The organism is Pyxidicoccus caerfyrddinensis (assembly GCF_010894405.1).
GTDB classification, from domain to species: Bacteria; Myxococcota; Myxococcia; order Myxococcales; family Myxococcaceae; genus Myxococcus; species Myxococcus caerfyrddinensis.
Genome location: NZ_JAAIYA010000002.1, coordinates 743,067 through 857,199 on the forward strand (window position 1 = coordinate 743,067; position 114,133 = coordinate 857,199).

The following is a 114,133-nucleotide window of genomic DNA, read 5'->3' on the forward strand; positions in this document are numbered from 1 at the left end:
TGCCGGCCATGGCGTAGTCGCCGGCGTTCGCCTGGCGCGTGAAGGCGGAGACCAGCAGCACCATCAGGAACGTGGCGATGAGGAAGGCGAAGTCGCCGATGCGGTTGGTGACGAAGGCCTTGCGCCCCGCCCACGCCTTGGCCGGGTCCGTGTACCAGAAGCCGATGAGCAGGTAGCTGGCCATGCCCACGCCCTCCCAGCCCACGAAGAGCAGGACGAGGTTGTCGGCCAGCACCAGCGTCAGCATCGCCGCGACGAAGAGGTTGAGGTACGCGAAGTACCGCCAGTACCCGTCGTCGTGCTCCATGTAGCTGGTGGAGTACAGGTGGATGAGGAAGCCCACGCCGGTGATGACCAGCAGGAGGATTCCGGACAGGTGGTCCACCGCCAGCCCGAAGTTCACCCGGAAGTCGCCCACGGCGAACCACGTGCCGTAGTCATACGCCAGCGCGTAGCGGACGAAGTCGGCTTCGATGCCGAAGGGGTTCCGGTAGAAGGCGAGCAGCCGCCGCGCGCCGTCCCCCGCGCCGGGGGCGGTGTGGCTGGTGGCCCAGAAGGCCAGCACGCTCAGCACGAAGGCGCCGGCCACCGCCGAGCAGGCGATGAGGTGCACGTTGGCGCGGCCCAGCATCCGGCCGAACACGCCACAGATGAACGCGCCCAGCAGCGGCAGCGCGATGATGAGCCCCAGAGAGGGCGCCAGCAGGTCCGGAGCGACGGGCGCCACCTGGAAGAATTCGGCAAGGTTCATGGGAAGAAGGCTCCTGGCGGGGCGGGCGTCAGTGCTTCATCGTCCGGATGTCTTCCACCAGGACGCTGCCGCGGCTGCGGAAGACGGCGATGACGATGGCCAGACCGATGGCCGCCTCGGCCGCCGCGACGGCGATGACGAAGAAGGCGGACACGTGGCCGATGCTGTCACCGCGCATGCGCGCGAAGGCGAGGAACGTCAGATTCGCCGCGTTGAGCATCAGCTCCACGCACATGAAGACGACCAGTGCGTTGCGGCGCACCAGCACGCCGAACATGCCCATGCAGAACAGCGCGGCGGCAAGCAGGAGGTAGTAGGTGATGGGGACCATGGGCCGATTCGGGGCCTCGCGAGCGGCAACCGTGCGCCGCCATGTAGCACAGAAAGTTGTCCGGAAACGGCGATCAGATTCGCGACTTGGCCACGACCACCGCGCCCACCATGGCCACCAGCAAGAGCAGGCTCACCGCTTCAAAGGGAAAGAGCCACTGGGTGAAGATGACCTGGCCCATCGTCGCCATGGTGCCGAAGGAGGCCTGTGCCTCCGGGCCCATGGCGCTGGCGCCCTGGGGCAGCTTGAGCAGGGTGATGGTCAGCACCGCCAGCAGGCCGACCGTCGCCGCGCCACCCGCCAGGCGAGCCAGCGTGGGCCGCCCACGCGTGGGCGACTCACCCAGGTTGAGCAGCATGATGACGAAGAGGAACAGCACCATGATGGCGCCCGCGTACACGAGCACCTGCATCACCGCCACGGTGTGCGCCCAGAGCAGCACGTAGATGCCGGCCAGGAAGAAGAACGTCGACACCAGCGCCATGGCGGAGTTGATGGGGCTCCGGGCGAAGATGACCATGCCGGCCGACAGCAGCGTCAGGAGCGCGAACGCCCCGAAGAGGATGAGCTCGATGTTCAAGACCAGTCTCCGAACGAACCCCAGGGCTTGTCGCCGAACGGGCAGCGGTGCTCACGGATGTGGGCCTCGAACTCGTCCCGGTACCGCATGAGGAACGAGTGCGTGGGCAGCGCGGCCGCGTCGCCGAGCGCGCAGATGGTGTTGCCCAGGCCGATGGGCGGGTAGGGGGCAATCGACGACGCGACATTGGACAGCATGTCGATGTCGCCCGGCTCCCCGCGGCCCTCTTCAATCTTGCGCAAGAGGCGCGTCTGCCAGGGCGTGCCCTCGCGGCACGGCGTGCACTGGCCGCAGGACTCTTCCGCGTAGAAGCGCGCCACGCGCCACAGGCTGCGCACCATGCAGGTGGCGTCGTCCATGACGATGACGCCGCCGGAGCCCGCCATGGTCTGCTTCACCTTGAGGGCCTCGAACTCCATGGCCACGTCCAGCTCGTCCGCGCCCAGCACCGGTGCCGAGGAGCCGCCCGGAATCACCGCCTTCACCTTGCGACCCGCCGGCAGACCGCGGCCGTACTTGTCGTCGTAGATGAGCTCGGAGAGCGTGGTGAACATGGACACCTCGTACACGCCCGGCCGGTTCACCGAACCGGAGAGGCAGACGAGGCGCGTGCCGCCGGACTTGTCGGTGCCCAGCTTCGCGTAGGCGTCCGCGCCCTTCTGGAACACGGCGGGCACGCTGGCGAGCGTCTCCACGTTGTTCACCACCGTGGGGCAGCCGAACAGGCCCACCACCGCGGGGAACGGGGGCTTCAGGCGGGGCCAGCCCTTCTTGCCCTCCAGGCTCTCCAGGAGCGCCGTCTCCTCGCCGCAGATGTACGCGCCCGCGCCGCGCACCACGTAGCAGTTGAGCTCGAAGTCCTTGCCCAAGAGCGTCTTGCCGAAGATGCCCGCCTTGTAGGCCTCATCGATGGCGGCCTGCGTGCGCTGCGCCTCGTGCTTGAACTCGCCGCGCAGGTACACGTAGCAGGTGTGCACGCCCAGCGCGTAGGACGCGATGGCGATGCCCTCCAGCATCATGTGCGGGTCGTCGCTGAGGATGTAGCGGTCCTTGAAGGTGCCCGGCTCGGACTCGTCGCCGTTGACGGCGAGGTACTTGGGCTTGGGGCTGTCCTTGGGGACGAAGCTCCACTTGAGGCCGGTGGGGAAGCCCGCGCCGCCGCGCCCGCGGAGGTTGGACTTCTTCACCTCGTCGATGATGGCGGCCGGCTGCATCTCCAGCGCCTTCTTCAGCGCCTCGTAGCCGCCGCGCTTGCGGTAGCTGTCCAGGGTCCAGGACTGCGGCTTGCCCCAGGCCGCCGAGATGATCGGTTCAATCGCCTTTGCCGTAGAGGCCATGATGGATGACGTCCTGAAAGGGAAGGGGTGGAGGATCAGCTCAGCTTGGCGAGGATGGCGTCCAGCTTCGCCCGGGTGAGGCTCTCGTGATGATCCTCGTTGATTTGCAGGCAGGGCGCGGTGCCGCACGAGGCGAGGCACTCGGTCTCCCGCAAGGTGAACTTCTCGTTGGCTTCACCCGCCTTGAGGCCGAGCTTCTCCTCCAGGTAGGCGAGCATCTTCTCCGCGCCCCAGAGGGAGCAGGAGAGGTTGGTGCAGACGTCGATGACGTACTTGCCCGGCTTCTTGAGGTGGTACATCACGTAGAAGCTCGCCACTTCCATGGCGCGCTCCGGGGTGGCGTCCAGGCTCTTGGCCACCAGCCTCAGACCTTCCGGGGGGAGCCAACCCTTGAGCTCCTGGAGCAGTCGCAGCGCCGGGAGCATGCCCGCGCTTTTGCGATCCGGAGGGTAGTGGGAGATGATCTCCGCGATTCCCGCGTCGAACTTCTTCTGCTCTTCAGGGGTGAACAGGGGCTCCGCCATGGCGGGGCGTACGTATTGCCCCAATGGCTGCGTTGTCAACATAAACCCTCGACGCTACACTGGGCGGCCATCAGCAAATTGCCGAGCGATTTCAACGCCTTGTTATGAGCCCGGGACCAGAGAACAAGCGCCAGCACACCCGGGTCCCGGCCGTGCTGAGGGTGGACTACACGGACGGGCGCCAGGCCCGGGACGTGACGGAGAACCTGTCCCATACGGGACTCTTCGTACAGACCGAGCAGGCATTCACCCTGGGTGACCCGGTGCGGCTCGCACTTTCTTTCCCGGGGCTGCTGGATCCGGTAGAAGTCACCGGAATCGTGGCCTGGGTCAGGCCGGCGGCCTCCGATCATCCCGGAGGCGTTGGCGTCCGCGTGGAGCGCGAAGAGGACCGGCGGAAACTGGGTGACATCTTGAGTGCGGCAGGAGCTGACAGCCACGCGTCCCACGCCGAGCACGAGGGGTACCGTGTGCTCATCGTCGAGGACAACCCGCACATCATCGAGATGTACAGCTACGTCCTCAAGAAGCTGGCCAGCGGGGAGCTGCACGGCAAGGTGCCCCTGGAGGTCCACTTCGCGCCGGACGGGCACCACGCGCTGCTGATGCTGCGCGAGGGCCGCTTCAACCTGGTGATGACGGACCTGTACATGCCGGTGATGGACGGCTTCGCCCTGGTGGAGCGCATCCGCGAGGAGGAGGCCCTGAGGGCCATCCCCATCATCGCCATCTCCGCCGGCGGCAAGGAGGCGCAGGACCGCGCCATGCAGCTGGGCGTGGACATCTACCTGCGCAAGCCGGTGCGCTTCGTGGAAGTGCTGGAGACGGTGAAGCAGCTGCTGCGCATCAAGTAGCGGCGCGTTCTACCTGCGGGCCGCGCGCTTTACCGGCAGTCACACGTTGAGCGGTGGCGCTGGGACGGCGTAGAGTCCCCCACCCATGCCGAAGCCCGCCATCAACCGCGACACCGTCAGTGGCGAGGCGCTGTTCATCCTCCGCAACCTGAGGGAGAACGGCCGTCTTGGACGCTCGAACAAGCTGGCCGATGTGAAGGCCGCGCTCGAGCCGTCCGTGTCGCTGGAGTTCGACAACTACTTCTTCTTCCTGCGCAAGTTCCACTACATCGCCATGGACCGCGAGGCCCAGCTCAAGCTCACCGAGCAGGGCGAGCGCGTGGTCGGTGGGGACATGCAGGACCGCTTCACCACCGAGGTGGGCGAGTTCTTCGCGGATCAGCTCGTCCCCGCCGACGACGAGCCCCCCGTGGCCCCCGGCACCGAAGAGCCGATGCAGGTGCCGCCGCCCCCGCCGGAGCTGCTGCTGGACGAAACGGAGGTGATGGCGCCGCCCCAGCCGCCGGCACCGCTCGCGCCGCCTCCGCCCGTGCCCCCGGCCCAGCGCCCCTCGCGCACCGCCATGCCCGCGCTGGACGTGACGGCGCCGCAGGCCACGCCGCTCCCGCTGCCTCCGCCCCCCGCGCCCGCGCCGGCCCCCGTGGCCCGCGTGGAAGCCCCCACCCCCGAGCCGCGCAGGGAGGCGACCATCATCGCGCCCGCGCCCTTCGCGCCCACCACGCCCGCGCCCGGCACCTCGCCGCTGCCCTCCATCACCTCGCCGCTCGCCGCCGCCCCCATGCCTCCTCCCGCCGCTCCCGCCCCCGCCGCCGCGCCGGCCGCCGCTGCTCCTGCTGCCTCCAAGGGCGCGGAGCTGGACCTGCGCTACCAGAAGTTCGACCCCATCGGCACCGGGCCGCTCGGCACCGTCTTCAAGGGCCGCTTCACCGCGCTGGGGCTGGACATCTGCCTCAAGGAGCTCAAGGACATCTTCGGCTACTTCTCCTTCCTCCAGCGCGGTGAGGTGCTCAAGCGCCTGAAGAAGGAGCTGTGCGCCCAGGCCCAGGTGCGCCACCCGGGCGTGGTCCAGGTGGTGGACCAGAACGTGGAAGCGTCTCGGCCCTACTTCGTGCTGGAGCTGATGCACGGCAGCCTCAAGGAGCGGCTGGAGGCGGGCGGTGGCAACGGCGTGCCGGTGCCCTTCGCGCTGCGCGCCTTCCTGCAGATGGCCTACGGGCTGCGGGCCGCGCACGCCGCCGGCCTCACGCACCACAACCTCAAGCCGGAGAACGTCCTCTTCGACGCGTACGGCAACGCGAAGCTGGCCGACTTCGGCCTCGGCCGCGTGGTGGAGGTGGACGCCACCAAGGGCATGCCCCAGGTCTTCGTGGGCACCGGCGGCATGGCCTATATGGCGCCCGAGCTGATGAACCGGGGGGCCAAGGAGCCGGGCGCCGCCGCGGACGTGTACGGGCTGGGCATCCTCCTCTACGAGATGCTCACCGGGCAGATTCCGGGCCGCCGCTCGCCGCTGCCCTCCGAGGTCAACCCCGAGGCCCCCAGCGGACTGGACCAGGTCTTCGACAAGGCCACCCAGGACAAGCGCGAGCAGCGCTACCCGGACGTGGACGCCATGCTGGAGGACTTCTACAAGGCCTTCCCGGAGCGGGAGTTCCTCGCCCGCGGCGACCTCGTCCTCTCCTCGGACGCGCCGAAGGAGTAACCGTCGGGAGGGCGGCCTTCCGCCCACTCCGGGCTCGCCGGGCGCGGGCGGGGCTGCCACACTGACGGGCGCCCATGACTCCGCGCCCGTCCGAGCGAGTGCTCGTCACCGTCACCGGGAGAGACGCTCCCGGCATCACCTCCCGCCTCACCGGCCTGCTCGCCGACTCCGGAGCCGAGCTGCTCGACGTGGAGCAGGTGGTGGTGCAGGGCCGGCTCACCCTCTGCCTGCTGGTGCACCTGCCCGAGGCGCGCGGCGTCCTCAAGGAGCTGCTCTTCGCCGCGCATGAGCTGGGCGTGGCGCTGGACTTCCAGGTGGTGGACGCGCCGCCTCCGGCTCCCACGGCCCTGGACGCGGGGCCCGTGCGCTACGTCGTCACCGCCGTGGGCCGCGCGCTGGGCGCCCGCGAGCTGCACGCGGTGGCGCAGCGCCTGGCCGCGCACGGCGCCAACATCGAGCGGATTACGCGCCTGACGGAGACGCACCTGGGCTCGGTGGAGTTCCACCTCACCCTACCGCCGGGCACGACGCCGGATGCGCTCAAGCGCGCGCTGCTCGCGCTGTCCATGGAGGCCGGCTCCTTCGACGTGGCGCTGCAGCGCGAGAGCCTCTTCCGGCGCGGCAAGCGGATGGTGGTGATGGACATGGACTCCACGCTCATTCGCATCGAGGTCATCGACGAGCTGGCGCGCGCGCACGGCGTGGGCGAGCAGGTGTCGCGCATCACCGAGCGCGCCATGCACGGGGAGATGGACTACGACGAGTCGCTGCGCCAGCGCGTGTCGCTGCTCGCGGGCCTGGACGTGGCGGTGCTGCGCCGCATCGCTGACAACCTGCCGCTCACCGAAGGCGCGGAGACGCTGATTCGCGTGCTCAAGCGCCTGGGCTACCGCACCGCCGTCATCAGCGGCGGCTTCTCCGTCGCGGCCGAGGCGCTGAAGGCGCGGCTCGGCATCGACCACGCGTACTCCAACGTGCTGGAGGCGCAGGACGGGAAGCTCACCGGCCGCACCGTGGGGCCCATCGTCAACGCGCGCCGCAAGGCGGAGCTGCTGGAGTCGCTCGCGAAGCAGGAGGGCATCCTCCTGGACCAGGTCATCGCCGTGGGCGACGGCGCCAACGACTTGCTGATGCTGGAGAAGGCCGGGCTGGGCATCGCCTTCCGCGCGAAGCCGAAGCTGCGCGAAGCGGCCGACACGTCCATCTCCGCCGGCGGCCTGGACGCCATCCTCTACCTCCTGGGGCTCACCGCGCGGGAGCTCCAGGAAGCGGGCTGAAGCGACGCAAGTCCTGCGCGCGCACGCAAGTCCTGCGCGGGCGCCGCGCAAAGCCTGCGCGGGCTACATCCGCATCCGCGCCGCCAGCTCCCTCTGCTGGAGCTGGCCCTTCTCCAGGAGCAGCTCCAGCAGGGCGCGCAGAATCTTGGAGCTCTTCTCCTGGTTCTGCTGCACCGTCTGGAGCCGCTGCAGGTCCTCGTCCGTCCACTCGGACGTGGGCGTGCCGCCCGCGAGGATTTCATCGAGGATGTCCGCGGCGCTCGAGTTGGCGACGGGCGGGGCGGGCTTCTCCGCGGCGCGCGCGGCTACGGGCGGCGGCGGGGGCGCGGCGGCGGGCGACTCCGGCGGGAGGATGTCGGCGATGCGCTTCACCACCGTCTTGCCGCTCATGTCGACGACCTTGAAGTCGTCGTCGTCCCCCTGGTCCTCGGGCCCGCTGCTGGCCGTCTGGGAGCGGGAGCCTCCGTAGCGCGTGCTCGTCACCGGCTCCTGGTTCCGGTAGTGGCGAAGGATGGCGTGCTCGATTTCGCGCTCGCTCGCCACCATGACGACCACGCGGGCGCGGCTCTTCGCCACCACCTGGTCGATGGTGGCCAGGTCCGTGGGGTCCGCCATGGCCAGCACCAGCGTCTTGCCGTTGTCCTTCAGGCCCACCGGGAAGACGCCCTTCTGCTCCGCCAGGCTCACGTCCACCCGCGCGAGCGCGCCCGCGTCCCGGGTGATGTTGCCCAGCTGCACGCGCTGCATGCCCATGCCCTGGCAGATGGCCTCGGCGATGGTCTCCTCGCTGGCCAGCCCCAGGTCCGCGACGATGCGCGACAGGCGTCCGCCCCACTGGTCCTGCGTGGCCAACGCGCTGCGCAGCTGCAGGTCGTCGATGACGCGTGCCTTGACGAGGATTTCTCCGATGCGATTCCGGGAAGGAGCAGCCATGGTTCGGGAGTCTACCGTCTGAAAGGGCGGACGCTCAGTCCATGACGCACATGCCCGCCCCGAAAGGCAGGAAGCACCCCATGCAGCCCTTCGCGGAAGCCGCCACCCGGGTCTGTCCCTACTGCGGTGAAGAGGTAGAGGTCGACGTGGACCCCATCGGCGCCCACTCGGAGACGTACGTCGAGGACTGTCCGGTGTGCTGCCGTCCCTGGAATGTCCACGTGTCCCGCGAGGAGGACAGCGTCTCCGTCCACCTGGGCCGCGACGACGACTGACGCCGGGCCGCCAGGAGGGCAGGCGGGCGGGCGGGAAGGCGCGTGGAGGGGGCGCCCCGGGGCTCGGGGGCGTTCCTTGACACGTCTTCATCCATGGTTCTCTTGAGTCTTGTGAGGCGGCGCTGGAGCCCGGTGGGGGCCGCGGCGACCGCGAACCAGGACAACCCTTTGCCGTTCATGACGTGCGCCCGAAAAGGCGACACGAACAGGAGAAGACCATGCAGACCCGCAACCCGTTCAACTCCGCCGTCGTCGTCAACCCGCTGATGCGTGACTTCGACTCCCTCTTCCGCGAGCTGACGCAGCCGGTGTGGCGCCAGGCCCCGCGTGAGCGCGTGCCCGCGGCGGACATCGTCGAGTCCGAGGCCGGACTGACGCTGCACCTCGACATGCCCGGGCTGGACGCGAAGGCCATCCAGGTGAAGGTGGAGAACGACGTCCTCACCGTGCAGGCCGAGCGCAAGGCGGAGCCGAAGGCCGAGGGCGTCACCGTGCGCCGCCAGGAGCGCGGCTTCGGCAGCTTCGCGCGCTCGTTCGCGCTGCCGGACACCGTGGACGCCTCCAAGGTGGAGGCGAAGTACGAGCAGGGCGTGCTGACGCTGACGCTGCCCCGGCGCGAGGAGTCCAAGCCCCGCGTCATCGAAGTGAAGGTCCAGGGCTGACCCGCGCGCAGACCCGTTCCAGGGAGGCCGCTGCCAGCATGACGGGCGCGGCTTCCTCCCCACTTCCCTGGGGCTTCCGCGAGGGGTAGCGGAAGCCCTGTATTCCTAGCGCTTGGCGCTCAGCGCCAGCGGCACGCGGAACAGCTCCAGCACCTCCTGCACGTCCAGCGGCTTGGCCATGCACGCGAGCGCGCCGGCCTGCTTCGACTGGTCCACCACCTCGGGCGAGTGCAGGGACGTCATGGTGATGAGCCGCACGCCCTCCATCTGCTTGCGCGCGCGAATGCGCCGGCAGACCTCGAGGCCGTCGATGTCCGGCATGTTGAGGTCGATGATCATGCCGTGCGGCTTCTGCTCGGACACCAGCAGCAGGGCCTCCACGCCGCTCGTCGTCGTCTGCAGCTCCACCTGCGCCGCATACGGCTTGAACGCGCGCTTGATGGCCTCGAGCACCGGACGCTCGTCGTCCACCACCAGCAGCCGCACCGTCCCGCTGCCCAGCTCCTCGGGCACCGGCATCTGGTGGGTGATGAGGAACGTGCGCAGGTCCGCCGAGCGCACCCGGCGATGGCCACCCGGCGTCCTGAATGCCATCAGGATGCCGCGGTCAATCCACTTGCTCACCGTGGACGGATCCACCTGAAGCAAACGACTGATGTCGTGCGTCGTGTAGAGCTGGTCCGTCATCGCCGTACTCCCCTCTTGCTGCATCATTCCGCTGCCCATGGAGTAATTCACCTACCTTGAATACGGGGTTTGTTCAACTCTCTGCGCACCGCGTCCATCAGCCCCTCTCATGAGACCCACTGCGTCGTCCCAGCGGCCACTGGCCTTGAGGCAGAGCTCCACGAGCTCCCGAGCGGCCCCTCTGCCGCCTGGACTCTGCGTAACGAAGTGGACCTCCTGACGCACTTCTGGAACCGCATCCGCGGGACACGCGGCCAGCCCCACGCGTGAAAGCGGGGCCAGGTCGTTGTGGTCGTCTCCCATGTAGGCGCAGGCCTCAGGGGGGACAGCGAGCTGCTGGAGCAGCTCGTCCAGTGCGGCACCCTTGTCGCGGCGGCCTTGGAATACGGCCGCCAGCCCCAGCTCCCGTCCGCGGACCTCCACGATGCTCGAGGTGCGGGCGGTGAGGACGGCGGCGGGCAGGCCCGACAAGCGGGCCATGACCAGGGCGTGTCCGTCCTTCACGTCGAAGCGCTTCATCAGCTCACCCTGCGCCCCGTAGTAGAGGCCGCCGTCGGTGAGGACCCCGTCCACGTCGAAGACGAGCAGGCGGACTCGCGCCGCGCGAGACGTCAGCTCTTCCTTTCCAGGTTTGGAAGGCGCTTCCGTCACCATGGCTTGCCTGTCTCCTCCCCGTGTCTCAACCGCATCAACCGGGCTCGTGTCCCAGCACCCGGCGGATGTTCAGCACATTTCGTACCACGTCCTCGAACATCTGTGGATTCAGGGAACACGGACCGTCACACAGGGCACGGTCCGGATCCTCATGGACTTCCGTGAACAACGCGTCAATCCCGGCAGCTGCGGCAGAACGGGCGAGCAGGGCCACGAACTTCCGCTCACCGGCCGTCTCGCCGTTGCCGGCGCTGGGCAGCTGCACGGAGTGCGTCGCATCGAAGCAGACGGCGAGGCCCGCCTCGCGCATCTGGGCGAGGCCGCGCATGTCCACGACGAGGTTGTTGTAGCCGAACGTGGAGCCGCGCTCGGTGACGAGCACGTTGGGGTTGCCCGCCTCGAACGCCTTGCGCGCCGAGTGGACGATGTCCTTGGGGGCGACGAACTGCCCCTTCTTGAGGTTGACGCCCCTTCCAGTCCTCGCCACGGCTTCCACCAGGTCCGTCTGCCGGCACAGGAAGGCCGGTATCTGGATGATATCCACAACTTCCGAGGCAGGCCCGACGTGGCTGGTTTCGTGGACGTCCGTGAGCACCGGGACACCGACTTCATCCCGGACGCGCTTCAGGATTCGCAGCCCTTCCTTGAGGCCCGGGCCCCGGAAGGACTTCCCGCTGGTCCGGTTGGCCTTGTCGTAGGAGCACTTGAAGGCGTAGGGCACGCCCAGCCTGCCCGTTATTTCCTTGAGCATGCGGGCGTGGCGCAGGGCCATGTCCTCGGACTCGATGCTGTCCGGGCCGGCGATGACGAAGAGCTTCTGCCCCGGGCCGACCTTGTAGCCGCAGAGCTCGATGGGGAGGGGACTCGTGCTCATGCGCGCACCTGGCCGGCCGCCGCCATCGCATCGCGCTGCTCGAGCGCCGCGCGGATGAAGCCGGAGAAGAGGGGATGGGGAGCGAAGGGCTTGCTCTTGAACTCGGGGTGGAACTGGCAGCCGACGAAGTACGGGTGGTCCGCCAGCTCAATCATCTCCACCAGGTTCAGCTCCGGGTTGTGGCCGGAGATGACGAGGCCCGCCTCCTGGAGGCGGCCGCGGTAGGCGTTGTTGACCTCGTAGCGGTGGCGGTGGCGCTCCTGGATGTGGTCCTCGCCGTAGAGCTTGTGCGCCAGCGAGCCGGGCTTCAGCGCGCACGCGTAGCTGCCCAGGCGCATGGTGCCGCCCTTGTCCTGGACCTTCACCTGGCTCTCCATGAGCGTCACCACCGGGTGCGGGGTGTGCTCATTGAACTCCAGGCTGTTGGCCTGCGCGAGCCCCAGCACCGTGCGGCTGAACTCCACCACCGCCATCTGCAGGCCGAGGCAGATGCCGAAGAACGGCACCTTCTTCTCGCGCGCGTAGCGGACGGCGGCAATCTTGCCTTCCGTGCCGCGCACGCCGAAGCCGCCGGGCACGAGGATGGCGTCCACGCCGGCCAACAGCTTCTCCGGCCCCTGCGCCTCCACGTCCTGGCTGTCCACGAAGTGCAGGTTCACCTTCACGTCGTTGGCGATGCCGCCGTGGAGCAGCGCCTCGTTGAGGCTCTTGTAGCTCTCCGTGAGATTCACGTACTTGCCGACAATCGCCACCTGCACCTGGCCGCGACCGGGCTCGTACACCTTGCGGATGATGTTCTCCCACCGCTCGAGGTGGGGCGCGCGGCTCCAGATGTTGAGGACCTCCGCGAGCCGCTCGTCCAGGCCCTGGCGGTGCAGCTCCAGCGGCAGCTCGTAGATGCTCTTCACGTCCGGCGAGGTGAACACGCTGCGCGTGTCCACGTTGCAGAACATTGCAATCTTGTCCTTCAGCTCGCGCGACACCTCGCGGTCCGTGCGGCACACGAGGAAGTCCGGCTGGATGCCGATTTCCCGCAGCTTCATCACCGAGTGCTGCGTGGGCTTGGTCTTCACCTCGCCGGCCGCGCCGATGTACGGCAGCAGCGTGAGGTGGACGTAGACGACGTTCTCGCTGCCCACGTCGTAGCGCATCTGGCGGATGGCCTCGAGGAAGGGCAGTGACTCGATGTCACCCACGGTGCCGCCGATTTCGACGATGACGACGTCCGCGTCCTGCGCGGCCTGGCGGATGCTGGATTTGATTTCGTCGGTGATGTGCGGAATCACCTGGACCGTCTTGCCCAGGTACTCGCCCCGCCGCTCCTTCATGATGACGGAGTTGTAGATGCGGCCGGAGGTGAAGTTGTTGAGCCGGCTCATCCGGGCGTTGGTGAAACGCTCGTAGTGGCCGAGGTCCATGTCCGTCTCACCGCCATCCTCGGTGACGAACACCTCACCATGCTGGAACGGGCTCATCGTGCCCGGGTCCACGTTGATGTACGGGTCCAGCTTGAGAAGGGTGACGGCCAGCCCGCGGTTCTCCAGCAGGGCGCCAATGGAAGCCGAGGCGAGGCCCTTGCCGAGGGAGCTGACCACTCCGCCCGTCACGAAGATGAACTTGGTTTTCTTGGAGCGCATGTCCCGTTCTGCCAACTCAGGTAGGGATGCGTCAATTATTCTGTTTTCGGCAGACGACCGGGCAGGTCGGCGTCAGTTGCCGTCCCAACCACCAGGGCGGGATTGGGCGAATTCCCGGGCGGTGGGCTGGCCGACGCGGAACTGGCGGAGGTCGCAGTTGCGGCAGCTCCACCCCTCCCAGCCGCGCTTGACGACCAGGTGCAGGCAGGCGTCGTAGTTGGGGCAGAACAGGTTGCGCTGCGTATCCACGGCCTCCTCGTCACGGAGGGCGGTGGGCAGAGGGCTGGGGCAAGGGGTGATGGACACGGCTGAAGACTCCCGGCAATGGAACGTGATGGGTCGGCCACTCCCCCCGGGGCGTCGGAACAGGGAGGTCGGGTGGGCATTCCCGAGCAGACGTAAAAAGGCCCGTCCCCACCGAGGCGGGAACGGGCCCGAACTGCCGGCGTCTGCCACCGCTTGCGCGGCCTTTTCAGGCCAGCGAAGCGGAGGTGGACGCCTTGGAGTTGCTGTCGGTCAAGGCATCACCTCCTTTCGAGGACCCGGATCTAATCCCGGCCGAAATCCCGCGCCATACTCCTTGGCCGCATTACCGGGCCTGAAGGGCAGGCAAGCGTTCAGGCGGCAACGAACTGCCGCTCCACCAGCCGGCGGTAGAGGCCTTCCTGGCCCATGAGGGCGGAGTGGGTGCCGCTCTGGATGACCTGGCCGCCCTCCAGCACCAGCACGCGGTCCGCGTTGGCCACGGTGGACAGGCGGTGGGCGATGATGAGGGTGGTGCGGCCCTTCATGAGGCGCTCGAGCGCGTCCTTCACCAGGTGCTCGCTCTCCGCGTCGAGCGCGCTGGTGGCCTCGTCGAGGATGAGCAGGCGCGGGTCCTTCAGCACGGCGCGGGCAATGGCCACGCGCTGCTTCTGGCCGCCGGACAGCTGCACGCCGCGCTCGCCCACCTGGGTGCGGTAGGCCTCCGGGAAGCGCTGGATGTAGGCGTGGGCGTTGGCGGCGCGGGCGGCCTCTTCCACCTGCGCGTCGGTGGCGTCCGGCCGGCCGTAACGGATGTTGTCCGCGATGGAGCAGGAGAACAGCTGCGGCTCCTGCGCCACCATGCCGATGTTGCGGCGCAGCCACTCCGGGTCCAGCGAGGTGAGCGGGTGGCCGTCCAGCAGCACCGCGCCGCCCTGCGGGTCGTAGAAGCGCGACAGCAGCGAGGCCAGCGTGGACTTGCCCGCGCCCGAGGGGCCCACCACCGCTACGACTTCACCGGGGCGCAATTCCAGGTTGAGTCCCTGGAGCACGGTGATGTCGGGGCGCGTGGGGTAGGCGAAGCGCACGTCGCGGAACTCCACGTGGCCGCGCACGTCCGGCACGTGCGCGCCGCCGGAGGCGATGGCGGGCTTGCGGTCCAGCAATTCGAAGACGCGGTCCGCGGCGCCGCTGGCGCGCATGAAGTCCGCCCACAGCTCCGCCATGGCGCTGAAGGAGAAGGCCACCAGCATGGTGTAGATGAGGAACGAGGTGAGCGCGCCCACGCTCAGGTGGCCCTGCACCACCAGCCGGCCGCCGTACCAGAGCACCGCGGCGATGGCGCCGTAGCCGGCGATGGAGACGGCGCCCATGAAGATGGAGGACTGGCGCGTGCGCTCCTTCGCGAGCGTGAAGGAGCGGTCCACGGCGACGCCATAGCGCTCCACCTCGTTGCGCTCGGCGGCGAAGGAGCGGACGGTGCGGATGCCGGACAGGTCCTCCTCGGCCACCTCGCTGCTGGCGGCCAGCGCGTCCTGCACCTCGCGGGAGATGACGCGCACGCGGCGGCCGTAGAGCACCGCGCCCGCTATCACCGCGGGGATGACGGCGAGCATGACGCCGGTGAGCCGCGCGGACGTGTAGAAGAGGAGCGCCACGCCGCCCAACGCCTGCATGGTGTAGCGCAGGGCCATGGAGATGTTGGCGGTGACGGTGTTCTGCAGGACGGTGGTGTCCGAGGCGAGCCGGCTGGTGAGCTCGCCTGTGCGGCGCGCGTCGAAGAAGGCCACCTCCTGCGACAGCAGCGCTCGGAAGAGGTCCTTGCGCAGCCGTGACACCACGCGCTCGCCGGCGGTGTTGAAGTAGTAGGCGCGCAGCGCCATGGCCACGCCCTGCACCACGAAGACGCCGAGCATCGTCAGCGCGAGCCCGTCCAGCATCGCCTGGCTGCGGGTGCTGAGCGCCTCGTCCACCAGGTTGCCGATGGCCTTCGGGTAGGCGAGCGTCGACGCGCTGCTTACGAGCAGGAAGACGGTGCCGGCGATGAGGGTGGGAAGCTCTGGTCGCGCCAGGGTGAGCAGGCGGCTCAGCGTGACGCGGGTGGGGAGCTGGGGCGTGGGGGACTTTTCTGGGGAAGACACCGCCGGAGACTAACGCGGGCCCTCCGGGCGTGCACTCCAGGGGGCTGCCAGTCCTCCTGGGTGGTGTTAATCCTTCCGGGGCGGATGGCTCGATAGCGAGGTGTGTCATGGAGAAGCACCCGTTTGGTGGCACCGGTGTGTCGGTTCCCGTCCTGGGGCAGGGAACGTGGCAGATGGAGGAGGACGACCAGGCAGGCGCCATCCGCGCGCTCCGGACCGGGTTGGACCTGGGCCTGACGCACGTGGACACGGCCGAGCTGTACGGGCACGGTCGCGTGGAGGAGACCATCGTCTCCGAGGCGATTGCCGGCCGCCGCGACGAGGTGTTCCTCGTGTCGAAGGTGATGCCCTCCAACGCCACCTACGCGGGCACGCTGGCCGCGTGTGAGCGGAGCCTGAAGCGGCTGCGCACCGACCGGCTGGACTGCTACCTGCTGCACTGGCCGGGGCCGCACCCGCTCGAGGACACGGTGCGCGCCTTCGAGAAGCTGGTGGCGGACGGGAAGATTCGCTCGTGGGGCGTGAGCAACTTCGGGGTGGAGGATTTGGAGGAAGCGCTCGCGCTGGCGGGGCCGGGGCGCATCGCGTGCAACCAGGTGCTGTACCACCTGGAGGAGCGCGCGATTGAGCACGCCGTGCTTCCGTGGTGCGAGGCGCAGGGCGTGGCGGTGGTGGGCTACAGCCCCTTCGGCAACGGCAACTTCCCGAGTCCCGGCAGCAAGGGCGGCAAGGTGCTGGGGGCCATTGCCCGCGCGCACGGCGTCAGCCCGTTCCAGGTGGCGCTGCGGTTCCTCGTGCGCCGGCCCTCGCTGTTCGCCATTCCCAAGGCCAGCCGCGAGGCCCACATGCGCGACAACGCCGCGGCCGCGTCGCTGAAGCTGTCCGCCGAGGAGCTGGCCCGCATCGACGCGGCCTTCCCGCTCGGCCCCGACAGCGGCGAGCTGCCCGTCATCTGATGGCGGCGGCGAAGGCCTTGCGGAACGCGGACACCGTCGGGTCCGCGGAGCCGGGGGCCACCGTCACCGTGCCCGTCTCTCCCTCCACGGCGGCGCGCGTGTCGCGGCCCTTGGTGAAGCGCACGGTGGTGATGCGGCGGAGCACCTCGCGCCCCTGCTCCTGGGCCAGTGCGCGCAGCGCGTGGCCCGCGACGTTCATCGCCGCCTCCAGCGCGCGGCGGCCCGGCTCGTCGTCCAGCCCCACCCAGTCCACCTCGAAGCGCAGCGGGCGGCCGCCCAGCGTCGCCTCGCCAGGCCAGAACTGCTCGGTGATCGCGTGCGGCAGCTTCTCCATCAGCGACATCAAATCCTGTCGCGTGGGGTTCGGCCGCACCAGTGGCGGCATGTCCAGCAGCTTGTCCGCGTTGCCCACCGACACCGCCACCACCGTCGTCACGTCCACGTAGGCCACCGACGCGGACCGGAGCAGGCCCTCCTTGCCCAGCGCCATCAGCACCGACTCGCGCGGGACGTAGTCCACCACCTCGCCCGTCATCGAGTGCCCGTGTGCCAGGTGCAGCGTGACGGTGAGCGACGGCACCTCCTCACCCGTGCGCGCCCGCGCCGCCAGCGCGCCGAGCTGCTCCAGCACCCGCTCCACCTTCCGGGACAACAGCCGCTGCACGCCCTCCATGTCCTCGTCCTCCTCTTGCTGCTGCTGTTGCTTGCGGGGTTCCGGCTTCGGCTTCGGTGCGGGTTCCGGCTTCGGCTTCGGTGCGGGTTCCGGCTTCGGCGCTGGGGCTCCTTCCGCCTTCGCGGCCGGTGGCTCCGTGCCCGGTGTGCTGGCGGCGGGCTCCTGCTTCTTGCCGCCGAAGAGGTCGCTCCAGAAGCCCATGGCTATAGCCCCCGCTCGCGCATGACGGTCTCCACCTTCGCCACGTCCTCCGGCACGTCCACCGCCACCGTGCGCCAGGACACCTGCGCGCAGCGGATGGAGATGCCGTGCTCCAGCGCGCGGAGCTGCTCCAGCTTCTCCGCTTCCTCCAGCGGGGTGGGCACCAGGCCCGCCAGCGACAGCAGCACGTCCCGCCGGTAGCCGTAGAGGCCGATGTGTCCCCAGCGCTTCACGGGCGTGCCCGGCTCGCGGACGAAGGGCACGAGGCTCCGGCTGAAGTAGAGCGCGTCCCCGTTGAGCGCGAGCACCGCCTTCACCACGTTGGGGCTGCCCGCCTCGTCCGGTTCCAGGGGGCGCACCAGCGTGCCCATGCGCACCGTGGTGTCTTGAAAGAGCTTCGCGAGCACGCGGAGGGCGGCCGGGTCCACCAGCGGCTCGTCGCCCTGTACGTTCACCCAGACGTCCACGTCCGGACGCCCGCGTGCCACCTCCGCCACCCGGTCCGTGCCGGTGGCGCAGTCGGGGCTCGTCATGGCCACCCGGCCGCCGAAGCCCTCCACCGTGGCGCGGATGCGCTCGTCGTCGGTGGCCACCACCACCTCGTCGAAGACGTTGGCTTCCTGGCAGCGGTGCCACACGTGCTCAATCATCGGCCGGCCGGCGATGAGGGCGAGTGGCTTGCCCGGAAAGCGCGTGCTGGCGTGGCGGGCGGGGATGACGGCGACAGTCCTGGAGGCGGGCGACGCGGGCATGACACACCCCGTCTATCAGATTCAGGACGCATCTCCGCCACCACTCGGAGTGCCCACCTTCAACCACTAGTCACCTGGAAGGCAGTGCCTAGCTTCGCAATCGACATGAAGAAGGTCATCCACATCGTCGGTGCGCGTCCGAATTTCATGAAGGTGGCCCCCATCTACAAGGCCATCGCCGCGCGCACCTCGCTCCAGCAGATTCTCGTCCACACCGGCCAGCACTACGACGTCAAGATGAGCGACGTCTTCTTCTCCGACCTGGGCCTGCCGGCTCCAGATGTCCACCTGGGCATCGGCTCGGGCAGTCACGCGCAGCAGACCGCGCGGATGATGGTGGAGCTGGAGAAGGTCTTCCTGGAACATCAGCCGGACCTCGTCTCCGTGGTGGGCGACGTGAACAGCACCATCGCCGCCGCGCTGGTGACGTCCAAGCTGGCCATTCCCCTAGCCCACGTCGAAGCGGGCCTGCGCAGCCACGTCCAGCACCAGCCGGAGGAGGTCAACCGCGTCGTCACCGACCGGCTGTCCGACCTGCTGCTGACGCCCTCGCGCGACGCGGACGCCAACCTCCTCAAGGAGGGCTGTGACCCGGACCGCATCCACTTCGTGGGCAACGTGATGATCGACTCGCTCATCGCGTCCAAGGAGAAGGCGGACCGGCTGCCCACGCTGAAGGATTTGGGAATCACCCCGCGCGGCTACGCGGTGTGCACGCTGCACCGGCCGTCCAACGTGGATGACCCGAGGCTGCTGGGCGGGCTCCTGTCCGCGGTGGCTCACGTGTCCACGCGGCTGCCCGTCATCTTCCCGGTGCACCCGCGCACGCGGAAGATGATTGCCGAGCAGGGCCTGGGCCACTGGTTCGAGCGTCACCCGAACCTGCGCCCCGTGGACCCCATGGGCCACATGGAGTTCGTCGCGCTGACGTCGCAGGCGAAGCTCATCCTCACCGACTCGGGCGGCCTCCAGGAGGAGACCACCGCGCTGGGCGTGCCGTGCCTCACCCTGCGCGAGCAGACCGAGCGCCCCATCACCGTGGAGCAGGGCACCAACGAAGTCGTCGGCACCGACCCGGACCACATCCGCCAGGCCGCGGACCGCGTCCTCGATGGCCAGGGCAAGAAGGGCCGCATCCCGGACCTGTGGGACGGCCGCGCCAGCGAGCGCATCGCCGACCTGTTCGCGCGCTACCTGAAGGTGGAGGGCGCTCCGCTGCGCGTGGCCTCGGCCTGAGGCCGGAGGTTCTCGGACTCACCTGACGGGCACCGGCTTCGCTCCTCCTCGGGGGAGCGGGGTGGTGCCCGTTTGCTCGTCGGGTGGACTGTGCACCGGGGCCGGGCGTGTTAGAGCGCGCGTAACGGCCCATGCACAGCGAGCAGGATACACCTACCGCGGATGAAGCGCCCGACGGCTACGTCGACATCGTCTTCGTCGTGGAGCCCAACTATGCGGGGTGGCGGCTGGACCGGTACCTGGGCCAGAAGATCCGCCGCATGACGCGCGAGCGCCTGCAGGGCGTCATCCGGCGCGGCATCCTCTGCGACGAGCGGCGCCTCAAGCCGTCCACGCCCGTCTACCCGGGGCTCACCTTCCGCCTCCGCCGCCGCGCCAGCGAGGAGCCCGAGACGCCCACCGCGCTGCCCGTCGTCTTCCAGGACGCGTGGCTGATGGTGCTCGACAAGCCGGCGGGGCTGCCCATCCACCCCACGGCGCGCTACCACAAGGGCACCCTGGTCACGCTGCTGCGCGAGCGCTTCGGAGAGCGGCACGCGGAGCCCGCGCACCGGCTGGACCGCGAGACGAGCGGCCTCGTCGTCTGCGGCCGCACCACCGAGTCCTGCCGCGTGCTGGGCCGACTCTTCATGTCGCGCGACGTGCACAAGGAGTACCTCGCCATCTGCGAGGGACACCCGCCCGAGGACTCGTTCGTCGTGGACGCGCCCATCGCCGAGGGCACCGAGCTCATCCGCATCGCCGTGCGCATCGACCCCGTGGAGGGGAAGGAGAGCCGCACGCGCTTCCAGGTGCTCCAGCGCTTCTCCCGCGACGGCGAGCCCTTCGCACTGCTGCGCTGCTTCCCCGAGACGGGACGGCAGCACCAGATTCGCATCCACCTGCGCGAGGCGGGCTTCCCACTCGTGGGCGACAAGATGTACGGGCCGGACCCCGGCTACTTCGACCGCTTCAGCAAGAGCTGCCTGGAGCCCGAGGCGTGGCGCCGCCTGCGCCTGCCCCGGCACGCGCTGCACGCCGCGCGCATCGTCTTCCCGCACCCGGGCTCGAGGGAGCAGGTCGTGTTCGAGGCGCCGCTGCCCGCGGACCTCACCGACTTCATCGACGGCAGGCCGCTGCCCGGTGCACTGCCGGAGACGGACGCGGCCTGAATGCCGCGCAACTTCCGGCGGGCACCTGGGTTCAGGAGGGAAGACACCCTTTTTTCCTCCAGGAGCCCACCATGCGCCGCACCCTCGTCGCCGTCACCGCCGCCTTCTTCCTGGGCGGCTTCGCCAACCACGCGTACGCCGACCGCCAGCCGAAGATGCGCGATGCGCTCGCCCACCTGGAGCGGGCCCTCACGTCGCTGAAGAACGCCAATGCCGACAAGGGCGGCCACCGCGTGAAGGCCATCGAGCTCACCGAGGGCGCCCTCAGCGAGGTCCGCGAGGGCATCAAGTTCGACAACCAGCACTGACGCCTGGAAACGACAAGGCCCCCGACCCGTGAGGGCAGGGGGCCTCGTGAGGCCGTCCACGCGGGACGCGCGCAGGCCTCAGGCAATCAGCTTGGTGGGCGCTTCCGCGGGCGCGGTCAGCTCGCCCATGAGGTACTGCCCGGAGAAGCACGCGGTGCAGAACTTGTCGCGCTTCTTGTCGCCCACCGCCTCGCCCAGGCCCTCGATGGAGATGTAGCCCAGCGAGTCCGCCGTGACGTACTTCGCAATCTCGTCGGTGGTGTGCGTGGCGGCGATGAGCTCCTGGCGGCTCGGCGTGTCGATGCCGTAGTAGCAGGGCCACTTCGTCGGCGGAGAGGAGATGCGCAGGTGCACCTCCACCGCGCCCGCGGCCTTGATCATCTTCACGATTTTGCGGCTCGTGGTGCCACGGACGATGGAGTCGTCCACCACCACCACGCGCTTGCCCTTCAGCACCTGCCGCACCGCGGACAGCTTCAGCTTCACGCCGAAGTGACGGATGGACTGCTGCGGCTCGATGAAGGTGCGGCCCACGTAGTGGCTGCGGATGAGGCCCACGTCGTACGGAATCCCGCTCTGCTGCGAGTAGCCGATGGCCGCCGCCACACCCGAGTCCGGCACCGCGATGACCAGGTCGGCCTCGGCCGGCTGCTCACGCGCGAGCTGCATGCCCAGGCGCTTGCGCACCTCGTACACGTTGTTGCCGAACAGCGTGGAGTCCGGGCGCGCGAAGTACACGTGCTCGAAGATGCACTGGGCCAGCCGCTTCGGCTCCTCGAAGGGGCGGCTGGTGCGCATGACGCCGTTCTCGATGACGAGCAGCTCGCCCGGCTCCAGCTCGCGCACGATGTCCGCCTCGATGAGGTCCAGCGCCGTCGACTCGCTGGCGAGCACGTACGCGCCTTCCTTCATCCGCCCCAGCACCAGCGGACGGATGCCCATCGGGTCTCTCACGGCGACGAGCTTGTTCTCCGTGAGGACCAGGATGCTGTACGCGCCCTTCACCCGGCGCAGCGCCTCCACGAGCTTCTGCTCGAAGGTGGGCTGCTTGGAGCGGGCCAGGAGGTGCATGATGACCTCCGTGTCCGCGTCCGACTGGAAGATGGCGCCGTCGGCCTCAAGCAGTCCCTTCAGCTCGGCCGCGTTGACCAGGTTGCCGTTGTGGGCGATGGCGCACTGGCCGCCCGCGTACTGCACGAAGAGGGGCTGCGCGTTCTTCAGCGCGCTGCCGCCCGCGGTGGAGTAGCGCACGTGCCCGATTGCCGCCTGCCCAGGCAGGCCAGCAAGCACCGGCGCGTCGAAGATGTCCGCGACCAGCCCCATCTGCCGGTGTGCGCGCAGGGAGTTGCCGTCAGAGGACACGATGCCCGCGGACTCCTGCCCGCGATGCTGGAGGGCATGCAGTCCCAGGTACGTCAGGTTGGAGGCCTCTGCGTGCCCCACGATTCCGAAGATGCCGCACATGGCGCGGTGCCTTACTCCTTTCAGGCGGTGAGCGGAACAGGAACGCATGCCTCTCTGGTGGGTATTCCACCCGCCGCCACAGTCGGCCGATGTGGGCAGTCGAGCCTCCCGACTCCGTCGGTGTGCGGTTAGTCTGGCCAGCGAATGTCCTTCCTGCGACGCGTTCCCTGGCGTTCCCTGATTCCCCTGATTCTGCTCACGGTGGGCGCCGCGTACTCGCTGGCGTCGTGGAACTGGTGCGGCGTCTGGGCGGAGCGCGCGCCCGTGCTGCTGTCGCAGGTGCGGGGCGAAGGGCCGCTGCGCGCGGGCGCGGCGAAGGTGGCGCTCGTGCCGCCCTTCCCGGTGGTGGTGGCCGGCTACGCGCCGCCCCGTCCCGAGGCGGACCAGGCGGACCCTCCGTTGCACGCGCGCGCGGTGGTGCTGGAGGCGGGCGGGACGCGCGTGGGGCTGGTGTCGCTGGAGCTGCTGTCCGTCACCACCGAGGTGCTGGAGCGCGTGCGCGCTCAGTCCGCCGCGTCGGGGCTGGGCGAGGTGCTGGTGATGGCCACGCACACGCACTCGTCGATGGGAGGTTATGACTCGCGGCTGGTGGCGCAGCTCGTGGGCACCGGGCGGTACCGGCAGGAGTCGGTGGACGCCATCACCACCGCGGCGGTGGCGGCGCTGACGCGGGCGGCGGCCTCGCTCACCGACGTGAAGCTGGAGGTGGGGGAGGTTCGCGAGCCGGGCCTCGTCTACACGCGCAGCGGCGGGTCGGCTCCGGATGGGGCGCTGACGCGCGCGGTGCTGCGGGGGCAGGCGGGGCCGGTGGCGGAGCTGCTCCTGTTCGCCGCGCACCCGACGATGGTGCCTCGCCAGCGGACGTCGGTGGACCCGGACTACCCGGGGCGCCTCAGCTCGCTGCGCGAGTCCGAGGGCAGCGGCGTGACGCTGCTGTTGCAGGGGACGGTGGGCAACGCCTCCGTGGCCTTCTCGGAAGGGCAGGGGCTGGAGCGCGTGTCCGGCTTCGCGCGGACGCTGGCGGCGCTGGCGGGCAGGGTGGCGCTGGCGCCGGTGGGGGACTCGGTGCGCCTGTCGCTGGCGCGCGTGGAGGTGGCGATGCCCCGGCCGGATGCGTCGCGGCTGGTGCCTTCACTCACTCGCGCCGCCGGGGACAACCTGCTGTGCGGCTCCGCGCAGCGCGTGGCGGAGGTGGGCGCGCTGGCGTTGGGGCCGCTGGAGCTGCTGGCCGTGCCGGGCGAGCCCACGGTGGACGCGGGCGCGGAGCTGGTGCGGCGCACCGGCGCCACGGGCGTGCTGGGGCTGACGGATGGGTACGTGGGCTACGTGGAGGCGCCGGCGCTGGTGACGGACGGGCGCGGTGAGTCCATGCGTCAGTACTTCGGGCCGGCCCTGCTGGAGCGCCTGGCCGTGGCGGCGGAGCTGGCATCGAGCACGGCGGGCTTCACGCGCTGACGTCGGGGCGCGAGTGATGTGCCGTGGACGATGCTCCGCCGTGTTCCGGCCATATGGCCATGCGCGGCGCCCTCCGGGGGGTGAAGATGCGTGCCGACTCTTCGCCCCTCGGGAGCCCCATGAGCCAGACCGACCCCCGCATCACCCTGGAAGTGCGTGGCCACATCGCCGTCATCGGCATCAACCGTCCCGAGAAGCGCAATGCGTTCGACGTGGGCATGCTGCGCGCGTTCTCCGAGGCGATGACGCAGGCGGACCGCAACCCCGACGTGCGCTGCATGGTGGTCTACGCCGTCGGTGACCACTTCTCCGCCGGCCTGGACCTGGCCAACGTGGCGCCCGCGCTCGCGCAGGGTGAGGGGCTGGCTCCGAAGGGCTCCATCGACCCGTGGGCCACCATGGGCGAGGTGCGCACCAAGCCGCTCATCCTCGCCGTCCAGGGGCTGTGCCTCACGCTCTCCATCGAGCTCATCCTCGCCGCCGACATCGCAGTGGCCTCCGAGGACGCGCGCTTCGGCCAGATTGAAATCAAGCGCGGCATCTTCCCCTTCGGCGGCGCGACCCTCCGCTTCCCGCAGGTGGCCGGCTGGGGCAATGCCATGCGCTGGCTGCTCACCGGTGACGAGTTCGACGCGCGCGAGGCGCACCGCATCGGCCTCGTGCAGGAGGTGGTGGAGCGCGGCCGTCAATTGGAGCGTGCGCTGGCCTTGGCCGCGACGGTGGCGAAGCAGGCGCCCCTCGGTGTGCAGGCCACGCTCGCCTCCGCACGGCAGACGCTCCACGAGGGCCCCGAGGCCGCCGCGAAGTCCCTGCTGCCCAGGCTGCTTCAGTTGGTTGGCTCGGAGGACGCGGCCGAGGGCGTGCAGTCCTTCATCGAGCGCCGCGAGGCCCGCTTCACCGGGCGGTGAGCGGGCCCCACGAGGCTCCGGGCGCGCTCAGAACTTCTCGAACTTCGACTTCTCCTTGCGCTTCTTGAAGAGGAGCACGGTGCGTCCGAGGAGCTGGGCCAGCTCGGACTGCGTGCCCTCGGCCATCTTCGCCGCGGCTTCCTGCCGCGTCTCCGGGCCTTCGTTGATCTTCACCTTGATGAGCTCGTGGTCAGTCAAGGCCTGCTCGACCGCGGCGATGACGCCCTCGGTGACGCCGGATTGACCGACGATGACCACCGGCTCCAGGTGGTGTCCTAGCGCGCGCAAGGCGCGGCGTTGCTTCCCGGTGAGCGGCACGTTTCTCGACTCCTTCATTGGGTAGATGGCCGGGGCTCGTGGCCCCAGCCGGCAGCGACGGGGGACGCACCCTACTTCTTCTGCGTCGACATGCGGACCTCTCGCTGCGCGTCGATGTGGTCTGGCTGAAGCTCCACGGTCCGCTTGAAGTGCTTCAGGGCTCCCGGAGCGTCGCCACACAGCTTGGCAATCACCCCCAGGAAGTAGTGCGCGGGCGCGCAGCGCTCATTGCGCTTGATGGCGTTCTGGATTTCGCGGAACGCCTCCGGCTGGGCCGCCTTCTTGTCCGCGGCCGTGAAGAAGCGCGCGTAGCCCCGCCACGCGTAGAACTCCGCTTCCTCCGCGTTCAGCTTGATGGCCTCGTCCAGCATCTTCACGGCGTCGGCGAACTTGCGCGCCTTCACGAGGATGCAGGACTTCTGGAACAGCTCCTCGGCCATGAGGATGGAGTTGATGTCCACCTCGGTGCCGGCGCCGCCACCCTCCTTCAGTTCCTCGATGTACTGCGCGCGGCTCTTGTCGTCCGAGAGCATCCGGTACGCATCGCCGATGTACGCGAAGACCTCCGCCTTCAGCTTCTCCAGGTCCGGTGGCGCGCCCTGCGGCAGCGTGTCCGGGTGGTACAGCTTCGCCAGGCGGAAGTAGGCCATCTTCACCGCGCTCGAGTTCGTCTGCTCCGTCAGCCCGAGCCGCTGGAAGTGGTTCTGCTGCTTCATCGCCATGACGAGCTGGCGCAGCGCGGGAATCTCCTCCGAGCCCGGGCCTGTCGCGGGCGCCGCCGTGGCGGTGGGCGCCGCGCCGGGAGGCCGCGCGGCCGCGGGCGGCGGGCTCGCGGGACGGGGCGCCGGGGCTGCTCCGGGGCCCGCGTTCACCACGGGCGGTCCGCCGGTTCCGGGGGCCGCGTGCATCACGGGCGGCGCGGGACGCGCGGCGGGTGCGCCTGGCGCGGCGCCAGCGGGGCGGGGCGGGCTCGCGGCGGCCGGGCCCACGACGGGCGGCGGGCGGGGCGCGGCGGGCTGGGGCGCGGCGGGCTGGGGCGCGGTGGGCCGCTGCGGTGTGGCGGCGGCCGCGGGCTGGGGCGCTGCAGGGCGCTGCGGCGTGGCCTGGGCTCCGGGCGGGGGCGCGGCGGGCTGCGGCGTGGCCTGGGCTCCGGGGGGAGGCGCGACGGCGGCGCTCCTCGAGGGCGCGGCGAACGACACCGCGTCCAGCTCCCGGAGCAGGAAGGCGATGCGCAGCAGGTGGTCGCCGTCCTGCGGGAAGTCGTTCAGCAGCTGCGCCACCGAGCGCACGCCGTCGATGACGGCGAGCGTGCGGACCTCGTGCGGGGTGAGGCGCAGCTCGCTCGCGGCCACCAGCCCGCCGGACTTCATGATGGGGAGCTGGAGCACCGGGGCCAGCCGCCGCTTGAGGTCCGCGGGCGGCAGGCGGCGCACGGCATCACTCAGCACCGCCCAGCGGTTCCCGAGCGGCATCGCCTTCTGTCCCGGCAGGTCGCGCGGCTCGAAGGTGAAGGTGCCGGACTCGGCGCGCAGGCCCTTGGCCATGATGAGCACCGCGCGCTGTGCCAGGTGCGTGAAGGCGCTGGCTGGCTGCAGGAGGCCCTGCCCGAAGAGCGCCGCGAGCAGGTCCCCGCCGAAGCGCTCTCGCGAGGACTCGGCCTGCTGGAGCTGCTCGGGCGTGAGGAGCTTCGCTCCCATCAGAGACGTGCCGAGCGCGTCCTCCGGATGGGACGAGTCGACGAACTCCGGGTTGCCCTTGCGGAAGTGGATGTGGACCACCCGGTCCGGCAGCGTGAGCGACAGCAGCCCCGTCTGCTCCCCGGCGGCGATGCGGCCATAGAGGCGGATGGGGGAGAGCTGGTCGAGCGGTCCCTGGGATGGAACCGCGTAGGGCGAGGCGTCCGCCGCCACGACGGCGGGGCCGGGCGCGGCCGGCGCGGCCATGGGGTTCGGAAAGGGCGCGGGAGTGGGCGCCGTGGCACCGCGCGCGGCGGGTTGAGGCGTGCCTGGTGGCACCGGCGGTCGTCCCGGCACGGCTCCTGGCGGTGTGCCGGGGACCGAGCCCGGAGCGGTGGCTCCCGGGGCGCCCGGCGCTGCTCCGGCGACGGGAGGCCGCTGGACGGCTCCGGCGACACCGGGCTGCGGGGGAACCGTGGGACGGCGCGCGGGGTCGACATTGGCCTGGGCTCCCGGACCGGCCATCAACGGCGAGGCGCCCGGACCTGCCATGGGCGCCGCACCCGGGCCCACGGGCGGTCGGGTTCCCGGACCCGCCATGGGCGCGGCGCCCGCCGCCGGACGCGTGCCCGGGCCTGCCATCGGCGCCGCACCAGGACCTGCCATCGGTCGGGCACCGGGGCCTGCCATCGGCGCGGCTCCAGGGCCTGCCATCGGCGCCGCACCAGGACCTGCCATTGGAGCCGCACCGGGCCCGGCCATGGGCGCAGCACCGGGAGTCACGGCGCCGGGCGAACTGGCTCCTGGCGCCGGGGCCGGGACGTTCGGCGCTCCGTCGCCCCAGAGCGCGCGGGGGAAGACGTCGCGGGCCTCGGGGAAGCGCCAGGGGAAGGCGAAGTTGATCCCGTCCTCGGAGACCTGGAGCTTGCCCTTGATGGAGCCGCTCTCCACGAGCAGCTCGATGGTCGGCAGGGTGAGGGGCCCCCACATGGTGCCCCTGTCGTTGCGAACCCAGTACTGCCGGACCTCACCCTCGGCCATGCGCTGCTCGACTCCGTTGGTGTTCAGAAAAGGGAAAGGAGAACCCTACCGCCGTCCTCCCTCGACTCAAAGCATACGGCCGGGCGTCACGCCCGTACTCCGCGTCAGGGCGTCGCGCCGTCCAGCGCCGCCAGTCCCAACGCGGCGAGACATGCCGCATCCGCCTGCTGCTCGGCGGGCGGGTCGAAGCAGAACACCTCGGTGTCGAACACCTTGCACAGCCCCGCGGGCGTGGCCGCGCACGCCGCCTTCGAGAACGCCGTCGTGCACCCATACCCGCACACCGGCCCCGTCTCGCTGTTCTTGCACTCGGGCGCGGGCAGCGAGCGCTTCCAGGCGCACAGCGCCGCGGCGGGCGGGTCGAAGCAGGTGATGCGGCCGCTGGCCAGCTTGCACACGCCCGCGGGCGTCCGGGCGCAGCGCACCCCTTCCGGCGCATTCACACAGCCATAGCCGCACGTCAGTTGCATCCCGTTGCTGCGGCAGTCCGCCTGGGGCGTCTCGCGGCCGTACACGGCGAAGACGATGGCCGGAGGGTCGAAGCACTCCACGTCGCCGCTGCGGCCCTTGCACACGCCCGCCGGAGACTTCGCGCACTTCACCTTCCCCGGCTGCGTCGCGCAGTTGTAGCCGCACGCCACCATGCCATCGATGCTCTTGCACTCGTGTGCCGGCAGCGAGTCGCCGTACGCCTTCAGCACGTAGGCCGGCGGGTCGAAGCACACGGCCTGTCCGTCCACCACCTGGCAGCGGCCCTGCGGCGTCTGCGCGCACCGCACCCGCTGTCCGTCCGACTTGCACCCATAGCCGCAGGACACCCGACCGTCGATGGAGCGGCAGGTGGCCGCGGATGGGTCCTGCGACGGCGGAGCCGAGGCGAGCGTGAGCGCCAGCACGGTGACGAGGGAAGCGAGCACGGGGGACCTCGGGCGGGGGAGAAGCGGTGCGGCCCGGCCATTGACGCCCAAGGCGCGCGGGGACGCAAGAAGCGGGCGGCCGCGACGGCGCGGGCGGGGCGTGGTACCCAGGCGCCCTCCCACGCGGAGGTAGGCCCCGGTGGACGTGGACGTCAGCACGCTGCACATCATCCTGCTCTGTGTCGCCGCGATGACGGCGGGCCTCGTGGACGCCATCGCCGGGGGCGGCGGCCTCATCACCCTGCCCGCGCTGCTGGCCGCCGGCCTTCCACCTCACGTGGCGCTGGGCACCAACAAGGGCCAGTCCGTCTTCGGCACCTTCGCCGCGCTGGTGCGCTTCTCCCGCGCCGGGCTGGTGGACGGGAAGCTGGCGCGGGTGACGTTCCCCTTCGGCCTCGCGGGCGCCCTCGCGGGTGCCGCGCTGGTGCTGCTGGTGAAGCCGGAGGTGCTCAAGCCGCTGGTGCTGGTGCTGCTCATCGCGGTGGCGGTGTTCCTCACCTTCCGCAAGGCCCCGCGCCCCGGCGACGCGCCCGAGCCCGGGCCACGCCCTCGCGCGCAGGCGATTGGCGCGCTCATCGCGCTGGGCCTGGGCACCTATGACGGCTTCTTCGGGCCGGGCACCGGCACCTTCCTCATCGTGGCCTTCTCCACGCTGTTGGGCCACGGCCTGGCGCGCGCGTCCGCGGACGCGAAGGTGGTGAACTTCGCCTCCAACCTCGCCTCCATGACGATGTTCGCCCTCAAGGGCGTGGTGCTGTGGAAGGTGGCGCTGCCCATGGCCGCGGCCCAGTTCTCCGGCGCGTATATCGGCGCGCACCTCGCGGTGAAGGGCGGCGACAAGCTGGTGCGCAGGGTGGTGCTCGGTGTGGTGCTGGCGCTGGTGCTGAAGCTGGGGCGCGACGTGATGATGGGCTGACTCGAGCCCCTTCAGCCGATGTGCACCAGCAGCGCGTCCTCGCGCTTCGCCACCGTGGCCACGAACTTCTGAAGCTCCTCGAAGTAGGAGATCAGCTCCTCCAGCGGGTCCACGTCCTCCTCGGGCTCGTCCCAGGTGCCGGGGTAGATGTCCTGGGCCTGCATCTCCACCGGGTCATACCGGCGGCGCAGCGTGGACTCGGGCGCCTTCGCGAGCGCCTGGGCGAGCGCCTTCACCTGCGCGGGCGTGAAGATGCGCGCGGTGCCCTCGTCCGAGGGAATGTCCCCCACGTCCTCGCCACCGCGCACCAGGAAGTCCAGCGGCGCGGCGCCTTCCCAGGGCGTGCCGGTGAGCAGGTACTGGAGGCCGTGCCACGCCTCGCCGATGTCCAGCTCCACGAAGGCCGCGCCCTTCGAATCGCCGAAGTCCTCCTCGTCGTCGAGGAAGGCCTCCAGGCTCTGGGGCGCCTGGAGCAGGGCGTTGCGCTGCGCCTCCGTGGCGCTGCGAAGGGTGCAGAGCATCTCCATGCGGTGACCTCGGGGGCGCGTGAGTCGACGAGCGCGGGGCGGACCTTACCGCCCGCCGCTCACCAACGGAACAAGGGAGGCGTCCGCGCTCAGCGGTAGCTCGACGGTGAACGTCGCGCCCTGGCCCGGCACGCTGGCCGCGGAGATGGTGCCGCCGCTCGCGGAGACAATCCTCCGGACGATGTAGAGCCCCAGGCCCAGGCCGCCGAAGTGGCGCCCGGACACGGCCCGCTCGAAGCGGTCGAAGATGCGCTCGAGCGCCTCGGGGGCGATGCCCAGCCCCTCGTCCCGCACGGTCAGCCGCGCCCGCCCGTCCCGCCGCTCCAGCCGCACGTGGACGGGCTTGCCCGCGCCGTACTTCAGGGCGTTGGACAGCAGGTTGTCGAGCACCTGCTCGAACCGGAGCGGGTCCACCCGTCCCATGAGGGCCTCGTCCACCTCCAGCGTGAGCGCGCACCCGGCGCGCAGCGCCTCGGGCTCGAAGCGCCGGACGGCCTCGCGGACCCCTTGCGTCAGGTCCATCCGCGCGGGGTGCAGCTCCAGCCGGCCGGCGGAGATGCGTGACACGTCCAGCAGGTCGTCCACCAACTCCACCAGCTTCTTCACCTGCCTCTGGGCCACGTCCAGGTGGAGCCCGGCTCGCTCGGGGGAGGAGTGGGGCGGCGGCAGGGACAGCTCGCGCCGGAGCAATTGAAGCCGGAGCCCGAGCGGGGTGAGCGGCGTCCTCAGCTCGTGGCTGGCCACCAAGAGGAACTCGTCCCGCGTGGCCACCGCCTTCTCGGCGAGCCCCAGGCTCTGGAGCAGCCGCGCGGAGTCCACCCACAGGATTCGCAGCGTCAGGGCCACGCACGCCACCACCGCCAGGACGAGCACCCACCGCTGGAGGACCAGCGGAGGCTGCTCGACGAGCGGCGGCAGCAGGCCGTCCACCACCGTCACCCACGCGTCCACGCCCAGGGCGGCGAACATGTACCGGCCGAGCGCGGGGCGCTCCAGGTACGGCAGCACCAGCGCCACCCCGGCGATGGGCATCAGCAGCAGCGCGGCGAACAGGAAGTGCACGAACAGCGCCCCGAGGACGACCATCACCAGCAGCGCATGGCCCGTCACCCACGCGGCCCGCGCCGTCCGCCCGTGGAGGGCCAGCCGGCGGGCCCAGGCGAGCGCCGCCGTGTAGAGGCCCACCGCCACCGCCCCTCCCGCGAGCGCCGGGCTGCGCAGTGCGAAGGCGAAGATGGCGTAGACCCCCAGGAAGCCCACCGCGACGGGGAACATCCACTGGAGGAACTGGCGGAGCCGCAGCTGCCTCAGCTCCTCTTCGGAGGACTCATGCATCCCGGTGGACCCTGCGTTGCTCACGTGTCCGGACCGAACCATGAATGCGCATTCATGTCATCGCGAGCCGGGAATCGCGGTTGGGCAGTGGATATCGGCGGCCACGAGGGCAGGCAGCCGAGCGGCTCGCCGTGGGCTTCAGAAATCTGAGCCGGAGCGCCTCCCCCGTCACAGGCGCCGTGCCGCCCGGTGCCTGCTCCTCCCGGGAAGGGGCCCTGGCATCCGTGTTGCTCTAACGGGAGGCCTCACTCCGCCTGCTGGAGCCCGTCCATGACCCCGATGTCGCTGCGCCGACTCTTCTCCCGCGCCCTGCGCGCCTCGCTCGTCACGCCGCTGGTGCTCGCCGGGTGTGATGGGGACGACCTGGACCTGACGGGCTACTCCTCGCCCATGTGCGAGGAGGGCTCGCTCGCGGTGAGCGGGCTGTCGCTCGCGACGCCGGTGGACGTCGTGCAGCTGCGCGGCATCGGGTCCAATCCCGGCTCGGACGAGCATCGCGAGGCGGTGCTGAGCTCCTCGGGGACGCCCTGCGCGACGGCTTCCAACGTGCCGGCCTGTACGTCGGCCCTGGCCAACCTCACCTCGGAGACGGGCTTCAATACGTCCTGCCTGGACCTGTGCTCCGCGTTCTACGTCGCGACGACGCGGGGCGACGAGGTGAAGGCCCACGCCTCACTGGAGTCGCTCCGCGCCCTGCTGGGCACCATCGACACGACGCAGGAGGCCGCGCTGCTCGCCTTCGCCGAGGGCTACGACTTGTCCTGCGAGAAGCTGGCGCGCGGCGCGGTGAGGGCGGAGCCCGACGGGCGCTTCAGCGTCATCGGCACCACGGGCTTCGCCTGCGGAAAGGGCACGGCGGTGACGCGCTTCGTGCTGGAGGTGTCGCCTGATGGTTCGGTGCGGGAGGTGAGCAGTGAGGTCCTCGAGCGGGGGGACCCGGGTTGCTCCATCGGCCGGCGGCCCGTGGGCCTGCGCGGCGCGGACCCGGTGGCCTGCTCGGACGCGCTGGGGCAGCACTTCGCGGTGGTGGCGCACCTGGAGGCGGCTTCCATCAACGCCTTCCTGCGGCTGCGCGAGGAGCTGGAGCTGCACGGCGCGGACGTCGCGCTGCGGGATGCGGCGCTGAAGAGCGCGATGGAGGAGGTGCTGCACACCGACGTCAGCACGCGGCTGGCCCACCGCTTCGGTGGCACGCCCCGGCGGCCCGAGGTGGAGGCGCTGCCGCTGCGCTCGCTGTTCGAGGTGGCGCTGGACAACGCGGTGGAGGGCTGCGTGCGCGAGACGTTCGGCGCGCTGGTGGCGCACCACCAGGCCCTGCACGCGCGCGACGCGGAGGTGCGTGGCGCCATGGCGCGCATCGCAGCCGACGAGACGCGGCACGCCGAGCTGTCCTGGGCCATCGACGGCTGGGCGTGGGAGCGGCTCTCCGCCTCCGAGCGCGAGGCCCTGCTCGCCGCGCGGCGGGAGGCGGTGGAGAAGCTGCGCGCGGAGGTGGCCGCGCCGCTCGATGAGGCGCTCGTCACCGAGGCCGGCATGCCCGCGCCGGAGGTGGCCGCGGCCCTGGTGGACACGCTGGCCGCGCAGCTGTGGGCGTGAGGCCGGAGCCGCCGAGCAACGCGTGCTTCCAGCGAGGCCTCAGCGCGGGGGCTCCGACGCGGGCGTGGCGTCCGCCTTCGGGCACCCGCGCTGGTAGTCCTCCAGCGCCCGCGTGAAGCGCTCGCGCTCCGGGGCGGGCCAGTCCGCCGGCAGCTTCTCCACCGCGCGGCGCTGCTCGTGCACGGCCTGCTCGCACTGGTTCGTCCCGGCCATCACCGCCGCGAACGTCTCCAGGATGTACGGATTGTCGGACTCGATGGCGCGTGCCCGCTTCACGAGCGGAGCGGCGTCCGCGTACCGGCCTTCCCGTACATGGAGCCAGGCCACCTCATTGGCCGCCCACCAGGATGCTGGCGCGAGCTCCTGGAAGTGGTTCAGCGCCTCGCGATACCAGCGGTCCTCGGGCGCCCGCTTCGCGAGCTGGACCGCCAGGTTCCCCCACGCCAGGGGACTTTCGGGGGAGTGCGCCGCCCGCGCCCGGGCCCACTCGAGCTGCTTCTCCGGGAGGAGCATCTTTCCCATGGGCGCATCCGTCCTCGCGGGCGCGAACTGCACCTGGAAGGTGTAGGGGAGGTCGATGGGGTGGCCCGCCAGGGTCGCGGGTTGGAACTTCCCCCGGGTGGTGAACTCGAGCAGGGACTCCGCGACGCCCTCGGCGCCGCTCTCGAGGACCTTGCAGTCCCGGAGCATTCCGTTCACGCCCAGCCGGCAGCGGAGCGCGCCCACGGTGAAGATCTGCCGTTGAAGCACTTCCCTGGGAAAGTCAGGCACCGCACCGTTGAGCTTCCTGGGGGGCTCGAAGCGCTCACGCAGGAAGGCACAGGCTTCCGGCAGGCCGGACAGGCACGCGGCCTTGAGGTCATCCGCGGCCAGCCGCACCTGCTGCTCCGTGGGGCTTCCGCTCAACGTGCCGATGGCTTCCGTGAAGACGGCCAGCGCCTGGTCCGGCTCCACGATGACCTGGGGCTCTTCCTCGAAGAGGCTGGCCGGCGTGGGGGTGTAGTTGTCGTAGGACGACGCACGGTCGTGCGCGTAGCGGTCCATCGCCATGGACAGCGCGCCATGGCTGGCGGGGAGGTCCGGCAGGTTCGCGTGGCGGCAGCCCGCAGCGAGCAGCAACAGCGAAGAGAGGGCCAGGAGGCGACGGCTCATGGCCCGCACTCTACTTCGCGCGAAGGAGGCGCCTACTCCACCACCACCAGCTTCGCGTTGTTCTCCACGGCGGTGCCTTCCTTGGCGAACAGCTCCGTCACCTTGCCGGCCTTGGGGCTCTTGAGCTCGTTCTCCATCTTCATCGCCTCCACCACCACCAGCCCCTGGCCCTCCTTCACCTCGTCGCCCACCTTCACCAGCACCTTCACCACCTTGCCGGGCATGGGCGCGGTGACGAGCTGCTTGCCCTCCACGGAGAAGCCCGCGGTGGCCGCGCGCAGGCGCAGGCGGCGCTCGTCCGCCACGTCGAAGCGGGTCACCTGCCCGCGCAGGAGGACGCCCACCTCGTCGCCGTTCTCCTCGAACTCGACGCCGTAGGACTGGCCGTCCACCAGCATGGTCATGGTGCCGTGCTCCAGCATGAGCGCGTCCACCTGGTACGTCTTGCCGTTGACCGTCACCTTGTACTGGTCATTGCCCAGTGGCTCCAGGTCCACCGGCACGGCTTCCTTCTGGCCCTGCTGCTTCGTGAAGTAACGCATGGAGGTCTTTTCCAAAGCTCGAAGGGGAAGGGACTACCGGCGGCGCAGCGCCAGCTTCCACGGGGAGACGCCACCATTGCCGCCGCCCTGGCCGCTCGCGGCGGGCAGCGACTTCGCGCGCTTCTGGTCTCGCTGGTACGCGTGCACCGTGCTGGCCAACAGCGCCATCTCGCTCAGCTTCGCGTCCTCCACGCCCAGCAGCGTGTCGTGCTCGCGGGTGAGGAAGCTGGTGTCGTAGTCGCCGCCGATGAACTCGGGGTGCGCGAGAATCGCCTTCAGGTAGCGGATGTTGGTGGTGATGCCCTTCACCACGTACTCGGACAGCGCGCGCTGCGTCCGGGCAATCGCCTCGCGCCGCGTGGGAGCCCACACGGACAGCTTGGAAATCATCGGGTCGTAGAAGTTGGGCACCGTGTACCCGGGGAACACGCCCGAGTCGTCGCGCACGTTGGGGCCGCCCGGCACGCGCAGGTACGTAATCTTCCCGGGGCTGGGCATGAAGTTGCGCGACGGGTCCTCCGCGTACACGCGCACTTCAATCGAGTGTCCGCGCGGCTCGGGGGCGGCGGTGAGCGGGAGCTTCTCGCCCTCGGCGGCGCGAATCTGCAGCGCGACGAGGTCCAGCCCCGTCACCCACTCCGTCACCGGGTGCTCCACCTGGAGGCGGGTGTTCATCTCCAGGAAGTAGAAGTTGCGGTGCACGTCGACGAGGAACTCCACCGTCCCGGCGCCCACGTAGTTGACGGCCTTGGCCGCCTTCACCGCGACCTCGCCCATCTTCGCGCGCATCTCCGGCGTGAGGATGGGGCTGGGCGTCTCCTCCACCACCTTCTGGTGCCGGCGCTGCGCCGAGCACTCGCGCTCGTTGAGGTGGATGGTGTTGCCGTGCTGGTCGGCGAACACCTGGATCTCCACGTGGTGTGGCTTCTCCAGGTACTTCTCGATGTAGACGGCGTCGTTGCCGAAGGCGTTCATCGCCTCGCTCTTGGCGGCGCGCCACGAGGAGTCGAAGTCCGCGATGCGCTCCACCTTGCGCATGCCCTTGCCACCGCCACCGCCCGCGGCCTTGAGCATGACGGGGCAGCCAATCTTCTCCGCGTAGGCGCGCGCCTCTTCCAGCGAGGCGAAGGGCTCGGTGGAGCCGGGCACCACGGGCACGCCGGCCTTGATCATGTTCGCGCGGGCGCGGGTCTTCTCGCCCATGGCGTCCATGGCGGAGGCCGGCGGGCCGATGAAGGTGATGCCGGCGGCCTCGCAGGCGCGGACGAAGGAGGCGTTCTCGGAGAGGAAGCCGTAGCCGGGGTGGATGGCATCCGCGCCGGCCTGCTTCGCGGCGTCGATGATGCGCTGCTGGACCAGGTAGCTCTCACGCGAGGGCGGGGGCCCCACGAAGTACGCCTGGTCCGCAGTGCGGACGTGAAGGGCGGAGCGGTCCGCCTCCGAGTACACCGCCGCGGTGGCGATGCCGAGTTCCTTGCAGGTGCGCATCACCCGGATGGCGATCTCGCCGCGGTTGGCGACGAGCACTTTGCGGATCTTGGGCATGGTCGCCCCTCTAGCAGGGGGCGACCCGGTTTGCCCGGGTTGGATGGTGGCCCCCGGGTGACGCGTGACTGCCCGGGTCCACCCCGGGTGTCTCGTTGGGTATCGGGCAGATGCGATAGGTTGCGAGCCCTTGTCCCTAGAGGGGGAAGTCCACCTTGCGCGCATCGTCCGTGTTTCCTTCCTGGCTCCTCACGCTGGGTGGCGGGGCCCTGCTCTCCGTGTGGGTGGGCCTGGCCGCCTGCCAGCAGCCGGTGGAGCCTCCCGCGCCGGAGGCGGCCCCTTCGGTGTCAGCGCCCTTCGACGTGGGGGCGGTGATGCGCCAGGCGGGGCGGACCTTCCGTGCCGACAAGGGCAGCTTCACCGCCAGCCAGGACACCTGGCGGGTCCGGGTGGGGCTGGATGGCGCCGCCCGCTTCGAGCCCCTCCACTGGAAGGAGCCGGCGTCGGGAGAGCGCGGGGCCCGGAAGCAGGAGCGCGCCTCGACGCAGGCCGTCACGGGAGCGCCGCTGAAGGTGCGCACCGTCTCCGCCTCTCGCGGAGGCCGCTCATTGCTGGAGGGTCCGTCCGTGGCCGTGCGGGAGGATGGCTCGCTCGCGCTGGCGCGGGGGCCGGTGGTGGAGGTGCTTCACACCGGTGACGAGGGCCTGGAGCAGCGCTGGGAGCTGGCGGCGCGGCCGGAGGGGCAGGGGGACCTGGAGGTGCGCGTGGCCCTGGGCGGGCTGGAGTACGCCGGGAAGACGGAGCAGGGGCACCACTACGTGGACCCGGCGACGCGGCTGGGCGTGCGGTACGGCCGGGCGACGTGGGTGGACGCGGCGGGCACGCGGACGGCGGTGGAGACCGTCCGCGACGGCGGCGAGCTGGTGATTCGGGTGCCGGCGGCGGTGCTGGACGGCGCGGCGTGGCCGGCGGTGCTGGACCCGATTGTTTCTCCGGAGATGGGGGTGGATGTCCCGATTCCGCTCCCCACCTCGAGCAGCGACCACTCTCCGGCGGTGGCCTTCGGCGGGGGCGTCTACCTGGTGGCGTGGATGCACTACGACACCCTCAACGGCTACGACATCCTCGCCGCGCGCGTGCGCGCCTCGGACGGCGTGATGCTGGACGTGGGGAGCATCACCATCTCCGTGGGGTCGAGGGACCAGCTCTCCCCGGCGGTGGCGTCCAATGGGAGCGAGTTCCTGGTCGTCTTTACGGAAAGCCCCGGGGGGGGGCTCTACAGCGTCCGGGTGCGTGCGTCGGACGGTCAGGTGCTGGACCGCTTCGGAAAGACAGTCGCTGCCTCGCCCGCGTCCGCGGTGAGTTCGTCGGTGACGTTCGATGGAACGAACTACTTCGTGGTCTGGAGCGACACCCGCAGCTCCGGGACGCTCTCCGACATCTACGCGGGGCGGGTGCGTGCGTCGGATGGCGTGGCGCTCGACGGTTCGGGCATTCCCATCTGCGCGCAACCGGGCGCCCAGGGCGCCCCCGAGGTGGCCTTCGATGGGACCCGGTACCTGGTGGTCTGGGACGACGCGCGCGCCGGGGCGGAGTCCGACATCTACGGGGCCCGGGTGCGGGCCTCGGACCGGGCGGTGCTGGACACCGGCGGCTTCGCCATCTCCGTGGCGCCACGCGTCCAGCGGTCCGCCGCCGTCACCTTCGACGGAACGCAGTTCCTGGTGGTGTGGGAGGACGCGCGCGTCTCCGCGGACTCCAGCACCTATGACGTCCATGCGGCCCGGGTGCGCGGGACGGATGGGGCGGTGCTCGAGCCGGACGGCATCGCCATCGCCACGGGCCCGGGCTCGCAGGGCGCCGTGGCGGTGGCGTCCAACCAGAATGGCTCGCTGGTGGTGTGGCAGCACACCACGGGGAACATGGTCTACGACATCTACAGCGCATGGGTGGGCAGCGACGGGACGGTCCGCGCGGCCCAGCCGTTCAGCGCCGCCGCCACCTCCGCGGACAGGGAGCGAGCGCCCACGGTGGCCACCGACGGGAGTGACTACCTGGTGGCGTGGGAGGACGGGGGGCCGAGCGATTACGACATCCAGGCCGCGCGGGTGCGGGGCTCGGATGGGACAGGGCTCGATTCGACGGCGGTGCTGGTGTCCACCGACGTCAACGTCGAGGACTCGCCTGCGGTGACGCAGGGCGGGGGCGTCTATTTCGTGGCCTGGAGGGACCTGCGCAACGCTGGAAGACTCTCGGACATCTACGGGGTCCGCGTGCGTGCGTCGGATGGAATGGTCCTGGACGCCACCGCCATCCCGCTGGCCACCACCCCCAGGGACGAGGGGCTTCTGCGCGTGGGCTCCGATGGGCGCGACTTCCTGGTGGTGTGGAGCTCCTACAACGTCCCGAAACGGGCCTACGAGCTGTACTGCATCCGGGTCCGGGGCTCGGATGGGCAGGTTCTGGACAGCGCGCCGGTGACGCTCTCGGAGGCGTTCGGGGACCAGCGGGTGGGGTCGGTGAGCTACGGCGAGGGGTACTACCTGGTGACGTGGTCCAGCGCGGCAACCAGTGGGGATGACATCCAGGCCACGCGGATTCGCGCCTCGGACGGCAAGGTCATGGAGCCGGGGGGCTTCGCCGTGTCGAAGGGGGCCCGTGTCCAGGAAGCGCCATGGGCCGCGTACGGGGCCGGCAGCTTCCTGGTGGCCTGGACCGACCGGCGGGACGAATTCGGGGCGTCGGGGTTGGATATCTACGGCGCGCGGGTGCGGGCCTCGGATGGTGTGGTGCTCGATGACGTGAGCACCGGGGTGCCGCTGTCGAAGGCGACGCTCAGGCAGTTTTCCCCCAGGGTGGCGTTCGACGGCGCGCAGTTCCTGGTGGTGTGGACGGACGCACGCAATAGCAACAACAGCACCAGTAGTAACGACATCTATGGCACGCGGGTGCGGGGCTCGGATGGGGCGGTGCTCGACCCGGCGGGGCTCGCCCTCCAGGCGGCGTCGGGCGAGCAGAACCTTCCTGCCCTGACGTTCGATGGGAGGAACTACCTGCTGGTCTGGAATGAGCTCCGGGCCGGGCCGTACCAGGTCCAGGGCCGGTGGGTCTCGCCCGGGGGCGTGCCGTTGGAACCGGCCACGTTCGACATCTCCACGGGCAATTCGGTGGACGCGGCTTCCTGGGGGCCGGGGCGGGCGCTCGTCGCCTATGCGAGCAACAGCGGAAGCCGGCAGCTGCGCGTGAAGATGCGGCTGGTGTCGGACCCGTCGAATGGCACGCTCTGCACGGACGGCACGCAGTGCGCCAGCGGCTTCTGCACGGATGGGGTGTGCTGCAACAGTGCCTGCGGCGGGGGCCAGACGGATGACTGTCAGGCCTGTGCCGCGGCGGCGAGCGGCGTGGTGGATGGCATGTGCGGCCCTGTCACGGCGAGCACCGCGAAGGTGTGCCGGGCCTCGCGAGGCACGTGCGACACGGTGGAGACGTGCGACGGTGTCAACCTGGAGTGCCCGGAGGATGGCTTCGTCGCGGCGGGCGTGGAGTGCCGTCCCGCGGTGAACGCATGCGATGCGGCGGAGGCGTGTGGCGGAACGTCCAGCGCCTGCCCCGCGGATGCGCTGGCGCCGGATGGCACGGCGTGTGATGACGGCAGCGCGTGCACGCAGAGTGACGCGTGCCAGTCGGGGAGTTGCGCGGGAGCGGAGCCTGTCGTCTGTACGGCGCCAAATCCGTGCATGCAGGCGGGAGTGTGTGACCCGACTTCCGGCGTGTGCCCTCCGCCCCAGCCGGTGGCGGATGGCACCACGTGCGACGACGGTAACGCGTGTACGCAGAGCGACACGTGCCAGTCAGGTGCGTGTACTGGCGCGAGTCCGGTCGTGTGTACGGCGGGCGATGCGTGCCACGTCGCGGGAAGCTGCAACCCTTCCACTGGAACATGCTCGGCGCCCACCGATGCTCCGGAGGGCACCGCGTGCAGTGATGGCGATGCCTGTACCCAGAGCGATACCTGTCGGGCGGGGAGCTGCATCGGTGCGGACCCGGTGGTGTGTACGGCGGGCGATGCGTGCCATGTGGCGGGCGCCTGCAATCCCTCCACGGGGACGTGTTCGGCGCCGACCGATGCGCCCGATGGCACCGCGTGCGACGATGGCAATGCGTGTACGCAGAGCGATGCGTGCCGGGCAGGTGCGTGCACGGGCGCAGAGCCCGTCGTCTGCACCGCTCCGAATCCGTGCATGCAGCCCGGCGTGTGCAATGCGACGACGGGTGTCTGCTCCGCACCCGTGCCTGTCACGGACGGCACGTCATGTGACGATGGCAATGCGTGCACCCAGAGCGATGCGTGTGAGGCAGGCATGTGTACCGGTGCGAATCCGGTGGTCTGCACCGCGGGCGATGCGTGCCATGTCGCTGGGACGTGCGACCCTACGACGGGCGCGTGCTCCGCACCGCTTCCTGCTCCGGACGGCACGGCGTGCAGGGACGATAACGCCTGCACGCAGAGCGATTCCTGCCAGTCGGGCACCTGTATCGGCTCGAACCCGGTGGTCTGCACCGCGGGCGATGCCTGCCACGTCGCAGGCACATGCAATCCCTCCACAGGCACCTGCTCAGCGCCGACGCCGGCTCCGGATGGCACCGCGTGCGATGACGGCAATGCGTGCACGCAGACCGACTCCTGTCAGTCCGGCGCGTGTGCCGGTGCGGCCCCCGTGGTCTGCGAGGCTCCCAATCCGTGCATGCAGGCGGGCGTCTGTGACCCGGCTTCCGGCGTGTGCTCTCCGCCCCAGCCCGTGGCGAATGGCACTGCCTGCGATGATGGCAATGCCTGCACGCAGAGCGACACGTGCCAGGCGGGTGCATGTACCGGGGAGAGTCCGGTGATCTGCACGGCTGGGGATGCGTGCCATGTGGCGGGGACATGTGACCCGGGGACGGGCGCGTGCTCCGCGCCGACGCCCGCTCCCAATGGCACGACTTGTAGTGACGGCGATGCGTGCACGCAGAGCGACACATGCCAGGCGGGCACCTGTACCGGTGCGAATCCGGTGGTGTGTACGGCGGGCGATGCATGCCACGTCGCGGGAAGCTGCAACCCTTCCACCGGGACATGCTCCGCGCCGACCGATGCGCCCGATGGCACCGCGTGCGATGACGGCAACGCCTGTACGCAGAGCGATGCGTGTCGCGCGGGAAGCTGCGCGGGCGCCGACCCTGTCGTCTGCACCGCTCCGAATCCGTGCATGCAGTCCGGGGTGTGCAATGCATCGACGGGTGTCTGCTCCGCGCCCGTGCCTGTCACGGATGGCACGTCGTGTGACGATGGCAATGCATGTACGCAGAGCGACACGTGCCAGTCCGGTGCATGTGCCGGCACGAATCCGGTGGTCTGCACCGCAGGGGACGCGTGTCACGTCGCCGGGACGTGCGACCCGGGGACGGGCGCGTGTTCCGCGCCGACGCCCGCTCCCAATGGCACGACGTGCAGCGACGGCAATGCGTGCACGCGGAGCGACACGTGCCAGGCGGGCGCATGCACCGGGGCCATCCCGGTGGTCTGCACCGCAGGGGACGCGTGCCATGTCGCGGGGACGTGCGATCCAGGGACGGGCGCCTGTTCTGCTCCGACGCCCGCGTCGGATGGGACGGCATGCAGTGACGGTGATGCTTGCACGCAGCGCGACACGTGTCAGGCAGGTACCTGCACGGGTGCGAATCCGGTGGTGTGCGCGGCGGGCGATGCGTGTCACGTCGCCGGGACGTGCGACCCTGGGACGGGCGCCTGCTCCGCGCCGACGCCAGCACCGGATGGTACGGCGTGCAGTGACGGCGACGCTTGCACGCAAAGTGACACGTGTCAGTCGGGCGCATGTGCTGGCGCGAACCCGGTCGTGTGTACGGCGGGCGATGCGTGCCACGTCGCAGGGAGCTGCAACCCTTCCACCGGGACGTGCTCGGCGCCCACGTCGGCTCCGGACGGTACTGCGTGTGACGACGGCAATGCGTGTACGCAGCGCGACGCGTGCCAGTCGGGGAGCTGCGATGGCGCGGAGCCTGTTGTCTGCACGGCCCCGAATTCCTGCATGCAGGCGGGCGTCTGTGACCCGACGTCCGGCGTGTGCTCTCCGCCGCAGCCCGTGGCGAATGGCACCGCGTGCGACGACGGCAATGCCTGCACCCAGAGCGACACATGCCAGTCAGGTGCCTGCACGGGGGCGAACCCGGTGGTCTGCACGGCAGGGGATGCGTGCCACGTTGCAGGGACGTGCGACCCGGGGACGGGCGCCTGCTCCGCACCGCCGCTCGCTCCGGATGGCACGGCGTGCAGTGACGGCAATGCCTGTACGCAAAGCGATACCTGTCAGGCGGGCGCATGCACGGGGGCGAATCCCGTGCTGTGCACCGCAAGCGATGCCTGTCATGTGGCGGGAACCTGCGACCCGGGGACGGGCGCCTGCTCCGCGCCGCCGCCCGCTCCGGATGGCACGGCATGCAGTGACGGCAACGCCTGCACCCAGAGCGACACGTGCCAGTCCGGCGCGTGTACCGGTGCGAATCCAGTGCTCTGCGCGGCGGGGGACGCGTGCCACGTCGCGGGGACGTGCAATCCCTCCACGGGCCTGTGCTCGGAACCGCCGCCCGCGCAGAACGGCACCGCGTGCGATGACGGCAATGCCTGCACCCGCAGCGACTCGTGCCAGTCGGGCACCTGCACCGGCGCGGACCCCGTCGTCTGCACCGCGAGCGACACCTGCCACGCGGAGGGGACGTGCAATTCCTCCACGGGCGTGTGCTCGAACCCCACGCGCGAGGACGGCACCACCTGCTCCGGCGGCACCTGCCAGACCGGCGAGTGCATCCCCACGCCCGACGCGGGCACGGGTGTCGAGGACGCCGGCACCGAGCAGGACGCGGGGACGGCCGACGCGGATGCTGGAACGGAGCCCGACGCGGGCGAACAGTCCGATGCCGGCGCTCAGCCCGACGCGGGCGGCACCGACGCGGATGCTGGAACGGAGCCCGACGCGGGCGAACAGTCCGATGCCGGCGCTCAGACCGACGCGGGCGGTACCGACACGGATGCCGGAACAGAGCCCGACGCGGGCGAACAGTCGGACGCGGGAGAACAGACCGACGCGGGCCCCCGGCCGCCCGTGAGCGTCCCGGCTCCCGAGGCGCTGGGCTGTGGCTGCGGCGTGCCCGCCGGTTCCGCCGACATGGGCTTGCTGATGCTCATCGCGGGAGCGGCGCTCCTGCGGCGCTCGCGGCGCCAGCACCCGTGACGTGAATGCGGAAGGCTTCCCCCTTCCGGGCGAGTACGGCCCGGAAGGGTGGGAGACCGGGCCCTACTTCCGGTGGGTCAGGTACTGCTCCATGTAGACCTTGGCCTGCGCCAGCTTGGCCTCCACGAAGCGGTCATCCTCATCCGGCTCGGGAGGGGGCATCGGCTTGCCCGGCTCGTTCCCGAAGTCCACCGCCGCGGCCAGCAGGTTGCGCGCCGCGTTGCCGCCGCCGAACAGCTTCGCCAGGATGCCCGTCTCGACGTCCAGCCAGCGCGCGGCCTGGCGCATGACGTCCAGCACTTCACCCTCCACGGCCTTCGAGGGGCGGCCCGGGCCGCTGACGCACGTGCGGGCGTAGCTGTGCTCCCGGTCCACGAAGATGCCCAGCGCCCTGTCGCGGAAGTCCTGCGCCAGGGCCTGCGTCATCGCGTCCAGCTGCTCCTCCAGGAAGGGCTGCTCGGACTTGCGCGCCTTGCGGCCGGGGGCAGGGGGCAGCTCCAGCTCGGCGGCGTGCCAGCCCGCCTCGGAAAGGCCCTCGGGCGGCGACTCCAGCCACTTCACTTCAGGCGTGGGCAGGTCGACCGCCTCACATACGCGCTTCAGCGTCTGGCGCAGCGCGGTGAGGTTACCTTCAACGTCGGAGAGAAAGAGGATGAGTCGGCGGTGGGACAAAATGGGTTCCTTTCCTGGCAACCTGAAAGCCCGCGCGCCACCCTCAAATTTCCAGGATGGCGCGTGCCTGCCTGCCCTCCAGCCAGGGGAGGGCAGCCCTGCCGCCGAGGGAACACCCTACAGCGGGATATTGCCGTGTTTACGCGGCAGGTTTTCCTGGCGCTTGTCCTTCAGCATCTCCAGCGCGCGGATGACCCGCGAGCGGGTGTCTTCCGGACGGATGACCTCGTCGATGTAGCCCAGCTCCGCCGCCTTGAACGGGTTGGCGAACTTCTCCCGGTACTCGGCCGTGAGCTTCGCCCGCTCCGCCGCGGCGTCCGGGGCCTTGAGCAGCTCGTTGCGGAAGATGATGTTCACCGCGCCCTCGGGGCCCATGACGGCGATTTCGGCCGTGGGCCAGGCGAAGTTCATGTCCGCGCGGATGTGCTTGGACGCCATCACGTCGTAGGCGCCGCCGTAGGCCTTGCGGGTGATGATGGTGACCTTGGGGACGGTGGCCTCGGCGTAGGCGTACAGCAGCTTGGCGCCGTGGGTGATGATGCCGCCCCACTCCTGCGAGGTGCCGGGCAGGAAGCCGGGCACGTCCACGAAGGTGATGAGCGGGATGTTGAAGCAGTCGCAGAAGCGCACGAAGCGCGCGGCCTTCACGCTCGCGTCGATGTCCAGCACGCCGGCCAGCACCGCGGGCTGGTTGGCCACGACGCCCACGCTGCGGCCATTCATGCGCGCGAAGCCGACGACGATGTTCTTCGCGAACTGGTCCTGCACCTCGAAGAAGTGCTTGTCGTCGACGACGGCCTTGATGACTTCCTTGATGTCGTAGGGCTTGTTGGGGTTGCTCGGGACGATGTCCTTGAGCAGCGCCTCGGCGCGGAACGGGTCGTCCTCGCACGGCTGGACGGGCGGGTTCTCCTGGTTGTTGGAGGGGAGGAACGACAGGAGCTCGCGCGTCATGACGATGGCGGCCTGCTCGTTCTCCGCCGCGAAGTGCGCCACGCCGGACTTCTGGTTGTGCGTGAGCGCGCCGCCCAGCGCCTCCTTCGTCACCTCCTCGTGCGTCACCGTCTTGATGACGTCCGGGCCGGTGATGAACATGTAGGAGGTGTCCTTCACCATCATGATGAAGTCCGTAATCGCCGGCGAGTACACCGCGCCGCCCGCGCACGGGCCCATGATGAGTGAAATCTGGGGCACCACGCCGGACGCCAGCGTGTTGCGCAGGAAGATGTCCGCGTAGCCTGCGAGGCTCTCCACGCCCTCCTGGATGCGCGCGCCGCCCGAGTCATTCAGGCCGATGACGGGCGCGCCCACGCGGGTGGCCATGTCCATGATCTTGCAGATTTTCTGCGCATAGGCGCCGGACAGCGAGCCGCCGAAGACGGTGAAGTCCTGGGCGAAGACGAAGACCTTGCGGCCTTCCACGGTGCCGTAGCCGGTGACGACGCCGTCGCCGGGAATCTTCTTGTCGCCCATGCCGAAGTCGCTCGAGCGGTGGGTGACGAACTTGTCCAGCTCGCAGAAGGAGCCCGGGTCGAGCAGCAGGTCGATGCGCTCGCGGGCCGTGAGCTTACCGGCCTCGTGCTGTTTGGCGATGCGGTCGGCACCGCCGCCCAGCTCGGCCTGCTTCTCCAGCTGCTGGAGCCGTGCGCGGAGGGGGTTCTCGGAGGTCTCGTCCATGGGCGCCCCTCTAGCACGATTGGCCGGGGTACGCGCTCCCCGGAAGCACGGCGTCCACCCCCGCGAGGTCCAGGCCATAACGCTGCCGCACCTCGGCAAGGGGCAGCTCCCACATCCGGCGCCAGGGCGCGCCGAAGAGGAGGCGGGCGCGGCGGCCCAGCAGCCACCCCCGGACGATGGCGCGCATGCGCACGTCCCGCTCGGAGAAGGCGTAGAGGAGGGTGTTGGCCAGCCCTCCGGCGAGGATGCCCAGCGCGAAGGGGCTGCCCACCTGGGCGAGGCTGAAGGCCTGGATGCCCAGCTCGCCGGCCACGTCGGTGTGGAAGCCGGTGAGGACGTGCCAGACGTCGTGGGACTCCAGCATGTGGGCCCGCACGTACTCCTCGTCCGTGTGGGCCTCCAGGGCGTGGAGGGCGTCCGGGTCCAACCCGTTCTCCACCAGGTGGTCCGCGAAGGCGCGGCCCAGCGTCCCTTCCGGGAGGTCGCGCAGCGCGGCCAGGTGGAGGAAGCCCACGCGCGGGCGCTCGACGAAGGCCTGGGCGGCGGAGTCGTGCTGCATCAGCCGCTCCACCAGCCTGCGCATGGCGGTGGGCGGGGCCAGTACCGCGGCCAGCTCGAGGATGTCCTGGAGCTGCTCCGGGTCCCGGAGCGCGCGGGCCATCCGCCACGCCGTCCGGGCATACGCGACGGGGTTCCGCATGCCTGCCTCTCGAGCTGTAGGTCGCGACCCCGGGTCGGGCGTCGTGGCTGGCCCGCAGGGTACGCGTAGGGCGGAACGGAGGAGGGTGCATGCGTCTGGGCGGTGCTCGCGGGAGGACATCCCGAGCGCCCGGGAGCGGACACTCAGGAGGCGGGCGGCCGAACGGGCAACTCCCGGGCCCGTGCGGACCGCGATGGGGGGACGGACGTTTCGAGTCTGGAGGTCCGCCATGCGCGCTGCTCGGGGTTCTTTGCAGGTGGGCGCGTTCCGCGGCATTCCCATCCGCGTCCACTTCTCGTTGTTGCTCATCCTGCCCTTGCTGGCGTTCAGCTTCGGCGGGGCCTTCCGCCGGGCGGCGGAAGTGGCCGAGGTGCCGCCGGAGCGGTTGCTCGGCTCACCTGCGTGGTGGGGGCTGGGGGTGGCGGTGGGCCTGTTCTTCTCCGTGTTCGTGCACGAGCTGGCGCACACCGTCTACGCGCTGGCCCGTGGCGGGCGGGTGCGCTCGATTACGCTGATGATGGTGGGCGGCGTGTCGGAGCTGACGGAGGCGCCGCCGCGCCCGAGGGATGAGGCGCTGATGGCGCTGGTGGGGCCGCTCACCAGCCTCCTGCTGGCGGCCATCTTCGGGGCCGTGACGTGGCTCTTGCAGGGCACGCGCTCCTTCAACCTCCAGTTCGCGTGCTTCTACCTGGCGAGCCTCAACCTCTTCCTGGGCGCGTTCAACCTGCTGCCCGCGTTCCCCATGGACGGCGGGCGCATCGTCCGCGCGTCGCTGACGGGGCGGCTGGGCGCGGTGCGCGCGACGCGGGTGGCGTCGCTGATGGGGCGGGGCTTCGCGGTGCTGCTCGGCCTGGGGGGCGCGCTGACCCTCAACCCGTTCATGATGGTCATCGCGGTGTTCATCTACCTGGGCGCGGAGGGCGAGGCGCGGCAGGTGCGGATGAAGGCCACGCTGGCGCGCGTGCCGGTGTCGGCGCTGATGACGCCGCGGCTGGCGGGCGTGGAGGCGTCGTCGTCGCTGTGGGAGGCGATGTGGGCGCTGCGGCAGGCGCGGCGGCTGGTGCTGCCGGTGACGGAGGACGGGCGGCCCGTGGGCTGGGTGTGGCTGGAGCCCGTGCAGCAGGTGCCGGAGGCGGAGCGGGCCACGCGCACCACGCGCGAGCTGATGCGTCCGGTGCTGGTGGCGGAGATGGAGGAGGACGGGTGGACCGCGCTGCGGCGCATGGCGGAGAACGAGGTGCCGCACCTCGCCGTGGTGGCGGCGAACGGGAGCCTGGTGGGCACCCTGGACCTGGCGGACGTGCAGCGCGGGCTGGCGCTGTACGAGGCGCGGGCGGAGCGCGCCGGGCCCCGGCCGCGGGACTTCCGGCAGGAGCGTCCGGCGTGAGGATGCGTCAGGCCGCCGCGGCGCTCACGCCATAGAACTGCTGGCTCAGCTCCGCCTCGCTGGCGAACCTCGGGTACTTGCCCTGCTTGAGCGACGTGCTGTCCGGCAGCGCGGTGGCGCTGGAGTACTCCAGCAGGTCGGTGATGAGCTTCGCGAACGCGTCGCGCTGCGGGAGGCCCGGGTAGAGCTGCGGCAGCGACAGGCCCGGGACGTTGATGCGCAGCACCATCGGCCCCTCGGCGCCGCTGCCCCAGGACACCACCAGGTCGGTGAGCACCGTCTGGCGGGGCGGCGCTCCCGGCGCACCGGCGATGGGCAGCATGCCGACGGCGACCGCGAGCACCTCCGTCACCGCGAGGGTGCGGCGCTGGCCGTTGGCGGACTCCAGGCTCAGGGCCTTGTCGCTCAGGCTGAGGATGCGGCAGGGGATGATGCGCGGCGGAGCGGAGGGCGCGTCGATGGCGGGCAGGGGCTGTCCCAGCTCCACCCCGCGCCGGCCGCGCTCGTCCAGCGAGCGCTCCAGTTGCTGCTCCAGGGCCTGGACGCGCTCGGCCAGCGTGGCGGCGTCTCCCGTCAGCAGCGTCTTCACGCGGGCCAGGTACTCGCCCGCCTTCTCCGGATGCTTGTGTTGCGCCAGCCGCAATTCCGCGGCCCGGATGAGCGCCCGCACGGCGACAGTGCCCGCGCCCGTGCCGGCCACGACGTACAGCGCTTCCGTCGTGGGCGCGGCGGCGGGCGGAGCGTCCTCTCCCTCCAGCGCCTGCGCCACGCGCCAGGCGGTGGCGGGGCGCAGCCGCTCCAGGGGGAGCAGCGTGCCGAGCTGCTCCAGTGAGCCCCAGACGGCCTCGGCCGAGGCGCGTCCAGCGAGCAGGTTCAGCGCCCGCTCCACCCGCGTGAGGCCGAGCGGGAGCTTCCCGTCCTCCAGGTCCATGCGGCCCAGGGCCAGCAGCGAGTCCGTGTGGTCCGGCTGGCCGGACAGCACTCGCGTGAAGCCCTCGCGCGCCTCGTCCCGGTCTCCCCTGTCCAGCGCGGCCTGCGCGTCCGCCACGCGGGGGTCCGCCACCCAGCCTCCCTGCGCCGCCGCGAGCGCGGGCGCCACCACGCGCTCTTCCAGACGCGTGGCCCGCATCAGCGAGGCCCCCGCGAAGCCGAAGGCGAAGCCGCCGATGTGGGCCATCACCGCCACGCCCGTGTCATTGCCCCAGAGGAGGTAGTTCAGCACCTCGTTGCCGAACCACAGGCCCGCCCAGGCCCAGCCGGGCACGGGCAGGGTTCCGCGCCAGATGCGCAGAATCCAGATGAAGTAGCCCACGCGGACCCGGCGCTGCGCGAAGCGCAGGCAGAACGCGCCCATGCACGCGGCCACGGCGCCGGACGCGCCGACCATCACCCCCTGCGACGAGGGCTCGAGCGCGAAGTGGGCGAGGCCCGCCACCAGGCCTCCCGCCAGGTAGAAGGCCGCGAAGAGGGGCCGTCCCCAGGCGTCCTCGAGCAGGAGGCCCACGACGTAGAAGAAGAGCATGTTGCCCAGCAGGTGCATCCACCCGAGGTGCAGGAACATGTACGTCAGCCAGCCGGGCTGGGCGATTCCGCGCGCGGGCACCAGCGCGAAGCGCCGCAGTGACGCGCTGTCGGTCCTGACCATCAGCTCATCGCAGCGCGCGTCCAGCTGCTGCTGACGCTTCGCCACGTCCACGGACGGGTCGTCGTTCTCCTTCGCCTTCTCGCGCAGCTTCGCAATCAGCTTCCGGCCGTGGTCGGACAGGAAGCGCTCGGAGCAGGCGGCGGGGAACACCAGCGCGGAGTGCTCGAGCGACTGCTTCGCCAGCTCATTCACGTCGTCATCGCCCACGCCCAGCGGCTCGGAGGGGATGACCCACGTGGCGACGAACGCGAGGACGCACACGACGGCGATGCCGATGGACACGCGGGGCAGGCGGTCCAGCTCCGCTCCGTCCACACCCAGTGGCAGGAAGATCATCATCGCGGCAGGTCCCCCTCGAGGGGCGGCAGGGCGCCCCCTCGCGTCACGCGACGCCCGGGCTGTCCGGCGCGTGCGTTCCCGCCCTCTATCATGCCGTGCTTCCCCGGCGTCTGGCACGCCCCGTCACAGCGGGGCGGCGCTCCAGGTAGGGCGGGCGGGCGGGGCTACTTCGCCGCCGGCAGCGTCCAGGTGAGGGAGAAGCGGTGCGCGCCGCCGGGGGCGCTGTCCATCCACCCGGTGATTCGCTCGCTCTGCTCCAGCAGCGGGCCCAATTCCGAGCTGATGGCGAAGAGCGCGGCGAGCTGCTCATCCGCGAGCACGTCCGACAGCGACACCTGGTTGAGCCCGCGCGCCAGGCGCTTGGGGTCCAGCGAGAAGTCCGCCGCGCGCTCCAGCTTCGCGCCCGCCGCCGGCAGCGCGGCCAGCGTGGCCTGCGTCACCGCCTCGTCGTTGCCCACTACCAACTGCTTGTCCTTGAGGCGCACGAAGACGCTGCCGCCCTTCACCGCCAGGGCCCAGCCGTCCGCCAGCGCCTTCGCGCCCGGGAAGCTTCCCATGGGTGCCAGCGCGGACTTCACCGCCGCCGCGTCCGTCACCTCCGCGGCCAGCGCCTGGCGCACGGCGAAGAAGCGCGTCTCCGGCGCGCGCAGCGAGCCGCGCACCTGCACGTAGTCCATGTTCACCAGCAGGTTGCCGGTGAGCTGCTTCGCCACCGAGTCCGCCATGGCCTGCACCTGCTCCTTCGGACACGCGGGGCACACGGACTGGATGGTGGCGCGCAGCGAGCCCACCGCCTGCGCCACGCCCGCGGGCGCCACCGCCGCGCGCGAGAAGAGCATGCCGTCCGCCTTCATCGCCCCGTAGGGGCTGGTGCTCTTCGCCTGGAAGGGAGGCAGCGGCAGCTTCAGCGCCGTGCCGTCCACCTTCAGCGCCGTGCCCGTGCCGTCCAGCCCCACCACCGTGCCGCCCGACGCGAGGTACGCCACGCCCGACACGTTGCCCAGCCGCGCGTCCGGCGCGGGCGCCTTGCCCACCAGCTTCACCGCCTCCTTCAGCAGCGCGGGCCCGCCCGTGTCGGTGGCGCCGAAAGAGCACACGTCCTGGCCCTTGAGGGCATAGCCCATGGCGCCGCCCGCCGCGCGCGACACGCTCACCGTCGTCACGCCCTTGGACGTCTTGGGCTTCGCCTCCTCGCCACCGGCGGCGGTGATGGCCTCGGCGGCCTTCGTCTGGAAGAGCTTCGCGTCCTTCACGCGCAGGCAGGACACGCGGCCGTCCTCGCGCAGGGACACCGTGGCCGGGCCCGCCGGGTCCAGTCCGGCCTCGGAGAGCGTCTCCGGCTTCGTCGGGTCGATGACGAGGAAGGGGTGCAGCTCCGCGCGCCAGGCGGACGGACGCAGCACCGGCGCGTGCGTGCCCGCGCGCTCCAGGAAGGCGGACAGGCCAGTCATCGCATCCAGCTTCGGGACGTGGACGACAGTCTGCGCCGACGCGGCGGAGCGGGGGGCGGGAGCCGCGGCCAGGGTGGCCGCCAGGACGAGCGAGGAGAACATGTCCCCGTGAGAACAGCCGGGCTCCAGGGCTGTCAAGGATGACGCGCCCGCTCCCCCTCCTGGAGTGTCACCCGTTCGAGAGAAGGCGGGCGAGCCAGCAGGGTGGCGCCAGTCCGTCCGGAGTACCGGCCGTCTTCTTCCCGGACGCGCGCCGCAGCACCTGCCGCCGCAGCGCACCGGGCGCGTGGGGCCGGATGGCTCGCGGCCCCGCGGGCTTGTTGCGCGCCGGAAACTCCCGGCGCGTCTGTCTGGGACGGGCTGCCCTCATCATGATGCTGCTCCTCATGTGGGCGCCCGCCAGGCCTCTATTTAGAGGCGGCCGGCGTTGGCCCACTCAATCATCCGCTCCGCCAGCTCCTCGGCGTTGCGGCGCAGGTGCGCGAGCTGCAGCACCTGGTCATCCGTACGGGCCAGTGCGATGCGCAGGGCCAGCGTGTCCGCGAAGCGGACCACCTGCGCGATGCTGATGCAGGCCCGGTCCTCCGACGCCCCCGCGAAGCGGGCGACCTCCGCGTCCACCGTGAAGCCCTCCGCCACCAGCGCCTGCACCAACGCGCCCCGCGCCACCGGTGTCTCGTACTCCCCCGGGTTGCGAAGCTGCCGACGCCACGATTGCGCCTCCCACCGCTTGCGCGCGGGGTCCCTCGAGACCCGTTGCGTCAACGGCTGCGCGCTCGTCATCCCCACCACGCCGGTCATCACCGGCGACCAGATGTTCATCTCCATCACTGCCCCCTCTCCACTACGGGGTTCCATCCACAGGCATGAGCGACATCGATGTTGCTTCGTCAGTCCCGCGCGCCGGACTGCTCACCCCTTATTACGGCCATGCCTTGAATTCTTGACTCGCCCCCGGGCGCCAACCTGTTGCGTCGGGGCGCCATGATGCTCGTGGACAGGGGATGGGTGTCGTCGTTGACAGGGCCCTGGTCCCCCGGGACAGTCCGCGCGCCATGGCCACCTACCCCGCCTCACCTCGTGACGCCTTCCACCTGCTGCGCGCGCTGTCCGAGGACCTGTCGCACCCGGACCGACGTCCCCGCGCGCTGACGGAATTGCGCGAGCTGGCTGACGCCGCCCGCAACCGGCCGGAGACGGCGCCGCTGCGGCTGGTGACGGTGACGGTGGTGGTGGGCGCATCACAGGAGCGGCTGGAGCTGTTCCTGCTGCCGTCCATCTTCGCTCCCGAGGCGTGGGCCTACACGTTCATGGAGGGCCTCATGAGCGTGCCGCTGGACGAGTACGCGGGAAAGCGGCTGGTGGAAGTAGGGGCGGGCTCGGGGTGGATTTGCATCGCGCTCGCGAAGTTCACCCGGCTGGCGCACGTGCACGGCGCGGACCTCAACCCGCACTCGCCGGTGGTGGCGCGGTGCAACGCGTGGCTCAACGGCGACGAGGCGCTGGTGTCGCGCCTGTCCTTCGGGGAGAGCGACTTGTTGCGCGGCATACCCTCGGAGGCCCCGTGGGACTTCGTGGTGGGCTGCATCCCCCAGGTGCTGCGCGGTGAGGAGCAGGAATTGCCGGCCGAGCTGTCCCAGGCCGACGAGCAGGCGCTGTACGACCTGTCCAACTACTGCACGCTGCAGAACGTCTACGAGGACCACTTCGGGCTGGGGCTCATCGCGCGGCTGTTGGATGAAGCACCGGAGCGCCTGGCGCCGGGAGGGCGGCTGCTCCTCAACCTCGCGGGCCGGCCGGGGCGTCCCATCATCCAGCGCATGCTGACCCGGCGCGGCTTCACGCCGAAAGTCCGCGTGGCGCGGCGGGTGATGCAGGCGGCTGACACGGACATCCGCCCCCTGGTGGCGCTGGAGCAGCGCACCGGGCGCGAGTTCGAGTTCTTCATGGAGGCCCGCAGCCCGGAGCCGCTGCGCGCGGCCACGGCGCTGGGCTGGCTGCAGGCGGGCCACCCGGTGTGGCACGAGGTGGCGGTGTGGGAAGCGCAGCTCGCGCTGCCGCGCGAGACGCTGGCCCTGCGCGCGGCCCTGCGTGAGCTGGGCGCCGCTTCCCTGCAGGAGGAGTTGGATTTGGGCGCGGCGTCGGCGGAGCAGCTCGGCTTCGTGGCGGAGCTGGCGGCGCGGCTGGCACGCGGGCCGCTGATGCCATACGCGCACGAGGCGGGGGACATGTCCTTCCGCCGCCGCGTGGTGCGCTACCTGGACCGGTACTTCGGCCTGCACCTGGCGGAGGAGGAGCTGTTCGTCGCGCCCGAGCGGGAGCAGGCCGTCTATTCGCTGCTGATGGCCACCTGCGACGCGGGCGACGAGGTGCTGGTGTCGCGCAACCTGCAGCCGCTGTACGCGCGAGCGCTGGAGAAGGCGGGCGTGCGCACCACGGTGACGCACACCACGCTGGAGGAGGTCCGCCAGCTGCTGACGGCCTTCGACGTGAAGCTGGTGCTGCTGACGGTGGAGCCGGGCGAGCGCACCAACCTGGCGGTGCTGCGCGACATCCTCGCGGAGACGGCGCGGCGGGGCATCTGGGTGGTGCTGGACGAGAGCGCCTTCTTCAACATCACCGGCGCGGTGGAGCCCCACACGCTCTTCGAGTTCCTCGCACGCGAGCCGTACTCGCCGAACCTCGTGGTGCTCTACGGCCTCATCAAGAACGCGGTGTGGCCGGACCTGGAGCTGACGCTGCTGTTGCCCGTGCCGGAACCCCTGCGCGCGGACCTGGAGGTGGCGGCGGAGGTGACGTACTCGCGCATCAGCACGCTGGCCGAGTGGTTCTATGAGCGCACCTTCGCGGACCTGCTGTCCTTCCGCATCTCCTTCACGGAGCCGGAGGCCCCCGCGGCCCGCAAGGCCCCGGCGGTGCCGCTGCCTCGCTCGAAGCGCATCGCGAAGCTCGCGGGCTTTCCCGCCTTCGCGCCGAAGGTGTTCCGCGAGGACGACCCGGACCTGGTGCGCCTGGACTACGGAGAGAACGAGGGGCCGCTGCCCGCGCCGCTGGTGGAGGGGCTCCTCGCCGCGGGCACCGCGCCGCGCGACTCGGGTACGCAGACGGGGTTGACGGAGGCGGTGGCCGCCTTCCTGCTGGAGTCGCGCGCAGCGCGCTACGCCCCGGAGGACCTGGCGGTGGCGCCCGGCGTCTGGCCGCTCATCCACCACCTGGGCGTGGCGCTGCGCCGGAGGCTGGGGCGCGCGCCGCGCGTGTTCCTCGCCACGCCGTGCTACGGCGTGCTGCCTCCTACCTTCGTGTCCGCCGGATGCGACGTGGAGCTGGGTCCGCTGTCCGGCCTGCTCTCGCGGCGGGGGCAGGGTGGTGCGGCCCCGGATGCCGTCGTCGTCTCCCAACCGTCCAACCCCACTGGTGCCTACCTCACGCAGGAGGAGCTGGTGGCGCTGGCCACCTATGTGGTGGAGCAACGCTGCCTGCTGGTGTCGGACGAAATCTTCGGCCTGGTCAACCTCACCAGCCCCACGGCGGAGACGGTGCACAGCCCGGTGACGCTGGAGGGCGCGGTGCCCGGCGTGGGCGCGCGCACGGTGCTGCTGGGCGGACTGTCCAAGGAGTTCGCGGCGGGCGGCCTGCGCGTGGGCTGGCTGGCCACGCGAGACAGGGCCCTGGCCGCGGCGGTGCGTGACAGCGGCCCGGGCGTGCTGCACCTGGTGACGGCGCGCGCCGCGGCTTACCTGTACGCAGCCTATGCCCGCAGCCCGGACGGGCAGCTCCTCTATCCGTCACGGCACCGCGCGCTGCGCGCCTTCCTGACGAAGATGCGCCGGGAGCTGGCGGAGAAGCGCGAGCTGCTGGCGCAGGCGCTGCCGGGCGATGGGCGCTCGGATGCGAGCGACGCGGGCGGCCTCTTCCTGGCGCCCCGGGTGACGGCGTGGCTGGGCCGCGAGGTGGACGGCGAGCGCCTCACACCGGACAACCTGCCCGCGCTCGTCTATGCGCACACCCACGTGGTGCTCAACGGCGGGCCGTGGTGCGGAGACCCGGAGCGCGTCCGCGCGGTATTCTCCATTCCCCGCGAGAAGCTGCTGAAGGCCCGCGAGCGGCTGCTGGCCTTCGGCGCGAAGCTGCGCGCCACCCAGCCGTGACTCAGGGCGGAGGGCCTGTTCACACGGGGACAGTCATCCTGCCCCCTCGCTCGATGGGCCTGGGCTGGTAAGTCCCGCATGGTAGGAAATCCCGGTGCCAGGACCGGCCGGGGTTTGTGGCTCGAAACATCCAAGCATCCGGGGGGATGCCATGCCGAATCTGCTCGACCTGCCTCGACAGGCATTGATGGACCTGCGTTCACGCCTGAGCCATCTGCCATTGGTGTCCCAGTTCCCGTTGCGGAACGTGACGCCGGACTTCCTGTCCCTCTCCAGCCCCGCGCCGCAGGACCACGCGCTGGCGGACCCGGAGCGGGTGGACGTCTGGCAGAAGGCGTGTGAGCGGTACGTGCGGCCCGGGCAGGTGGTGATGGACGCGTGCACCGGCACGGGGCTGCGTACCTTCCTCGCGGCCAGCCGCCATCCGAAGAAGCTGTACGCGGTGGACGGCTCGCGGCTGCTGGACACGGCGCAGTGGGTGGCGCGGCGCAACGGGCTGGAGCACATCGACTTCGTGCGCTCGCACCCGTGGCAGTACCACCCGCCGGAGAAGGTGGACGTGCTGCTGCACGAGCTCCTGGGCGACGCCCTCTTCGACGCGGGACTGGTGCCGAGGATGCTGGATTTGCGCACGCGGATGCTGAAGCCGGGCGGGCGCATCCTCCCCAACCGCTTCGAGGTCTTCGTGGAGCCGGTGCAGCTTCGCGACGAGGCCTGCATCCCCTTCATCTGGAGCCAGCGCTTCCCCAGCGTGGACTACAGCTGCCTGCAGACGCTGCGCGAGGCGATGAACCCGTCCTACTTCACGCGCGTCATCCGCTCGTATGAAGTGGACCACCTCTTGTGCGACCCGGAGCCCGCCTTCGCCTTCGATTTGGAGACGATGGCCGCGGACGGCCTGCCGCACCGCGTGCGCTTCGAGCGGCCGGTGGTGGACGAGGGCCGGGTGGATGGCTTCTGCCTCTTCTACAAGGTGGCCTTCGACGCGGAGCTGTCCTTCACCGTGTCGCCGCTGCGCGGGCAGAACCACGCGGGCATGACGCTGCTCCGCGTGGACTCGCGCGAGTTCGAGCGCTTCGACACGCTCTCCTTCGAGCTGGAGTTGGTGGACCCGAGCGACGTGCGCACCTGGCGCTGGCAGTTCACCTGAGGGCATTCCCAGTGCTCGCGGGTGGACAGCCCGTGAGGCCCGAGGCTGAGCGCGGGGAGGGGCGTGGCTAGCTTGCACGGCAGGCATGCCCTCTTCCCGAGTCCTCCTCGTCGTCGTGTCCCTGTCGCTGGGCGTCGCGGTGCAGGCCGCCGCCCAGACGACCTCCGAGCGCCCGCGCACCATGGCCGGTGTGTGCGGCGCCACCAACTGGGCGTGCGTGGCCGAGTGCATCGACGCCGAGTGCGTGGACCGGTGCCTGCGCCAGGACTGCGAGAAGGCGCTGGCGCGGCTCAAGCTGTGTACGGAGAAGGCGGGCTGCGCGCCGGACGACACGCAGTGCGCGAAGCGCACCTGTGGCAACACCTGCCAGCGCTCCTTCGAACCGGCCCCGCCGAGTCCGGAGAAGGAGAAGGCGGACCCGTGCCAGGGGCTGCCCGCTTCCGCCGCGAAGCTTCCCGAGGAGCTGGTGGGCACCTGGACGCTGTCCGCCGCCAGCCTGCCGGAGGAGCTGGACGGCGGGCCCGAGCGAATCGAGGCGCAGCCGCGCGCGGACTACGAGCGCTCGCTGCAGGTGACGCCCGGCGGCTGCTTCATCCTGCGCACGTCGCTGGAGGAGGCGACGCTGGGGCGGGGCAATGAGTTGGTGGTCCGTGCCTGGGGCACGGTGGAGCTGTCCGGCAAGGACCGGGTGACGCTGCGCACGAAGGACGGGCAGGCGGTGGGCCCGGTCTGCGGCGACAAGCGCGTCATCCCCCTCACCCGCAAGAAGCTGAAGTTCCGCGGCGGCACGTACCGCTGGGACATCGAGGATGAGGTCCTCACACTGATGGTGGATGACGCCAGCAAGCAGACCTTCCAGTTCGACCGCAGGCCCCCGGAGCCGGAGAAGAAGTAGGGGGACGCGGAAGGGCCGTGGGTTGTGCGAAGCTCTCGTGACTCTCTGGAGGGGGGAAACGATGAACGCACAACCGCTGTCCAACACGCCCGACGCCGAAGGAAGCCGCTGTAACGCCCACCCGGACCATCCCGCTCTGGGGACGTGTGCCCGGTGTGGCACCTTCTACTGCGAGCAGGACCGCTGGGTGGTGAATGGGAAGACCTACTGCGAGGCGTGCTCCGTCCGCCCGGAGGTGGACTACCTGGAGGGCTTCCGGCTGAAGTACTGGGGCAAGCGCGACGCCTGGTCCTGGCTCGTGGGCTTCGGCGCGGTGGTCAACGTCATCAGCGGCCTCGCCATCTTCGCGTCGGGGGAGCCCTCGGTGATGCCCGTCGGGCTCTTCGGACTCCTGGCGGGTGTGGTGGGAGCCTGCTTCTGGCTGGGCATCCCGTGGGCTCGCACGGCGCTCATTGGCGTGCCCATCGGCTCCATGGTGGTGGGGATGCTGACGGGGGACCCGACGTCGGTAGGCCGCGGCATCGTCCCATTGCTCGTCACCATCGCCATCTACAGAGACACCCGTAACAAGCTGTTCTTCAAGCTGGAGGTTTCTCCCGAGGCGCTGAAGAAGGCGTGGGACCTCTACATGAACAACACGATGGCGCGCGCGGGCGTCATGCTGGGCGTGCTGAGCTTCGCTCCGGGCGTCGGCGTCCTCGCGCTCATCTGCTCCATCATCGGGTTGAGGCGGGTGGACCCGAATGCGACGCCTCCCATCGGCAGGAAGGGGCAGGCCATCGCGGGCATCATCCTGGGCGCGCTGGGCACGCTGGCCTGGGGTGCCTTCGCGTTGAGCATGATGTTCAATCAATGAGTCCATGAGCAGGCCGGCCGGGAGGGCTTCCGGCCGGCACACCCGGAGGGACGTGGAGCCATGGCGGCGCAGGAGCGGATGGCGAGCGTGGATGCGCTGTGGTTCCACATGGAGGAACCCGCCAACCTGATGATGATTACCGCCGTGCTCTGGTTCGAGGGCCGGCTGGACTTCGAGCGGCTCCGGGCGGTGGTGCGTGAGCGACTGGTGGAGCGCTACCCGCGCTTCCGCCAGCGCGTGGTGCTGGGGCGGCTGGCCGTCCCGCACTGGGAGGACATGTTCGAGCTGGACCTGGACGCGCACCTGTCGCGCCTGACGGTGCCGGCGCCGGGAGACCGCGCCGCGCTGGAGACGCTGGTGGGGCAGTGGATGAGCACGCCCCTGGAGCGCTCCCGGCCGCTGTGGCAATTCCACGTGCTGGAGGGGGCGGATGGCGGAGACGTGCTGCTGTGCCGTCTGCACCACTGCCTCGCGGATGGGATTGCGCTGGCGCGGGTGCTGCTGACGCTCACCGACGCGGAGGGCGCGGAGGAGGGCGTGGCGGCGGAGCTGCGCGAGCCGCGGCGTGCGCCGTCGAGCGGGCTGGCGCGGTGGATGCGCGGGGCGCGGGCGGTGGCGAGCACGGCGCGGACGGTGCTGAAGAAGGGCGCGGAGCTGGCGGCGGAGCCCATCCTCGCGGGAGACCTGGTGCGCCAGGGGGCCCGGGGGGCGGCGGCGCTGGGGAAGCTCCTGGTGATGCCGCCGGACCCGCACACGCCGCTGCGCGGGCCGCTGGGGACGGAGAAGCGCGCGGCGTGGTCTGACCCGGTGCCGCTGGAACAGGTGAAGGCAGTGGGCCGGGCGCTGGGCGGCACGGTGAACGACGTGCTGTTGACGGCGGTGACGGGCGCGCTGCGGCGCTATCTGGAAGCGCGCGAGGTGCCGCCGGAGGACGTCCATGCGCTGGTGCCGGTGAATCTGCGGCCGCTGGACGAGCCGGTGCCTCGCGAGCTGGGCAACCGCTTCGGGGTGGTGTTCCTGCGCCTGCCCGTGCACCTCGGCGAGCCGCACCGGCGCCTGCGCGAGTTGGCCCGGCGGATGGGGCAGGTGAAGCAGTCACCGGAGGCGGTGTTGACGTTCGGCGCGCTGGAGGTGCTGGGGTATGCGCCCGCGGCGGTGGAGCGGGCGATGGTGGACGCCTTCGGCTCCAGGGCCACGCTGGTGGCCACCAACGTCCCCGGCCCGCGCGAGGCGGTGTCCGTCGCGGGCACGAAGCTGGGCGGGCTCACGTTCTGGGTGCCGCAGGCCGGACACCTGGGCCTGGGGGTGAGCCTCTTCAGCTACGCGGGGCAGGTGACGGTGGGCGTGGCCTCGGACGCGGGCCGGATGCCGGACCCGCATGCGCTCATCCGCGCGTTCCATGACGAGATGGAGGCGCTGGCGAAGGCGACTCCGACTCCGGCTTGAAGGCGTGGGCTCACAGCAGCCCGTGCTCCTCCAGCTTGTTGTAGAGCGTGCGCCGGCTGATGCCGAGCAGCCGCGCCGCCAGCGTGCGGTTGTCGCCCGCGCGCTTCAGCGCATCCACCAGTGCCTGGCGCTCCATGCCCTTGCGCTGGGACTCCAGCGTGAGCCCCGAGTCCGCGCCGCCTCCTGACGGCGCGGAGGGTGCGGCCACGGTGGGGGCAGGGGACAGGCCCGGCTGGCGGGCCAGCTCGCGCGTCACCTCTTCGCCCGTGAGCACCTGACTGTCCGACAGCACCACCAGCCGCTCGACGAAGTTCTGGAGCTGGCGCACGTTGCCCGGCCACGGCTGCGCCTGGAGCACCGCCAGGCCCTCCGCGGTGAGCGTGAAGGGCGGCCGGCCGTTGGCCTTCGTGTGCGCCTCCAGGAAGTGCCGGGCCAGCGGCTCGATGTCCTCGGGCCGCGTGCGCAGCGGCGGCAGCTCCACCGGCACCACGTTGAGTCGGTAGAAGAGGTCCTCGCGGAAGAGGCCCGCCTTCACCAGTTCCTCCAGCGGCTGGTGTGTCGCCGCGACGAAGCGCACGTCCACCTTCACCGGCTGCGTGCCGCCCAGCCGCTCCAGCTCGCGCTCCTGGATGACTCGCAGCAGCTTCACCTGCATGGAGAGGGGGATGTCGCCCACCTCGTCCAGGAAGAGCGTGCCGCCGTGCGCCAGCTCCACCCGTCCGGGCTTGCGCGTGGCCGCGCCGGTGAACGCGCCCTTCTCGTAGCCGAACAGCTCGCTCTCCAGCAGCGTGTCCGGCAGCGCCGCGCAGTGCAGCTTCACGAAGGGCCCCGCGCGCCTCGGGCTGCCGTCGTGCACCGCCTTCGCCGCCAGCTCCTTGCCCGTGCCGGACTCGCCTCGCAGCAGCACCGTGGCCGTGCCCGTGGCCGCCTTCGCGAGCATCGCCTGCACGTCCGCCATCGCCTTGCTGCGGCCAATGAAGGGGCCCGGCGCGCGGAGCGGCTCTCTCGCCGTGTCGTCCTGCGCGCGCAGCAGCGCCTTGCGGACGGTGAAGAGAATCTCCTCCCGGTCGAACGGCTTGAGCACGAAGTCCGCCGCGCCCGCCTTCATCGCCTCCACCGCCAGCGGCACCGTGCCGTGCGCGGTGAGCAGGATGACGGGCACGTCCGGCCAGCCTCGCGACACTTCGCCCAAGAGCTGCATCCCGTCCATGCCGGGCATGCGCACGTCGCTCACCACCACGTCGATGGGCTTGCGCCCCAGCAACGCGAGCGCCTCCTGCCCGTCGCGGGCGGTGTGCGTCGTCAGCCCCGCCTGCGTCAGCAGCGCACCCAGCACCTTGGCCACCGCCGGGTCGTCATCCACCAGCAGTACGTTCCCCTTCAATGGCTCGCTCACGCGGCCTCTCCTTCCCCGTTCGACAGGTGCCTGACGCCTGACGGCAGATGCAGGCGGACCACCGTACCGTGCCCCTCCCGGCTTGTCAGGGACACCTCTCCACCATGGGCTTCCACCACGCGCCGTACGAAGGCCAGCCCCAGGCCGCTGCCCGTGGCCTTGGTGGTGAAGAAGTCGTCGAAGGCGCGCTCACGGGTGCGCGCGTCCATGCCCTCGCCGGTGTCCTCCACCTCCAGCGCCACGCCCGCGCCGTCCCGCAGCGTACGCACCGTGAGGGTGCCGCCCTTTGCCATCGCCTCGAAGGCGTTGCGCACCAGGTTCTCCAGCGCGTTGGCCAGCAGGTCCTCGTCCCCCGAGCAGGGCGGCAGTCCCGGCGTCAGCTCGCGGACGATGGAGACCTGCCCCGGGCTCGCGAAGGACTGGAGCGACAGCACGCCCTCCACCAGCCGGCCCAGGTCCACGGGACGCGGAAGCGGCTCCACGCGGGCGAGGCGCTGGTACGTGTCCACCACCCGGTCCAGCCGCTCCACCTGCTCCAGCAGCAGGTCGAGGAACTCCCCGTGCCCGTCCCACGGCTGCCCGCGCGCGTGCTCTTCCTTGAGGTACTGCGCGGCGCCCTTCATGGCGGCGATGGGGTTCTTCAGGTCGTGCGCCATCTGCGCGGAGAAGCGGCCCAGCGTGGCCAGCCGCTCCAACCGCTCGCTCCGGGTGACGAAGGCGGTGACGCCCCGGCGCGTGGCGGCCACCAGGGAGAACGTCACGGCCGTCGTGCACACCACCAGCGTGCCGGCCTGCCCGGCGAAGAGGCGGAAGACGGCGAGGTACGCCAGCACGCCCGCGCCCGCCACCACCGCCGCGTGCAGCGCCATGCGCGGCGCGCCCGCGTCCCGGCCGAAGAGGCCGAAGCGCAGCGCCACCGTGGCCATCACCGGCACCCCCAGCAGCGTGCCCAGGTTGCCCAGCCGTGGAACCTCGAGCCCCAGCTCCGCCGCCAGCTCCGTCAGCAGCAGCGCCACCAGCAGCGTCAGCCCCAGCAGCACCAGCCCCGCTCGCGCCCGCTCGTCCGCGTGCTGGGTGCGGCGCAGGTGCAGCACCAGCAGCGCGAAGCCACCGGCGAGCGGTGGCCCCACCAGCGCCGTCACGATGAGGCCGAAGCGCTGCGTGAGCAGGCGCTCCGCCAGCGAGGGCGCGCCCAGTGCGGCAATCATCGCCAAGCCCAGCGCACTGGCGACGGCGTAGGTGCCGAACATGGCCCACGCGAAGCGCCGCCGGCTTCCGACGAAGGACAGGATGAAGTGCAGCGTGCAGGGCACCGTCATCAGCCCCGCCGCGAAGCCCACCAGCGGCCAGCCCGGGTCGCCCGAGCGCTCCAGCGCGAAGCCGGAGAAGTTCCACGTGGCCAGGGTGATGGACAGCAGCGACAGCGGCAGCGCCAGCGGGCTGCGCCCCACGCGGGAGAGCGCGATTCCCGCCAGGGCGAGCAAGCCCACGCACGCGACCAGGCTGAGCCACATCCCGCCCGTCATGCGGTGCTCCCGTACGCCTTGAAGTGCGGCAACAGCGGCTTCATGCGCGGGACCGGAAGTCGTCGATGTAGCTCGTATGCGTCACGAGCCCCGCGGACTCGCGCCACAGGTGCAGTTGGCAGGCGGGTGGCTCGCGGACCATGGCGAGGCGGCCGGGGACTTCCAGGTCGAGCACCAGCTGGAGCATGGTGCTCGGGCAGGTGCTGGCCACCGTGCCCGCGAAGCGCTTCACGATGGGCCGGTGCAGGTGGCCGCACAGGACGCGCTCGACCTGCGGATGGCGGCCAATCACTTCGGCCAGTGCGTCCGAGCCCTCCAGCCCCATTCCATCCATGACGCGCACGCCGGTGAGGAATGGCGGGTGGTGCATGAACACCAGCGTCGGCTTCTTCGGGGCCTCGGCGAGGCGCGCCTCGAGCCACGCCAGCCGCTCGCCGCACAGCAGCCCGCCCGGCTTGCCCGGCACGTGCGTGTCCAGGCCGATGAGCCGCAGCGGGCCCTGCTCCACCACGTACTGCAGGAAGCCCTTCGCGGGCAGGTAGCCGAGGTGCCCGAAGGCGGCCCGCAGGTGCTCGCGGTCGTCGTGGTTGCCCGGGATGACGAACCAGGGCATGGGCAGCGGCTTCAGCAGGGCCGCGAGCCGGACGTACTCCTCGGGATGTCCGTCGTGGACGAGGTCTCCAGTGATCAGCACCGCATCCGGGCGTGGCTCCAGGCGACACAGGTGCTGGACCGCGCGCTCCAGGAACGGGGAGCTGTCGGAGCTGCGTTCAACGTCCGAGTCGGGAGTGCTGATGTGCAGGTCGGAGATCTGCGCGAGGAGCATGTCCGGAGGCTACCAGCATCGGCCCGGGGCAAGCTCCCCGGCATCCCGTGCAGGCGGCCTACAGCATGCCCAGCCGGCGTGCGTTGGCCGGGTCCACCGCCGCGGCTTCCCAGCGGCGCACCGCCACCTCGCGCTCGGCCTCGGGGGCGTCCGCGTAGTAGCCGAGCGTGTCGTTGAGGGCGCGGCTCAGCTCTTCAATCGCCGCCAGCCGCACGTCCAGCTCGCGGTGGCGCAGCGCGGTGACGAGCCAGTCCGCGCGCCGGCGGCTGCGGTTCTCCGCCCACCACGTCGACCACTGGCGCGGGCTGAGGCCGAAGGTGGCGCGCGTCACCTCGCGCAGCGCCTCGGCGGCGGCCTGGGCGCACATCTCGTCGTCGCTGCCGGTGAGCTGGATGAGGCCTTCAATCGCCTCGCGGTCGTGCAGCGCGCCCAGCGCCCGCGCGGCGAGCGAGCGGCGCATCGCGTCCCGGTTGGCCAGCTCCTGGCGGAGGTCGCGCAGGGCCGCATCCAGCCGGGGGAGCTGCTTGAGGGCGGAGGCGGCCACGCGCGCGGCGCTGGAGATGTCCGGCTCCATGTCGAACAGGCCGCGCAGCACGCCGTCCACCAGCTCCACGTAGGGCAGGTTGCCCGCGGTGAGCAGCGCGAAGTAGCGCGTGTCCGGGTCGTGCGAGTCCAGCAGCGGCGCCAGCGCGTGCGCGGCGGGACGGCCCAGCCGCGAGAGGGCGCCGGGGATGGGGCCCAGCTCGTCCGCCTCGGGCAGCTCCACCACGGGCAGGCGGCTCCACGCGGTGGGGCCGGGGAAGTGCTGCGACAGCACCTTGGCGCTGGCCTCGGGCGAGCGCGCCAGCTCCGCCATGGCGTTGGCGCGCTGCGCGGCGTCCGGGCCCGTGAGGCGCTTGAGCAGCGGCGCGAAGTCCGGCGGCGGGCGCTCCTCCTGCGACTGCGCGCGCGGAGGCAGCGCGGCGGCGCGGCCCATGTTGCCCGTGGCGCCACGGCCGAAGAAGGGGCTCCAACCCAGGCCCGCGACGACGGCGGGCGCGGGGGCCGGCAGGGCGGCGACCGGCACGTCCACGTCGATGGTCAGCTCCGGCTCCTCCGTCGAGCGCAGCTCCGACAGGCGCTGCTTGCGGAAGAGGATGAGCTCCTGGAAGGCGGCCGGCAGGTCCTGGCAGAACAGGATGTAGTCGGACAGGCGGCGCTGGCTGATGGGCTTCTGGCCGCAGTCTCCGTAGAGGATGGCCACGAGCCGGCCCTTCACCTCCACCGGGTACAGGAAGACGGTGCGCGGCGTCTGCCGGCCGAACAGCTCCAGGTAGTGCCGGGTGAGCGCGTCCGGCGGCAGCGGGCCCGCGTAGCTGCCACGCGTGACGGCCACCGTGCGGAAGACGCTGCTCGCGTCGAGCGGGACGGACACCTGCGTGAGCTGCTCGCCCGCCATGCCCTCGCCGCGTGCCTCCAGGCCCTGCGCGGCCCCGCGCACCACGGCGAACGAGGCCACGTAGTCGAACGTGCGGCGGCCGAAGCGCAGCGCGACGTCGATGAGCCGGTCCCGGTCCTTGGTGGCTTCCTTCAGCGCGGCGCGCGCCTGGGACAGCGTCCAGTCCGGTACGTCCTGGCTCACGGGCGCGGAAGGCTGCGGGCGGGCCTCGGGCGCGGAAGGCTCGGAGGCGCGCGGCTTCGGTGCGGCGCCGGGGTTGGGGAAGACGAGGAACGCGGGCTCCGAGGAGCGCGTGGGCGCGGGAGAGGGCGGGACGTCGGCCCTGCCCAGCGGCGAGGGGAAGCGCAGCGTGGCCGGGGACTCGGGAGCCGGAGGCTGCGCGGGCGCGCCCGGCGGCCAGACCTGCGGCGCGCCAGTGGCGGCGACGGCGTTGGTACCCGGCTGCGCGGAGGCGGGCGCGGGAGGCCAGACCTGCGGCGGCGTGCCCGTGGCGGGCCGCTGCGGAGGCGTGGGCGGAGTCGCTGCCCGAGGAGCGCCGTTGGCGGGGCCCGGCGTCGGGGCCGCCGTGGGCTGAATCACCGGAGCAGCCGCTGTCGCGGGCCTCGGCGGGGACGGCGGGCCGCTGACAACCACGGCCGGAGGCGCGGGCTGCGGGCTGGCGGCGATGACAGGCGGCGCGGCCTTGGCCGCGGGCTGCTGCGGGCCGGCGGTGATGACGGGCGGCGCGGCCTTGGGCGCGGGCTGCTGCGGAGCGGCGACGACGGGCGGCGCGGCCTTGGGCGCGGGCTGCTGCGGAGCGGCGACGACGGGCGGCGCGGCCTTCGCCATGGGCTGTTGCGGAGCGGCGACGACGGGCGGCGCGGCCTGCTCGCCCTTCGGCATGTTCAGCCGGAGCGGTGCACGGACGAAGGCGGGTGGCTGCGGGGTGAGCGCCTCGGCCGGTGGCGGGGGCGGGCGCTGCGGCTCGCGCGCGGGAGGCTCGGCACGCGCGGGCGCGGCCGGCTCACGCGGGGCGGAGCGCGCCTCGGTGGACAGCGGCTCCTGGGCCACGGAGCGCGCCAGGCGCTCCACCATGTCCGCGGTGAGCGAGTCCTCCTGAGACTGGGCGGCCGATGCGGGCGTGGCGGCAGCGGCGGCGTTGCGCTCGGGGTCCAGCGCGGCCGCGAGCTGGGCGAAGCGCGGCGGGAGCGGCTGGCGGTAGATGGTGGAGACCCACTCGCGGATGCGCACCTCGGTGGCCACCCACACCTCGAGCGGCTTGCCGAGCAGGAAGCCCACCTCGTCGAGCTCCTTCTTCGGCACCGGGTAGCCGCACGCCACGTGCAGCGTGCTGCCGTCCAGGGACAGCGGCACCACGCACAGGCGCTCGGCGATTTTCGGTGGGATGAAGGAGGCGACGTCCGTGTTGGGCTCGAAGTCCATCAGGTTCACCGGCCGGAAGCCGGAGACCTCGCCCAGCAGCGCGAGCACGTCCGCCTCACTGGCGACGCCGCGCTCCAACAACAACGTGTCCAGGTGCCCGCCCTGTGCCTGGTGCTGGCGCAGCACCTCCCCCGCCTTCTCCTGCGAGAGAAGATTGCGCGAGACGAGAAGCTGGGCGAGGCGGGCGGGCATGTAGGCGCGGCATCTTACGGCCGCGGCCGCAAGGCACAATGAAACGGAGGGTCAGCTCGGTTGGACCACGAAGGTGGACGTCAGCTTGTCATGCAGTGTCTGCCCGCGGCGGTCGAAAAGCGCCATCCAGAATCCGCCCAGGAAGAGCACGAAGGACAGGCTGGCGAGTATCGCGCGCACGATGGCGCGACCCGGCGCCGGGGCGACGCCGTGCGTGTCCACGAGCCGCAGCCCGAGAAGCAGCCGGCCGAGCGTGCGCCCGTTCCAGAGGAAGGCCGCCACCGCGCAGTACACGAGCGCCAGGACCAGCACCAGGAAAAACCCCGGCAGCAGGACGGTGTGGAACGCGCGCAGCCACGCGACGAAGGCATCCAGGCCCACCAGCCCGGCCTCGGGCGCCTTCGTCCCCGTCACCGAGGAGGCGAGGGTGATGTAGAGCGCCGCCACGCCAGCGATGGCCGCCGTGTCGATGGTGAAGGACAGCAGCCGGCGCCACAGCGAGGCCGGACGCGCGTGCACCTCCGCCGGGTTGCCGGTGGCGGAGACGCTCTTCGCGGCGGGCGCGCGAATCGCCTCGGAGCGAGAGATACCCACGTTGGCCGCGGCGGCGGGAGTCGGAGGCAGGGACTCCATGCGGGGCAGGCCCGACGGCGCGGCGGATGCCGCCACCGGCGCCTCGGACATGAGGGGCAGGCCGGACGTCGCGGGGGCCGAGGACTCCATGCGGGGCAGACCCGAAGGCGCGGGGGCCGGGGACTCCATGCGGGGCAGGCCGGACGGCGCGGGGGCCGCGACACCGGGCGCGCGGGGCGCGGCGGCGGAGGGCGTGCCGTAGGCCGGCGTCATCGGCGAGCCGGCGGCCGGAGGCTGCGCGGCGCGCGGCGCGGCGGGGGCCTGCGGAGGTGCCACGCGCGGAGCTGCGACGGGAGCCGGAGGCTGTGCGGCCTGCGGAGGTGCCACGCGCGGAGCTGCGACGGGCGCTGGAGGCTGCGCGGCCTGCGGCGGCGCCATGCGCGGAACGGCGGGCGGAACAGGAGGCTGCGGCGCGGCGGCACGCGGAGCGGCGGGGGGCGGCTGCGGCGCCGCGCGCGGAGCGGCGACACCGGGCTGCGGAGGTGCCATGCGCGGAGCGGCGACACCCGGGTGTCCGGGCTGCGGCGCGGGCATGCGCGGAGCGGCGGGCGTCGGCAGCAGCCCAGACAGCGGCGCCACGGACGGGGGCGCGTTCGCGGTCTCGACGAAGGCCGGCTCCGCGGCGCGCTCCGCCGAGCGACGGTCAATCCGGATGTCCCGGTCGAGCAGGCTCGGCACCGGAGTGTCATGGAGGGTGGAGGCGCAGGAGGTGCAATCCCCCACGGGCGGAAGCATGGCACCGCACTTCAGGCACTTGGACAACGGACTCCTCCGGCTTGAACGACAGCCACATGAAAGGGCGTTCAAGCGCGGGGGGCAAGAAAAGTGCGAGCCCCCGAGGTTCCTCGCTTGAGGAACCGTCAGGGGCTCGTCAACAGCTCTATCGACACGTCCCGTGCGCGACGTTCCGTGTGGGGTGCTTCACCCCTAGGCATGGACACGACGACGTCCCGCTGCCCCGACCAGCAAGAGTACTGCGATGGCGCCAAGCACCGACATGATGATGCCCGACGGGTGCAGGTCGAACAGACGGCCGTCACGCTGGAAGAGCGAGCCAATCAGGCCGCCCACGAGCGAACCCACCATGCCGAGCAACGTCGTCGCCACCAGGCCCATGCTCTGCCGGCCCGGGAGGATGGCGCGGGCGATGAGACCCGCGATGAGGCCGATGACGATGAATGCGATGATCCCCATGAGTGTCTCTCCTGTGTTGAGGGACCATGAGGTCCCGGACGGCAGAAACCTAGGAATCACCATCCGACATTGGGAACCCGCCGGGCCCGGGCGCACGACTGGTCGCTCGCTACCCGAGTTCGCCGTCCAGGTGCATCATCACCGCAAGAGCCGCCAGGGCAGCGGTCTCGGTGCGAAGGATGCGCTTGCCCAGGGTGACATTGCGCGCGCCCAGCTTGCCGAGTGCATCCACCTCGTCGCGCGCAAGCCCGCCCTCGGGGCCCACCACCAGCGCCACCGGCGTGCCCGGGCCCGCCGCGCGGAAGGCCTCGCCCAGCGGCACCGCGGACTCCTCTTCATCCAGCACCAGCAGCACCGTGCCGGCAGCCAGCGCACGCGCCGCTTCAATCAGGGGGCGCGGCGTCTCCACGCGCGGCACGTCGTCGCGGCGGCACTGGCGCGAGGCCTCCTCGACAATCTTCTGCCATCGCGAGGTGCGCTCCTCCGCGCGCTTCGGCTCCAGCTTCACCACGCTGCGCGCGGTGGCCACGGGGAGGAACGCGGTGGCGCCCAGCTCCGTGCCCTTCTGCAGCACCCACTCCAGCTTGTCTCCCTTGGGCAGTCCCTGCAGCACGCTCACCGCGCGGCGTGTGGGCGCCACACGCGCGGTGCCGAGCGTCACGCGCACGACTTCCGCGCCCACGCCCGCCACGCGCGCCTCGAAGGCGCGGCCCTTGCCGTCGAAGACCTCCAGCGCGTCGCCCTCCTCCAGGCGCAGCACGTGGAGGAGGTAGTGGCGGCGTTCTCCGGTCAGCTCCACCTCGGCGGGGGCGGGCTCCGGCAGCGGGCAGAAGAGGCGGACCACGGCGGCTTCCTCCAGCGGGGCTCGGGACGTCCCGCGACGAGCAAAGGGGCGCGACTTCAACAGCAAGCCGCCGCCCCGCGCCAGCGTGCTTCTTCGCGCTGTCGTCCCCGGACTGTCGGGTGGGATGAGGCAGGCAGGGAGGCGGACGGACCGGGCAGGGAAGGGGCCGAGCAAAGCGGCGCCGGTCCTGGTATCTGGCGGGGCCATGTCCACGCTCACCATCGAGACCACCCGCTCGGGGCTGGTCGAGTCCGTCCACGCCGTGTCCGTCGCGGTGGTGGACACGGAGGGCGCGCTCGTCGCGCAGGCCGGGGACCCGAGGCGCGTCACCTGGTGGCGCTCCGCGGCCAAGCCCTTCCAGGCGCTGCCGCTCGTGCAGGACGGCGCGGCGGACCGCTACGGCTTCGGCTCGCGCGAGCTGGCGCTGGCGTGTGGCTCCAACTCCAGCGAGCCGATGCACCGGGCGCTCGCCGCGTCCATGCTGCGCGCGTGTGGCTGCGAGGAGCACCAGCTCGCCTGTGGCCCGCACCCGCCGCTGTCCCAGTCCGTCGCGGACGAGGCGCTGCGCGCGGGCGTCGTCATCACCCCGCGCTGGAGCAACTGCTCGGGCAAACACGCAGGCATGCTCGCGCTGGCGCGCCACCACGGCTGGGCCACCCAGGGCTACGAGCGCGCCGGCCACCCGGTGCAGGAGCGCTCCCTCGGGGAGGTGCTGCGCTGGACGGGGCAGTCCCGTGACGCGGTGAGGCTGGGCGTCGATGGATGCACGGCGGTGTGCTTCGCGCTGTCCCTGAGTGCAATGGCCACCTCCTACGCGCGCTTCGGCGTCTCGTCGGAGCCCGCGGCGCGGCGGCTGCGCGAGGCCATGGTGGCGCACCCGGAGTTGGTGGCGGGTACCGGGCGGCCATGCACGGACGTCATGGCGGCGGCGCGGGGCGCGGTGGTGGCGAAGGTGGGCGCGGAGGGCATCTACTGCGCGGCGCTGCCGGCGCTGGGGCTGGGCCTGGCGCTGAAGGTGGAGGATGGCGACATGCGCTGCTCGCCTCCTGCCCTGCTGTCCGTGCTGCGGCAGGTGGCCGAGCGGCGGGGACTCTCGCTGCCCCTGGCGGACTTGAGGCACCATGCACAGCCGGTGCTGCGCACCACCCGGGGCGAGCCCGTGGGCGAACTGCGTGCCACCGGCACGCTGCGCTTCCACTGAAGGCCCCGCTCGAACGGAATTGATTGAAGGAGCACGTCAACATGCGCCGACGTCACAAGCGCCACGGAAAGGGCCGCGACACCACGGTGGCCCGCTTCGAGCAGAGCCGCGCCAACGAGGCGGTAGTGCTGGCGGAGAGCTCGCTGGTGGGCGAGCGCCGGGTGTCCTTCCTCCGCCTCGCCGTGCTGGCGCTGATGGCGTTCACCCAGGGCGTCGTCGCGGAGCTGTTCGCCGAACCCTACCGGCCGGTGATGGACGGGGAGCGCAAGCTGGCCATCGGCGCCTACGCGCTGTTCGCCGTCATCGCCTTCGTCGTGCTGCGCTTCCAGAAGCCGCATGCCAACAAGGCCCGGTGGTTCCCGCTGCCCACGACGGTGGTGGACACCGGCTTCTTCTCGTACATGGCGTGGCATACGTGGACGCGCGCCGGCCACTTCGACGCCGGCATGCTCGCGGCCAGCCTGGGCATGGTGCTGGCGTTCTCGGTGGCGCGCTACTCGTGGCTGCACGTGCTGCTGTCCACGGCGCTGTCGTCCACCGCGTACGCGCTGCTCGCGGGGATGACGGGGCACGGCTCGCCGGCGCGCGTCAGCTTCGTCGTGTGCTGCTACGTGGCCCTGGGCGCGCTCATCGCCCTGACGAACGCGGAAGTGGGCGGCATGTTCCTCAACCTGCGCCGCCGCGATGGTCTGTCCCGCTTCCTGCCGAAGCAGGTGGTGGAGCGGGTGATGCAGCTCGGGGACGTGTCACTGGAGCCGGTGCAGCGCGAGGTGACCATCCTCTTCAGCGACATCCGCGACTTCACCGCGCTGAGCGAGACGCTGCAGCCGCGCGAGGTGCTGGAGCTGCTCGACGAGTACTTCGGGCACATGTCCCATATCGTCATGGCGCGCGACGGCATCGTGAACAAGTTCCTCGGGGACGGGATGCTGGCGTGCTGGGGCGTGCCGGACCACCGCGAGGACCACGCGGAGCTGGCCATGCGCGCGGCGCTCGACATGCGGGCGCGGCTGGAGGAAATCAACGCGCACCGGGAGCAGCAGGGCAAGCCCCGGCTGCGCATCGGCATCGGCCTGCACACCGGCGTGGTGGCGGCGGGCATGCTCGGAGGCGCCGAGCAGCACGAGTACACCGTCATCGGCGACGCGGTGAACCTGGCCTCGCGCGTGGAGGGGCTCACCAAGGCGCTCGGCGTGGACATCCTCGTGAGCGAGAGCACGTGGCGGCAGGGCGGTGGCCGCTTCGCCGGTGAGCGCCTGACGGAGACGCACGTGAGAGGCCGGCGCGAGGCGGTGGTCGTCTACACGCTCGAAGGCCGGCTTCCCGCGCCGGAGCTGGCGCCCGTCGTCGCGCCCATCCCGGCCGCCGCGGGCACGTAGCCGGCCGCTGCCCGCTTCGGCTCGCCTCCCGCGCGTCGCCGGCCCGGAAGTCGCGGGCCGCATCCACGCGCGGTGGACGCGGCCCCGTACTTCCTCAGCCCGTCACGTCGCCAGCCGGGCCGCGGGCGCGCCGCCCGCCGTCGCGCGGGCGTGCAGGTCTCGCTTCAGCCCCATCGCGAACAGGGCGAGCGTGAGCAGGTACACGGGCTCGATGAAGAAGAGCAGCGGCCCGCCCAGGGACAGGCCGTGGGTCTTCTTCTCGAAGACGACGTGCGCGCCCACGACGAGCGCGAAGCGCACCACCATCACCCCCACCGCCACCGCGGCGGCGGTGCTACCGGGGAGCCCCGCCACCGACTGCGCGGCGGCGAGCGTGGGCACCAGGGGCAGTGCCATCAGCAGCCCCGCCGTCCACTCCAGGGAGACGGCGTAGAGCGCCACGGCCACCACCAGCGCATGCGCCGCGGTGAGCTCCAGGCCGCCCACCGGCACGCGCACGAGGCTCAGTGGCACCAGCAGGGCGAAGGTGAACATGTACGCGCCCACGAAGTGCACGGCGCGGCTGACGCCGTTCTCATGCAGGGGCATCCAGGCGCGCAGCTTGTCGGCGAAGCTCATGGACATGACGCTCAGGCGCGCGCCGGGGCGCCGGCCGGCTGCACGGGCTTGAGGACGTAGTCCCCGAAGAGCACCGCGACGAAGAACAGCGGGCCCACCAGCGCGTGGACGAGGTTGGTGAGGAACGAGGGCGACTTCTTCTCCCAGACGCTGTGCCCGGCGAGCTGCACCAGCCAGCCGAACACGGCGATGGCCACCACGCTCCAGGTCGGCAGCATGCGCCCCACGGGGAAGCACGCGGCCATGAACAGCACCACCATGAGGCCCAGCTTCACGTCCGCCCGCAGGTACCAGATGGCGGACAGCGCCCACGCCACCATGCCCAGCGTCAGCACTCCGCCCGGCAGCACCGGCACGGCGACCAGCTTCACCCAGTCCAGCATCGTGACGATGTGCAGGACGATGAGAGGGATTGCAATCTTGTGCGTGAGGCGGTTGGTGGGGTGCTGGTGCGAGGAATAGTACTCGTCGAAGAGGGCGACCACCTGGGGCTTGAGCATGCGTCCTCCGGGGGAAAGGGAATGCGGGACGTGCACGGTAGGGGAAGTCATGCCCGGTTTCCTGGCCGCACGCGCCAATCTCCTGGCAGCGGACGCCAGCCGGTGCGGCTCAGCCCTCGGAACCCTCGCGCCAGACGCGGGGCGTCATTCCCGTCCAGCGCTTGAAGGCGCGGTCGAAGGTGCTCAGCTCGGCGTAGCCCAGGAGGAAGGCCACCTCGCTGACGCCCAGGTGCGGGTCCTTGAGGTACTGGAAGGCCAGCTCCCGGCGCACCGTGTCGACCTCGTCCTGGAAGGACGTGCCGTGCTCGGTGAGGCGGCGCTGGAGGGTGCGGAGGCTGACGTGGAGCCCCTTCGCTACGTCCCCCACCTGGGGCGCCCCTTCTTGCAGGAAGGCGCGGATGGCCTCGCGCACGCGCTGGACGAAGTCGGGCACCGACGGGCCAGGTGGCGGGGCGGAGGCTGGCGGCGGTGTCCCGGCGGCGCGCTCCAGCACGGAGAGGAGCACGGGGTCGGCGCCCAGCACGGGCATGTCCAGGCTGGCCGCGTCCAGGGTGAGGGCGTTGAGGCCGCCGCCGAAGGCCGGGGTGACGCCGAAGTGCTCCACCAGGGGGCGCACGTCGGCGGGCGCGGGGTGGGCGAAGGCGACGGCGCGCGGATTCCACGGGCGCTCGGTGAGCTGGCGGCCCACGTGGACGAAGAGGGCGAGCCCGTACTCGCTGGCGTGACGGCCGTAGGCCAGGGGCTCGCCGGGGATGCCGTAGGCGAAGGTGCCGCTCCCGTCGTCCGCGCCCTGGAAGGACGCGTGCCACGCGGGCTCCAGCAGCGCCATGTACCGGGCCAGCGCGCGGAAGGTGTCGCGCACCGTGGGCGAGGCCCGGGCGATGTACTCCACCAGGCCGTAGGTGCCGCGCGGCACCCGCTGCGCCACGTGCAGGCCGAGGAACGCGTCGCCGGAGAGCGCCTCCGCGGCGTCGAGGAAGGCGTGCAGCGTGGCCAGCGGGAGGCTGACCTCGGGCAGCGACGCGGCGTTGGCGGGGAGGCCAAAGCGCTCCACCAGCGGCGCCGGGTCATGTCCCGTCGCGCGCAGGTACGCGAGCAGCGGGCCCACGAGCTGGGACCGGACGTCTGCCGGGGGCCTGGTAGGGGTCGGCGTCTCCACGCGGGCGGGACGCTACCCCGTCCCGGGCGCGAGGCCCAACGCGGCGAGGAGGCGCTGGCGGAGCGCTTCGAGCTCACCGGGGGCGTACACCGGGCTCGTCACCGCGCGTGGGTTGATGGGGCCGCCCTCGAACGCGTCTCCTACGTAGCGCGGGAAGAAGTGCATGTGGAGGTGGGGCAGGGAATTGCCATGCACCTCGTAGTTCAGCTTCACCGCACCGGTGAGTGGCTTGAGGACTCGGGACACCCGCTGGATGTCACGCATGAACGCGGCGCCTTCGTCCATCGTGAGGTCGTGCAATTCCACGGCATGGCGGCGGAACACGAGGCAGCAGTAGCCGCGCATCGGCGAGTCCTCGCCCAGCGTGAGCCACGAGGACTCCAGCTCCGTGAGGACGTTCAGCGGGCCCCCGCGCAGGCAGATGACACACGACGCTCCGCTGCACAGCCGGGCCCACTCGTCTGGATTGGTCCATCTGCTCATCGTGCCTCTTCTATACTCAAACTATTCCTGGATGACCGGGCCATGCGGCCGGGGTGTCCACTCACTGGAGTGATTCGCGTCCATGGACAACCTGGCCCACTCGCTCGTCGGTGCGTGGATGGCGGAGGCGGGGCTGAAGCGGACCACGCCGCTGGCCACCGCGACGCTGGTCATCGGTGCCAACCTTCCGGACGTGGATGCCTTCGTCGCCTTCGCGGGCTCGGACGCGTCGCTCTACTGGCGCCGGGGGTGGACGCACGGTGTGCTCTCGCTGTCCCTGTGGCCCTTCGTGCTCACGGGGCTGATGTTGCTCTGGGACAAACATGTCCGCAGACGGCGGCACCCGGAGCTGTCACCGGCGCGCTTCGGCCCGCTGCTCGTGTGCTCGGTGCTGTCGGTGCTCAGTCATCCCGCGCTGGACTGGCTCAACACGTACGGCGTGCGGCTGCTGATGCCCTTCGACGGGACGTGGTTCTACGGGGACGCGCTCTTCATCGTGGACCCGTGGGTGTGGCTCCTCGCGGGTGCAGCGGTGGTGATGGCGGATGCGCGCACGCGCCGCTCCGTCGCGGGCTGGCTGGTGCTGGGCGCCGCCACCACCGCGCTCATCACCATTCCCGACTTCGTGCCCTGGCCCGCCAAGGTCCTCTGGAGCGCGGGCATCATCGCCATCCTGTGGCTGCGCTTGCGTGGCACGCCCACGGTGTCGGCGCAGCGCGTGGCCACGGTGTGCGGTGTGGCGCTCGTGCTGTACCTGGGCGCCATCCTGGTGGGCTCGCAGGTGGCGGCGCCGGGCGCGCTGGCGTGGCTGCGCGAGCAGAACCTCCCGGTGGAGCGCACCATCGCCGGCCCCATTCCGGCCAACCCCTTCGTGCGGGACATCATCGCGCTGGCGCCGGACCGCTATCACTTCGTCAGCGCGAACTTCCTGGAGGCAGCAGACAACCGCTTCCACTTCAGCGACGCGAGCCAGCCGCGAGAGCCCAATCCCAGCGCCGTCATCCAGGCCGCGCTCGCCGCGCCGGAGATTCGCGGGCTCGCCAACTGGCTGCGCCTGCCCACGTACGATGTGGCGCAGACGGCGGATGGCTGGCGCGTCACCATCCGCGACGTGCGCTACTCGCGCATGCAGAGCGGCGGGCTGGGCACCGCCGTGGTGGAACTGGACCGAGACCTGCGGCCCGTGCGCACACGGGCCCGCGAGTAGGAGGGCACCGTCCTTTGGGGAACGGTGCCCCGGGCCTTCTTCACCGCTGCAAGTCGATGCGCACCCACTCGCCCTGCTGGGCACCCGCCAGTACGGTGAAGCCCAGATTGCGGTAGGCCGCCTCCACGTCGGCGCGCTGGTGTGCCAGCACGCCCGCGAGAATCGCCCGGTCCTTCACCTTGGGCGCAATCAGCGGCGCCAGCTCAATCAGCGTGTTCGCCAGGATGTTGGCCAGCACCAGGTCGAAGGTGCCCTCCACCGACGTCAGTTCCTTCCCCGACACGTCGATGTCCGGCGTCCCGTTGTCCGTCAGGTTCTCCCGCGCCAGCTCCACCGATGTCGGGTCGTTGTCCGTGCCCACCACGCGGCCCGCGCCCAGCTTCTTCGCGGCGATGGCCAGCACGCCCGTACCCGTGCCCACGTCCAGCACGCTCGCGCCGGGGTGGTCCTTCATGTACGCGTCCACCGCCGCCAGGCACAGCGCCGTCGTCGGGTGGTCTCCCGTGCCAAACGCCATCTTCGGCTCAATCACCAGTCGCACCGCGTCCTTGGGCGCGTTCGCCACGTCCCACGGCGGCCCCACCCACAGCCGGCCCACGTGCACCGACTTGATGAGCGACTTCCACTGGTTGCTCCAGTCCTGCTGCGGCTGCTCCTCCAGTCCCATGCGGGCGGCGGGAAAGGTCTCCTCCATCTCGGCTTGCGCGGCCTCGGCCGTGTCGCGGTCCTCGAAGTAGCCGATGACGATGGCCTCGCCCGGCTTCGGGGCGCGGACTCCCGGCATCGGGGGCGTCTCGCGATCCCTCACTTCGAGGCCCAGCGCACCCGACTCATGGAGGAGATCCTGTGCGGCCTCCGACGCTTCCTCGGGCAACTCCACTGTGAGTGACAAATAGGTCTGGGACATGCGGGCCGTTTAATCCCCCTGTGCCTAGCGTGGAAGCCCCGTGAGAACCGTTCACGTTTTGTGGCCCCTGCTCTGCCTGACTGCCTGCTCTGGCCCTGCCGCGCCGGACGCGGCTGTCTGTCAGGATGTCGTCAACCGGCTGTGCCAGACAGCCACATGTCCCGGCGTGGGCTCGCAGCTCGCCACGGGTCTGAACTGCCAGCTCTCCCTGGAGGATCGCACCGGGTGCGGGGCGGAGGACTTCACCTTCACCACGCCCTCGCGCGAGCGCTTCCTGGACTGCCGCGAGCTGCTGCTGAGCAACGGCACCACCACTGAGACGCCCACGTCGTGTGACGACGCCCTGCGCTTCCTCAACCAGTGCCAGGACGTGGCGGGCTTCTTCCGGGAAGAGGGAGGTCAGCCATGAAGCGGCTCGGCGCAGCGGTGCTCGTCCTCGCGGTGGGGTGCGCGCCCCTGGACATGGAGCGGCGCACCGAGCGCGGCCCCGTGGTGCGCACGTACACCCAGCAGAAGGTGCTGGGAGAGCGGCTGGCCTACGCGCGAGTCGACGCGCAGTGGCCCCGCCTCACCCTGCACTTCACCGTGGCGGACGTCTGCCGCACGGAGTACCACGAGGAGTACGCGGACAACGTCATCACCACGCACTCCTCGCGGGGCGCGGCGGCGACGGTGAGCACCGGTGGCATCCTCACCGCCGTGGGCGGAGGCCTGGTGCTGGGGCGCTCGCTCTTCTCGGACGAGCCGCACACGAGCGCCATCGACCCTGAAGGCCACTACGGCGCGTCCAACCGCAAGCTGGCCACCGCGTGGGGCGCGGGGCTCCTCATCCTCGGTGTGCCCGCGCTGGTGTCGGGCCTCGTGATGCTCTCCCGGAGCGGCGAGGTCCACGAGACGCGCAAGGGGGATGAGATGGTGGCCCTGCGCGAGCTGCCCTGCCAGCACACGCCCGTGGACGGCATGGTGGAGCTGGCCGGTGGCCATGGTCCGCCACCCGCGCCCCGCCTCACGTCCAACGGGACGCTGGTGCTCACCGCGGAGGAGGTGCGCGAGGAGTCCTTCACCGGACTGCTGCTGGACGGCGAGCCCGTCACCCTCCAGGAGGACGGTGAAGACACGCTGGAGACGTTCCGCACCTGCGCCATCCTGCTGGCACAGCCGGTGACGCCGGATGCGCTGGCCCGCGAGGCGCAGGAACACCCGCACCGGCTGCGCATGAAGCGCGGCCTCGTGCGCATGTGCGCCGCGCTTCCCGGCGCTCCGACGGGCGCGCTGCTGGACGCGCTCGACATGGCCCTCGGCGCTGCTGACTAGGCGCCTGCCTCCGAGCCAACACCCGCGCAGACGCCGACCGGACACCCGCTCCACCCGCATCCCGGAGCACCGTTCGCTAATCCACGCACCTGCCCTCCGGTACGGCGTGGAACCCGAAAGGCATGTCCACCGTTTATTCCGGGCGTGGTGGGCGGCGGCGGCGAGCGGATGTGCACGCAGGGACGTGCGCGGGTCCGCACAAAGTCTCACAGCTCGGGGGGCTGGGGCGGGGGCGTCGGCGCGACGTACTCGATGCAGGTTCCTGTCTCCCGCAGCGGGTCCACGGCGGTGCAGCCGTTGCGGAGTGCCGATGCGAAGTCGCCCAGGGGGTTTCACGCTCATCGAGATGGTGGTGGTCCTCGCTATTCTCGCCGTCCTCGTCACCTTGTCCGTCATGGCGCTGGGAGTGCTGCCCGCGCGGGCGCGGATGTCCGGCGGTGTGCTGGAGTTGAATGCCGCGCTGTCCGCGGCGCGCGCGCACAGCCTGGGCCGTGGAGTGCGCACGGCGGTGCTCATCGACACGGCGGAAGGCGCCCCCGGGACGGAGGCGCGCATCCGCTTCTGGACGCTGGTGGACCCGTGGTTCCTGCTGGATGAGTCCATGGCGGAGCACCCGCGCTGGCGCACGCCGGAGGAGCTGGTGCCGCCGCTGCCCGCGCCCTCGGGCGCCGCGTTCCGCGTGCTGGACGCGGGCCATTTCGGCGACGCCGTGCGCCTGGCGCCCAAGGGCTTCCGCTCGCTGGCCAGTCCTCCCATCCAGGCGAGCTGCGGCGACGCGGGCGCGCCCACGGTGGAGCTGGCCTCGGGCAGCGCGGATGGCTCCTGGGCCTTCCCGCCTCCGTTCTGCCAGGTGCCCGACAACGCGCCCTGCACCTTCTGCTCGCCGTCCGGGGGCACGGTGCGCGGCGCCGTCCTCTTCGAGCCGGACGGGCGCGTGGCGCTCCTCGATGCGGAGGGGCGGGAGGACGCGCGCGGCGCGGGCTCCATCGTCTTCGGTGGGCGTGGCGAGGGCGCCGACGTGCGCGCCCTCGTGCTGCTGGGCACCGGTCTCATCCGCTCCTTCGACGGCCACCCGTGACTGCCATGACTCGCAAGCCCTCACGCCGGAGCGCCGGCTTCACGCTCATCGAGGCGATGATTGCCTCCATCGTCTTCATGCTGGGGATGACGGGCCTGCTCGGCGCCATCATCCAGGCGCGCACCTCCACCGCCGCCGCCCGCCGCCATGTGTACGCGGTGGCCGTGGCCACGGACCTGGTGGCACAGGTGCAGCTCTGGGGGTACGACGACGCGCGGCTGGTGCCCTCGGGCTCGCCGTGCGCGGAGGACCCCACCGACGCGGCCGGCCTGCTGTTGGACGTGGCCGCTCCCGGACATGACGCCTACGTCGCCTGCCTCCATGGCGAGGCACAGCTGCGCTCCGGGCCGTGGCACGGGTTGCCGGAGTCGGACTTCCCCGTGGGCGCCGGGCAGTGGGACCGCTACCGGCGCTACTTCGTCGTCACCGAGGTGGACGTGGACGGCCGGCCAGTGTCGGCGGCGCAGGCGCACTCCGGTGCGCGCAAGGTGGTGTGGGTGCTGGTGACGTGGAACGACGGCCGCTCCGTCCGCCGCGTCACCAGCCAGGTCATCAAGTTCAGCCCGTTGTCGCTCACGGGAATCGGCGGGGGGCCGTGATGCGCGCTCGGCGGGGCTTCACGTTGATTGAGATGTTGATGGGCACCACGGTGGCCATGTTCACCGTGCTCGCGGTGGCCGCGGCCTTCATCGCCTTCACCCGGGGCGTCTACACGCAGGAGGGCATCCGCGGCGGACAGGCCGGCATGCGCCAGGCGCTGCATGACCTGACGCGGCAGCTGCGCATGGCGGGCTACGGCCTGGAGCCCGCGTATGCCTTTGGCCTGCCGGATGGCTGGGCGGGCTCGGGGCCCAACGCGTCGGACCGGCTGGTGGTGCGCTCGCGCGACTTGATGTTCAGCGCCTCCGTCGCGCAGCCGGGAGGCGCCTCCGCCGGGAGCATCAGCGTGGCGTCGCTGCCCGTGTCGCTGCGGCGGGGACAGGTGCTCCAGGTCGTCTGTCCCGGGGCCATGCGCTGGGGCTATGGCCGGCTGTCCGCGGACGTGCCCGCGTCGAATGGCCCCGCCGTGCTGCCGCTGGACCCGGCGACGGGGACCTTCCCCGACCTGGGCGCCGTGTTCGACGAGCCCTGCTTCGACGGCGCGGCGGGGCTGCCCGCCCGTGTCTTCAAGGTGGACGTGCACGACTACTCGGTGCGGCTGGTGGACGACGACGGGCTTCCGGGTACGCCGCCGCGGCCCTACCTCTTCCGCGCGCACGGGCTGGGCGCGCGGCCGGACGCGGTGGGCGAGCCGGTGGCCGAGGGCATCGAGGCCCTGCGCGTCACCTTCCTGCGGGAGAACGGCGACGCCTTCGTGCCCCGGTGGGACGTGGCCCACCCGCCACCGGATTACGAGACGCCTTCGGGCTCGCCGCTGCGCCGCAATGACAACCCGGCCAACGTGCGCGCCGTGCGCCTGCGCCTGGTGGCACGCGCCTCGCTCGCGGACTCCATGCTGCGCGAGGCGGGAATGGAGGCCAGCCTCCCCGCCATGACGGGAGAGACGGCGCTGCCCGCGCCAGCCGGCTACCGGCGCTTCCTCTATGAGACGACGCTCGTGCCCCGCAACCTCCGCTCCACGGAGATGCCGCTGCCGGCCTACTCCCAGGACACCACCACGCCCGGCGCATGCACGGGCCGCATGCCCGCCGACGGGCTCCTCTGTGCTGGAGGCTGAACCATGAAGCCCACGTCGACTCCCCGCGGTTCGGTGCTGTTGCTGGTGGTGGTGCTGCTCGCCGTGGTGACGGTGCTGGCCATGGCCGCCATCGGCTTCTCCGGCGCGGAGCGCGGCGCGGCCAGCAGCTTCCGCTCCAGCGAGGAATTGGTGGCCTGCGCCGATGCCGGCCGCCAGTACCTCCTGTCGCGCTTCCGGCTCATTGGAAGCTCGCCCACGCAGCTCACACCCACGGACCAGCGCCTGGACCTGGCGGGCCTTCCCGGGTGCGACGGCGGCGTGTCCGGTGACGACGCGCGCTGCATCCGCAGCGGGCACGTGGGCGAAGCGCCCACCGTCAGCGGCGTGCGGCTGGTGCCGCAGGTGACGCACGGCCGCCGCTCCAGCGCGAGAGACCTCACCAACGTCGTCGCCCCCGCCTCCGGCCTCGGCGGGCAGACCTACCAGGTCGTCGTCCACTGCCTGGACGCCCGCGGCGCGGAGAGCGAGGTCGAGTTCACCCTCCGCTTCGGCCTGTAGCTCCCATTCCTTCCCCACACAGGAGCGCCCCCATGCGCCTGTCCTCCATGTTCCGTCGTCATCTCCCGCGCCGTCGCGCCGCCCTCGTGGGCGCCGGGGCCGCCGTCCTCCTCACCGCCGGGCTCGCCGTCTCCGGCGCCATGACACCGCCGCCGCTCGCCGCGTGCTGCACGGGCCCCGTGGCCATGGGGGACGCGATGCTCCAGGCCCCCTCCGGCGCGGACAAGGACTTCTTCGAGGCGCGGACGCGTCCGCCCGCGGCCATCTTCCTGCTCGGCAACAACGCCTCCATGCAGGACTTCCCCTCGCCGCTGCCGGAGCCCGCGGCCAACCCCGCCGTCACCGGCTGCGATGACCCGGAGTTGCGCGCGGGCATGGCGTGGTTCGACCTCCAGTCCTCCGACGCGCGCCTCAACGGCTCGAGCGTGTTCGACCCGGACGCGACGCTGGGCGGCGGACACGCCTTCTTCGACCCGGACCAGTACTACCTCTCCTACGGCACGCGGCTGCCGCTGCAGAAGCAGGGCAACGGCGACAACGCGGGTGACTCGACGACGCAGTACACCGTCCTGCGCGACTTCAAGGGCACCCGGGGCCTCGCCCAGCCCGAGGGCGCCTGCGGACTCTGGCCCGGCGACGCCGCGAAGCGCGCGGCCTGCGCGGCGTGCCTGCGCACCGTGGGCTGGTACCGCGGCGACAAGGACGGCGGAAGCCGCCGCCGCTGGGTGCTCAGTGGCCGCGTGCTCAACGTGCGGCCGCCCAAGTTCGTCATCGCGCGCAAGGTGCTGAAGGACGTCGTCAACACCGTGCCCGATTTGCGCATGGGCGTGGCGACGTTCAGCCACAGCGATGACCTCTTCGACCCCGCGTGGCTCCTGCGGCCCGTGCGCCCGACGTGCGACAAGTCGTGGCCCCTCTTCTCCGAGGATGACCTGCAGCGCTCCAAGCTGGTGGAGGCCGTCAACGCCGTGGAGTTCATCAACAGTGAGCGCTCCCTCGGCGAGTCCCTCTACAGCCTCGGGGCGTACTTCTCGTCACAGAGGCAGGACAACATCTGGGCGAACTGGTTCACCAACCCGCTGGGCGCCACCGAGGGCTACCCCGGTGAGCCCAATGGCACGCGCGGCGACAGGGACGGAGCCGGCAAGACGTGGGCGCGCAAGGAGTTCGACTTCACCCACCTGGGCGGCGATTACGAGGACCCGCTGCCGCTGGAGGGCCCGGGCGACCAGAAGTCCGTGTGCGCCGCGTGCCAGGCCAACGCCGTCGTCATCATCTCCGACGGCCGCCCGGACAACGACAACACCGTGCCCGTCTCCAAGATGCTGTCGCTGCTGGTGGGCGCGGGCGCGAAGCACCCGGACGGCACGCCGCTGACCTTCAATCCCACCGACAAGGCGGACCCGGGCGGGGTGAACTACTGCGACCTGTACGGCGTTACGAAGGAGGACTGCGACTACTTCATCGACACCGATGGCGACGGGCTGGACGACGACGACAGCGGACCGAAGGGCGGCGACGCGCGCAACCGCAACTTCATGGACGACGTCGCCTTCTTCCTCGCCAACACGGACCTGCGCGGGGACCTGGACGGCACGCAGTCGGTGCGCACGTACACGATTGGGTACGGTGACAACAGCCCCATGCTCCGCAGCATGGCGCGCGCGGGCGGGGGCCACTTCTACCGCGCGGACGCGCCGGCCCAGCTCCGCGACGCGCTGATGACGGCCATTGGCGACCTGCGCGAGACGGCCACCTCGTTCTCCTCCGCCAGCGTCGCCAGCGTGCAGGCCGGCAGCGCGCAGACCTCCGCGTACGTGCCGCGCTTCATCCCCCGCAAGGGCCAGCCCTACGAGGGCCACCTCTACCGGTTCTACTTCTACGGCGAGTTCGCCCAGGGCTGCGACGCGGCCCGCGCCCGCACGCAGCAGGGAGACCCGCTGGACCTCAATGGCGACGGCGACTGTGACGACTCCTTCTACCTGGACCGCCCGGCGGGCTTCACGCCCGGGCGCGGAAACGTGCCGCAGCCCACCGCCTTCACGCGCAACAACATCGTCGAGGAGAACGTCTCCGGCGAATGGGTGAAGGCAAACACGGCCCGCCGCAACGCCGCGGGGCGGCTGGAGGGCGGAGACCCGGCGGTGCCCTTCTGGAATCTGGGCGAGACGCTGGGCCGCCGCAGCGCCTCCGCGCCGTGCGAGCAGCTCGGCAGCCCGGGCACGCCCATCCGCGATACGAGCGGCCGCTGCCTCTTCACCCTGAAGGACCGCGACGGCAACGGGCGCTATGACCAGGAGGACAACCCGCCCGTGCCCTTCGACATGCAGCACGCGGACGAATTGCGCCCGCTGCTGCTGGCCGGCGGTGACACCTTCTGCGCGGACGTCTTCACCCGGCTGGACAAGGTGTGGACGGGCGCCGACGCGGAGCAGCTCGAGTGCGCCCGCGCCGTCGTCGCCTTCGTCCGGGGGCAGGACGTCTTCGACGCGGACGGCGACAGGGACCGGAACGAGGACCGGCCGTGCGTCGGGGACAGCAGCCGCTCCTGCAAGCTGGGGGACATCTTCCACTCGTCGCCCATCCTGGTGGAGCCGCCCGCGGAGCCCTTCCTGTGTGACCTGGGCCTCGCCCCGCAGTGCCTGCGCACGCTCTACGCGGACTACGTGCAGGAAGGCACGCCGCCCACGGCCGAGCCGGTGTGCGCCGGCGGCAACTCCGCGAAGCCGTGCTACCGGGCCACGCCCATGCAGCCGCCGCTGAGCCTGGCCGAGGGCAACTACGGCGCCTATGGCCAGTACCTCCAGAGCCAGGGCCGCAGGGACCGCTTCCTCCTGGTGGGCTCCAACGACGGCATGCTGCACGCGGTGCACGCGGGGCGGGCCATCGACTCGCGGCAGCGCGGCAGCGCGCTGGACGACCTCTATGACCTGGGCACAGGCCAGGAGTTGTGGGCCTTCATCCCTCCGGACCTGCTGCCCAAGCTGGGGCTGCTCGTGCGGGGCCATGAGTACCTGGTGGACGGCACGGCCATGGTGCGCGACATCTGGGTGGACGGGCTCGACGACAACCGCGTGGACGCCTCCGAGGGGAAGAACCGGGGCGACGGCGTGAAGCAGCCGGGGGAGTTCCGCACCCTGGCCGTCATCACCGAGCGGGAAGGGGGCCAGCGCTACAGCGCGCTGGACGTGACGGACCCGTACGGAATGCTGGGCAACATGGCGGGCGCGGCCGGCCCGTTCCGTTGGATGTTCCCCCAGGCGTGTGACCCTGAGTCGGCCCGCATGGGACAGGCGTGGATGAACTTCGCGCCCAAGCCGCCGCCCATCGGTCCGGTGCGCCTGCAGAGTCCTCGCGAGGCTCGCGGCTGGGAGGAGCGCTGGGCCGTCTTCCTCAATGGTGGCTACAGCGCGGACCTCACCCGGGGGCGCGGCCTGTACGTGCTGGACGCGTGGACGGGGCAGAAGCTGTGGACGTTCGGCTCGGACGCGTTGATGCCGGTGGCCGCCGCGCCCGCGCTGGTGGACGTGGGCAAGGCGCTGGACATCAAGGCGGACCAGGACGGCTTCTTCGACACCGTGGTGGTGGGCGACCTGGGCGGGCAGGTGTGGACCTTCCGCCTCTTCGAGCCGGGCGACGACACCTCCGGCACCGTGACGAACTGGCACGGTGCGCGGACGTTCGAGATTGCCAAGGGCCTGCCCGCCCACCAGAAGACGCCGTTCTTCAACATCGCGTCCAACACGCTCCAGCCAGAGACGGGCTGGCTGCGGACGTACGTGGGCACCGGAGACCGGCAGCACCTGCGCGACACCGAGGGTGACGCGTGCGGCCCCGACAACCTCCTGGCCTGCGTGCGGATGAAGTGCGACGTCTCGCTCTCCCTGGCCGGCGCGGTGGGCGGCGTGTCGCGCACCCACGTGCTCGAGTACTCCGGTGGCGTGCTCACGCGGAACCAGGACGTGACGTCGGGCGCACCGGTGAATGTCTGCGCGCCTGGGAAGCTGGAGCTGACGCGGCTGTCCATCGACTGCGATGGCGGCGCGCTGGGCTCGGGGAGCTACAAGTTCCCGCCCAACAACAGCGTGCCGTCGGGCTCGCGCAGCGAGTGCACGCTGCAAGGGAGCCAGTGGCAATGCGAGACGCAGCGGCTCGCCTCGGGCGGCAAGGGCAAGCTCCAGCTGAGCAACGGGGACCGGAACCAGGTGCCGCGCAACACCTACGTGGGCTTCTACAACTACGGCGGCGCTCGCACCTTCTCGGACCAGGCGTCCGCACAGGTGCTGGACGGTCAGCGCTGGACGGACACGGATGACGCGTGCCCCACCGGCCAGGGCTGCGGTCTGCGCGACGTCACCGTGCCACCGGATGTCCTGCGCGCGCGCCGGCTCCCGAGCGGCGACATGCAGAGCTACATCACCCCGGAGGCGCTGGCCGCGCTACCGCGCGCGTCCACCACGGGCGCCGGCTGGTTCGTGCGCTACGGCGGGCTGGACGAGAAGACGGCCGCGGGCTCCAGCATCCTCGGCGGCATCGTCTCCTGGCCGTCCTTCATGCCGCCGCTGACCGTGCCCGGAGACTGCCGGGTGGCGGGGGCGGGGGACGTGGGCCGCTCGTGGCAGATGGACATCATCACCGGCTGGCCGGACCAGGCGGAGGGCTTCAAGCTCTTCGACGATGACGGGAAACTGGTGGGCTACATGCCCTTCAAGTCGCGCGAGGTGCTGTCACCGCCGTCCGAGCCGGCCAGCGTGATTACCCTCTCGCGCACGGGCGCCATCCGCTACACCACGCTGGACATGGGCGTCGGCAAGTCGCCCACGCAGGACACGCTGCGGCAGAACGACAACCCCGCCCAGGACATCTCCTGGGTGGAGGTGCCGCGCAGCGTCCACGTCTGCCGCCACGTGGACGCGCGCGCCTGCAAATAGTTACGGGCCGACGATGGTGAGCGCGCCGCGGTTGAAGTCGATGACCCGGCGCGCCACCTCCTGGACCTCCTTCGACGTCACCGCGGCCACGTGGTCCGCGTAGTGGAGGAAGTTGTCCAGGCCCAGGCCGTAGCAGGTGTCCATGGCCAGAAGCCCCGCGCGAGCACCGTTGCGCTGCAGGCCAATCTCGTGCGTGCCGATGAGGTGCTGCTTCGCGCGAGCCAGCTCCTCCTCGGGAATGGGCTCGTCGCGCACGCGCTGCAACTCCGCGCGGATGCCGGCCAGCGCCGCGTCCACCTTCTCCGGGCTGGTGCCCATGTAGACGGCGAAGTAGCCCGGGTCCACGCCCTCGATGGCGAACGAGCTGACGCTGTAGGCCATGGAGCGCTTGTCGCGCAGCTCCACGAAGAGCCGCCCGCCCTGGCCGGACAGCACCGTGGACAGCACCTCCAGCGCGTGCCGCCACGGCTCGCCCACGCGAGCACCCGGGAAGCCGAGCACGAGGTGCGACTGGGCACGCGCCAGGACCTTCTTCTCCTCGCGCGGTGCCTCGGGAGGCGGCTCGACGGCGACCTTCGGCGGCGGGGCGGCCTTGCCTCGCGAGGCGCCGAAGTACTCGCGTGCGAGGGCGAGCACCTCGTCCACCTTCACGTCGCCCACCACGCTGAGCGTGAGCTGGGACGGGTCCATGTGCGCCGCGTGCCAGGCTTGCAGCTTCTCCGGCGTCAGCGTCTCCACCGAGGCCTGCTCGCCCAGCGACGGCAGGCGGTACGGGTGCGAGCGGTATAGCGTCTTGCCGAAGAGGTCGAAGGCCACGCTGGACGGCTTGTCCTCGCGGGTGAGGATGTCCTGGAGCAGCAGCGTGCGCTCGCGCGCGACTTCGACTTCGGGGAAGGACGGATTGAGGAGGCAGTCCGCGAACAGGCGGAAGGCCGGCTCGAAATGGCGCGAGAGGAACTCGCCGCGCAGGCTCACCGAGTTGCGCCCGCCCTGGCCGCCCAGGCTGCCGGCATACGCGTCGATGAGGTGGGAGATGTCCTCCGCGTCATGCGACGGCGTGCCGCGCGTGAGGCAGCGGGTGAGCAGGGTGGTGATGCCGTTGTCGGCCGGCGTCTCGTAGCGCAGGCCACCGGCGAAGGCGGCGCGCATGGCGAACAGCGGCACCGCGGGCTCCACGCGCACCACCAGCGTCGCGCCCGAGGGCAGCTTCTCCACGATGATGTCGCTGGGGCCGGAGGCCGACGCCTTGGCGATGCGCATGGGCGGCTCGCCCGCGGGTACCTTGCGCGCCTTGCGCTCGGGAGGGGCGGCGGTCGGCTCGCGGTCCACCTTGTCCAGCAGCGCGTGCACCTGTGCCTCGGTGAAGTCCGTGCCCGGGGGCAACAGGCCGGTGACGACGGCGCGGTCGAAGCGCAGGTAGCGCTTCGCCGCCGAGCGCAGGTGCTCGGGCGTCAGGCCGCGCACGGCCTCGTAGTAGCGCGCCTCCGCCTCCAGGCTGCCCATGCCGGACTGGTAGAAGCCCATCTTCCGGGCCACGCCCTGCACCGTCTCGCGCTGGTACACGGCCTCGGCCTCCACCAGCGCCTTGGCCGTGGCCAATTCCTCCGCGGTCACCGGCGTCACGCGCAGCGTGGCCAGCACGCGCGCCGTCTCTTCAATCGCCCGGGCGGCATGCGTCGGCTGCGTCGTCAGCGACGCGGAGAAGAGGCCCGGGTCCCTCGGGGTGTAGGCGAAGGCATGGACGTCGTTGGCCACGTTGTGGCGGCGCTTCACCTCGCGCACCAGCCGGGACGCGTCGCCCTGGCCGGCAATCATCGCCAGCACGTCCAGCGCGGGCGTGTCCGGGTGGTCCGCCTGGGGGATACCGAAGGACAGGTGCAACCACGCTTCCTTCACGTCGTCCGGGCGCAGCAGCACGCGGCGGCCGGTGGGAAGCGGCTCGTCCGTGCGCTTCACCCCGCCTGCGTACGGGCGGCCCCAGTCCCCTCCGAAGATGTCCTCCACCCACTCGCGCAGCTCCGACTCGCGCAGGTCTCCGGAGACGGAGAGCACCAGGTTCTTGGGCGTGTAGTGCCGGTGGTAGAACTCCAGCACCTTCTCCCGCGTGAAGCTGCGCACGCTCTGCTCGGTGCCGATGACGGGCAGCTTGTAGGGGTGCACCTGGTAGGCGGTGGAGAACAAGTCACGGGAGGCGCGCCGGGAGGGCGTGTCCTGGCTGCGCTTGATTTCCTCGCACACCACCTCGATTTCGCGGGCCAGCTCCTCGGCGTCGAAGGAGGAGCGGCGCACGGCGTCGCCGAGGATGTCCAGGCCCGTGCGGGCGAACTGGCTGGCGATGACGATGTGGTAGACGGTCTGGTCGTAGGAGGTCCAGGCGTTGATTTCGCCGCCGTGGGACTCGACGTCCCGGGCGATTTCACCGGGGCCGCGGCGCTCGGTGCCCTTGAAGAGCATGTGCTCGTGCAGGTGCGCCAGCCCGGCCTGGTCCGGCCGCTCGTCGGCGCTCCCTGCCTTGACCCAGACCTGGAAGGCCGCGACCTTGGCGGCGTGCTGCTCCTCGAAGACAACGGTGAGCCCGTTGGGTAGCGCGTAGCGGATGGCCATAAGGAACGTCCGAAGCTGTCACCGGCCCCGGGGGTCGGCAAGACAAGGTGAGATGTTTCCCCCACTGGCTAACGTCCGGCCCCCCCGGCGTCGAGGGGACTGTATGGCTGCCGTCCGGCCGGAAGGTCGGACCGCTCTCGCCCCCTCGCCCTACGCGTCCCTGGTGATGCGCGCCTGTGGGCGCTAACCTGCGCGGGCCCATGCCGTCACCACCGGAAGAGGTGGATCCGTTCGCGGACCTGCGCGACAGCCTGGGCCTGGAAGACACCAGCGCCGGAGCGGCCCCCCCCGCACCCGTCGCCGTTGCCCCCAGGCCCCTGCCCAAGCCCCCGCCCTCGGCCCCACCGCCCGCCGCTCCGCCGCCGCTGCCGCCCCGCCGTCCGGCCGCCCCCCTGGCCGCCGCGCCTGCTGGCACGGGTGCGCCCGCTTCCCCGGTGGCGGCGCCGAAGCCGGCCACGTCGGCCACATCGGCCGCGGCCACGGGTGTGGCTCCGGCGGCACGCGCCGTGCGGGTGCCGGGCAATGACCCCTTCGGCGAGCCGCCCGAAATCCGGATGCCCATGGGGGGCTCTCCGGACGACAAGCTGGAGTACTTCCGGGCCGTCGTCCGTCAGAAGACGGAGACGCTGGCCCGCGCCCGCACCCTGTACGCGGAGCGCGACGGTGAGCTGAGCGGGGTGAAGCAGTCGCTGACGCTGGCCCGCAAGGAGGCCGCGGAGGCCAAGGCGCAGCTGGCGACGGTGAAGGACGCGCCCGCGAAGCTGACCCAGGTGTCCGAGGCCCTGGCGGGCGCGGAGGCGCGGGCGGCCGAGGCCGAGGCGAAGGTGTCCGCCCTGGAGGCGGAGCTGGCCGAGGGGGAGGCGGAGCGCAAGGACCTGTCCCGGGCGCTGGCCGAGGTGGAGTCGGAAGTCCCGCGCCTCACCGCGGACCTGCAGGAGGAGCGCGGCTCGCGCGGGGCGGTGGCCGAGGAGCTGGTGGGCGCCAAGGAGGCGCTGTCGCTGGCGCAGGACCGCGTGGCGGAGCTGGCCGCGCAGAAGTCGGAAGCACAGGGCGCGCTGGAGGCGGTGCAGGAGCAGTACCAGCAGGTCGTCGCCGACGTGGAGCGGCTGGGTGCCGAGCTGGAGGTCGCCACCGCGGAGAAGGAGTCGCTGGCGCTGCGCACCGGGCAGCTCGAGGCGGCGCTGGCGGAGGCGCAGTCCGGGCTGAGCGCGCTGGAGTCCGAGAGCGAGTGGTCCAAGAGCTCGCTGGAGGAGGCGCAGGACCGGGCCCGCACGCTGGAGTCCGAGCGGGACGAGGCGCGCAAGCAGCTGGCGGTGGTGGAGGACGGGCTGCGCGGCCTGCAGGGGCAGGTGACGGAGCTGGAGCGCGCGCTGGCGTTGAAGGACGCGGAAATCGTCGGCCTGCGGGCGGCGCTCACCGCGCGCACGGCGGAGGCCGCGGAGCTGCCCGCGCTGCGCCAGGCGCTGGAGGGGCGCACCGCCGAGTTGTCGAAGCTGAACGCGCGGCTGGAGGCCGAGGTCTCCAAGGCGGCGGAGCGGACGCAGGCCCTCGAAGAAGGGCTGTCCCAGGCCAGTGAGCGCGCGCAGGTGGCGGAGGGCGAGGCCGCCGCGCTGAAGGAAGCGCTGGAGGTGGCCGAAGTCGAGCAGGTGTCGCTGCGAGACCGGATGGAGTCGGACGCGGCGGCGCTGGGCGAGGCCGTGCACCAGGCCGAGGCCAAGGTGGCCGAGCTGTCCGGCGCCGTGGAGGCCGCGCAGGCCGAGCGCGAGGACCTGAAGAAGCAGCTCGCGGCGACGGAGATGAAGGTCGCCACCAAGGACGCCGAGCGCGTGGGCCTCGCCGCCCGCGTGTCCATGCTGGAGACGGCGTCCGGGCAGCGCGAGGCGGAGCTGGCCCGGGTGCAGGGGGCGCTGACGCAGGCGCAGACCTCGCTGACGCAGGCCCAGGGCGCGGCGGCGCAGGCCCAGGAAGAAGTGTCGCTGGAGCGGGTGCGGCGCGAGGCGGCGGAGGCCGAGCGCGCGGACGCGGAGGTGAAGGCGGCCGAGGCCGAGGCGCGCGTGGACGCGCTGACGGTGGGGCAGGGCGGCGCCGAGGCGAAGCTGGCCGAGCTCCAGGAGGAGCTGGAGGCCGCGCGCGCGGAGGCCGACAAGTCGGAGCGCCTGCAGCAGCAGGTGAAGATGCTGGAGGGCGCGCTCCAGGCGGCCAAGGCCCAGACGGCGGCCGCCAGCAAGACGGACGCGGCCCGCGCGGCGGCGGAAGAGAAGCTGGCGCAGGCGGGACAGGCCCGCGCGGAAGCCGAGGCCAAGGCGACGCAGGCCGGCGCGGCGCGAGCGGAGGTCGAGGCGAAGCTGGCGCAGGCGGGCGAGGCGCGAGCGGAGGCCGAGGCGAAGCTGGCGCAGGCCGGCAAGGCCCGCACGGAGGCCGAGGCGAAGGCGACGCAGGCCGGCACGGCGCGCGCGGCGGCGGAGGCGAAGCTGGCGCAGGCGGAGGCCTCCCTGAAGGCCGAGCAGGAGGCCCGCAAGGCGCTCGAGGTGAAGCTCACGGGGGCGGCGGCCTCGGCGGCCCCGGCGGATTGGGAGTCCGAGCGCGAGGCGCTCAAGGTGGACGTCGCCAACCTGAAGCGGAAGCTGATGGCAGCCGAGACAGCGCTCGAGAACGCGGCTGGCTACAAGGCGAAGATTGCCCGGCTGGAGGCGCAATTGAAGGGCAAGAAGTAGAGGTTTCCCCTTCATGCCCTTCGACGCGCCAGTGGACCCACTCACGGGAATGCGGGCAGCCCGCTTCGGGCTGTACCTGCACTTCCCCTATTGCCTGGCGAAGTGCCCGTACTGCGACTTCGCGGTGGCGGTGGCGCGGCAGGTGCCCGAGGAGCGCTACGCGCGCGCGGTGCTCACGGAGTTGGACTCGCGGGTGGCCGCGCTGCCCGCGCTGAAGGACAAGCCGCTGGAGTCCATCTTTCTCGGCGGCGGCACGCCCTCGCTGTGGCACCCGCGCTACGTGGCGCAGGTGCTGGAGGGCATCTCCGCGCGGCTGTCGGTGTCGCCCAACGTGGAGGTGTCGCTGGAGGCCAACCCGGAGCGCGCGGACGCGGAGCGCTTCGCGGGCTACCGCGCGGCGGGCGTGAATCGTCTGTCATTGGGCGTGCAGTCCTTCCAGCCGGAGACGCTGAAGGCGCTGGGGCGCGCGCACGACGCGGCCATGGTGGAGGGGGCGGTGGACGCGGCGCGCCGGGCGGGCTTCCCGGTGGTGGCCATGGACTTCATCTACGGCGTGCACGGCCAGTCGGTGGCGCAGGTGGAGGCGGATGCGCGGCGCGCGGTGGCGCTGGCGCCAGAGCACCTGTCCACGTACGCGCTGACGGTGGAGCGCGAGGTGCTGGCCGAGGACACGCCGCTGTCGAAGCGGCTGAAGCGCGGCGAGCTGGAGTTGCCCCCGGACGACGACGTGGTGGCCATGGCCCGCGTGGTGCGCGAGGTGTACGGGGCGGCCGGGCTGCACCGCTACGAGGTCTCCAACCACGCGCGGCCCGGCTACAGCTCGCGGCACAACGCGCTCTACTGGACGGGCGGCGAGTACCTCGCCCTGGGCGTGGGCGCGTCCGGCATGCTGCTGGAGCCCACGGCGCACCGGTACACGAATCTGCGCAGCGCGGAGAAGTACCTCGTGGAGGCGGAGGCCGGCCGGCTGCCGGAGGAGGGCCGCGAGGCGCTCGGGCCCGAGGAGCTGTTCGCGGAGCGGCTGGCCATGGGCCTGCGGCTGGTGTCCGGGGTGGACTGGGAAGCGGTGTGCGAGCGGTACGGCCAGCCGGTGGAGCCCCGGCGCGTGGAGGTGGCGCGCCTGGTGGAGCACGGCTTCGCGACGCTGCGGGATGGGCGGCTGGCCTTGACGGAGAAGGGCGCGGACGTGCACAGCGCCGTGTGCGCGCGGCTGCTCTAGCGGAGCGTCCGCCAGATGGATTCAAGAGGGGCGAATGAGCAAGTGGATGTTGTGGATGATGCTGTCGATGCTGACGGGCAGCCCGCTGTTGTCGCTGGGGCTGATGGTGGTCATCGTCTTCGCGGCGGACCACTTCACGTGGCAGCTGCTGCCCAGCCCGGTGCGGCTGCTCAAGCGCTTCCAGCGCGCGGGGCACCTGGCCGGCGTCATCCTCACCAACCCGCATGAGCGGCGCGCCCGGCACGAGCTGGCGGACATCCGCGTGGCGCAGAAGCGGTACGCGGAAGCGGTGGACATCCTCCGGCCCAACCTCGAGGCGGGCGACGACGACGTGGACACGCTGTACCTGCTCGGCGTGGCCTACCTGGGCGCGGGGGACGCGCAGCGGGGCGAGCTGCTGCTGGACGAGGCGGAGAAGCTGGACGCGGGCTACCAGCTCGGCGCCATCCACCTGGAGCGCGGCCGCTTCCGGCTGAAGCGCGGGGACGCGAAGGGCGCGGTGGAGGCGCTGGAGCGCTTCAACACTGTTCGGCACGGCTCGGTGGAGGGGCGGTTCCTCCTGTCCCAGGCGCTGGCGAAGGCGGGGCGGGCGGACGACGCGAAGCGGATGCGTGAGCAGTCGTGGAGCGACTACGTGGTGGCGCCGCGCTTCCAGCGCCGCCGGGAGCGCAAGTGGGCATGGCGCGCGCGCCCCAGCCGGCCGCTGATGTACGCGGCGGCGCTGGCGGTGGTGATGGGCACCGCCGGGTGGGTGATGCGGCAGGTGCAGTCGCAGCCGCCCACGTACGGCCATGGGTACTACGATGAGGCGCCCACGGCCTCGGGCCTGGAAGAAGACCTGGGCGAATAGCGCCGCACCGGAGACCCCCACCGCATGTTCCCCACGCCCTCGCAGGTGCTCCGTCAGCGCGACGGCACGCTGGCCGACACGCCCTTCCCGCTGCTGCTGCACTCGCTGATGGTGGAGGAGCGCACCTGCACGCTGGAGCTGAAGGTGCGCCAGCGCGAGAAGCGCATCGTCTTCGAGGACGGCGCGCCGGTGGGGTGCCAGTCCAACCTGCTGCACGAGACGCTGGGCAAGTACCTCGTGGAGAAGGGGCGGCTTGCCGAGGCGGACTACCAGAAGACGCTGGCGGAGAGCGTGTCGTCGGGCCTGCAGATGGGCGCGCTGCTCATCCAGAAGGGGCTCATCAGCCCCTTCGACCTCTACAAGCAGTTGCAGGCCAACCTCGCGCACAAGCTGCTCGACTGCTTCCGGTGGACGGACGCGAAGTACCGCCTCATCGCCGACGTGGAGACGCCGGACGCGAGCGTGCGCATGAACACCGCGCAGCTCATCCTCACCGGCGTGGCCAACGTGATGCCCTTCGACGCGGTGGCCACGCACTTCACCTTCACCGACGAGCGCCGCTTCGGGCAGATGCCCGGCGTGGACGCGGGGCTGAAGCTGTCCTCCAAGGACGCGCGCCTCTTCCAGGCCCTGCGCCAGCGCCCCACCTTCAACGAGCTGCTGGAGCGCACCGGCTTCGACACGGAGACGGTGCTGCGGCGGCTGTACGCGCTGTGCCAGCTGGAGGTGTCGGGCTTCGCGGAGGACGTGGATGAGCGCGCGGCGAAGCTGGCCGCCGCGATGCCGGCGACTCCGGCCCCGGTGCCGGTGCCCGTGGAGACGCCAGCGCCCGTGCCCGTGGCGCAGCAGCCCCAGGGCACGCCCTTCTCCGACGAGGACGAGGTGGCGCGCAACGCGCTGGTGAGCGCCTTCCTCGCGCACCGGAGCAAGGACCCCTTCACGCTGCTGGAGGTGCCGGAGGACGTGCAGCCGGTGCCGCTGCGCAAGGCCTTCTTCGCCTGGGCGGACCGTCACTCGCCGCTGCGCTTCCAGACTCCGGAGCTGCGCGAGAAGGCGGAGGCGCTGCTGGCCGCGTACGCGAAGGCCTTTGGTGCGCTGTCGGACGCGGAGCAGAACCTGCTGTGGCGCAAGCGGCGCGCGGCGCAGCGGGAGAAGGAGCGCGGCAGCAACCGGCCCAGCACGGCGGAGCAGTTCCGCATCCGCACGGACCTGCTGGACGCGAGCACCCAGTTCGACGAGGCGAAGCGCCGGCTGGACGCGCGCAACTTCGCGGGCGCCTTCGAGTACTTCGAGTACGCGTGCGACATCGACCCGAAGCCGCTCTACAAGGCCCACCGCGCCTTCGCGCGCTACCTGATGAAGCCGGAAGCGCACGGCCGGCTCGTGCTCCAGGAACTGCAGGACGTGGTGCGCCAGGAGCCGGGCATGGAGGAGGGCTGGGCGTTTCTCGGTGAGGTGGCGCAGGGCGAGGCGCAGTGGCCGCTCGCTGAAGATGCCTTCCGCAAGGCCTTCAAGCTCAACCCCAAGAACCGCCGCTACGTGGAGCTCATCCAGGAAATCGTGAAGCGCCGGTAATCCCTTTCTCTCTTGGCAGGCGAGCAGGCGGTGCGCGTGCTCCGTTTTCGTAGTGAATGGGAAAACGCCGGGGACTGGCGCCTACAACTTCCGGGGAACCCCTTACCGCATGCGCTGCCCCTGTCTGTTTTGCAGCGCGGCTTCATTGTTGCCGAGGGCCCCCGCGTCCACTTGTCGGAATTGATCCACGTCGGAGACCCCAAGTAGTTTCCGCACATGAGTCGTCCGACGAATCCACTCCGCGCGGGGACGGAGACCCAGTCGGGCCAGGCCGCGGTGGAGTCCGCCATCGTCCTGCCGCTGTTCGTCTTCCTCATCCTGGGCATCCTCCAGCTGGGGTTGATGCACCAGGCACGTCTGATGACGAAGTACGCCGCCTACAAGGCGGTGCGCGCCGGCTCACTGCACAACGCCAACGTCGACGAGATGGAGAAGGCCGCGCTCGCGGTGCTGCTTCCCATGGTGGGCACCCGCACGGGCGGCCAGGACGGCATCGAGGTCATTCGCCCCGTCGGCACCGCGAGCGAGTTCGAGACCAAGTGGAGTGAGCTGTCGACGAACGAGATGCCCGGCGTCGATCTGAAGTACGCGGAGGTCACCATCTGCGGCCCGACGAAGGAGGACATCCCCGCCAGCTCCGCGGAGATGGACTTCGATGACCCGAAGAACACCGCCCCGGACGGGTGGCGCGAGAGCCTGCGCACCAAGCTTCGCGTCCAGGTGACGTTCAACTACCGGATGATCATCCCCTTCGCGGACTGGGTCATCTACCACGCGGCCCGCGGGCGCGAGGTGACGTCCGTGCTGCGCATGGGGAAGATGAAGCAGGCGGAGATCAGCAAGGTGCAGGGGCGCAGGTTCGCCAGCGCTGGCAAGTCGGAGAGCACGTACGACGACGCGGCCGCGCAGGACGTCTACATCATGCCCATCCGCGCCACCTACACCATGCGGATGCAATCCAACTTCTACCTGAACACGAACAGCCTGCCCGAGAAGAACCTATGCAAGTTCCCGTTCTCCTACGACTGAGGATGAGAGCGCGCCGCGGGCAGGCCATGGTGCTCAGCGCCCTGTCCTTCCTGGTGCTCGCGCTGATGGTGACGCTGAGCTTCAACCTCAGCCATGCGCTGCGCCAGAAGATGAGCCTGCAGCAGCACAGCGACGCGCTGGCCTACTCCATGGCGGTGCTGGAGGCGCGCGCGCTCAACTACTACGCGGTGGGCAACCGGGCCATCGCCGGCTCGTACGTGGCCATGAACAGCATCCACGCGTACGTGGCCGCCGCCAGCGTCTCGGGCGAGATGATGCGCGCCGCGCGCAACAACTTCTTCCAGATTGCGGCCCTCGAGGTCATCCGGTGCATGTGTTACACCTGCATCGAGCACTGCATCCACGCCGCCGAGGCGGTGAAGATTGCCGGCGACTTCAGCAAGGAAGGCAGTGACTACGACAAGCTGGTGCGCGGCGGGGAGACGAGCTTCGTCGACGCCATGAAGGGCCTGGACCTGATGGTGGACAACCTCCACATCGCCCAGCGCTCGGTCCACGACAAGACGCTCCAGTCGGTGAAGGACGGCAAGAGCAACGGGCTGGAGCAGCTGACGGAATACAACGCCCCCGGCGCCACCTTCCTGGCGCAGCAGGTGGGCGGCATGAACGCCAACGAGTTCAACTGCGCGGTGGATGGCATGGACTGCCAGGGCAGCGTGGCGAGCACCTCGCCCGAGGCCCGCGCGCGGGCGATGACGGAGGTGGCCAACGCTAGCCGCTCCGGCTGGCCGGCGACGCGTGAGACAGGCGGCATTCCCTCCATCCAGATTCCTGCGTACCTGCACTCGGACTTCATGGACAAGTTCGAGGACATCCCCGACGAGGGCAACTACCAGGTGCTGCGGCACGTGGGCACGGCGAAGACGGTGCAGGACCATGGCGAGGTCAACGGCCCGGGCCAGCAGGGCGGCAACTCGGGCCTCGTGGTGGCGGCGTCGGAGGAGGGGATGATCTTCCACAAGTGGAAGCACGGCATCGGCATGTCGCCCTACAAGGCGGAGGTCTGGAGCGACGAGGGCAACGGCGGCCATGAGCCGAGCGGCGCGCACTCGGGCCAGCACCCGTTCGAGGGCGTCAACGCCAAGGCGCTGACGGCCTGCTCGCAGTCCGGCAACTGCTTCATGAAGTTCCGCGCCAACCCCTCCCCGGCGCGGGACTGGGGCCAGCCGCGCGTGTACAGCTACGTCACCAAGCAGTTCCGGGGCGGAGACCCCAAGAAGACGCCCTGGGAGCTGAACTCCTCCGCCACGCTGGAGTTCCGGCACGGCGCGCAGGGCTCGGGTCGGCTCACGCTGTCCGCGGACGAGGGCGTGGGCCTGTCCAAGGCGCTGGTCTACTACCACCGCTTCGGGGACAACGGCTGGCGCGAGCCGCCCAACCTCTTCGGCCCCTACTGGCGCGCGAAGCTGCACCCCTTCCGCGACGGTGACGAGGCCGGGCGGGTGCTGGAGGCGGCGGGCAACCAGGACGCGGCCGACCTGGCGCGTGTGCCGGGGGTGTCGCTGTGAGGCGCGTACAGGCCCGTGCGGCCCGGGGCGCCGCCGCGGTGGAATTGGCGCTGAGCATGCTGGTCATCATCCCCGTGTTCCTCTACTCGCTCTTCCTGGACGACCTGCTGCGCCACGCCCTGGACGCGCAAGAGACCGCGCTCTCCACCGTCTGGGACTACGTCGTCCAGGACTACGCCAAGGCGCCGCAGGGCGGCGAGAAGTTCGCGGGCTTCGGCATGGTCCAGGGGTACGCGCGGCTGACGTACTGCGACCACGAGTCGGGCATCGACAGCTTCGAAACGGGGCCTCAGCCCCGCGAGTGCGGGGACGAGGAAATCCACCACCAGGAGGTGGTGTCCCACGCCTGCTGGCTCAACCCCGGCTCCCAGCAGGTGGAGTGCACGCTGAACGCGGGCGGCGCCGAGGTGGGCGCGTACGGGGTGTCGATGCACCAGTCCTATATGGACGAGTACGGCAAGGGCGGCCTCATCCGCTGTTCGGCGCGCATCGGCGTGCAGAACTACCTCTTGCAGCGCAGCGTCTTCGCGCAGTTCTCCAAGGTGGACCTGGCCAAGGACAAGCAGGACCGGGGCGCGGGCGTCCACAACAACGCCAGGGGCGGCACGTACCAGGCTGACCCGGGGGGCGTGGCCGGCAACGTCTACCTCCTGCCCTGGGAGCGGCTCTCCGTCCTCACCGACACCTGGGCGCTCACCGAGCCCGCCGACATCCGGCCCGGCGCGAAGTCGGGGGAGCTCTTCGAGCGCGTGTCCCACCTGTACAAGCACCAGGAGAACCAGGGCTATTCGGACATGTCGCAGGCGGCCGCCGACTACGTCGACGAGGCCATCGACAACGAGATACTCGCCGACAACCTGAGCCTGGACGGCAAGCCCGCGGGGGATGATCCGCGCGAGCCCAGCATGGCCATCAAGCCGTTCGGGGACGACCCGCCGGAGGAGAGCATCACCCAGCAGGGCAGCTCGCAGAGCTACTTCAACAGCGAGTGGCGCGACTGGGACCAGGACGGCAACCAGAAGACCCGGGACGCGCGCAGCACCGGGTACATGGGCTGCAAGCCCGAGGAGCCCTGCTGATGGCCGCGGCGTCAGGGCGGGCCGTCCGCATCCCGGCCCTCCTGTTCTCCGTGGCGGTGGTGGGTTGTCTCATCGGCTTCGGCTGGGAGCGCGTCTCGTACGGCGGGAGCACGGCGTCGGGGGAGTGGGAGCCTCCGGAGTTCCCCGGGCACGGGGAGGAGGGCTCCACGCGCGAGCTGACGCGCACGCCGGCCGAGGAGGCCATCCTCCAGCGGGCGCTGTCGCACTTCCCGCCCTACCCGCGAGCGCGCAGCCGCCCCGAGGTGCTGGCCTCGGACTACCTGGGGCCGGATACGAGCATGGCGGTGGCGTGGTTCTCCACCCGGGACACGCCGGCGCAGGTGCTGGGGCACTACGCGAAGGTGCTGCTCGACATGGGGCTGCCCGTCGTCCGGGAGACGCACGGGGACAACGGCGGCTACGTGGGCTACTGGAGCCCGGACACGCTCGAGGTGCGGCTGGTGTCGGTGCTGGCGCAGGGCGGGGAGACGCTGGTCTTCGTGTCGTCCGGACAGGTGAAGGGGCTGTTGGAGCGGGGCCGGGGCGTGCCGGAGTGGGTGCCGGTGCCGTCGGGGCTCACGGAGCCGCTGGCGATGACCTTCAACATGGAGGGCTCCACGCACCAGGTGGTGTCCGGGAAGCTGCCGGAGGACACTCTCGGGGGCGCGGAGGCGCGCTACCGGGCGGTGCTGCGGGAGCAGGGGTGGCAGGCGGGGGCGACGGAGCCGATACAGACCGGGGGCATCGCCTTCGAGCTGGAGCGGCGGGAGTCGAGGGGCCGGGCGGTGCTGCGCGAGCGCCCGCCGGGCGTGGAGCTGCAGTTGTCGCTGCTGCGACGGGGCAGCGCGCCATGATGGAATTCTGGAGGGAAGGACCGATGAAGACGACCCAGGGGGCGCTGGCCGTGCTGGCGGGGCTGGGGCTGTGGCTCGCCGCCGGGCCCGCGGGCGCGGTGGATGCGTGCACGCGCAGGTGTGACGACGACGAGGTCGCCTTCGAGGAGACCTGCCAGAAGATAGCGAAGGCGGGCGCGGCGCTGGCGAAGTGCCAGAAGCTGGTCGCGGACACGAAGAAGAAGTGCTTGGAGGACTGTGATGCCGCGGCGAAGGCGCCTCCGCCTCCGCCCAAGGTGCCGGCACCCGGCAACACGCCCGCGCCTGCTCCGGGGACTGGAGGTGCCAAGTGAAGGCCGGGTTTCTCGCGCGCGCTCGCGGTCAGGCGATGGTGGAGTACTCCGTGGTCACCGCCGCGCTGCTGGGCTTCACGCTGCTGGGCTGGCCGTTCCTGGTGCAGCTCATCAACGGCCTGCAGCGGTACTTCCAGGGCATCTACTACATCATCCAGTCGCCCATTCCCTGACGGCCGTCAGAGGTTCCTGAGGACGCGCGCTGACTTGAAGCTCGCCGTGGCCGGGTGACTCTCGCCGGGGAACGGATGGTCGATGCTGAGCGCGTCGGCGATGTCCTCGAAGAGGGAGCAGGCGAGGCGGACACGGTCCGCGTGCGCGAACACCTGTCCCCACGCGAGATGGCTCAAGGCGGCGGCGCCTCCGCGTGTTTCCACGTATCGATCCGTGAGGGGGTTCGTCGGCTCGCAGAGGAAGCGCAGGTAGTGCTTCGGGTGCCGGGCTCGCTCCGGAATCGCCCAGGACTTCCGCTTCTGCTGATGCGGGACGTTGGGGTGCTGGAGGAACTCCGGGTCGTCCGTGAGGAAGTCCTCCAGGTCAGGCCTGGTAGCGTCGAGGCGGGCCGGCTGTGTGGCTCCTGCCCGCCCGAGCGCCTCGGGCTCGGCGAAGAAGTAGGCCTCGACCATGGGCGCGAACAGGTGGAACGAGCAGCGCTTCCGCACGCGGTCGACGACCTTCAGGCGCATGGTTTCCGACGACCAGTCGTGTGTTTCGAGATGCCAGCGAACGGCATCCCGTACGCGGCGCCCGACCAGCTCGGGGTGTGACGCGTTGACGAGCTCCAAGTCATCGATGGCTACCACCAGGTCGGGAGGCTCGTCCTCGACCGCCGCGACGATGCTCTTTGCGAACTTCTCGAGTGTCGTCGGCACTTCCGAATCCGGTACGTCCCGCAGGTCGGCGCTGGTGAAGGACTCGATGCGGTCGAGCACCTCGAACCGGGCCTCGGGGAAGATGCGTCCCAGGGAGTCTGCCAGGGCCTTCTCTTCGCACTTCCCCGTCACCAGCAGCCCGACCCGTGCGCTCACTCTTCTTCGACCCCTGTCGGCGCTCCGAATTTGAGGCGCTCGTAGAGGTCTCCCAGCGAGAAGTGTGCCAGCCAGTTCCGTGTCTTGAGCTTGTCGAGCGGCACCGGCAACACCTCCTGGCCCGGCTCCATGACGAAGACCTTCTCGGGATGTTCCTTGAAGGTATCGAGCAGGACGGGCGAGTGGGTCGCCAGGAGCACGGTGACATCGTGCTTGTCAGACCACTCCCTGAAGGCCGCGACCAACTGCCGGATGGCGAAGGGGTGCAGCGCGTTCTCGGGCTCGTCGACCGCCACGACGGAGTGCTCCTCCGTAGACGCGATGGCGCAGAGATGGATCATCATGACGAGGAATCCATCCGGCAGCAGGCCAGGCGTCAGCGTGTCTCCGCGCGGCGTATGCACCTCGCACGAGACGATGTTGGCGGCGATGGGGAAGGAGAAGTCCGCCATCAACTCTGGGAAGCAGGTTCGCAGGTTGTCCGTGACGAACCGCCAGCGCTCGCTCTGGTCCCGTCGGTTGTGCCAGTTCATCAGGACCGCGAAGACGTTGCGTCCATCCTTCGCGAGCGCCAGGTCTCCGCTCAGCCGGGAGCCCTCGCTGCGCAGGGATGGGAGCGAGTAATGACGGTGGTGGCGGTAGCCCCCCATCGCCGACATGAGGCCCAGGACATCCTCTTTGGAAGTACCGAGCAGCAGCTCATCGGGGACGTGGCGGAACAGCCGGTCATCCGGCAGATGAGACCCATGCCGTCCGGCCGAGAGACTCTCTCGGTTCTGCTCGAAGATGACCGTGTCGTCCTTCAGGAACTTCTCGGTGAAGGGAACGCGAGCCCCTCCAGAGCCGAGGCTGACTTCAGGCTGGAACGTCCACTGGACGGTTCCGCGCCGGACACCAAAGACGACCGGCTCGTCGCCAGGCGCCTCGAAGTGGCGCAGGCCATAGGCCCCACCATGCTGCTCAAGCGCCTTGGTGAAGCCCTGGCTCACCGCATCGCTCAGAAGCTGCAGCACATCAATCAGCGTCGTCTTGCCGCTGCCATTGGGCCCGACGACGGCGCACACACCCGAGGGCGTCCACTCGACGCGGCGCAGGCCACGGAAGTTGCGCACCTCCAGCGTGAACTCCATGAACCGCCTCCTGGACTGAAACTGAAAACGCCCCTCCGGCGATGATGGGCATCTGGCCGGAGGGGCGCCACATACTTCGCTGGGACTGCTATGAGCCCGCTACGGCTTCACGGTGGTGACGAACTCCGCCTTGCCGCCGGCCACCTTCAGCACCACGGCCTCCTTCACCGCGTCGCGGTTGGCGTCCAGGGTGATGCGGCCGGAGATGCCCGGGAAGTCCTTCGTCGCGGCAATCGCGTCGCGCAGGGCCGGGCCGCTCAGGTCTGGAGCGCGCTTCATGGCCTCAATCGCCACGCTGGCCGCGTCGTACGCCAGCACGCCCACGCTGTCCGGCACGCTGCCGTAGCTCTGCTTGTACTTCGCCAGGAACTGCTGGAGCTTGGGGTCCGGGTTGTCCGGCGAGTAGTGGTTGGAGAAGTAGCTGCCCTCCAGCGCGGAGCCACCCAGCTCGTACAGCTTGTCGGAGTCCCAGCCGTCACCGCCGAGCAGCGGCACCTTCAGCCCCACCTCGCGCGCCTGCCGCGCGATGATGCCCACGTCCGTGTAGTACCCCGGCACGAAGACGGCCTCGGGCTTGAGCTGCTTGAGCGCCGTGAGCTGCGCGCGGAAGTCCGTGTCGCCCTTCGAGTAGCTCTCGTCCCCGACGACCTTGCCGCCGAACGCCGTGAACTTCTCGTTGAACACGTCCGCCAGTCCCATGGAGAACGCGCTCTTGTTGTCGCGCAGCATCGCCACCCGCGACAGCTTCAGGTTCTCGCGCGCGAACTTCGCCATCACCAGGCCTTGGAACGGGTCGATGAAGCAGACGCGGAAGATGTAGTCGCCCTTCTTCGTCACCTCGGGGCTGGTGGAGGTGGGCGTAATCATCGGCACCTTCGCCGCCTGCGCCTTCTCCGCCATGGCCATGGACACCGAGGACGCCGCCTCGCCCAGGATGACCACCACCTTGTCCTGGGTGATGAGCCGCGTCACCGCCTGGGCCCCTTCCTCCGGACGGCCCTGGCTGTCGTACACGCGCACGGCCAGCTTCTTGCCCCTCACCCCGCCCGCCGCGTTGGCCTCGTTGATGGCCATCTCGATGCCGTTGCGCGCGGAGATGCCGAACGTCGCCTCCGAGCCCGTCAGGCTGCCCACCTCACCCAGCAGGAGGGTGTTCGCATCCACCGGGGCCGGGCCGGTCGCCTGGGCCCCGGCGCTCTGTCCGTCCGCCGCGGGCTGCGCGGGCGCGGGCGTGGACTTCTTCTCGCAGGCCACCGCGGCCAGGGCCAGGATGGCGAGCAGCATCAGGGGACGACGCATCGTGTGGGCTCCTCCGGGGGACGGGGCCTGCCACCCTAGCCCTCTCCTACCTGCCCTCCAACCAGCGGCTCCCGGCCACTGCCTCAAAATGCAATGTGGACTGAACTGGTCCACATTACATATGACGCCCCCGGGGAGCCCGGGGACCCGCAGGAATCAGACCCGGAGAGGAGACACCCGCACCCATGCTTCGGATGAGCAAGATGACCGACTACGGCATCGTGCTGATGACCGAGCTGGCTCGCGCGGAGGGTGACACGCGCACCACCCGCGAGCTGGCGGCGCGCACGCGCGTGCCGTTGCCCTCGGCCAGCAAGGTGCTCAAGGGCCTGCTCCAGGCGGGCCTCGTGGTGTCCCACCGCGGCGTCAACGGCGGCTATGGCCTGTCCCGCCCGCCTGCCGAGCTCACCCTGGCGGAGCTCGTCACCGCGCTGGAAGGCCCCGTCGCCCTCACCGAGTGTGGCGTCCACACCACCGGCGGCGCCCCCTGCGAGCTGGAGTCCGTGTGCCACGTGCGCGGCCACTGGCGCCTCATCAACACCGCCATTCAAGAGGCGCTGGGCCGGCTGACGCTGGCGGACCTCGTCGCCCCCGCGCCCCGCATCCCCGAGCGCCTGGTGGGCCTGGGCATGCCGTCACGGCCCGCGGCCCCAACCAGCGCCGCCCCCACCGCAGCTGCTTCCGTCACAGGAGTCCGTTCATGAGCACCGACACCCTCCAGGAATTGACTCGCCGCCCATACGAGGCCGGCTTCGTCACCGAGGTGGAGTCGGACACCTTCCCCCCGGGGCTGAGCGAGGACGTCATCCGCCAGCTGTCCGAGAAGAAGGGCGAGCCCGCCTTCATGCTCGAGTGGCGACTCAAGGCCTTCCGCCACTGGCTCACCATGAAGGAGCCGAACTGGCAGGCCGTGAAGTACAACGCCATCGACTACCAGGCCATCCGCTACTACTCGGCGCCGAAGCAGAAGCCGAAGAAGGGCAGCCTGGACGAGGTCGACCCGGAAATCCTCCGCACGTACGAGAAGCTCGGCATTCCGCTGCACGAGCAGAAGCTCATGCAGAACGTCGCGGTGGACGCCGTCTTCGACTCGGTGTCGGTGGCCACCACGTTCAAGGACAAGCTGCGCAAGGCGGGCGTCATCTTCTGCTCGTTCTCCGAGGCCGTGCGCGAGCACCCGGAGCTGGTGAAGAAGTACCTGGGCTCGGTGGTGCCGTACTCGGACAACTTCTTCGCGGTGCTCAACTCGGCGGTGTTCAGCGACGGCTCGTTCGTCTACGTGCCCAAGGGCGTGCGCTGCCCCATGGAGCTGTCCACGTACTTCCGCATCAACGCGGCGGAGACGGGCCAGTTCGAGCGCACCCTCATCGTCGCGGACGAGGGCGCCACCGTGAGCTACCTGGAGGGCTGCACCGCGCCCCAGCGCGACACCAACCAGCTGCACGCGGCGGTGGTGGAGCTGGTGGCGCTGGACGGCGCCAACATCAAGTACTCCACGGTGCAGAACTGGTACCCGGGCGACGCGGAGGGGCGGGGCGGCATCTACAACTTCGTCACCAAGCGCGGGATTGCGCACCGCGGGTCCAAGATTTCGTGGACGCAGGTGGAGACGGGCTCGGCGATTACGTGGAAGTACCCGAGCGTCATCCTCAAGGGCGACGACTCGGTGGGCGAGTTCTACTCGGTGGCGCTCACCAACAACCTGCAGCAGGCGGACACCGGCACGAAGATGGTGCACATCGGGAAGAACACCCGCAGCACCATCGTGTCCAAGGGCATCTCGGCCGGACGCGGGCAGAACACGTACCGCGGGCTGGTGAAGGTGCTGAAGAGCGCGGAGAACGCGCGCAACTACACGCAGTGCGACTCGTTGCTCCTCGGTGACAAGTGCGGCGCCCACACGGTGCCGTACATCGAGGTGAAGAACGCGTCCGCGCAGGTGGAGCATGAGGCGTCCACGTCGAAGATTGGCGAGGACCAGCTCTTCTACTGCCGGCAGCGCGGCATCTCGCAAGAGGACGCGGTGTCGATGATCGTCAACGGCTTCTGCCGCCAGGTGTTCAAGGAACTCCCGATGGAGTTCGCGGTGGAAGCGCAGAAGCTGCTCGGGGTGAGCCTCGAGGGGAGTGTGGGGTAGGTCATGGCATTGCTGACGGTTCGCAATCTGCACGCCCGCGTGGCGGGCAAGGACATCCTCAAGGGCATCGACCTGGAGGTGCGCCCCGGAGAGGTGCACGCCATCATGGGCCCCAACGGCTCCGGGAAGAGCACCCTGGCCAGCGTGCTCGCGGGCCGTGACGGCTATGAGGTCACGCAGGGCGAGGTGCTGTTCGACGGCAAGCCGCTGCTGGGGCTGTCGCCCGAGGAGCGCGCCACGTCGGGCGTCTTCCTCGCCTTCCAGTACCCGGTGGAGATTCCGGGCGTGGGCAACCTGCACTTCCTGCGCACCGCGCTCAACGCGCAGCGCCGGGTGCGGGGGCTGGAGGAGCTGGACGCGATGGACTTCCTCCAGCTGGCCAAGGAGAAGTCGAAGCTGGTGCAGCTCGACGCGGCGTTCATGAACCGCTCGGTGAATGAGGGGTTTTCCGGCGGCGAGAAGAAGCGGAACGAAATCTTCCAGATGGCGGTGCTGGAGCCGCGCCTGGCGATTCTCGACGAGACGGACTCGGGCCTGGACATCGACGCGCTGCGCACGGTGGCGGGCGGCGTGAATGCGCTGCGCTCGCCGGAGCGCGGCATGGTGCTGATTACGCACTACCAGCGGCTCTTGGACTACATCGTCCCGGACAAGGTGCACGTCATGGCGGCGGGCCGCATCATCCGCTCGGGCGGGCGCGAGCTGGCGCTGGAGCTGGAGGAGAAGGGCTACAGCTGGCTGGGCCTGCAGGACGGCAAGACGGCCGCACCGAAGGGCGGGGAGGCGCGGCGATGACGCCGGCCCTGGCGCACTACCTGGACGTGGCTTCGCGCTTCCATGCGGCGGACGCGTCCGCGCCGGCGTGGCTGAGGCGCGTGCGCTCCGAGGGGCTCGCGCACCTGGAGCGGCAGGGGCTGCCCACCAACCGCGACGAGGCGTGGAAGTACACGCGGCTGGCGCCCCTCGCGGAAGGAATGTTCCTTCCACCCGGGGAGGCGCGGGCGGCGGGGCGGTCGGCGGCCGGTGCGGAAGGAACGTTCATTCCGGCCGGGGCGGGGCGGTCGGCGACCGGTGCGGAAGGAACGTTCATTCCGGCTGAAGCGGGGCGCGGTGCGGGGCGGCTGGCGACCCCCGCGGAAGGAACGTTCATTCCGGTCGGCGATGCGCGCGGTACGGGGGCGCTATCGGCGGTGGTGGAGCGGCTCGGGCTGCCGGGCCCTCGGCTCGTCTTCGTGGACGGGCGGCTGGCTCCGGAGCTGTCGTCGGTGGCCGGGCTGCCGCGCGGGCTGACGCTGAAGCCGCTGCGGGACGCGCTGCGCGAGGACGGTGACTTGCTGGAGTCCGTGCTAGGCCAGCGGGCCCTGGCCGGTGACTCGGCGCTCACTGCGCTCAACGCGGCACTGCTGGAGGACGGCGCGCTCTTGCGGCTGGCCCCGGGCACGGTGAGCGAGGTGCCGGTGCAGCTCCTCTTCCTCACGCGCGGAGACTCGCCGGTGCTGGCCAGCCCGCGCATCCTGGTGCTCGCAGGGGAGAGCAGCGAGGCGACGTTGGTGGAGACCTACGCGGGCGTCGGCGCGGGAGCCACCTTCACCAACGCGGTGACGGAGGTGACGCTGGAGGACAACGCCAGCCTGCACCACTACAAGCTCCAGGCGGAGTCGGACACGGCGGTGCACGTGAGCGGGCTGCACGTGCGGCAGGGGCGGGACAGCCGCTTCGCGTCGCATGCGTTCTCCTTCGGCGGCGCGCTGTCTCGCAACGAGGTGCACTCCGCCTTCGCGGGCGAGGGTGGAGACGCCACGCTCAACGGCCTGTACGTGGGCCGGGGCACGCAGCACCTGGACAACCGCACCGCGCTGGACCACGCGGTGCCCCGCTGCACCAGCCGCGAGCTGTACAAGGGCGTGCTGGATGACCAGTCGCGCGGCACGTTCCACGGCCTCATCCGCGTGCGGCAGGACGCGCAGCGCACGGACTCGCGGCAGCAGAACCGCAACCTGCTCCTGTCCGAGTCGGCGCAGGCGGATGCGCGTCCGCAGTTGGAAATCCTTGCGGACGACGTGAAGTGCGCGCACGGCGCGGCGGTAGGGCGGCTGGACGCGGTGGCGCTCTTCTACCTGCGCTCTCGCGGCATTCCGCGGGCGGAGGCCGAGCGGCTGCTCACGTATGCCTTTGCCCGCGAGGTGGTGGACGCGGTGCCGGCGGGGCCGGTGCGGGACAGCGTGGAGGGCCTGCTGGCCCTGAAGCTGCCGGGCGCGGCCCGGCGTGAGGTGCGGGCATGAGCGGCTTCGACGTGCAGAAGGTTCGCGCCGACTTCCCCATCCTTCGTCAGGAGGTGCGGGGCCGGCCGCTGGTGTACCTGGACAGCGCGGCCACCTCGCAGAAGCCGCAGGCGGTCATCGACTCCATCGTGCGCTTCTACCAGCACGACAACGCCAACGTGCACCGCGGTGTCCACGTGCTCTCCGAGCGCGCCACCGAGGCCTACGAGGGCGCGCGTGAGACGGTGCGCCGCTTCATCAATGCCCGCGACGCGAAGGAAATCATCTTCGTGCGCGGCACCACCGAGGCCATCAACCTGGTGGCGCAGACCTACGGCCGCAAGCACCTGGGCCCGGGTAATGAAGTCCTCATCACGCACATCGAGCACCACGCCAACATCGTCCCCTGGCGGATGCTGTGCGAGCAGACCGGCGCCGTGCTCAAGGTCATCCCGGTGGATGAGCGCGGCGAATTGAAGCTGGACGCGGTGGACGCGCTGATGACGGAGCGCACGCGCATCCTCGCGGTGACGCACGTGTCCAACGCGCTGGGCACGGTGGTGCCGGTGAAGGAGCTCACGCGCAGGGCGCACGCGAAGGGCATCCCCGTGCTGGTGGACGGAGCGCAGGCGGTGACGCACTTCCCGGTGGACGTGCAGGACCTGGGCTGCGACTTCTACGCCTTCAGCGGGCACAAGATGTTCGGCCCCACGGGCATCGGCGTGCTGTACGGCCGCCTGGAGCGCCTGGAGCCGCTGCCGCCGTACCAGGGCGGCGGGGACATGATCCTCTCCGTCACCATGGAGAAGGTGACCTACAACCGCGTGCCGCACCGCTTCGAGGCCGGCACGCCGGACCTGGCGGGCGCGGTGGGGCTCGCGGCGGCCATCGAGTACCTGGAGGCGCTGGGGATGGCGAACGTCGCGGCGCACGACCAGGAGCTGCTGGCGTACGCGACGAAGGCGCTGGAGTCGGTGCCGGGGCTGCGCATCGTGGGCACGGCACGCGAGAAGTCGGCGGTGCTGTCGTTCCTCCTCGAAGACATCCATCCCCACGACGTGGGGACGATTCTGGACCGCGAGGGCATCTGCATCCGCACGGGCCACCACTGCGCGCAGCCGGTGATGCAGTACTTCAAGGTGCCGGCCACGTCGCGCGCTTCGCTGGCGCTCTACAACACGACGGAGGACGTGGACGCGCTCGTCCGCGGGCTGCACAAGGTGCTGGAGGTGTTCAAGTGAGCTCGGACCTGTCGGACCTCTACCAGGAGGTCGTCCTGGAGCACTCCAAGCGGCCGCGCAACTACCGCGTGGTGGAGGGCCACAACCGCGAGGCGGCGGGGCACAACCCGCTGTGTGGCGACCAGCTCTCGGTGACGCTGAAGGTGGAGGGCGACGTCATCCGCGACATCGGCTTCCAGGGGCAGGGCTGCGCGATTTCGAAGGCGTCCGCGTCGCTGATGACGGGAGCGGTGAAGGACAAGACGCGCGCGGAGGCGGAGGCCCTCTTCGAGCGGGTACACAAGCTGGTGACGGAAGGTCCGGAGGGCGTGGACGTGGACGCGCTGGGGAAGCTGGCCGTCCTGTCCGGGGTGAGCGAGTTCCCGGCCCGGGTGAAGTGCGCGAGCCTCGCGTGGCACACGCTGCGCGCGGCGCTGGAGGGACGCGGCGAGGCCGTGTCCACGGAGTAGGGAGGGATGAGCACCATGAGAGGAATGACAGCGGTGCTGGAGCGGGACGTGTCCGCGACCATCATCCCCAGTGGAGACCGGGTGTCACTGCCGGCGGGCGCGGAGCTGCGGGTGATGCAGACGCTCGGCGGCAACATCACCGTGCAGGACCCGTACGGCCAGCTCTTCCGCATCGACGAGAAGGACGGCGCCGCGCTGGGGGAGGAGTACGCGCCGAAGGAGAAGGCGGCCGCGGACGACGGCACCTTCAACGAGGAGCAGGTCTGGGAGCAGCTGCGCACGGTGTATGACCCGGAGATTCCGGTGAACATCGTGGAGCTGGGCCTGGTGTACGCGTGCAAGGCGGAGCCGCTGCCGGAGGGCGGGCAGCGCGTGGACATCCAGATGACGCTGACGGCGCCCGGCTGCGGCATGGGCCCGGTGCTGGTGGACGACGTGCGCCAGAAGGTGTCCTCCGTGCCCGGCGTGAAGGAGGCCAACATCGACCTGGTGTGGGACCCGCCGTGGAGCCAGGACCGCATGACGGACGTGGCGAAGCTCCAGCTCGGGTGGATGTGACGGCGCGGGCCTGGTGATGCCGGGCCCGACGTCGAGTCCAAGGGCCGATTCGTCGAGCCGCGCGACGGCTCAGCGCAGTGCCGCCAGCCTGCGCGCACCCACGCCGAGCGCCGCCGTCGCCAGGCTCCCCGCGAGCAGCTTCGGCCACCGTCTGCGGGGTGCCTCGACGCGGACCGCGGGGCGTGCCTCCACCTCCGGCATCTTCTCCGCGAACAGCTCCACCATGCCGTTGAGGAACGCGAGCATGTGGTGCGGGCCTGGACTGGACACCCAGTTGCGGTCTCGGACGGCGGGCTCGTCCACCCACTCTCCGCCCGCGTTCTTCACGTCGTCCCGGATGCCGGGCCACGAGGCGACCTTGCGTCCCTCGATGAGCCCCGCGGACACCAGCAGCCACGGAGCGTGGCAGATGATGGCCATGGGCAAATCCAGCGTGTCCGCGTCGCGCACGAAGTCCTGTGCCAGCGCGCTCTGCCGCAGGGAGTCGGGGTTCACCAGTCCGCCGGGGATGAGCACCGCGTCATAGTCCGCGGCCTTCACCTCGTGGAGCGTCGCGTCCACGTCGACGCTCTTCCCGGGGTACAGGTGGTTCATCCCCCGAATCTTCCCCGGGTGGAGCGAGACAATCGTCACGTCCGCGCCCTCGCGCTTCAGCTTCTTGACGGGAAGCGTCAGCTCCACCTGCTCGAAGCCATCCGCCGCCAGCACGGCCACTCGCAGCCCCTTGAGCTTCTTCATCTCTCGCCCCTGTCATCCGGAAGGAAGGTTGTCGTTCCTGACCCTGTGCATGACCGCCCGGTCCGTGAATGGAGGAGGGGCCGGGCAGGGAGGCCCTTCTCCCTCCGTCCAGGCGGCTCGCGTGGCTCTGGCGTTGTGCCTCCCTGGAGGGCGTGCTACCGACCCGGCGAACCGGTAGGAGGCCGTCCATGCCAATGCGCTCCTGCCCGGCGGTTTCGGTTGATGACGCGCGGTCCCGTCCCCTCGGATGCTCCCGGAGGTCCCCGAATGTTCGCCTCGCTCTCTCCCCTTCACCGTGGCCTGCTCGCGGGCACCGCGCTGCTGCTCGGCCCCGTGGGCTGCACCAGCGTCGAGTCCACCCGGGTGGAGCAGTCCCGCATCTCCACGGATGACAAGCCCGCGGTGAAGCCGAAGTGGGGCATCGTCATCCACGGCGGAGCGGGCGTCATCTACCGGGAGCACCTGTCGTCCGAGCATGAAGCCGAGGTCCGCGCCGTGCTCACCCAGGCGCTCCAGGCCGGCCATGCCGTGCTCGCGAAGGGCGGCAGCAGCCTGGACGCGGTGGGCGCCTCCATCCGCGTGCTGGAGGACTCGCCGCTCTTCAACGCGGGCAAGGGCGCCGTCTTCAACCATGACGGCGTCAACGAGCTGGACGCCGCCATCATGGACGGCAAGACGCGCATGGCCGGCGCGGTGGCGGGCCTGCACCACGTGAAGAACCCCATCAACCTGGCCCGGGCGGTGATGGAGAAGTCGCCGCACGTGATGATGGTGGGCGACGGCGCCGAGGCCTTCGCGAAGACGCAGGGCGTGGAGTTGGTGGACCCGAAGTACTTCTACACGCAGGAGCGCTGGGATGCGCTCCAGCGCGCGCTGCAGAGCGAGCGCAGCACGCAGCCGTCGTCTTCCCTTCCGCCCGGGTATGACCCGGTGACAGGGGACCACAAGTTCGGCACCGTGGGCGCGGTGGCGCTGGACCAGGCCGGCAACCTCGCGGCGGGCACGTCCACCGGAGGCATGACGAACAAGCGCTACGGCCGCGTGGGCGACGCGCCCATCATCGGCGCCGGCACCTATGCCGACCCGGGCTGCGGTGTCTCCGCCACCGGCCATGGCGAGTTCTTCATCCGCTACACCGTGGCGCGCGACATCTGCGCCCGCGTGGAGTACCAGCGGCTGCCCCTGTCCGAGGCCGCCAACACGGTCATCAACGACGTGCTGAAGAAGGCCGGCGGCGAGGGCGGAGTCATCGCCATGGACAGCCAGGGCAACGTCGCCACGCCCTTCAACTCCAGCGGCATGTACCGCGGCTACATCGGCGAGGACGGCCAGCCGCAGGTGGCCATCTTCAAGGACGGACCGCCGCCCATCGAAGCGAAGTAGGAATCCGCGCGCCCCGCTTTCACGAAAAGGCCTCAGCCGTGTCTGAGGCAGCATGCGCTTCTTCCTACTGACGTTGCTGGGGTTGGTCCTCGCGGGCCGGCCCGCCCTCGCGGCCGACGGAGACCTCGGGGTGACGGTGCTCGGCACGGGGCAGGCCGTGTTCGGGGACCAGGTGTGGCCGTACCAGCTGCTGCGGCTGCAGGAGCCCGGTAAGGCGCCCACGTATGCCCAGTGGTTCCCGCCCCGCCAGTCGGGTGTCTCGCCCACGATGATGCTCACGCGTCCGTACGACGGCATCTCCTGGTCGGGAGAAGCCGTGGACGCGAAGTGGGCCGCGCGGGGGACGGGCCTCCACCCGGACGACAGCGAGCCGCACTACCACGCGGGCTCCTCGTCCATCTCCTACGCGCTCGCCCCTCCCGAGTACATCGCGGCGGAGGCCTTCTATTACCTGTTCCACGACTTCGGCGTGCTGGCCGTCTTCGGCCGCTTCTACGCGGGCGGAGACATCCAGAACGACCGCGATGACATGCACGCGGGGCTGCGCTTCCTCGCGCAGGCGCCGGGCGTGGACCGCTCGCGCATCGGCATCCACGGTGGTTCGTGGGGCGGCTTCGAGGCGCTGTACGCCGCGGCGGACGCGCCCGCCGAGTCCCGCCCGAGGGTGGGCGTGGCCCTCTTCCCGCTCTCCGACTTCGCGCGGGAGGTGGACTACCTCTTCAACGTCCTTCCCACGCGGGTGACGGACCCGGCGAAGCTCGGGCAGTACGCGACGTTCTTCGAGCCCTACCTCCGCCGCATCCTCGCCACCACCGGCGAGCCTCCGGGCTGGGACTTCAGCCGGTGGACGCGCGAGCACCTGGCCTCGAAGCTGAGCGTGCCCTTCCTCGTGCTCCACGAGGACTGGGACACCCTCGTGCCGGTGGAGCAGACGCAGACGCTGGCGGCGCTGGCGGGGCCGCGCATCACGCCGCTGTACTTCCAGCACTGGGACCCCGTGGATTGGAACAGCCGGGACCTCTCGCACGGCCCACTGACGGCGACGTACTGGAGCGTCGTCGAGACGGTGAGCCTGGGACACCTGCTGACGGACCTGGGCCGCCCCACCCAGTTCCTCATCGTTCCCTTCACGGAGCAGACGCTGGCGACCTGGCTGTGGGACGTGCGCGTGTTGCAGTGGATTGGCCGCGACGTACGGGCCGTGGCGCCCCTGCTGCGCGAGCTCATGGACCCGCGCGTGTTCCTGTTCGAGCCGTCCACCAGCAAGGTGGTGGCGGGCGCGGACTGGGTGACGGCGATGGTCAACGCCCTCTGGGGAACGCAGTACACGGCCGCGCAGCTGCGCGACGCTCTCTCGGTGGGGCTGCCTCCCTGAGTCCCGTCATCCGAGGGCCGCCGCGTTGCGGGCCATGCCCCCGACGACCAGGTGGTGGAAGGGCCGGATGACGTTGAAGTACACGGGCCCGGCCCAGTTCCGGTAGTGCACCAGCGTCACGACATGGAAGCGCCGCCGCGGGCCTCCGCCAGGCTCCGGCTCCACGACGACGGCCAGCGTGGCCTCCAGGTGCTTGTCCGTCGCGGCCACCACCCAGACGTGCTCCTCCTCGGCGTGGCGCACCGTGAAGAACGCGGCCGCGCTGCCTGGAGTCATCGGAATGTTCTCCGGGCCCAGGTGCTGGGGCCGGGGCACGCCGTGCTGACGCATCCCCAGCAGCCGCACGAAGACGGCGCGCACCCCGTACAGGGCCGTCACCCAGGCGGGCTGGTACGACATCAATCCCGCGAGGAACTCGCGCAGCGTGGCCTCTGACTCCACCGTCTTCACGTCCACGTGGTCCGCGCCCTTTGCGAAGGGGCGCAGTACCTCCGGCAGCGCGGAGGGCGTCCGGGACTGGAAGAGCACCCGGAGGCCCA

The 114,133-nt window shown here is 70.9% G+C and carries 97 protein-coding genes (2 of these 97 only partly in view); 49 read left to right on the forward strand and 48 right to left on the reverse strand.

Features of this window, described 5'->3' with window-relative positions:
• The 5 genes from nuoL to G4D86_RS06515 all read right to left on the reverse strand — a co-directional run.
• On the reverse strand, nt 1-751 hold the beginning of the coding sequence (nuoL, locus tag G4D86_RS06495) for an NADH-quinone oxidoreductase subunit L (RefSeq protein WP_163990560.1). Its footprint begins 1,490 nt before the window's first position; the window shows 751 of its 2,241 coding nt (coding positions 1-751); the start codon lies at nt 749-751; its stop codon lies beyond the left edge, outside the window.
• A gap of 28 nt (nt 752-779) precedes the next feature.
• Nucleotides 780-1,082 carry an NADH-quinone oxidoreductase subunit NuoK gene (gene nuoK / locus G4D86_RS06500; RefSeq protein WP_163990562.1) on the reverse strand — a complete coding sequence of 101 codons (303 nt, stop codon included), beginning with the start codon at nt 1,080-1,082 and terminating at the stop codon, nt 780-782.
• A 73-nt stretch (nt 1,083-1,155) separates the two neighbouring features.
• Complete coding sequence (locus tag G4D86_RS06505) at nt 1,156-1,662, reverse strand: NADH-quinone oxidoreductase subunit J family protein (RefSeq protein ID WP_163990564.1); 507 nt, start codon at nt 1,660-1,662, stop codon at nt 1,156-1,158.
• Nucleotides 1,659-2,999 (reverse strand): NADH-quinone oxidoreductase subunit NuoF, encoded by a 1,341-nt coding sequence (nuoF, locus tag G4D86_RS06510; RefSeq protein ID WP_163990566.1) that lies wholly within the window; start codon nt 2,997-2,999, stop codon nt 1,659-1,661. The genes G4D86_RS06505 and nuoF overlap by 4 nt, the downstream gene beginning before the upstream one ends.
• A gap of 35 nt (nt 3,000-3,034) precedes the next feature.
• A complete protein-coding gene (locus tag G4D86_RS06515) occupies nt 3,035-3,523 on the reverse strand; it encodes an NADH-quinone oxidoreductase subunit NuoE family protein (protein WP_163990568.1) in 489 nt (162 codons plus the stop codon).
• A 104-nt stretch (nt 3,524-3,627) separates the two neighbouring features.
• Between G4D86_RS06515 and G4D86_RS06520 the strand changes: the two genes are divergently transcribed.
• From G4D86_RS06520 to serB, 3 genes are all read left to right on the forward strand, one after another.
• Nucleotides 3,628-4,377, forward strand: coding sequence for a TIGR02266 family protein (locus tag G4D86_RS06520; RefSeq protein ID WP_163990570.1), 750 nt, complete (start codon nt 3,628-3,630; stop codon nt 4,375-4,377).
• Nucleotides 4,378-4,462: 85 nt separating this feature from the next.
• The gene (locus tag G4D86_RS06525) at nt 4,463-6,079 is read left to right on the forward strand and encodes a serine/threonine-protein kinase (RefSeq protein ID WP_163990572.1); all 1,617 of its coding nucleotides are present in this window, start codon (nt 4,463-4,465) and stop codon (nt 6,077-6,079) included.
• Between the two features lie 74 nt (nt 6,080-6,153).
• A complete protein-coding gene (gene serB, locus G4D86_RS06530) occupies nt 6,154-7,356 on the forward strand; it encodes a phosphoserine phosphatase SerB (RefSeq protein WP_163990574.1) in 1,203 nt (400 codons plus the stop codon).
• A gap of 63 nt (nt 7,357-7,419) precedes the next feature.
• On the opposite strand, the gene G4D86_RS06535 is transcribed toward serB, so the two are convergent.
• Nucleotides 7,420-8,289 carry a GspE/PulE/PilB domain-containing protein gene (locus G4D86_RS06535; protein ID WP_163990576.1) on the reverse strand — a complete coding sequence of 290 codons (870 nt, stop codon included), beginning with the start codon at nt 8,287-8,289 and terminating at the stop codon, nt 7,420-7,422.
• 80 nt (nt 8,290-8,369) lie between these two features.
• Here G4D86_RS06535 and G4D86_RS06540 point away from each other — a divergent pair, with 80 nt between their 5' ends.
• Nucleotides 8,370-8,564, forward strand: a complete 195-nt coding sequence (locus tag G4D86_RS06540) for a CPXCG motif-containing cysteine-rich protein (protein WP_163990578.1) — start codon at nt 8,370-8,372, stop codon at nt 8,562-8,564.
• 218 nt (nt 8,565-8,782) lie between these two features.
• On the forward strand, nt 8,783-9,226 hold the full coding sequence (locus tag G4D86_RS06545; protein WP_163990580.1) for an Hsp20/alpha crystallin family protein: 444 nt from the start codon (nt 8,783-8,785) through the stop codon (nt 9,224-9,226).
• Nucleotides 9,227-9,331: 105 nt separating this feature from the next.
• On the opposite strand, the gene G4D86_RS06550 is transcribed toward G4D86_RS06545, so the two are convergent.
• From G4D86_RS06550 to G4D86_RS06575, 6 genes are all read right to left on the reverse strand, one after another.
• Nucleotides 9,332-9,952, reverse strand: coding sequence for a response regulator (locus G4D86_RS06550; protein WP_163990582.1), 621 nt, complete (start codon nt 9,950-9,952; stop codon nt 9,332-9,334).
• A gap of 12 nt (nt 9,953-9,964) precedes the next feature.
• Nucleotides 9,965-10,567, reverse strand: coding sequence for a KdsC family phosphatase (locus G4D86_RS06555; RefSeq protein ID WP_163990584.1), 603 nt, complete (start codon nt 10,565-10,567; stop codon nt 9,965-9,967).
• 34 nt (nt 10,568-10,601) lie between these two features.
• Nucleotides 10,602-11,441 (reverse strand): 3-deoxy-8-phosphooctulonate synthase, encoded by an 840-nt coding sequence (gene kdsA / locus G4D86_RS06560; protein WP_163990586.1) that lies wholly within the window; start codon nt 11,439-11,441, stop codon nt 10,602-10,604.
• Nucleotides 11,438-13,078 (reverse strand): CTP synthase, encoded by a 1,641-nt coding sequence (locus G4D86_RS06565; RefSeq protein ID WP_163990588.1) that lies wholly within the window; start codon nt 13,076-13,078, stop codon nt 11,438-11,440. The genes kdsA and G4D86_RS06565 overlap by 4 nt, the downstream gene beginning before the upstream one ends.
• Before the next feature lie 72 nt (nt 13,079-13,150).
• Complete coding sequence (locus G4D86_RS06570) at nt 13,151-13,384, reverse strand: hypothetical protein (RefSeq protein ID WP_163990590.1); 234 nt, start codon at nt 13,382-13,384, stop codon at nt 13,151-13,153.
• Nucleotides 13,385-13,695: 311 nt separating this feature from the next.
• Nucleotides 13,696-15,462 carry an ABC transporter ATP-binding protein gene (locus tag G4D86_RS06575; protein ID WP_163990592.1) on the reverse strand — a complete coding sequence of 589 codons (1,767 nt, stop codon included), beginning with the start codon at nt 15,460-15,462 and terminating at the stop codon, nt 13,696-13,698.
• Between the two features lie 107 nt (nt 15,463-15,569).
• Here G4D86_RS06575 and G4D86_RS06580 point away from each other — a divergent pair, with 107 nt between their 5' ends.
• Nucleotides 15,570-16,418, forward strand: a complete 849-nt coding sequence (locus tag G4D86_RS06580; RefSeq protein ID WP_163990595.1) for an aldo/keto reductase — start codon at nt 15,570-15,572, stop codon at nt 16,416-16,418.
• On the opposite strand, the gene G4D86_RS06585 is transcribed toward G4D86_RS06580, so the two are convergent.
• Together G4D86_RS06585 and kdsB are read right to left on the reverse strand one after the other, a co-directional pair.
• Entirely contained in the window at nt 16,411-17,292 is an 882-nt protein-coding gene (locus G4D86_RS06585; protein ID WP_163990596.1) for a hypothetical protein, read from the reverse strand. The genes G4D86_RS06580 and G4D86_RS06585 overlap by 8 nt on opposite strands.
• A 2-nt stretch (nt 17,293-17,294) precedes the next feature.
• On the reverse strand, nt 17,295-18,044 hold the full coding sequence (gene kdsB / locus G4D86_RS06590) for a 3-deoxy-manno-octulosonate cytidylyltransferase (RefSeq protein WP_163990598.1): 750 nt from the start codon (nt 18,042-18,044) through the stop codon (nt 17,295-17,297).
• 105 nt (nt 18,045-18,149) lie between these two features.
• On the opposite strand from kdsB, the gene wecB reads away from it, so the two are divergent.
• The 3 genes from wecB to G4D86_RS06605 all read left to right on the forward strand — a co-directional run bounded on the left by wecB (nt 18,150) and on the right by G4D86_RS06605 (nt 20,739).
• Nucleotides 18,150-19,280 (forward strand): non-hydrolyzing UDP-N-acetylglucosamine 2-epimerase, encoded by a 1,131-nt coding sequence (gene wecB, locus G4D86_RS06595; RefSeq protein WP_163990874.1) that lies wholly within the window; start codon nt 18,150-18,152, stop codon nt 19,278-19,280.
• A gap of 131 nt (nt 19,281-19,411) precedes the next feature.
• A complete protein-coding gene (locus G4D86_RS06600) occupies nt 19,412-20,431 on the forward strand; it encodes an RluA family pseudouridine synthase (RefSeq protein WP_163990600.1) in 1,020 nt (339 codons plus the stop codon).
• Nucleotides 20,432-20,502: 71 nt separating this feature from the next.
• Nucleotides 20,503-20,739, forward strand: a complete 237-nt coding sequence (locus G4D86_RS06605; protein ID WP_163990602.1) for a hypothetical protein — start codon at nt 20,503-20,505, stop codon at nt 20,737-20,739.
• 78 nt (nt 20,740-20,817) lie between these two features.
• Here the strand turns inward: G4D86_RS06605 and purF are convergent, their stop codons facing one another.
• The gene (gene purF / locus G4D86_RS06610; RefSeq protein WP_240360077.1) at nt 20,818-22,203 is read right to left on the reverse strand and encodes an amidophosphoribosyltransferase; all 1,386 of its coding nucleotides are present in this window, start codon (nt 22,201-22,203) and stop codon (nt 20,818-20,820) included.
• A gap of 144 nt (nt 22,204-22,347) precedes the next feature.
• Here purF and G4D86_RS06615 point away from each other — a divergent pair, with 144 nt between their 5' ends.
• Both G4D86_RS06615 and G4D86_RS06620 read left to right on the forward strand, forming a co-directional pair.
• Nucleotides 22,348-23,658, forward strand: coding sequence for a neutral/alkaline non-lysosomal ceramidase N-terminal domain-containing protein (locus tag G4D86_RS06615; RefSeq protein ID WP_163990606.1), 1,311 nt, complete (start codon nt 22,348-22,350; stop codon nt 23,656-23,658).
• 119 nt (nt 23,659-23,777) lie between these two features.
• Entirely contained in the window at nt 23,778-24,566 is a 789-nt protein-coding gene (locus G4D86_RS06620; RefSeq protein WP_163990608.1) for a crotonase/enoyl-CoA hydratase family protein, read from the forward strand.
• 27 nt (nt 24,567-24,593) lie between these two features.
• On the opposite strand, the gene yhbY is transcribed toward G4D86_RS06620, so the two are convergent.
• The 3 genes from yhbY to G4D86_RS06635 all read right to left on the reverse strand — a co-directional run bounded on the left by yhbY (nt 24,594) and on the right by G4D86_RS06635 (nt 28,518).
• Complete coding sequence (yhbY, locus tag G4D86_RS06625) at nt 24,594-24,884, reverse strand: ribosome assembly RNA-binding protein YhbY (protein ID WP_163990610.1); 291 nt, start codon at nt 24,882-24,884, stop codon at nt 24,594-24,596.
• 71 nt (nt 24,885-24,955) lie between these two features.
• Nucleotides 24,956-26,917: a J domain-containing protein gene (locus G4D86_RS06630; RefSeq protein ID WP_420821841.1), complete on the reverse strand. Its 1,962-nt coding sequence runs from the start codon at nt 26,915-26,917 to the stop codon at nt 24,956-24,958.
• A gap of 788 nt (nt 26,918-27,705) precedes the next feature.
• Entirely contained in the window at nt 27,706-28,518 is an 813-nt protein-coding gene (locus tag G4D86_RS06635; protein ID WP_163990622.1) for a hypothetical protein, read from the reverse strand.
• Between the two features lie 139 nt (nt 28,519-28,657).
• Here G4D86_RS06635 and G4D86_RS06640 point away from each other — a divergent pair, with 139 nt between their 5' ends.
• A complete protein-coding gene (locus G4D86_RS06640; protein WP_163990624.1) occupies nt 28,658-29,434 on the forward strand; it encodes a TSUP family transporter in 777 nt (258 codons plus the stop codon).
• 11 nt (nt 29,435-29,445) lie between these two features.
• On the opposite strand, the gene G4D86_RS06645 is transcribed toward G4D86_RS06640, so the two are convergent.
• Together G4D86_RS06645 and G4D86_RS06650 are read right to left on the reverse strand one after the other, a co-directional pair.
• Entirely contained in the window at nt 29,446-29,961 is a 516-nt protein-coding gene (locus G4D86_RS06645) for a YfbM family protein (RefSeq protein WP_163990626.1), read from the reverse strand.
• 45 nt (nt 29,962-30,006) lie between these two features.
• Nucleotides 30,007-31,296 carry a sensor histidine kinase gene (locus G4D86_RS06650; RefSeq protein WP_163990628.1) on the reverse strand — a complete coding sequence of 430 codons (1,290 nt, stop codon included), beginning with the start codon at nt 31,294-31,296 and terminating at the stop codon, nt 30,007-30,009.
• 270 nt (nt 31,297-31,566) lie between these two features.
• Here G4D86_RS06650 and G4D86_RS06655 point away from each other — a divergent pair, with 270 nt between their 5' ends.
• A complete protein-coding gene (locus tag G4D86_RS06655) occupies nt 31,567-32,892 on the forward strand; it encodes a ferritin-like domain-containing protein (protein WP_163990630.1) in 1,326 nt (441 codons plus the stop codon).
• A gap of 39 nt (nt 32,893-32,931) precedes the next feature.
• On the opposite strand, the gene G4D86_RS06660 is transcribed toward G4D86_RS06655, so the two are convergent.
• Genes G4D86_RS06660 through G4D86_RS06670 form a run of 3 tightly spaced genes read right to left on the reverse strand, consistent with a single transcriptional unit; the run spans nt 32,932 to nt 36,131 of the window.
• Nucleotides 32,932-34,044: a hypothetical protein gene (locus G4D86_RS06660; protein ID WP_163990632.1), complete on the reverse strand. Its 1,113-nt coding sequence runs from the start codon at nt 34,042-34,044 to the stop codon at nt 32,932-32,934.
• Nucleotides 34,045-34,076: 32 nt separating this feature from the next.
• Nucleotides 34,077-34,586 carry a biotin/lipoyl-containing protein gene (locus G4D86_RS53720; RefSeq protein ID WP_163990634.1) on the reverse strand — a complete coding sequence of 170 codons (510 nt, stop codon included), beginning with the start codon at nt 34,584-34,586 and terminating at the stop codon, nt 34,077-34,079.
• A gap of 33 nt (nt 34,587-34,619) precedes the next feature.
• Nucleotides 34,620-36,131: an acetyl-CoA carboxylase biotin carboxylase subunit gene (locus G4D86_RS06670; RefSeq protein WP_163990637.1), complete on the reverse strand. Its 1,512-nt coding sequence runs from the start codon at nt 36,129-36,131 to the stop codon at nt 34,620-34,622.
• Between the two features lie 155 nt (nt 36,132-36,286).
• Here G4D86_RS06670 and G4D86_RS06675 point away from each other — a divergent pair, with 155 nt between their 5' ends.
• A complete protein-coding gene (locus tag G4D86_RS06675) occupies nt 36,287-43,360 on the forward strand; it encodes a hypothetical protein (protein ID WP_163990639.1) in 7,074 nt (2,357 codons plus the stop codon).
• Between the two features lie 63 nt (nt 43,361-43,423).
• Here G4D86_RS06675 and G4D86_RS06680 read toward each other — a convergent pair whose 3' ends face one another.
• The 3 genes from G4D86_RS06680 to G4D86_RS06690 form a co-directional block, all read right to left on the reverse strand.
• Nucleotides 43,424-44,032, reverse strand: coding sequence for a hypothetical protein (locus G4D86_RS06680; protein WP_163990641.1), 609 nt, complete (start codon nt 44,030-44,032; stop codon nt 43,424-43,426).
• A gap of 117 nt (nt 44,033-44,149) precedes the next feature.
• Complete coding sequence (locus G4D86_RS06685) at nt 44,150-45,709, reverse strand: acyl-CoA carboxylase subunit beta (protein WP_163990643.1); 1,560 nt, start codon at nt 45,707-45,709, stop codon at nt 44,150-44,152.
• A 10-nt stretch (nt 45,710-45,719) separates the two neighbouring features.
• Nucleotides 45,720-46,409, reverse strand: a complete 690-nt coding sequence (locus G4D86_RS06690; protein ID WP_205519477.1) for a Coq4 family protein — start codon at nt 46,407-46,409, stop codon at nt 45,720-45,722.
• Nucleotides 46,410-46,638: 229 nt separating this feature from the next.
• On the opposite strand from G4D86_RS06690, the gene G4D86_RS06695 reads away from it, so the two are divergent.
• Complete coding sequence (locus tag G4D86_RS06695) at nt 46,639-47,796, forward strand: site-2 protease family protein (protein ID WP_163990654.1); 1,158 nt, start codon at nt 46,639-46,641, stop codon at nt 47,794-47,796.
• 7 nt (nt 47,797-47,803) lie between these two features.
• Here the strand turns inward: G4D86_RS06695 and G4D86_RS06700 are convergent, their stop codons facing one another.
• The 4 genes from G4D86_RS06700 to G4D86_RS06715 form a co-directional block, all read right to left on the reverse strand.
• Entirely contained in the window at nt 47,804-49,780 is a 1,977-nt protein-coding gene (locus G4D86_RS06700) for a rhomboid family intramembrane serine protease (RefSeq protein ID WP_163990664.1), read from the reverse strand.
• Between the two features lie 164 nt (nt 49,781-49,944).
• Nucleotides 49,945-51,333: a hypothetical protein gene (locus tag G4D86_RS06705; RefSeq protein WP_205519478.1), complete on the reverse strand. Its 1,389-nt coding sequence runs from the start codon at nt 51,331-51,333 to the stop codon at nt 49,945-49,947.
• A gap of 67 nt (nt 51,334-51,400) precedes the next feature.
• Nucleotides 51,401-51,604, reverse strand: a complete 204-nt coding sequence (locus tag G4D86_RS06710) for a hypothetical protein (RefSeq protein ID WP_163990668.1) — start codon at nt 51,602-51,604, stop codon at nt 51,401-51,403.
• Between the two features lie 38 nt (nt 51,605-51,642).
• Nucleotides 51,643-52,059 (reverse strand): hypothetical protein, encoded by a 417-nt coding sequence (locus G4D86_RS06715; protein WP_163990669.1) that lies wholly within the window; start codon nt 52,057-52,059, stop codon nt 51,643-51,645.
• Nucleotides 52,060-52,286: 227 nt separating this feature from the next.
• Here G4D86_RS06715 and G4D86_RS06720 point away from each other — a divergent pair, with 227 nt between their 5' ends.
• The 5 genes from G4D86_RS06720 to G4D86_RS06740 all read left to right on the forward strand — a co-directional run bounded on the left by G4D86_RS06720 (nt 52,287) and on the right by G4D86_RS06740 (nt 59,726).
• Complete coding sequence (locus G4D86_RS06720) at nt 52,287-55,379, forward strand: aminotransferase class I/II-fold pyridoxal phosphate-dependent enzyme (protein WP_163990876.1); 3,093 nt, start codon at nt 52,287-52,289, stop codon at nt 55,377-55,379.
• A 151-nt stretch (nt 55,380-55,530) separates the two neighbouring features.
• The gene (locus G4D86_RS06725) at nt 55,531-56,529 is read left to right on the forward strand and encodes an SAM-dependent methyltransferase (protein ID WP_163990671.1); all 999 of its coding nucleotides are present in this window, start codon (nt 55,531-55,533) and stop codon (nt 56,527-56,529) included.
• Nucleotides 56,530-56,614: 85 nt separating this feature from the next.
• Nucleotides 56,615-57,424 carry a hypothetical protein gene (locus G4D86_RS06730; RefSeq protein WP_205519479.1) on the forward strand — a complete coding sequence of 270 codons (810 nt, stop codon included), beginning with the start codon at nt 56,615-56,617 and terminating at the stop codon, nt 57,422-57,424.
• A 61-nt stretch (nt 57,425-57,485) separates the two neighbouring features.
• Entirely contained in the window at nt 57,486-58,280 is a 795-nt protein-coding gene (locus tag G4D86_RS06735) for a DUF4190 domain-containing protein (RefSeq protein ID WP_163990673.1), read from the forward strand.
• Between the two features lie 60 nt (nt 58,281-58,340).
• Nucleotides 58,341-59,726 (forward strand): WS/DGAT/MGAT family O-acyltransferase, encoded by a 1,386-nt coding sequence (locus G4D86_RS06740; protein WP_163990675.1) that lies wholly within the window; start codon nt 58,341-58,343, stop codon nt 59,724-59,726.
• 10 nt (nt 59,727-59,736) lie between these two features.
• Here G4D86_RS06740 and G4D86_RS06745 read toward each other — a convergent pair whose 3' ends face one another.
• The 7 genes from G4D86_RS06745 to G4D86_RS06775 all read right to left on the reverse strand — a co-directional run bounded on the left by G4D86_RS06745 (nt 59,737) and on the right by G4D86_RS06775 (nt 69,197).
• Nucleotides 59,737-61,122 carry a sigma-54-dependent transcriptional regulator gene (locus G4D86_RS06745; protein WP_163990677.1) on the reverse strand — a complete coding sequence of 462 codons (1,386 nt, stop codon included), beginning with the start codon at nt 61,120-61,122 and terminating at the stop codon, nt 59,737-59,739.
• Entirely contained in the window at nt 61,119-62,648 is a 1,530-nt protein-coding gene (locus tag G4D86_RS06750) for a sensor histidine kinase (protein WP_163990679.1), read from the reverse strand. Before G4D86_RS06750 ends, G4D86_RS06745 begins: the two co-directional genes overlap by 4 nt.
• Before the next feature lie 40 nt (nt 62,649-62,688).
• On the reverse strand, nt 62,689-63,474 hold the full coding sequence (locus G4D86_RS06755; protein WP_163990681.1) for a phosphodiesterase: 786 nt from the start codon (nt 63,472-63,474) through the stop codon (nt 62,689-62,691).
• Nucleotides 63,475-63,532: 58 nt separating this feature from the next.
• Nucleotides 63,533-66,526, reverse strand: a complete 2,994-nt coding sequence (locus G4D86_RS06760; RefSeq protein WP_163990683.1) for a GspE/PulE/PilB domain-containing protein — start codon at nt 66,524-66,526, stop codon at nt 63,533-63,535.
• A gap of 51 nt (nt 66,527-66,577) precedes the next feature.
• Nucleotides 66,578-67,894, reverse strand: coding sequence for an RDD family protein (locus G4D86_RS53725; protein WP_275899099.1), 1,317 nt, complete (start codon nt 67,892-67,894; stop codon nt 66,578-66,580).
• A 192-nt stretch (nt 67,895-68,086) separates the two neighbouring features.
• Nucleotides 68,087-68,353 (reverse strand): GlsB/YeaQ/YmgE family stress response membrane protein, encoded by a 267-nt coding sequence (locus G4D86_RS06770; RefSeq protein ID WP_163990685.1) that lies wholly within the window; start codon nt 68,351-68,353, stop codon nt 68,087-68,089.
• 109 nt (nt 68,354-68,462) lie between these two features.
• Nucleotides 68,463-69,197 (reverse strand): 16S rRNA (uracil(1498)-N(3))-methyltransferase, encoded by a 735-nt coding sequence (locus tag G4D86_RS06775; protein ID WP_163990687.1) that lies wholly within the window; start codon nt 69,195-69,197, stop codon nt 68,463-68,465.
• Between the two features lie 205 nt (nt 69,198-69,402).
• On the opposite strand from G4D86_RS06775, the gene G4D86_RS06780 reads away from it, so the two are divergent.
• Nucleotides 69,403-70,398: an asparaginase gene (locus G4D86_RS06780; protein ID WP_163990689.1), complete on the forward strand. Its 996-nt coding sequence runs from the start codon at nt 69,403-69,405 to the stop codon at nt 70,396-70,398.
• 41 nt (nt 70,399-70,439) lie between these two features.
• Entirely contained in the window at nt 70,440-71,777 is a 1,338-nt protein-coding gene (locus G4D86_RS06785; RefSeq protein ID WP_163990691.1) for an adenylate/guanylate cyclase domain-containing protein, read from the forward strand.
• Nucleotides 71,778-71,879: 102 nt separating this feature from the next.
• Here the strand turns inward: G4D86_RS06785 and G4D86_RS06790 are convergent, their stop codons facing one another.
• The 4 genes from G4D86_RS06790 to G4D86_RS06805 all read right to left on the reverse strand — a co-directional run bounded on the left by G4D86_RS06790 (nt 71,880) and on the right by G4D86_RS06805 (nt 74,537).
• Nucleotides 71,880-72,395, reverse strand: coding sequence for an Mpo1-like protein (locus G4D86_RS06790; protein WP_163990693.1), 516 nt, complete (start codon nt 72,393-72,395; stop codon nt 71,880-71,882).
• Between the two features lie 11 nt (nt 72,396-72,406).
• Entirely contained in the window at nt 72,407-72,895 is a 489-nt protein-coding gene (locus G4D86_RS06795; protein WP_163990694.1) for an Mpo1 family 2-hydroxy fatty acid dioxygenase, read from the reverse strand.
• Nucleotides 72,896-73,004: 109 nt separating this feature from the next.
• Nucleotides 73,005-74,003: an AraC family transcriptional regulator gene (locus G4D86_RS06800; protein ID WP_240360078.1), complete on the reverse strand. Its 999-nt coding sequence runs from the start codon at nt 74,001-74,003 to the stop codon at nt 73,005-73,007.
• A gap of 63 nt (nt 74,004-74,066) precedes the next feature.
• Nucleotides 74,067-74,537, reverse strand: coding sequence for an HIT family protein (locus tag G4D86_RS06805; protein WP_163990698.1), 471 nt, complete (start codon nt 74,535-74,537; stop codon nt 74,067-74,069).
• Nucleotides 74,538-74,619: 82 nt separating this feature from the next.
• Between G4D86_RS06805 and G4D86_RS06810 the strand changes: the two genes are divergently transcribed.
• Nucleotides 74,620-75,744, forward strand: coding sequence for a metal-dependent hydrolase (locus tag G4D86_RS06810; RefSeq protein WP_163990700.1), 1,125 nt, complete (start codon nt 74,620-74,622; stop codon nt 75,742-75,744).
• A 40-nt stretch (nt 75,745-75,784) separates the two neighbouring features.
• Here the strand turns inward: G4D86_RS06810 and prmA are convergent, their stop codons facing one another.
• The gene (gene prmA, locus G4D86_RS06815) at nt 75,785-76,651 is read right to left on the reverse strand and encodes a 50S ribosomal protein L11 methyltransferase (protein ID WP_163990703.1); all 867 of its coding nucleotides are present in this window, start codon (nt 76,649-76,651) and stop codon (nt 75,785-75,787) included.
• Nucleotides 76,652-76,817: 166 nt separating this feature from the next.
• On the opposite strand from prmA, the gene G4D86_RS52610 reads away from it, so the two are divergent.
• The 7 genes from G4D86_RS52610 (at nt 76,818) to G4D86_RS06845 (ending at nt 86,210) form a co-directional block, all read left to right on the forward strand.
• Entirely contained in the window at nt 76,818-77,060 is a 243-nt protein-coding gene (locus G4D86_RS52610; protein WP_240360079.1) for a hypothetical protein, read from the forward strand.
• Entirely contained in the window at nt 77,057-77,965 is a 909-nt protein-coding gene (locus tag G4D86_RS06820; RefSeq protein ID WP_240360080.1) for a hypothetical protein, read from the forward strand. The genes G4D86_RS52610 and G4D86_RS06820 overlap by 4 nt, the downstream gene beginning before the upstream one ends.
• A 310-nt stretch (nt 77,966-78,275) precedes the next feature.
• Complete coding sequence (locus tag G4D86_RS06825) at nt 78,276-79,043, forward strand: pilus assembly FimT family protein (protein ID WP_163990705.1); 768 nt, start codon at nt 78,276-78,278, stop codon at nt 79,041-79,043.
• A 5-nt stretch (nt 79,044-79,048) separates the two neighbouring features.
• Complete coding sequence (locus tag G4D86_RS06830; RefSeq protein WP_163990707.1) at nt 79,049-79,642, forward strand: type IV pilus modification PilV family protein; 594 nt, start codon at nt 79,049-79,051, stop codon at nt 79,640-79,642.
• Nucleotides 79,642-80,760: a PilW family protein gene (locus G4D86_RS06835; RefSeq protein ID WP_240360088.1), complete on the forward strand. Its 1,119-nt coding sequence runs from the start codon at nt 79,642-79,644 to the stop codon at nt 80,758-80,760. Before G4D86_RS06830 ends, G4D86_RS06835 begins: the two co-directional genes overlap by 1 nt.
• A gap of 3 nt (nt 80,761-80,763) precedes the next feature.
• The gene (locus tag G4D86_RS06840) at nt 80,764-81,279 is read left to right on the forward strand and encodes a hypothetical protein (protein WP_163990711.1); all 516 of its coding nucleotides are present in this window, start codon (nt 80,764-80,766) and stop codon (nt 81,277-81,279) included.
• A 32-nt stretch (nt 81,280-81,311) separates the two neighbouring features.
• Nucleotides 81,312-86,210 (forward strand): pilus assembly protein, encoded by a 4,899-nt coding sequence (locus G4D86_RS06845; RefSeq protein WP_163990713.1) that lies wholly within the window; start codon nt 81,312-81,314, stop codon nt 86,208-86,210.
• Here the strand turns inward: G4D86_RS06845 and G4D86_RS06850 are convergent, their stop codons facing one another.
• Nucleotides 86,211-88,814: a M16 family metallopeptidase gene (locus tag G4D86_RS06850; RefSeq protein ID WP_163990715.1), complete on the reverse strand. Its 2,604-nt coding sequence runs from the start codon at nt 88,812-88,814 to the stop codon at nt 86,211-86,213. It abuts the gene before it with no gap.
• Nucleotides 88,815-89,014: 200 nt separating this feature from the next.
• On the opposite strand from G4D86_RS06850, the gene G4D86_RS06855 reads away from it, so the two are divergent.
• The 10 genes from G4D86_RS06855 to G4D86_RS06900 all read left to right on the forward strand — a co-directional run bounded on the left by G4D86_RS06855 (nt 89,015) and on the right by G4D86_RS06900 (nt 100,168).
• Complete coding sequence (locus G4D86_RS06855) at nt 89,015-91,528, forward strand: plectin 1 isoform 8 (RefSeq protein ID WP_163990717.1); 2,514 nt, start codon at nt 89,015-89,017, stop codon at nt 91,526-91,528.
• A gap of 13 nt (nt 91,529-91,541) precedes the next feature.
• Nucleotides 91,542-92,747, forward strand: a complete 1,206-nt coding sequence (hemW, locus tag G4D86_RS06860; RefSeq protein ID WP_163990719.1) for a radical SAM family heme chaperone HemW — start codon at nt 91,542-91,544, stop codon at nt 92,745-92,747.
• Nucleotides 92,748-92,781: 34 nt separating this feature from the next.
• The gene (locus tag G4D86_RS06865) at nt 92,782-93,597 is read left to right on the forward strand and encodes a hypothetical protein (protein ID WP_163990721.1); all 816 of its coding nucleotides are present in this window, start codon (nt 92,782-92,784) and stop codon (nt 93,595-93,597) included.
• Between the two features lie 24 nt (nt 93,598-93,621).
• On the forward strand, nt 93,622-95,172 hold the full coding sequence (locus tag G4D86_RS06870) for a DUF4388 domain-containing protein (protein ID WP_163990723.1): 1,551 nt from the start codon (nt 93,622-93,624) through the stop codon (nt 95,170-95,172).
• Between the two features lie 216 nt (nt 95,173-95,388).
• Nucleotides 95,389-96,201, forward strand: a complete 813-nt coding sequence (locus G4D86_RS06875) for a TadE/TadG family type IV pilus assembly protein (RefSeq protein WP_163990725.1) — start codon at nt 95,389-95,391, stop codon at nt 96,199-96,201.
• Between the two features lie 2 nt (nt 96,202-96,203).
• Nucleotides 96,204-97,730, forward strand: a complete 1,527-nt coding sequence (locus tag G4D86_RS06880; RefSeq protein ID WP_420821842.1) for a TadE/TadG family type IV pilus assembly protein — start codon at nt 96,204-96,206, stop codon at nt 97,728-97,730.
• A gap of 56 nt (nt 97,731-97,786) precedes the next feature.
• Nucleotides 97,787-98,809, forward strand: coding sequence for a hypothetical protein (locus G4D86_RS06885; RefSeq protein WP_163990879.1), 1,023 nt, complete (start codon nt 97,787-97,789; stop codon nt 98,807-98,809).
• The gene (locus G4D86_RS06890; RefSeq protein WP_240360081.1) at nt 98,809-99,663 is read left to right on the forward strand and encodes a hypothetical protein; all 855 of its coding nucleotides are present in this window, start codon (nt 98,809-98,811) and stop codon (nt 99,661-99,663) included. Before G4D86_RS06885 ends, G4D86_RS06890 begins: the two co-directional genes overlap by 1 nt.
• Nucleotides 99,664-99,686: 23 nt before the next feature.
• Nucleotides 99,687-99,995 (forward strand): hypothetical protein, encoded by a 309-nt coding sequence (locus G4D86_RS06895; protein WP_163990729.1) that lies wholly within the window; start codon nt 99,687-99,689, stop codon nt 99,993-99,995.
• A complete protein-coding gene (locus tag G4D86_RS06900) occupies nt 99,992-100,168 on the forward strand; it encodes a hypothetical protein (RefSeq protein WP_163989416.1) in 177 nt (58 codons plus the stop codon). Before G4D86_RS06895 ends, G4D86_RS06900 begins: the two co-directional genes overlap by 4 nt.
• A gap of 6 nt (nt 100,169-100,174) precedes the next feature.
• Here the strand turns inward: G4D86_RS06900 and G4D86_RS06905 are convergent, their stop codons facing one another.
• The 3 genes from G4D86_RS06905 to G4D86_RS06915 all read right to left on the reverse strand — a co-directional run bounded on the left by G4D86_RS06905 (nt 100,175) and on the right by G4D86_RS06915 (nt 103,452).
• Nucleotides 100,175-101,023, reverse strand: coding sequence for a hypothetical protein (locus G4D86_RS06905; protein ID WP_163990731.1), 849 nt, complete (start codon nt 101,021-101,023; stop codon nt 100,175-100,177).
• On the reverse strand, nt 101,020-102,153 hold the full coding sequence (locus tag G4D86_RS06910; RefSeq protein ID WP_163990733.1) for an AAA family ATPase: 1,134 nt from the start codon (nt 102,151-102,153) through the stop codon (nt 101,020-101,022). The genes G4D86_RS06905 and G4D86_RS06910 overlap by 4 nt, the downstream gene beginning before the upstream one ends.
• Before the next feature lie 99 nt (nt 102,154-102,252).
• Nucleotides 102,253-103,452 (reverse strand): ABC transporter substrate-binding protein, encoded by a 1,200-nt coding sequence (locus G4D86_RS06915; protein WP_163990735.1) that lies wholly within the window; start codon nt 103,450-103,452, stop codon nt 102,253-102,255.
• A gap of 185 nt (nt 103,453-103,637) precedes the next feature.
• On the opposite strand from G4D86_RS06915, the gene G4D86_RS06920 reads away from it, so the two are divergent.
• From G4D86_RS06920 to sufT, 7 genes are read left to right on the forward strand one after another with little or no spacing between them, the layout of a single operon-like run.
• The gene (locus tag G4D86_RS06920) at nt 103,638-104,156 is read left to right on the forward strand and encodes an SUF system Fe-S cluster assembly regulator (RefSeq protein ID WP_163990737.1); all 519 of its coding nucleotides are present in this window, start codon (nt 103,638-103,640) and stop codon (nt 104,154-104,156) included.
• Complete coding sequence (gene sufB / locus G4D86_RS06925) at nt 104,153-105,589, forward strand: Fe-S cluster assembly protein SufB (RefSeq protein ID WP_163990739.1); 1,437 nt, start codon at nt 104,153-104,155, stop codon at nt 105,587-105,589. Before G4D86_RS06920 ends, sufB begins: the two co-directional genes overlap by 4 nt.
• A 3-nt stretch (nt 105,590-105,592) precedes the next feature.
• A complete protein-coding gene (sufC, locus tag G4D86_RS06930) occupies nt 105,593-106,384 on the forward strand; it encodes a Fe-S cluster assembly ATPase SufC (protein WP_163990741.1) in 792 nt (263 codons plus the stop codon).
• Entirely contained in the window at nt 106,381-107,871 is a 1,491-nt protein-coding gene (gene sufD / locus G4D86_RS06935; protein WP_240360082.1) for a Fe-S cluster assembly protein SufD, read from the forward strand. Before sufC ends, sufD begins: the two co-directional genes overlap by 4 nt.
• Complete coding sequence (locus G4D86_RS06940; protein WP_163990743.1) at nt 107,868-109,091, forward strand: cysteine desulfurase; 1,224 nt, start codon at nt 107,868-107,870, stop codon at nt 109,089-109,091. Before sufD ends, G4D86_RS06940 begins: the two co-directional genes overlap by 4 nt.
• On the forward strand, nt 109,088-109,540 hold the full coding sequence (gene sufU / locus G4D86_RS06945) for a Fe-S cluster assembly sulfur transfer protein SufU (protein ID WP_163990745.1): 453 nt from the start codon (nt 109,088-109,090) through the stop codon (nt 109,538-109,540). The genes G4D86_RS06940 and sufU overlap by 4 nt, the downstream gene beginning before the upstream one ends.
• 15 nt (nt 109,541-109,555) lie before the next feature.
• Entirely contained in the window at nt 109,556-110,098 is a 543-nt protein-coding gene (gene sufT / locus G4D86_RS06950) for a putative Fe-S cluster assembly protein SufT (protein ID WP_163990747.1), read from the forward strand.
• 69 nt (nt 110,099-110,167) lie between these two features.
• On the opposite strand, the gene G4D86_RS06955 is transcribed toward sufT, so the two are convergent.
• Nucleotides 110,168-110,836, reverse strand: a complete 669-nt coding sequence (locus tag G4D86_RS06955; protein WP_163990749.1) for a type 1 glutamine amidotransferase domain-containing protein — start codon at nt 110,834-110,836, stop codon at nt 110,168-110,170.
• A 267-nt stretch (nt 110,837-111,103) separates the two neighbouring features.
• On the opposite strand from G4D86_RS06955, the gene G4D86_RS06960 reads away from it, so the two are divergent.
• Both G4D86_RS06960 and G4D86_RS06965 read left to right on the forward strand, forming a co-directional pair.
• Complete coding sequence (locus G4D86_RS06960) at nt 111,104-112,219, forward strand: isoaspartyl peptidase/L-asparaginase family protein (protein ID WP_163990751.1); 1,116 nt, start codon at nt 111,104-111,106, stop codon at nt 112,217-112,219.
• 52 nt (nt 112,220-112,271) lie between these two features.
• Nucleotides 112,272-113,594, forward strand: coding sequence for an alpha/beta hydrolase family protein (locus G4D86_RS06965; RefSeq protein WP_163990753.1), 1,323 nt, complete (start codon nt 112,272-112,274; stop codon nt 113,592-113,594).
• Nucleotides 113,595-113,600: 6 nt separating this feature from the next.
• Here G4D86_RS06965 and G4D86_RS06970 read toward each other — a convergent pair whose 3' ends face one another.
• Nucleotides 113,601-114,133, reverse strand: partial view of a DUF6463 family protein gene (locus tag G4D86_RS06970; RefSeq protein WP_163990755.1) — the 3' portion only. The gene runs 322 nt beyond the window's last position; the window shows 533 of its 855 coding nt (coding positions 323-855); the start codon falls outside the window, past its right edge; it ends in the stop codon at nt 113,601-113,603.

Coding starts and splice junctions, on each gene's coding strand:
- nuoF (WP_163990566.1), bottom strand. CDS start 2,999: ATGGCCTCTACGGCAAAGGCGATTGAACCGATCATCTCGGCGGCCTGG.
- sufD (WP_240360082.1), top strand. CDS start 106,381: ATGACGCCGGCCCTGGCGCACTACCTGGACGTGGCTTCGCGCTTCCAT.
- G4D86_RS06715 (WP_163990669.1), bottom strand. CDS start 52,059: ATGGAGATGAACATCTGGTCGCCGGTGATGACCGGCGTGGTGGGGATG.
- G4D86_RS06710 (WP_163990668.1), bottom strand. CDS start 51,604: ATGATGAGGGCAGCCCGTCCCAGACAGACGCGCCGGGAGTTTCCGGCG.
- G4D86_RS06795 (WP_163990694.1), bottom strand. CDS start 72,895: ATGCTCAAGCCCCAGGTGGTCGCCCTCTTCGACGAGTACTATTCCTCG.
- G4D86_RS06845 (WP_163990713.1), top strand. CDS start 81,312: ATGCGCCTGTCCTCCATGTTCCGTCGTCATCTCCCGCGCCGTCGCGCC.
- G4D86_RS06890 (WP_240360081.1), top strand. CDS start 98,809: ATGGCCGCGGCGTCAGGGCGGGCCGTCCGCATCCCGGCCCTCCTGTTC.
- nuoK (WP_163990562.1), bottom strand. CDS start 1,082: ATGGTCCCCATCACCTACTACCTCCTGCTTGCCGCCGCGCTGTTCTGC.
- sufB (WP_163990739.1), top strand. CDS start 104,153: ATGAGCACCGACACCCTCCAGGAATTGACTCGCCGCCCATACGAGGCC.
- G4D86_RS06790 (WP_163990693.1), bottom strand. CDS start 72,395: ATGAGCTTCGCCGACAAGCTGCGCGCCTGGATGCCCCTGCATGAGAAC.
- G4D86_RS06525 (WP_163990572.1), top strand. CDS start 4,463: ATGCCGAAGCCCGCCATCAACCGCGACACCGTCAGTGGCGAGGCGCTG.
- G4D86_RS06695 (WP_163990654.1), top strand. CDS start 46,639: ATGCGCGCTGCTCGGGGTTCTTTGCAGGTGGGCGCGTTCCGCGGCATT.
- G4D86_RS06855 (WP_163990717.1), top strand. CDS start 89,015: ATGCCGTCACCACCGGAAGAGGTGGATCCGTTCGCGGACCTGCGCGAC.
- G4D86_RS06605 (WP_163990602.1), top strand. CDS start 20,503: ATGCGCCGCACCCTCGTCGCCGTCACCGCCGCCTTCTTCCTGGGCGGC.
- hemW (WP_163990719.1), top strand. CDS start 91,542: ATGCCCTTCGACGCGCCAGTGGACCCACTCACGGGAATGCGGGCAGCC.
- kdsA (WP_163990586.1), bottom strand. CDS start 11,441: ATGAGCACGAGTCCCCTCCCCATCGAGCTCTGCGGCTACAAGGTCGGC.
- G4D86_RS06690 (WP_205519477.1), bottom strand. CDS start 46,409: ATGCGGAACCCCGTCGCGTATGCCCGGACGGCGTGGCGGATGGCCCGC.
- G4D86_RS06850 (WP_163990715.1), bottom strand. CDS start 88,814: ATGGCCATCCGCTACGCGCTACCCAACGGGCTCACCGTTGTCTTCGAG.
- G4D86_RS06705 (WP_205519478.1), bottom strand. CDS start 51,333: ATGTTCTCCTCGCTCGTCCTGGCGGCCACCCTGGCCGCGGCTCCCGCC.
- G4D86_RS06825 (WP_163990705.1), top strand. CDS start 78,276: ATGCGAAGTCGCCCAGGGGGTTTCACGCTCATCGAGATGGTGGTGGTC.
- G4D86_RS06585 (WP_163990596.1), bottom strand. CDS start 17,292: ATGGGCTTCTGGAGCGACCTCTTCGGCGGCAAGAAGCAGGAGCCCGCC.
- G4D86_RS06885 (WP_163990879.1), top strand. CDS start 97,787: ATGCTGGTCATCATCCCCGTGTTCCTCTACTCGCTCTTCCTGGACGAC.
- G4D86_RS06915 (WP_163990735.1), bottom strand. CDS start 103,452: ATGCGTCGTCCCCTGATGCTGCTCGCCATCCTGGCCCTGGCCGCGGTG.
- G4D86_RS06805 (WP_163990698.1), bottom strand. CDS start 74,537: ATGAGCAGATGGACCAATCCAGACGAGTGGGCCCGGCTGTGCAGCGGA.
- G4D86_RS06700 (WP_163990664.1), bottom strand. CDS start 49,780: ATGATGATCTTCCTGCCACTGGGTGTGGACGGAGCGGAGCTGGACCGC.
- G4D86_RS06670 (WP_163990637.1), bottom strand. CDS start 36,131: ATGCCCAAGATCCGCAAAGTGCTCGTCGCCAACCGCGGCGAGATCGCC.
- G4D86_RS06720 (WP_163990876.1), top strand. CDS start 52,287: ATGGCCACCTACCCCGCCTCACCTCGTGACGCCTTCCACCTGCTGCGC.
- G4D86_RS06750 (WP_163990679.1), bottom strand. CDS start 62,648: ATGACGGGCGGGATGTGGCTCAGCCTGGTCGCGTGCGTGGGCTTGCTC.
- G4D86_RS06940 (WP_163990743.1), top strand. CDS start 107,868: ATGAGCGGCTTCGACGTGCAGAAGGTTCGCGCCGACTTCCCCATCCTT.
- wecB (WP_163990874.1), top strand. CDS start 18,150: ATGAAGAAGGTCATCCACATCGTCGGTGCGCGTCCGAATTTCATGAAG.
- G4D86_RS06910 (WP_163990733.1), bottom strand. CDS start 102,153: ATGGAGTTCACGCTGGAGGTGCGCAACTTCCGTGGCCTGCGCCGCGTC.
- G4D86_RS06830 (WP_163990707.1), top strand. CDS start 79,049: ATGACTCGCAAGCCCTCACGCCGGAGCGCCGGCTTCACGCTCATCGAG.
- G4D86_RS06755 (WP_163990681.1), bottom strand. CDS start 63,474: ATGCTCCTCGCGCAGATCTCCGACCTGCACATCAGCACTCCCGACTCG.
- prmA (WP_163990703.1), bottom strand. CDS start 76,651: ATGTCCCAGACCTATTTGTCACTCACAGTGGAGTTGCCCGAGGAAGCG.
- G4D86_RS06740 (WP_163990675.1), top strand. CDS start 58,341: ATGGCGGCGCAGGAGCGGATGGCGAGCGTGGATGCGCTGTGGTTCCAC.
- G4D86_RS06880 (WP_420821842.1), top strand. CDS start 96,204: ATGAGAGCGCGCCGCGGGCAGGCCATGGTGCTCAGCGCCCTGTCCTTC.
- G4D86_RS06725 (WP_163990671.1), top strand. CDS start 55,531: ATGCCGAATCTGCTCGACCTGCCTCGACAGGCATTGATGGACCTGCGT.
- G4D86_RS06520 (WP_163990570.1), top strand. CDS start 3,628: ATGAGCCCGGGACCAGAGAACAAGCGCCAGCACACCCGGGTCCCGGCC.
- kdsB (WP_163990598.1), bottom strand. CDS start 18,044: ATGCCCGCGTCGCCCGCCTCCAGGACTGTCGCCGTCATCCCCGCCCGC.
- G4D86_RS06870 (WP_163990723.1), top strand. CDS start 93,622: ATGTTCCCCACGCCCTCGCAGGTGCTCCGTCAGCGCGACGGCACGCTG.
- G4D86_RS06865 (WP_163990721.1), top strand. CDS start 92,782: ATGAGCAAGTGGATGTTGTGGATGATGCTGTCGATGCTGACGGGCAGC.
- G4D86_RS53725 (WP_275899099.1), bottom strand. CDS start 67,894: ATGCTTCCGCCCGTGGGGGATTGCACCTCCTGCGCCTCCACCCTCCAT.
- G4D86_RS06960 (WP_163990751.1), top strand. CDS start 111,104: ATGTTCGCCTCGCTCTCTCCCCTTCACCGTGGCCTGCTCGCGGGCACC.
- G4D86_RS06515 (WP_163990568.1), bottom strand. CDS start 3,523: ATGGCGGAGCCCCTGTTCACCCCTGAAGAGCAGAAGAAGTTCGACGCG.
- G4D86_RS06545 (WP_163990580.1), top strand. CDS start 8,783: ATGCAGACCCGCAACCCGTTCAACTCCGCCGTCGTCGTCAACCCGCTG.
- G4D86_RS06540 (WP_163990578.1), top strand. CDS start 8,370: ATGCAGCCCTTCGCGGAAGCCGCCACCCGGGTCTGTCCCTACTGCGGT.
- G4D86_RS06600 (WP_163990600.1), top strand. CDS start 19,412: ATGCACAGCGAGCAGGATACACCTACCGCGGATGAAGCGCCCGACGGC.
- G4D86_RS06820 (WP_240360080.1), top strand. CDS start 77,057: ATGAAGCGGCTCGGCGCAGCGGTGCTCGTCCTCGCGGTGGGGTGCGCG.
- G4D86_RS06730 (WP_205519479.1), top strand. CDS start 56,615: ATGCCCTCTTCCCGAGTCCTCCTCGTCGTCGTGTCCCTGTCGCTGGGC.
- G4D86_RS06550 (WP_163990582.1), bottom strand. CDS start 9,952: ATGGGCAGCGGAATGATGCAGCAAGAGGGGAGTACGGCGATGACGGAC.
- G4D86_RS06615 (WP_163990606.1), top strand. CDS start 22,348: ATGTCCTTCCTGCGACGCGTTCCCTGGCGTTCCCTGATTCCCCTGATT.
- G4D86_RS06965 (WP_163990753.1), top strand. CDS start 112,272: ATGCGCTTCTTCCTACTGACGTTGCTGGGGTTGGTCCTCGCGGGCCGG.
- G4D86_RS06535 (WP_163990576.1), bottom strand. CDS start 8,289: ATGGCTGCTCCTTCCCGGAATCGCATCGGAGAAATCCTCGTCAAGGCA.
- G4D86_RS53720 (WP_163990634.1), bottom strand. CDS start 34,586: ATGCGTTACTTCACGAAGCAGCAGGGCCAGAAGGAAGCCGTGCCGGTG.
- G4D86_RS06620 (WP_163990608.1), top strand. CDS start 23,778: ATGAGCCAGACCGACCCCCGCATCACCCTGGAAGTGCGTGGCCACATC.
- G4D86_RS06685 (WP_163990643.1), bottom strand. CDS start 45,709: ATGGACGAGACCTCCGAGAACCCCCTCCGCGCACGGCTCCAGCAGCTG.
- G4D86_RS06875 (WP_163990725.1), top strand. CDS start 95,389: ATGAGTCGTCCGACGAATCCACTCCGCGCGGGGACGGAGACCCAGTCG.
- G4D86_RS06920 (WP_163990737.1), top strand. CDS start 103,638: ATGCTTCGGATGAGCAAGATGACCGACTACGGCATCGTGCTGATGACC.
- G4D86_RS06760 (WP_163990683.1), bottom strand. CDS start 66,526: ATGCCCGCCCGCCTCGCCCAGCTTCTCGTCTCGCGCAATCTTCTCTCG.
- G4D86_RS06660 (WP_163990632.1), bottom strand. CDS start 34,044: ATGAGCCGTCGCCTCCTGGCCCTCTCTTCGCTGTTGCTGCTCGCTGCG.
- G4D86_RS06565 (WP_163990588.1), bottom strand. CDS start 13,078: ATGCGCTCCAAGAAAACCAAGTTCATCTTCGTGACGGGCGGAGTGGTC.
- G4D86_RS06785 (WP_163990691.1), top strand. CDS start 70,440: ATGCGCCGACGTCACAAGCGCCACGGAAAGGGCCGCGACACCACGGTG.
- G4D86_RS06735 (WP_163990673.1), top strand. CDS start 57,486: ATGAACGCACAACCGCTGTCCAACACGCCCGACGCCGAAGGAAGCCGC.
- G4D86_RS06580 (WP_163990595.1), top strand. CDS start 15,570: ATGGAGAAGCACCCGTTTGGTGGCACCGGTGTGTCGGTTCCCGTCCTG.
- G4D86_RS06645 (WP_163990626.1), bottom strand. CDS start 29,961: ATGGAGATGCTCTGCACCCTTCGCAGCGCCACGGAGGCGCAGCGCAAC.
- sufC (WP_163990741.1), top strand. CDS start 105,593: ATGGCATTGCTGACGGTTCGCAATCTGCACGCCCGCGTGGCGGGCAAG.
- G4D86_RS06655 (WP_163990630.1), top strand. CDS start 31,567: ATGACCCCGATGTCGCTGCGCCGACTCTTCTCCCGCGCCCTGCGCGCC.
- purF (WP_240360077.1), bottom strand. CDS start 22,203: ATGTGCGGCATCTTCGGAATCGTGGGGCACGCAGAGGCCTCCAACCTG.
- G4D86_RS06840 (WP_163990711.1), top strand. CDS start 80,764: ATGAAGCCCACGTCGACTCCCCGCGGTTCGGTGCTGTTGCTGGTGGTG.
- serB (WP_163990574.1), top strand. CDS start 6,154: ATGACTCCGCGCCCGTCCGAGCGAGTGCTCGTCACCGTCACCGGGAGA.
- G4D86_RS06810 (WP_163990700.1), top strand. CDS start 74,620: ATGGACAACCTGGCCCACTCGCTCGTCGGTGCGTGGATGGCGGAGGCG.
- G4D86_RS06770 (WP_163990685.1), bottom strand. CDS start 68,353: ATGGGGATCATCGCATTCATCGTCATCGGCCTCATCGCGGGTCTCATC.
- sufT (WP_163990747.1), top strand. CDS start 109,556: ATGAGAGGAATGACAGCGGTGCTGGAGCGGGACGTGTCCGCGACCATC.
- G4D86_RS06955 (WP_163990749.1), bottom strand. CDS start 110,836: ATGAAGAAGCTCAAGGGGCTGCGAGTGGCCGTGCTGGCGGCGGATGGC.
- G4D86_RS06780 (WP_163990689.1), top strand. CDS start 69,403: ATGTCCACGCTCACCATCGAGACCACCCGCTCGGGGCTGGTCGAGTCC.
- G4D86_RS06895 (WP_163990729.1), top strand. CDS start 99,687: ATGAAGACGACCCAGGGGGCGCTGGCCGTGCTGGCGGGGCTGGGGCTG.
- G4D86_RS06650 (WP_163990628.1), bottom strand. CDS start 31,296: ATGCATGAGTCCTCCGAAGAGGAGCTGAGGCAGCTGCGGCTCCGCCAG.
- G4D86_RS06835 (WP_240360088.1), top strand. CDS start 79,642: ATGCGCGCTCGGCGGGGCTTCACGTTGATTGAGATGTTGATGGGCACC.
- G4D86_RS06555 (WP_163990584.1), bottom strand. CDS start 10,567: ATGGTGACGGAAGCGCCTTCCAAACCTGGAAAGGAAGAGCTGACGTCT.